The following is a 115,343-nucleotide window of genomic DNA, read 5'->3' as shown; positions in this document are numbered from 1 at the left end:
TGGTCACTGAACGAAAGGGGTAAGTCATGATCTCTCCGTGGTCCACCAGTAATGCTTCAGGTCTTCAAGGTCTGTAGTATCCCCGGGCTTTGCAGACGGGAAATATGTCTGCGCTTTAAGGTTATGGGGAGCATAATCTATTTGGCCAGTAACTCTATCATGACCAGGAACAGCAGAAAAAAGAAAATTAGCGCCTGTTGATGTTCTGTCGTTGTTATGTGGTTGTTCTGCAGTGTTCCCGGAGATAACAAGAGGCAATATTCAGGCAATACATAAAAAACACGCCGCAATAATGCGGCGTGTTTATTGGGTTATGGCCGTGTGCTTCGATTAAGCCAGGTCAAAGCGATCAGCATTCATTACTTTGGTCCAGGCAGCAACAAAGTCACGCACGAATTTTTCCTTATTATCGTCCTGGGCATACACTTCGGCGTAGGCGCGCAGAATTGAGTTGGAACCAAAGACCAGGTCAACACGGGTAGCGGTCCACTTCACGGTATCGGTCTTGCGGTCCCGGATCTCATAAAGACCATCAGCGGCCGGTTTCCATGCGTAGTTCATGTCCACCAGGTTCACGAAGAAGTCGGTGGTTAACTGACCTTCGCGATCGGTGAAGACGCCGTGTTTAGTGCCACCATGGTTAGTGCCCAGTACACGCATACCACCGATCAGAGCCGTCATTTCGTGGGCGGTAAGTCCCATTAATTGAGCCCGGTCCAGCAGCATCTCTTCCGCTGCGACGACGTAATCTCGCTTCAGCCAGTTGCGGAAGCCATCGTGCAGAGGCTCAAGCACTTCGAAGGATTTGACATCGGTCTGCTCCAGCGTCGCATCGCCACGGCCCGGGGCGAAAGGTACCTTAACGTCAAAACCTGCGGCCTTGATGGAGGCTTCCAAACCAACATTACCGGCCAGCACAATCACGTCTGCCACGCTGGCGCCGGTTTCAGCCGCAATCGGTTCCAGTACTGAGAGAACTTTTTCCAGACGCTGGGGCTCATTGCCTTCCCAATCCTTCTGGAAATCCAGACGAATACGGGCACCGTTGGCACCACCGCGCTTATCGGAGCCACGGAAAGTACGGGCGCTGTCCCAGGCCGTAGTGATCATGTCACTGTTGCTCAGGCCGCTGGCGGCAATTCTGGCTTTGACCGCATCTACATCGTAATCGGTCTTGCCTGTGGGAACCGGGTCTTGCCAGATCAGGGCTTCCTGTGGTGCATCCGGACCGATGTAGCGGGCTTGTGGTCCCATATCCCGGTGGGTCAGCTTGAACCAGGCACGGGCAAATACTTCGGAGAAGTAGGTGTGGTCGTCACGGAAGTGTTCAGAAATCTTGCGATATTCCGGGTCTACCTTCAGCGCCATGTCCGCATCGGTCATGATGGGGTTATAGCGGATGGATGGGTCTTCCACATCCACAGGTTTGTCTTCTTCGGCAATGTTAATGGGCTCATATTGCCAGGCGCCGGCCGGACTCTTCTTCAGTTCCCAGTCGTATTTGAACAGCAGGTGGAAATAGCCGTTATCCCACTGGGTCGGGTTGGTGGTCCAGGCGCCTTCAATACCGGAAGTCACCGCATTGCGGCCAATGCCACGGCTGGTTTTGTTGAGCCAGCCAAGGCCCTGGTCTTCCAGTTCCGCACCTTCCGGCGCTTCGCCCAGTAACTCGGCTTTACCGTTACCATGACATTTACCCACGGTGTGGCCGCCAGCGGCGAGGGCTACGGTTTCTTCGTCGTTCATCGCCATACGCTCGAAGGTAACGCGCATGTCGTGGGCGGTTTTCAGCGGGTCAGGATTGCCATCCACACCTTCCGGGTTGACGTAAATCAGACCCATCATTACTGCGGCCAATGGGTTTTCCAGGTCGCGCATACCGGAGTAGCGACTACCCTCTTCAGTGCTTGGCTTCAGCCACTCTTTTTCAGAGCCCCAATAGGTGTCTTTTTCCGGGTGCCAGATATCTTCCCGACCGAATGCGAAGCCAAAGGTTTTCAGTCCCATGGATTCATAAGCGACAGTGCCTGCATAAGCCAGCAGGTCAGCCCAGCTCAGTTTGTTGCCGTACTTTTTCTTGATCGGCCACAATAGACGACGGGCTTTGTCCAGGTTGGCGTTATCGGGCCAGGAGTTCAATGGTGCAAAGCGCAGGTTACCGGTACCGGCACCACCACGACCATCGGCAATACGATAGGTACCGGCGGCGTGCCAGGACATACGCACCATCAGGCCACCGTAGTGTCCCCAGTCGGCAGGCCACCACTCCTGGGAGTTGGTCATCAGGTCTTTAAGGTCCTGTTTCAGGCCGGCAAAGTCGAGCGTTTTCACCGCTTCCCGATAGTCAAATTCCGAAGCCATCGGGTCGGTTTTTTTATCATGCTGGTGCAGAATGTCGAGATTCAGGGTTTTTGGCCACCAGTCAACATTTGACTTGCCGCTCTCTGTGAGCGCACCGTGCATAACAGGACATTTGCCAGAGTGAGGTTTATTCATTGTTTAATTCTTCTTGTGGATTAAATCGGAATCATTATCAGTTGTCTCGTTTGCTTTCGTTTTGATTTGCGTCAATATTTTTCCGTTTCCATTAGTGGATTACGAAGTCTTTTCACTGGTATTTAGGTATGTGTGCGGATTTGTTGTTGGTCGCCAGTCTGCTGCCAAGTGATCAGCAATCTGCGTTGAGCCGGAGGTGGGGGGGTACTTGAGGGAGACTGCTACTTTATCGGTGATGATGAAGGCGGTATCTTCAAGGTAATAAGCTGCCTCATTGATAAATACCGGGTAGCCCCGTTCGCCCGCATATTGGATTTCAACGCCCTGAAAGGTCATAAATACAGGGTGGCTGGCTTCCAGCAGGCGATAGTCACGATCCTGAAGATCTCTGTGAACCATTGCTGTCAGCTCTCCCTCAGCATCTCTGGGATAAGGTGCTTTCTCCCTGGGTTTGAATACCGTCACTTCACCAGGCAGTTTGGGTTCCTCGCGGGTTTTACTGAGGGTCAGGAACTTCACGGCCAGTGCTACTACTTTCTCTGTGGCTTCAAAAAGGTCATGACGAATAACCGCATTGGGTAAGGGGCCAACCTCAATGACAATACCAAAACGGGAAATGCTGCTTAACGACCGGTGTTGGAGATCTTGAGCATTGTCCTTGTCGCTGAGAAGAATTCGGGCTTCGGGGATATTTTTCTGAACATAAGCTGCTGTGCGAAGGTTTAACGGCTCATTGTTCCTGACGATCAGGGTAATGCCCATATTGGCGGTTGTACTATGGAGATCAATAATGAAATGTTGATCCGGCTCATTCTGCGAAAAATGTCTGGCAATTTCTCGTGCCCGCTGACACTCGTACGGTTTTTGAGTCCCGGTGAGAATATGGGGAGAAAATGAGCGGTTAAGATCCTGATCAATAAACCTTCTTGCCTGGCAAAAGGCCTCCGGATTGGCAAGAAGTGTTGCCACTTCTATGGCATTGTTCTGATAAATGCCCAGTTTCTCTACCTTGGCTATGAAGTAGGGACCAATGTATTCATTACCGTGAGTTCCACCGATAATGGTTACTTTTTCAATGATCTGATTCTTGTCACCTTTCATCATAAACCTCAACGGCAGCTCATATCTGTTTTGTTTCTTGCCTCACTGTATTTGCCATCGTGTATAGCTGATTAACAGCAGTGTTTTACCTGAGTGTTTTACCCGCTCTTTACCAGACGTTAATCGCTATTGTTGGGAGAAAAATTCTCGCTGAGACTAGTTAATCCTTGGGGATTTCGCCAGTTTTACTGTCTTGATAACGCCGTTTTAAGTAACTGGCGCAAGCGTTTATGAATCATAAAAAACAAGCAGCCTGCAGTGCCTGCAGGTTGCCTGTTTGAGCATCTCAAAATAAGCCACTGACCATTTGGCTTTTTTAATCCAGTGCTTTACCGTCATCGGTCAATCTGAGCCATGCATGGGAATACCAGTAGTAATGTTGGCCATTGTTGGATGGAGCAGTACAGTTATAGCGTGTTCGGCCCACTGGTAATGGTTTATTGGCTTGTATCCTGAGACGAGTCATCTCCTCATTTAGCCAGGTTACCTTCAGTTCACCCTGGCCGGAGGCATAGCACCTGAGCTGCTTTTTCTGGTAATCCCCTTCGGCCAGGGTCAGCTCCAGTTCGGGCTTAAGGTTATCCCGAGTGATCAGTGATGAGTCCGGGCTTTGGCTAGTCACTGGCAGGGCTTTGCTATTGACTTTAATGGCAAAGTCATTCACCCCATACCTACCCGCCATGGGAAAACGGGGCAGGCGGGTGAAGTCAGAATAGTCACTGGCAGCTCCGGACTGCTGACCAAAGCCTACATAACCCATTTCGTCCAGTTTTGCCCTGAGTTCCGGGGTGGTTTCGCCAAAAGTCCAGGCAAACATCTTAACACTGTGACCGGTTTTTTCCTGGATTCTGGCTTCGGTCGTTTCCAGATCCTCGCTGAACCGGGAAAGCCACTGTGTTTTGGTTTCCCCTGGCAATCTTTCTACGCTGTGGGCGTGGTTCATGGTGTGGTTGGCCAGGGTGGCACCTGCTTCAGTCATTTCCAGCAGTTGCTCCCAGCTGAGGAACTTCTGATAGTTTTTATCCACCGGTGTTGGCGTCACAAAAATAGTAAATGGAAAACCCTGCTCCCTGAGTATTGGAAATGCATTGGTATAGATGCTCAGATAGGCATCGTCAAACGTGATGGCAACCGTTCTTTCCGGGTAACTGTTCAGCACCCCCACATAAATCTGGAATTTTCTGATTTTTATACCATCCTCTTAAGCACCATTTTTCCACAATATTCGCCAGCATGATTCCAGAACTACCCGCAACTATGTCGGCTGAGATTCTCTTGAAAGAGAATGCAGAGCTGCGGATGAGAGTTGCCTGTCTGGAAGAGCGATGTCGAGAATTGGAAGAAAAGGTTGGCAAGAACAGTCAAAACAGCAGCAAGCCGCCATCGTCTGATGGTTATCAAAAACCTTGTAAAAACAGTAATTCTCCAGATCATTCTGACGACCTTTCCGCAGATAAAGGTACCGATCCATCGGATGAAAAACCCAATCCTAAAAGTCTGAGACAGTCTTCTGGTAATAAAGCCGGTGGAAAGAAAGGGCATCAGGGCACTTGTCTTAAACAGGTCGATATCCCTGACTATATTGAGTACCTTCCGGTTAAAGAATGCAATAAATGTCAGGCGTCTCTTCTTGATAGTGAGCCGGTCAAATATATTGAACGACAGGTGTTTGAACCAGGGAGACCGGGTGAATTTGAAGTAACGGCCCATAGAGCTGAAGTAAAAATCTGCACTTGTGGTTGTCGGAATCAGGCTGAATTCCCGGAAGGTGTTACCGCTGCCGCACAATATGGCTCAGCCACACAGGCTATGGCCGTCTATCTTAACCAATACCATTTCCTGCCTTTTAAGCGCGTGTCAGAGTATTTTAATACTCTCTATAAAATGAGTGTAAGTGCAGGCACTGTCGCCAATTTTGTGGCCAGAACCTATGAAAATCTGGCTTCTACTGAAGAGGTTATTCGTGACGCCTTGCGGGAATCGTCTGTTGCCGGAGCCGATGAAACGGGTATGCGGGCCGAGGGCTCTTTGCACTGGCTACACGTTATGCGGGATGAACAATGGACGCTCTACTACTTGTCTGAAAAGCGAGGTCGTGAGGCCATGGACACGATGGGCATACTGCTAACATTTGCAGGCGTTCTGGTTCATGATCATTGGAAATCCTATTTTGCATATGCGGCAACTCACGTACTTTGCAATGCCCATCACCTGAGGGAGCTTTTGGGTGTTGTTGATAGGGACAGCAATCAACTGGCGTTGCGATTGATGAAGCTACTGAGGCTTTCCTGGCATTACTGCAAGGGCTTTAAGACCATAGGTATGCTACAGATGCCAAGTGTTGTCTGTGAACGAATCGAGAAGATTTATGACCGGTTGCTTCAGCGGGCTCTAATGAAAGAAGTCGTCTATATGGAGAAGCAACGAGAGGAGCTTAAGCGCAAGAAAGTCAAGAATACTAAAGCTTACAATCTCTTCAAACGACTCACTGAGTTCAAGGCTGAGACACTGCGCTTCATGTCAGATTTTACCATTCCCTTCGATAACAATGGCAGTGAGCGGGATGTTCGAATGGCCAAGTTAAAGCAGAAAATCTCAGGCTGCTTCAGGAGTGCAGACGGTGGTTCTATGTTTGCACGGATTCGCAGCTATTTGTCGTCTGCCAGAAAACAGGGAATGGACATATATCAATCACTTCATAGAGCTGTTCGGAATTACTGTAATATGCCTTTGCTCAGTGCTGAATAGTTACACTTGGCCATTCGAACATCCCGCTCACTGCCATTGTTATCGAAGGGAATGGTAAAATCTGACATGAAGCGCAGTGTCTTAGCCTTGAACTCAGTGAGTCGTTTGAAGAGATTGTAAGCTTTAGTATTCTTGACTTTCTTGCGCTTAAGCTCCTCTCGTTGCTTCTCCATATAGACGACTTCTTTCATTAGAGCCCGCTGAAGCAACCGGTCATAAATCTTCTCGATTCGTTCACAGACAACACTTGGCATCTGTAGCATACCTATGGTCTTAAAGCCCTTGCAGTAATGCCAGGAAAGCCTCAGTAGCTTCATCAATCGCAACGCCAGTTGATTGCTGTCCCTATCAACAACACCCAAAAGCTCCCTCAGGTGATGGGCATTGCAAAGTACGTGAGTTGCCGCATATGCAAAATAGGATTTCCAATGATCATGAACCAGAACGCCTGCAAATGTTAGCAGTATGCCCATCGTGTCCATGGCCTCACGACCTCGCTTTTCAGACAAGTAGTAGAGCGTCCATTGTTCATCCCGCATAACGTGTAGCCAGTGCAAAGAGCCCTCGGCCCGCATACCCGTTTCATCGGCTCCGGCAACAGACGATTCCCGCAAGGCGTCACGAATAACCTCTTCAGTAGAAGCCAGATTTTCATAGGTTCTGGCCACAAAATTGGCGACAGTGCCTGCACTTACACTCATTTTATAGAGAGTATTAAAATACTCTGACACGCGCTTAAAAGGCAGGAAATGGTATTGGTTAAGATAGACGGCCATAGCCTGTGTGGCTGAGCCATATTGTGCGGCAGCGGTAACACCTTCCGGGAATTCAGCCTGATTCCGACAACCACAAGTGCAGATTTTTACTTCAGCTCTATGGGCCGTTACTTCAAATTCACCCGGTCTCCCTGGTTCAAACACCTGTCGTTCAATATATTTGACCGGCTCACTATCAAGAAGAGACGCCTGACATTTATTGCATTCTTTAACCGGAAGGTACTCAATATAGTCAGGGATATCGACCTGTTTAAGACAAGTGCCCTGATGCCCTTTCTTTCCACCGGCTTTATTACCAGAAGACTGTCTCAGACTTTTAGGATTGGGTTTTTCATCCGATGGATCGGTACCTTTATCTGCGGAAAGGTCGTCAGAATGATCTGGAGAATTACTGTTTTTACAAGGTTTTTGATAACCATCAGACGATGGCGGCTTGCTGCTGTTTTGACTGTTCTTGCCAACCTTTTCTTCCAATTCTCGACATCGCTCTTCCAGACAGGCAACTCTCATCCGCAGCTCTGCATTCTCTTTCAAGAGAATCTCAGCCGACATAGTTGCGGGTAGTTCTGGAATCATGCTGGCGAATATTGTGGAAAAATGGTGCTTAAGAGGATGGTATAAAAATCAGAAAATTCCAGATTTATGTGGGGGTGCTGAACAGTTACCTTTCCGGTAAGGCTTCTTTATTGCGAAGCGCCTTAACCACATCGACCAACGGCATCACATTGAACTTATTCTCAGCAAGAAAGTTGATGTGGTTCTCAAATGTCTCAGGGGTGACGCTGGTTATTCCCGGGGTTTCATTACTGACGTGGTGGTATTGCAGTATGACGGCAGAACTGGATGCCTGGCTTAAAACCGGGATTATAGAAAATAGTAACTGAAGTTACGCAGCTAACAGCTCTCTCAGCTGCCCCAACGAAGCTTTCAGCCCTGCCATATAGATTTTGGCTCTGAGCTGAAAGTGATTCAGATTTACTTTCAATGACAATACTTCCAACCTGAAGGCTGAGTAAATTGAAAGAAAGATATGATTACTCTGTGTTCTCACAGTATGCGCCGGTGACTTGGCCATTGACGCATTCGATTTCAGCGTTTTATGGAAGACCTCGACTTTCCACCGTTTCTCGTAGATTGCCTTGAGAGTCTCGGCATCACAGTCAAGATCGCTGCAAACCAGATAGAGAATGCCTGTGCTTCCGTCTTTGTTTTTAAAGACCTGACGGTATAGCAGAACAGGGAAATCGACACCTGCTATCCACCCTTGTACAGGCTTATCTTCTGAAAAATCAACAGTATCTATACGCTGTGAACGGCCTTGTAATTTGTCGTCCAGACTGAGGGATACCTTGCGGTTTGACTTCATCGCCATCAGGAAATGTTTATTACAGTCGTGTCGAATAAACATCATATTGTCGTTGAGCAAAACCAGCTATCTGCAAGGACATAGCGGAACATAAGCTGGTTATGGCAGCAAATCATCAGCATCTCCCGCATCATTTCATTTTTGGTTTGCTCTGCATATCGTCTTACCTTTTTTGTCTTCAAGTCGGTGTACAGGATGGTTTTCTCGATCAATTTATAGGCGACAGGAATCGACGCATCTCCGGCATGGTAGTGTGCATTGAGCAGATTTATACCTTTCACGGTGCGATTTTTTGTATGATCAAAATGCCAGGTGTTCAGGGCATTCTCTTTGCTGAACTGCTTTTCCTGAATCGTATCGTCAAAGATCAAAACCCCATCACTGCACTCAACCTGTCGCACGACGGGTTTAACGTAAAGCCATAAGTCACGACTGGTAAACTCATTGTTTGAAAGCAATCGGGTGAATTGGTCATGACTGTAGACATTATCCAAAAGCTCTGACACTCCCGTTGCAGTGGTCTTCCCAGACGACGACAACAGGTAGTCAGAATAAAGTTCTATGAGATCATTTTTCATGCCACCAATAATGGCTGATTTTCAGCAAGGTGCGTAACTTGAGATAGTAAAAAAACGCAGGGTATGTATTGCCTCAATTTAACGACAACGGGCTTAAACAGAAAAGAAAAGCTCACAGTATTTCCTTATGATGGTTTTTTCCCCTGGCTGGATTAAATCCATTGGTTGCATCAGGGAGATATTTACAGTGGTCTTATGACAGCCGAACGTAATGATCTGCTTCAGATTAATGGGGTTTTGCGGGAATTTTAACCTTCCGGGTAAGAGATTTACTATCGTGCCAATTACCACTGTCCACTGCTCAGCCCGCCATATACCTGTTTGCATCCCTGATGGTGAGCCCCCCCGGGAAAAGAACCCACCGATCAGCAAGGGCAGGGACTGATTGGTGGTCTTGAAGCCTGCCGGACTGGTAAAAGTTTACCTGATTACCACTGATCGTACGTCATGACACAGGGAAAGATAATTTAAGAATATACGTGCAGCTTTTCATTCTTTATGTCTATAACCCGGTAAAGAAATAATAGAACCTCTCCAGTATTACCGGTGGAGCAGGCATCATGACGGCTTGTTCTCCAGATTATCAACTAAATTCGGTTTCATAACCGCTCCGAACAAGCAAAGACCCACATCATCATTCGAAATAATGATATTAATACGTCAACTGACTTTCAATTATCGGTTGATGGCTAACCCGGTTTCCACTGGACGTCTGGCAGTTTGAGAAGTCGATCCGGCATCGGTGCTGTATTGACTGCAGCCCGACCTAGCCTTGAGATCATTGAAGGCATATCAAAACGCCGGTTAAACCGATAGTTGAACTCTGATAGATAACGGCCCAGATGCTTGGGGTCGAGCTTATGGTAAGTACCGGTAATCGCTGTTTTCACGTTTCCCAGCATGGTATTTACCCAGGTGAACAACTCATTCTCCATGGATGCATGCCCACCACCGGTAATGATGGCTGTGTGCTGGCATCCGGCATCTTCAATACCCCGGAAACAGGACAAGCCATCGCTGACGGCCCGGACACCCTTTTTCAGGGCATGTTCTGCCCACTCCTGAATGGTTTTTCGCCGGAAGTTATCAACGGCATTGAACTTCATGTAGATAGGGTGGTTATCAGCATCTGTCTGAACTGCGGCCACGAAGGGGGCTTTGTTCTCTGAGCCTCTGCCCCGGCGGCCTCCGTGGCGCTCTCCGCCCCAATAGGCGTCATCAATCTGAACAAAACCACTCAACTGCCAGCTGTTATCTCTTTCCATCATGACCTGCATGAGTTTGTGTTTCATGCGCAATGCGGCATTGTAGGAAATGCCAAGTTGTCGATGAAGCGTCAGGCAAGAAATCCCCGCTTTATTCTGGGTGACGAGATAGATACCCAGAAACCAGGTAGCTAGTTCTCGTCCAAAAACACAACCAATTGAAAACTGTAGATTTTATCCTGAAAAATTAAGTGGAGCCCTACTGCTATCTGGCGACTAAACTTCCCAAGAGCAAGAAACATAAGGGATTGCCAAAAACAGAGGACTCCAAATGCGCAAAAAACGCAACCCGCAGTGTAGTATGGAACTCCATTACGTACCTCATGAAATCTGCTCCCAGCTTTCCGGTATCTCGCAATGGCTTGACGCCCATCCACAGTTCAATGACTGGATTTATGAGGACTTAAGTTCTGGTGATAAACAGAACACTGGGCGGAACGGACTATCAGCAGAATCCGTTCTTCGTGCGGCACTCCTGAAACAGTATTTGAATTGTGATTATGACTACTTGTCGTTTGTTTTGATGGACTCCATGCTCTTTCGAGACTTTTGTCGCCTCGAACCAAACCAGCGCCCCAGTCGCTCCAGTTTGCATGGGCTCATCAGCCTTCTTACTGCATCTACATGGGAACGGATTAATAACTGTCAGCTAATGACCGCTAAAGATCAGGGTATTGAAAAAGGGCGCACTGTGGCTATTGACAGCACAGTCACCGAATCGGATATCAAACCTCCTTGCGACAGTGATCTTTTAGCCAGTTCCGTTAAAGAAATTTGTCGGCTGCTGGAACGGGGACAAACACTGACAGCGACACCGCTTTATGAATATACCCATCACAACCGAGCCGTAAAAGATGCGGCCAGAAAATGCATCTACGCTGGCAAAGAAGAGCGGCATCAGCATTATAAAAAACTGCTGCAGTTGACCCGAAAATCCCGGAAGGTACTTATCGAAGCTACTGTCACGCTAGCAAACGCCCGTCAGCAGGGGCAGTGTCTCCTGGCTGATGATGCCGACAAGTGGCAGGCCGATGTGGATCACCTGTTACCCCTGGTGGATGCAATAGTCTCCCAGACAGAGCGCAGGGTCTTTAAGGGTGAAAAGGTGCCAGCCCAGGAAAAAGTGGTTAGCCTGTATGAACCCCATACGGATATCATCGTAAAAGACAGGCGGCAAGTACAGTATGGCCATAAACTGAACCTGGTTCAGGGAAAAAGTCGATTGATCCTGGACCTGGTTATTGAGGAAGGTAACCCAGCGGATTCGGACCAATTCATTCCGATGATGGAAAGACAAAAAGAAATTTATGGTCGTGTACCTCGCCAGACAAGCGGTGACGGCGGATACGCGTGTCGCGCTAATTTGGAAAAAGCCAAGGCCATGGGAATCAGCGATGTAGCTTTTAATAAGAAGCGCGGACTTGAAGTCGAAGAGATGACTAAAAGTCAGTATGTGTATAAAACGCTCTTTCGCTTCCGGGCAGGTATTGAAGCGGGAATTTCGTGGCTAAAGAGATGTTTTGGGCTATCACGTTGCCACTGCAAGGGTTCTGAGCGTTTTGATTCTCATTGCTGGTTATCGGTGGTCTGTTACAACCTGGTGATTCTGGCCAGACACCCGGCACCATCCTGATAGCCACCTCCACGCTACATGAAAGTACCTTTCCAGCATGGTGGGAGGATGTTTTCTGCCTGCTTTTCGCGTTTTTCTCCAATATCCGTCCCAGATTAGAGAAAAAAAGGGAAGAGTTTTTGCGGCTCTCTGGAATTTCAGGAAATATCAAAACGAACGTACAATCTAATTATGATTGCCTGATGCGTTTTTGGACGAGAACTAGTTAGCTTGTTCTGCTTTTAGACCTCGGTTTAAGTTCTGACCGGCCTCACAAGCCCCTCCTGGATCGTAGACGCCACCAATACTCCAGCCTGATTGAATACCTGACCTCTGACCAGCGCTCTGGCACTGCTGGCAGTGGTACTTTCAACACAATGCAGTAACCATTCATCCATCCTGAATGGTCGGTGGAACCACATGGCGTGGTCCAGGCTGGCTATTTGGATGGGTTTCTGGAAAGTAGCAGCTCCATGGGGATAAAGGCAGGTGGTTAAGAACTGAAAATCTGAGGCATAGGCCAGAAGGTATTTTTGAAGTCCCGGATTGTCAGGTAGTTTGCCATTGGCTCTTATCCATATTTTATGGTTTGGAGCCCTGGTTTTATCTGCCAGTGGATCAACGGGGTCGGCAAAGCGAATCTCAATGGGAGTATCGCTGAGTAGCCGTTGTTGCAGAGGCTTGGGAATTAAGTCACTGTGCCTTTGAATCAGGGTTTTCTCGCTCAGCGCCTCATATGGAGGAATTACCTTTGGCATCGAGTCCTGATGTTCAAAACCACTTTCGTTTAACTGAAAGGAAGCGGACAGGTTGAAAATGGGCTGGCCATTTTGCACAGCGACTACCCGGCGGGTATTGAAGCTTCTGCCATCACGAATGCAGTCAACAGTGTAAACAATCGGCTTGCTGCTATCACCCTCGCGCAGAAAATAACTATGAAAGGAGTGAATATGACGTTCAGGGTCTACCGTCTGCCTTGCTGCAGACAGAGCCTGCCCTAACACCTGGCCACCGAACACCCGACCCCAGCCAAGATCCTGACTCTGGCCCCGGAAGATATTGTTTTCAATCGGTTCCAGTTTCAGAAGGTTAATCAGTTCTTCCAGTACATCACTCATCCTGTAACTCCCTGATTGCATGCCGATTTGGCAATGGCTGTACGTTGCACGCTGCACATTATGATGTTGGTGCATAAAAGTGTTGGTGCATTGTTCAATACACTTATTGTAACTGTTCAGCACCCCCACATAAATCTGGAATTTTCTGATTTTTATACCATCCTCTTAAGCACCATTTTTCCACAATATTCGCCAGCATGATTCCAGAACTACCCGCAACTATGTCGGCTGAGATTCTCTTGAAAGAGAATGCAGAGCTGCGGATGAGAGTTGCCTGTCTGGAAGAGCGATGTCGAGAATTGGAAGAAAAGGTTGGCAAGAACAGTCAAAACAGCAGCAAGCCGCCATCGTCTGATGGTTATCAAAAACCTTGTAAAAACAGTAATTCTCCAGATCATTCTGACGACCTTTCCGCAGATAAAGGTACCGATCCATCGGATGAAAAACCCAATCCTAAAAGTCTGAGACAGTCTTCTGGTAATAAAGCCGGTGGAAAGAAAGGGCATCAGGGCACTTGTCTTAAACAGGTCGATATCCCTGACTATATTGAGTACCTTCCGGTTAAAGAATGCAATAAATGTCAGGCGTCTCTTCTTGATAGTGAGCCGGTCAAATATATTGAACGACAGGTGTTTGAACCAGGGAGACCGGGTGAATTTGAAGTAACGGCCCATAGAGCTGAAGTAAAAATCTGCACTTGTGGTTGTCGGAATCAGGCTGAATTCCCGGAAGGTGTTACCGCTGCCGCACAATATGGCTCAGCCACACAGGCTATGGCCGTCTATCTTAACCAATACCATTTCCTGCCTTTTAAGCGCGTGTCAGAGTATTTTAATACTCTCTATAAAATGAGTGTAAGTGCAGGCACTGTCGCCAATTTTGTGGCCAGAACCTATGAAAATCTGGCTTCTACTGAAGAGGTTATTCGTGACGCCTTGCGGGAATCGTCTGTTGCCGGAGCCGATGAAACGGGTATGCGGGCCGAGGGCTCTTTGCACTGGCTACACGTTATGCGGGATGAACAATGGACGCTCTACTACTTGTCTGGTAACTATTCAGCACTGAGCAAAGGCATATTACAGTAATTCCGAACAGCTCTATGAAGTGATTGATATATGTCCATTCCCTGTTTTCTGGCAGACGACAAATAGCTGCGAATCCGTGCAAACATAGAACCACCGTCTGCACTCCTGAAGCAGCCTGAGATTTTCTGCTTTAACTTGGCCATTCGAACATCCCGCTCACTGCCATTGTTATCGAAGGGAATGGTAAAATCTGACATGAAGCGCAGTGTCTCAGCCTTGAACTCAGTGAGTCGTTTGAAGAGATTGTAAGCTTTAGTATTCTTGACTTTCTTGCGCTTAAGCTCCTCTCGTTGCTTCTCCATATAGACGACTTCTTTCATTAGAGCCCGCTGAAGCAACCGGTCATAAATCTTCTCGATTCGTTCACAGACAACACTTGGCATCTGTAGCATACCTATGGTCTTAAAGCCCTTGCAGTAATGCCAGGAAAGCCTCAGTAGCTTCATCAATCGCAACGCCAGTTGATTGCTGTCCCTATCAACAACACCCAAAAGCTCCCTCAGGTGATGGGCATTGCAAAGTACGTGAGTTGCCGCATATGCAAAATAGGATTTCCAATGATCATGAACCAGAACGCCTGCAAATGTTAGCAGTATGCCCATCGTGTCCATGGCCTCACGACCTCGCTTTTCAGACAAGTAGTAGAGCGTCCATTGTTCATCCCGCATAACGTGTAGCCAGTGCAAAGAGCCCTCGGCCCGCATACCCGTTTCATCGGCTCCGGCAACAGACGATTCCCGCAAGGCGTCACGAATAACCTCTTCAGTAGAAGCCAGATTTTCATAGGTTCTGGCCACAAAATTGGCGACAGTGCCTGCACTTACACTCATTTTATAGAGAGTATTAAAATACTCTGACACGCGCTTAAAAGGCAGGAAATGGTATTGGTTAAGATAGACGGCCATAGCCTGTGTGGCTGAGCCATATTGTGCGGCAGCGGTAACACCTTCCGGGAATTCAGCCTGATTCCGACAACCACAAGTGCAGATTTTTACTTCAGCTCTATGGGCCGTTACTTCAAATTCACCCGGTCTCCCTGGTTCAAACACCTGTCGTTCAATATATTTGACCGGCTCACTATCAAGAACTCGACTTTAGAGTTTTAAGAGCACAATAGTTCCGGCGCATAATCTGCTAAAAGCAACCATCCCCAATGACGAAATTCGAGATGGTTGCCATGCTCACTTCAGATCATCAAGTAATCCTCAGGGAGCTCGCTTCATATACAACCTTTCTTGCTGGAGCGCTATCATCAACTGCAGTACCAACGTTCTGCGAACTGCTGTTCGGTTGCATGCTTTCAGCCGACGGCTTTGTTACACAGGCGTTGTTAACAATTGATTTTCATTGTGTGTGGAGCAGCTACCACCACTGGCTATCTCAGGGCAAGTGGCAATGGAAGAACTTGGCACGCCACTTGATCCGTCTGGTCTGCTCCAAAGCTCCTGAGAATCAACCTGTGGTCCTGGGGCTTGATGACTGGGTAATCGAACGGTTTTCCGACAAAGCCCCTGCTTGTCGTACACATCATCAACACAGCAAGAAACGCAATCGGCCGACGTACATCTGGGGGCAGTGTTGGGTTTCCCTGGCCATCATATTTGAGCGGGCTGCAGATGAAGTATTTACCGCCATACCGGTGATCTCATTTCCGACACCAGCTTCAGGTAACACCAGCAAACTGAAAATTGCCGTGGCCATGCTCAGGGTGGTACGCAATGAAGTGAAGGATCGAGTGCTACGCCTGCTAACCGATTGCTGGTATATGAACTGGACACTGATAAAGCCAGCTCTGGAAATGAACATAGAAGTTGTTGGTCAGATACCTTCAAATCGGGCCCTCTATGCTTTGCCGCCAGCACCCACCGTAAAGAAGCGAGGGCGCCCAAAAAAGTACGGCATCAAGATGACGACAGAACAGGTTAAGAAACTGCCGGAAGAAAAAGCAACAGTATGGATGTACGGCAAATTTCGCAAAATACGTTATCGTACCCTGATCTGTCGCGCCAGATTCCTTAAAGGTCGTGAAGTACGCGTCGTCTGGAGTCGCTTTGAAAATGACAAAGGTCTGACCGAAAGCAGAATATTCATCTCGACCAATCCGGAACTTGAGGGACTGGAGGTGCTTCGTGCCTATTCCCGGAGATGGCCGGTAGAGCCAATGTTTCACCAACTCAAACATGCTTTTGGCTGTTGCCATTTATGGCAGCAGAAATTGCGAACACTGCTTCGATGGATGCATTTGAAAATGGCAGGCTATGCATTATTGCAGTTATTAACCGTTTGTAAAAATCAGGCATGTCTGAATATTTCTCGGATACCCTGGAGAAGCCCGGATACAACCACTGCAGGCATGATGAAAATTGCTCTTTCAGGAATTATTCCGAGGTTCTCTATTCGCAAGGGCTGGAACAGATATAAGCAAAAATATGAGTTCAATTTTCGCGATCTGATCGACCAGTTAATACCGGATAATTCAGAAGCAGCATAACTAAAGGCTTTTAGGCAAAAAACGGAAGTAATAACGAACTTGGAAAAACAGTTCACTGATTTCGGCTTGCTTCACTATAAAAAGCTGACCGAATTATCGTTTTATACAGACTCTAAAGTCGAGAAAATACTCTGACACGCGCTTAAAAGGCAGGAAATGGTATTGGTTAAGATAGACGGCCATAGCCTGTGTGGCTGAGCCATATTGTGCGGCAGCGGTAACACCTTCCGGGAATTCAGCCTGATTCCGACAACCACAAGTGCAGATTTTTACTTCAGCTCTATGGGCCGTTAGGCCGTTACTTCAAATTCACCCGGTCTCCCTGGTTCAAACACCTGTCGTTCAATATATTTGACCGGCTCACTATCAAGAAGAGACGCCTGACATTTATTGCATTCTTTAACCGGAAGGTACTCAATATAGTCAGGGATATCGACCTGTTTAAGACAAGTGCCCTGATGCCCTTTCTTTCCACCGGCTTTATTACCAGAAGACTGTCTCAGACTTTTAGGATTGGGTTTTTCATCCGATGGATCGGTACCTTTATCTGCGGAAAGGTCGTCAGAATGATCTGGAGAATTACTGTTTTTACAAGGTTTTTGATAACCATCAGACGATGGCGGCTTGCTGCTGTTTTGACTGTTCTTGCCAACCTTTTCTTCCAATTCTCGACATCGCTCTTCCAGACAGGCAACTCTCATCCGCAGCTCTGCATTCTCTTTCAAGAGAATCTCAGCCGACATAGTTGCGGGTAGTTCTGGAATCATGCTGGCGAATATTGTGGAAAAATGGTGCTTAAGAGGATGGTATAAAAATCAGAAAATTCCAGATTTATGTGGGGGTGCTGAACAGTTACAATTTAAAGCAGGCAGGGTAACTATTCAGCACTGAGCAAAGGCATATTACAGTAATTCCGAACAGCTCTATGAAGTGATTGATATATGTCCATTCCCTGTTTTCTGGCAGACGACAAATAGCTGCGAATCCGTGCAAACATAGAACCACCGTCTGCACTCCTGAAGCAGCCTGAGATTTTCTGCTTTAACTTGGCCATTCGAACATCCCGCTCACTGCCATTGTTATCGAAGGGAATGGTAAAATCTGACATGAAGCGCAGTGTCTCAGCCTTGAACTCAGTGAGTCGTTTGAAGAGATTGTAAGCTTTAGTATTCTTGACTTTCTTGCGCTTAAGCTCCTCTCGTTGCTTCTCCATATAGACGACTTCTTTCATTAGAGCCCGCTGAAGCAACCGGTCATAAATCTTCTCGATTCGTTCACAGACAACACTTGGCATCTGTAGCATACCTATGGTCTTAAAGCCCTTGCAGTAATGCCAGGAAAGCCTCAGTAGCTTCATCAATCGCAACGCCAGTTGATTGCTGTCCCTATCAACAACACCCAAAAGCTCCCTCAGGTGATGGGCATTGCAAAGTACGTGAGTTGCCGCATATGCAAAATAGGATTTCCAATGATCATGAACCAGAACGCCTGCAAATGTTAGCAGTATGCCCATCGTGTCCATGGCCTCACGACCTCGCTTTTCAGACAAGTAGTAGAGCGTCCATTGTTCATCCCGCATAACGTGTAGCCAGTGCAAAGAGCCCTCGGCCCGCATACCCGTTTCATCGGCTCCGGCAACAGACGATTCCCGCAAGGCGTCACGAATAACCTCTTCAGTAGAAGCCAGATTTTCATAGGTTCTGGCCACAAAATTGGCGACAGTGCCTGCACTTACACTCATTTTATAGAGAGTATTAAAATACTCTGACACGCGCTTAAAAGGCAGGAAATGGTATTGGTTAAGATAGACGGCCATAGCCTGTGTGGCTGAGCCATATTGTGCGGCAGCGGTAACACCTTCCGGGAATTCAGCCTGATTCCGACAACCACAAGTGCAGATTTTTACTTCAGCTCTATGGGCCGTTACTTCAAATTCACCCGGTCTCCCTGGTTCAAACACCTGTCGTTCAATATATTTGACCGGCTCACTATCAAGAAGAGACGCCTGACATTTATTGCATTCTTTAACCGGAAGGTACTCAATATAGTCAGGGATATCGACCTGTTTAAGACAAGTGCCCTGATGCCCTTTCTTTCCACCGGCTTTATTACCAGAAGACTGTCTCAGACTTTTAGGATTGGGTTTTTCATCCGATGGATCGGTACCTTTATCTGCGGAAAGGTCGTCAGAATGATCTGGAGAATTACTGTTTTTACAAGGTTTTTGATAACCATCAGACGATGGCGGCTTGCTGCTGTTTTGACTGTTCTTGCCAACCTTTTCTTCCAATTCTCGACATCGCTCTTCCAGACAGGCAACTCTCATCCGCAGCTCTGCATTCTCTTTCAAGAGAATCTCAGCCGACATAGTTGCGGGTAGTTCTGGAATCATGCTGGCGAATATTGTGGAAAAATGGTGCTTAAGAGGATGGTATAAAAATCAGAAAATTCCAGATTTATGTGGGGGTGCTGAACAGTTACTTTAAATTAAAACAAATCATCATGCTGACCATTTTCCACACAGGAAGCCCAAAACATGGCCAGCAATAACAGCGTATTGAATATCGTTATCCGGGCTCGGGATTTAGCCAAGGGAACCCTGCAGAAAATAACCCAAAGCATCCGCAGCGTCGGTGATGCCAGCGACAACACCAGTGAAGACCTGCAGCAGATGGGGAACGCCAGCAAGCGCACCAGTGCTGACATGAAGAAGATGGGCAAAGCAGGCAACCAGCTGAACAAAAGTTTTGCCGGGCTCGGGAACAGAATTCGGAATTTGGTTGCTGCCAGCCTCGGTTTTTACGCCCTTAAAAAATCCATGCAGGGCGTCCTCGAAACCAGTGACCAGTTTGAGCGCCTATAGATTCAGATGAACGCAGTGATGGGCAGCATGGCGGAAGGCGAGCGAGCCACCGAGTGGATCAAGGAATTCACCAAAGCGACACCGCTACAGCTGGATCAAGTAACTGAAGCCTTTGCCATGCTGAAAAACTTCGGGCTTGACCCGATGGACGGCACGATGCAAGCCATTGTGGATGTCAACAGCAAGCTGGGCGGCAGCCAGGAGAGACTACGCAGAATCAGTCTGGCACTGGGGCAAGCCTGGGGTAAAGAGAAGCTCCAGGGCAAAGAAATACGACAGCTGGTCGAGGCTGGTGTGCCGGTTTGGAATACCCTGGCCACAGTTACCGGCAAGAACGTCACCGAGCTTAGACCCGGATATTTCATAAATAAGAGCAGGTTCCGCCCAATCACCTGATATGATTGGGTCGACCAAAAAAGCTTCGGAAGAAGCAATCCGGGACAAACGACATCAATCCTATATTGACCATTCCATACAGGATCTTCTGACGCAAAGAGTGCTACAAATGGCCTGCGGTTATCAGGATGCCAATGATAGCAACCATTTGCGTAAGGACCCTATGTTCAAGCTGGCCGTCGGTCGCAGCCCTTTGAATGCCGAGACTCATCTGGCTTCAGCCCCTACATTTTCACGACTCGGGAAGGGTGTGTCCCGCAGGGATATACACAACCTGGCCTACGCCTTTGCAGAGCATTTTCTCAGCAGCTATAAAAAACCACCCAAGCTGGCAGTCATTGATCTGGACCACACAGCCAGCCTGACCCACGGTGCTCAACAGTACAGCCTGTTCAACACCAAATACGGCAATACCTGTTATTTGCCCCTGATGATTTTTGAAGGCTTGAGCGGGAAATTGATTACCGCCATTATGCGGCCGGGTAAAACACCCTCAGGACGAGAAAATGCTGCCATTGTTAAACGTCTTTTGACGCTGATCCGACAGTCCTGGCCGAAAACACATCTCATCATCCGGGGAGACAGCCATTTTGCTCAGCCGGAGCCGATGCGCGTTGTTGAGCAGGATAAAGCGACTGATTACATACTGGGCAAAGGTGCGGGTCATCCAACAGCCTTGCGCCCCATGGCGGACGAGAGCATGGCTGATGCCCGCCGCTGTCTGCAAACACGTACAGCATACGCCCGGTCGAACAAATTGAAGGAACCCTACCGGGCGCGTGTGTATGGAGAGGCTCAGTATCAGGCGAAGAGCTGGAAAGGTCTGGATACACGAGTCATCTACAAGGCAGAAGTGAATCAGATGGGCGACAATCCCCGCTTTGTCGTGACATCCATCAGAAATGCTTCAGCCAAGTGCATTCCAATGAAAGTGTTGCTGGAACCAGTGACGGAATCTTTTGCTGCCCTGCCAGTTCTCAAACCGGGATAACAGACACGACTTTTTAATTGCCAGTCAGTTATCGGGCGTTTTATTGCATCAACTGAAAGAGATTGGGGGTTCATTGCGCCTGGGTCAGGTAAATCGGTCTGTTTTTGATAAAAAGCCATGCCGGGACGCAGTGTCACCGCAGAGAAATACGCTACTACAATCTGACAAACCATGTTTGTTCGAAGAAACATCAAACATTCGAACTGTAGCAGCGTTTATGAAATATTCGGGTTAGTCGAGATTCAGGAAACAACTGGCGACTGGCGGGCGTTGTGCTTAAGAGCAAAGATCAGCACAACAGCTGCTGGCGCGGTCCTCCAGTCCCTTGAATTGGAGAGGCATTTTTAACGTTAACGGTTCGCCCAGAATAGCCTGAACTTCTGGGCGCAGTGGTCTATAATCAGACCATTAATAGACCGACAAAAGAGAGAATCCATGGAAACACAAACATTAAGCTACCTGAAACAGAATGCTGCCAAACTGGATGTGGAGGACGGCCCATTACGCATTACCCAGCATGGTTTACCGGTATATCGAATATATTCCGAAAAGGAAGCCTCAATGCGGGATGAGGCAATTGCCCTGCTCAAACTTGCCAATCGTGCTGAGAGAGATATTCGAAACGGGAACACCATGTCACCGGAAGAGGCTCTCAAGAGATTGCGGAATGAGTAAGCCTGTCACCGTCGAAATCACTGAAACCGGCTTTCTGACCCTGAGCTTGCTCAAAGGGTATATGAGCGCATTTTATAGTGGGGATGACTTGAACCAGTTGTTGACTGAGCTGATTGAGACATCGACAGTGCTGATTCAGGATGTTGCCATTAGACCTGTTTGCCCGGAGCTGGCTATGGTCGGAATTCACGACTACCGTCGGTTAAATCTAATGAAACACTTTAAAGTCTTATACCGATACGATGATCAATCCGGTAAAGGTTACGTCATTGCATTTATGAGACAAAAACAGAGTGCAGAAAAGTTGCTGGTCGACCTGGCTTTGATGTAATGCCCGCCATTGCTTTTTATAGCAAGCATAAGCCGCTGAATCACAAGGATAAAGAGTCATGGCTACCACCAATATCTGGCAACAGTTTAAATCACTCATTCCCGAAGGGGTGCGAACCATCGTTGCAATTACCCTCAATAACGGTGACGGAACCAGCACTGCTACATTACGAGATGGTACAGTTATCAGAGTTCAGGGAGATGTACCAGCAGGGAACAATGTACTGATAAAGACCGGGTAGTTAAGGCAGAACTACCAGCGTTAGCGACTTATGAAGCTGAAGTGTGAGTCGGTATAGTTATTCAATTCATATATGCCCAGACATCAACCCGGATCACTTGGGAATTTTTGTTTCTGGTGAAGAACTCGCATTACACGAATATCTTTACCATCCACCCAGTATGAAACAATCATGGATACTTCCGGAATGATCAGCAATCTGCCACGGATGCCTTCACGCTCACCCCCCATAAGCGGTTGTTCTAATAAGTTTTCGACTTTCGCTTCAATGATCAGATCAGTCTTTTCTGCTGCTTCTGGATTAAAATCGTAAAGAAACTCAAAGATCTTTTCCCGATCATTCAGAGACTCTTCTTCCCATAAAATCATTAATGGCTGCCTCTATTGCGAATTTTTGCTTTGCGCTTAGCCATCTCGTCTTTGGTTTTATCGTGTTCAACAAAATCCGCTGCTCCAGAGTCCAGTTTCTCAAATGCCTGATTGACTTGTTGGGTTAGCCATTGATCGTGGGAGGATAACTTACGCTGTTGTTCCGCCAGTTGCTCAGTAAACTCCCGGCATGCATCACTGATCGTGCGCCCCTGACTTTCAGCCATTTTTTGAGCCAGGCGTTTTGTTTCCTCATCGACTCGAAATTGTATTCTTGTTTCCATCATGGCCCCCTTATTGCTGTGGGTACAAATGTTAGCACAATATAGCGAGGCTCACAAAAAACGAGTTAGGTGATTTGGCTATATCAGCATGGAACACGGTAAATCCAGTGAGTCAGAAGGGTTCAATCTGCCAGGCTCTGAAGAGACAGGTTCAGGTGGATGGCATCTTTACCAATGCTCAGGGTCAAGTTTTGCATAACGCTAGTGATAGTGAAATTAGAATGACCAAGTACTTTTTGCAGTACCAGAATATTAACACCAAGCGGGATCTCTTTGGGTAACCGGCGGGTCCTACTTTGATTGAAAAACCACCCTGTTTGACTAATAGGGTGGCATTACTGAGATCATCATTCAATAATTCAGATTACTGAGCTAGTAGCTTTCACAAGCCTCTCCCGGGATACGCATAAGGGCAGGTTTACCATAGGCAGATGTCAGTGTGGTGATGGTTGACACTTTCGAGTCAGTTCCAGAGTTAGTCAGACAGAAAGATACATCATCACCCTTGATGACAGAGGCGTGGGCTTTCCCATAGCTGTACAATGTGCATGAACTTTTTTGCACATTAATAGTGGACGTTTGCCGGCCATCAGAAACAGTTACGAATAGGTCAATTGGATTTTCAGTAATATATGCGCTGCCCGCAGTCGACCATCCTGACATCTGCTTGACTAATAACAGGTTAGTAATCCCCCTGCTTTTTGGAACATAGAGGTTATCGCCAATGTGTTCAAACTGTGAGTCATTCTGTATTGATCCTTGATTGATAAGAACGCTGTCTATGTAATAGCCGTCCTCAGTCGTCAGTGTCATCATGCCACAGACGTAGTCATTCGCAACAGGCAGCAATCTTAATAACTGACTCAGGAATACACTATGGGCAACCCGGTTTGAAATAACAGTGGTAGCAGTAAAATCATAAACTGATTCCGGGATGTAGGATAACATCTTGGCAAAAGGACTATTCAGGGCATGATCGCCAGAACCCACAAAAATTGTGGCATGAGCAGCAAGTTCAAGCAGAGAAAAAGCACCGCTACCAATAGTTGACAAAGCACTCCCGCTTGTACGCCCATGTTCAATCCCCACACTGGTATCGGAAGAAGCTCCCCATGATGCCGATGTGATCGATAACAATAAGACGATGGATAAACACTTTCCTCTAAACATGCTAACCCCTTATCAGGATGAATATTTTAATTAAGTTAATACGGTTTTCTCTGAATAAAGATCAAAACCGAACGGTTGGACAGCAAAAATTCCTTATCATTCCAAGGTTTAAATATATTTTTTTGAAATATTTCACGATTGTTTATCAATTTAAAACTCGGCAATGGAACTTATTTACTGCATGAAGTGATACTGCTAAAAGGGATTCTAGAGTAATATTTTATTTACGCAAAATGGTGTGGCTATATAAAAAATTTAATAAGTTTGTTTTTTAAATGAGTGTTTTTTCATAATAAATATATATAAGACAGTTGTTGTTACATTCCCATACATGTTTTTTTATTTCGTACTATGGTGTTTTGATTTATCGTAAACAAACAGCTCCCCATCTAATTAAAAAGTAACAGTGAAGTTATTCCTGGGTGATTCAACGAAGTTGCTCAAATAATGTTGTAATCACCCCCTTTTCTGAATGCATTTAATGGCAATGTTCTTTTGGCAGCTAGTGCAGCCAAGCGTTGTTACACATACACAAGCACCTCGTTCCCACGGTCCCCCGTGGGAATGCATACCGGGCCTCTGTGGAACTGTGGGTCTCCATTAAACTCTCATGATTCCGGGCATAAATAGATTGTTTTGCATCTGGCAGGCTCCGGGGTGAGTAGACCTGCCCGGTCACCCGGGCAAGCCCCTCCTCAGAACCGGACTTGCGGAATTACCGCATCCGGCTCCCGATAGACCCGTGTCCCCACACATGTTCGGTGAGACCGGAACATTGACACCGTTTTCCAGCTCTCTGGATACGCCAACACTTTAAGAATTTTCACCAGCTTTCCCCAGCTCAAGTATCCTTTTCCTCCCTGACGATTAAGCCATCTGTGGATCGTTCGTTTGCCTTGCAGAATGAACTGCCTGACCCGTCCTTGATTGTCTGTGATCCCATGATAGTTGATCCATCCCTTGATCCCCCGAATCGCTCTCTTCAGCGTTTGCACACGGTCAGAACTCAGGCGCTTCCAGAGGAACTCCCTTAACCCTTTGAGCTTCGATGCAAAACGATCTTTACGGCTGGTGAACTTCAGTCGCCAACCACCTTTTCGCATCTTACCCCAGTAACAGGTGAACCCCAGGAAGTTAAACGTCGAAAGACGCTTACCTGATTGATTGGCCCTCTGAGCTGCAATCCATCCTGCAGGAATTATCTGCGATTTCTCTCTATGCAACTCCAGACCAAACTTCTCTAACCGTTTTGGCAACACTTTATAAAAGCGCTCTGCTTCACTGGCATCCCCAAAAAGGAATACCATATCGTCAGCGTACCTCACCATTTCCGCCCGCCCTTTGATGTGAGAACGGCTTACCTCGGCAAACCATTCATCTATCACGTAGACAGCACCATCCCGGTTTCGGGAACTGGACTGCAGCAAAGTCCTCAAAGCATCGTGACAACTCAAGCCGGGCCTGAATCCGTATGAGCACGGTAGAAACAGCGGTTCGTATATCTTGCCAAGGATTTGACTGGCTGCAAGTTGCACCAGTTTGTCTTCAAAGCAGGATATGACCAGTGGCCGTTTGCTCCCATCCTCTTTCGGGATTTCAGTGACCCTCGCGGGTTTTGGCCTGTTGGCCTGTAAGTCCCACGGCGAATGCGCTGGAGAAGGTGTTTCAGATTTTCATCCAGTTTTACGCCGTAAGTCTCCTTTGTCTCACGGTCAATACCTACGGCTTTATTCCCGTTCAACCGATGGAATTGCTCCTTCAGCATGTCAACATTTAGCAGGTGGCCAAGGTTATTGAACACCATTTGTCTGTCGTATGCCGATTTCTCACCTATGCGCTCAAGTTTCGTTAACCATGCTTGTCCGTCGTTGCTGAGTACGGTCATTGTTTCTCTCTCACGCTCGATCTATCTGCCAGCCCTTCGCTCCACGGTCGTTACCCGCTTCATCACTACTATGACTGACTCCGACTTCCATAGAGCCATCTGTAAAGCCTCGTGTTTTGCACTTGTACTTAACATACTCAATCCTTTGAGAGCCCTATGGATCTCCTGGGTTCAGTCGTATATCTCTATAAACTCGCCGACGCCTGCGACTCCGGAGGGTAGTGCTGTTCGGATTCCCAGATTGACCTTACACAGCACTCTTGGGCCTGCTGCCTGCATAAGAGCATCGGCACCCACAACAAGTGGTATTTCGGAGCTGTGACGTTCACCATTTGGTTTCGGCTCGGATATTTCGCTGTCTACGCTTCATCACTGTCGTTACCTTCAGCAACGCAAGACTCGCTACATGGTAGAGCTGGTTCTCTTTCCACAGCGGGACTTTCACCCGCAAGATATACGCCGCTTATCCCAGCGCACTATGCATTCCCACGCGGAGCGTGGGAACGAGGGGGCTGGCTGTATGGGTAATAGCGCTTTCCTGCACTAGTACATGGTTTCAATGAGTTTGACGGGTTGTCGTTACCATAAGTCTCTGCAGTCCGTTCGTCCTGAGCCCGTCGAAGGGCGCAAACTCCGGCCCATGATAGATCGTGCCAAACACCCTTCGACTCCGCTTCAGGATGAACGGAGATGGTACACGTCAATCTCATTGAAATGATGTACTAGTGGCATCGGTAGCCTGTGGCAAATCGACAGCCCTCCCGGAGTTTGCTTTCGGCTTTCTTCAGGAACTGCTACGTATTTTTAAAGGACAGGCATGTAACCAGATGGTCATTTACCAGTCCCATGGCCTGCATATAGGCGTAGCAAATGGTACTGCCTACGAAGCTGAAGCCGCGCTTTTTCAGATCTTTGCTCATCCGGTCTGAAATATCAGTGGTGGCGGGCACTTCACTCATTGATCGTCGGTGGTTGATGATGGGCTGCTGGTTGACAAAAGCCCACAGGTACTGGTTGAAGCTGCCAAACTCCTCCTGCACTTTGATAAATGCCCTGGCATTTTTAATGGTGCTCTGGATTTTCAATCGGTTGCGGATAATACCTTCATCCTGCATCAGCTTTTCAATATCCTGTTCCGTCATCCTGGCGACTTGTTTAACGTCAAATTGATGAAACGCTTTCCGGTAGCCTTCCCTGCGTTTCAGGATGGTGATCCAGCTCAGACCTGCCTGAGCACCTTCCAGAATCAGGAATTCAAAGAGTTTCCGGTCATCATGACAGGGAACACCCCACTCTTCGTCATGGTATCGGGTATAGAGTTCATCGCCATGACACCAACTGCATCGTGAATCGCTCAAGAGAAAAACTCCGTTTGTTAGGCGCTTTGAAATACAAGGTTGTCTGCCAATTACACCAGAAACTGCTTTTATTTGCAGTTTTCTGGCTCCCGCTAGCAATGGCAGTTAAGATAGATGCTTATTTTATGAAAGGCATAAACAGATGAAGATAGCCAAAGAGAAAGTGGCCCTGTTCCATTACACGCTGAAAAATGACGCGGGAGAAGTTCTCGACAGTTCTGAAGGCGAGTCTCCCATGGCTTATCTTCACGGTGAGCACAACATTGTTGAAGGCCTTGAAAATGCTCTGGAAGGGAAGCAGGCTGGAGACAAGTTTGCAGTGGTTGTTGAGCCTGCTGAAGGCTATGGTGAGTACGACGAGAGTCTGGTTCAGCCGGTACCGAAAGAGCAGTTTGGTGACCATCCTGTGGAAGTGGGGAATCAGTTCCATGCCGATACCGCTATTGGTCCACGTATTGTGACTGTGGTGGCTATTGATGACGAAGACGACCAGGTGGTGATCGACGCTAATCACTCGCTGGCGGGTGAGAATCTGCACTTCAGCATTGAAGTGGTTGAGGTTCGTGAAGCCACCCGGGAAGAGCTGGATCACGGTCATGTGCATGAACCTGGTGGACATGTTCACTGAGTCTGCTAATGACATTACCCGCTTACCAGTGCTGGAAAAGTAAGTAGCGGGTGATTTTTCCTGAAGCAATACCCACCAGCATGCAGCGTTAATTCGAAAGCTTATCGGTGACGGAAATTCCAGAGAAGTCTGATTCTTCTGACTTCATTATGGTCTTTATATCGTGATGTAAACTGCATGTCGGGTTTTGTGGTGGGTGAGAAGTTGAATATTGTTCAGTACGCCGTTTTCTACCATGGAACGGAATGCTAAGGCTATTCTCATCTTCTGCAAATCATTCTGGTGTTCCCACAGATCCAGCTCCTCCATCAGCACCGGAATCTTGAAGATTTTACCTTTTTGCATGCTATCAATTACCTGTTGTAAAGGAGTTAACAGAAGGTTCAGGCGCATACATCTCTCCTAACAAATTTGTTATTTCCAGGCTGTTAGCTCAGTGCTTTAAAAACTATGGTTTTTACAGTTCACCTGTTTATTTCTGAAGAATCTATAACTATGGCTTTGAAAATGATTTTTGACCGTTAGACCTTCGTTTGAGTCATTTGGTCAGGATCTAAGTGTGTGACTTCAACTAGCCGCAAAGGGCTCAAGACCATGATTAAGACATGACGATATAACGCTTCAAGGGCTTCACTGGTTGCCAGCTAGTTGTTTTTATGGAGTTATCGAACGCTGGATCTCGGTTGGTGGAACCGTAGCCGGAGATCTTGAGCTGGAGAGAACAAGTTATTGCTGGTGCAGTTTTTTTCCGGTCATAGAAGATATCAATAAACACTCAGCTCATAAAGTGAACTGAGTGTTTGACCGGTTTTTAACCAATAAAAGGACTGAGCAGCAGGTAAAGATAGCGGGCAGTAATACCGGCACAGATACCACCAATCGTGTGTGCCAGAATAGCTTTTGAAGTCAGCTGGCGGAAGCCGAGAGAGTCCAGCATCGCAGTATGCGTACTCAGATAGCCACTCCAGCACATACCCATAGCGGTAAACACAGCGATATCACTGCCTCCGATAATGCCCTGGCTGATAAAGTTTGGCACCAGCGACATGGCGGCACCAACCGCGCCAAGGGAGGTAATGGGGAACGCAACCAGTTCAGCATGGTCAAAGCCAAACAAAAGTTCAAATAGCCAGGTAACATGACTGGCCAGTTTTGGCAGCAGAGCAACTCCTTCAAATGCTCCCCCCGTGTAGCCTGTTGCTGGTGCACCAAACGTCAGCACCATTACAAACGTACTGATAATCAGCACACCGGGAATAATGGCAACCCCCATTTTGACGCCACCTTTACCGCCATCCAGCAGAGCATTAAGAAACCTCAACCAGACAGGATCGGTAGAACCATGGCTATCCAGAAGTTCGCTGTGAGTATCTGTAATGCTGAGCCCATGAAGCCGGGCATCGTTTCGGATAAAGCGCTGCATCAGACGTGTGGAAATGATGGCTCCAACGAGGGCTCCGCCCAGACCGATCATGGCAGGCAGGAAGTAGGTAGCACCAGTCTCATTATTCTGCAGGGTTGCCATAAAGGTGATGACAATAAGTCCCATACCGAAAGAGGTACCAAAATTAGTCAGTGAGATAATTTCGGGGACGTTAAAGGAGTGGTTGAAACGTCGATCTTTTGCCAGACCGATGATCGCGGGATTATCTGAGAAAAAAGTCATCATTGCCGCCATGGCAGCACGGCCAGGAAGATTGAACACTGGTCTCATTAGTGGCACCAGTAGCCGTTCAATCAGGGAAATGACATGGAACTCCATTAGCAGACGACCTGCGGCACCAGTCAATACGGTAATGCCCATCAGGAACAGAACAGTGTTCAACAAAAGCTGATGTGCGGTATTGAAGAGGGTATTGAACATGTGGGTAACACCCATGGTTTGGCCAAGATAGCCAAACAGAAGCCCTGCCAGAAGAAGAAGGACTAACGGCTCTACGATTTGACGTACACCCGTTGAGGTTTCGGATTTGGTCGAGACTGCATCACTCATAGAAATACCAGAAATTATTGAACACTTAGATTAGACAAGATTTTTGGGTCCTGCAGTATGGGTATTAGTCAGAAACAGAATAAATGCAGGTCAAATGGACGATTAAATTGAACTTTGGAACTAATTAAAGTTACAGGCAGTCCAAGTCAGATGGCCCGTAACTTTATCTCCAGAATAACTGGTTGTGATTAATGCTCCCGGGTAGTTCGGAAAGTAACATCCGGGTAGCGCTCTTCAGCCAGGGAAAGGTTAACCCTTGTGGGTGCCAGATAGGTCAGATAGCCACCACCATCCATGGCCAGGTTTTCAGCGCACTTACGTTTGAATTCTTCCAGTTTTTTATTGTCACTGCAGTCAATCCAGCGGGCTGTGTTGACATTCACCGGTTCATAAATGGCTTCAACCTTGTATTCATCTTTCAGGCGGCGCATAACGACATCAAACTGCAGTACACCAACAGCCCCGAGGATCAGGTCATTATTGTTTACCGGCATGAATAGCTGAGTGGCACCCTCTTCTGAGAGTTGTTGCAGCCCTTTTTGCAACTGCTTCAGCTTTAATGGGTCTTTCAGGCGGACACGACGGAACAGTTCTGGTGCAAAATGGGGAATACCCATAAATTTCAGCATTTCACCCTGGGTAAAGGTGTCACCAATCTGGATAGTTCCGTGGTTGTGCAGACCGATGATGTCACCGGAGATGGCTTCATCCACATGGGAGCGGTCACCCGCGAGGAAAGTGACCGCATCGGCAATTTTTACGTCCTTGCCAATACGAACGTGCTTCATTTTCATATTCCGGGTGTATTTGCCGGAACAGATTCTCAGAAAGGCAATACGGTCGCGGTGTTTGGGGTCCATATTGGCCTGAATTTTAAAGACGAACCCTGAGAAATTCTCTTCATTAGCGACAACCGTGCGTTCATTGGTTTCACGGGGCATGGGGGAAGGGGCCCACTGCACAAAGTCATCCAGCATTTCCCGGACACCGAAGTTGGCCAGTGCGGTACCAAAGAAGACCGGCGTCATCCGACCGGCAAGGTACGCTTCCAGATCAAACTCATGGCTGGCGCCCCTCACCAGTTCAATCTCTTCCATCAAGTCTTCATGGAGATCACCCAGCAGGCTTCTGGCTTCCTCTGATTCCAGCCCTTTGATCTGAATATCTTCCGGAACGACACTGGCCTGACCGGGCTTGAACACATGAATGGTATCGGTATAGAGGTTATAAACCCCCTTGAACTGTTTACCCATGCCGATGGGCCAGGTGATGGGTGCGCACTGAATTTTCAGAATATCTTCTATTTCATCCAGCACTTCAATCTGGTCACGGACTTCGCGATCCATTTTATTGACGAAGGTAAATATTGGCGTGTCCCGCAGGCGACAGACTTCCATCAGTTTGATGGTTCGATCTTCGACCCCCTTGGCGCCATCGATAACCATGAGGCAACTGTCAACGGCGGTCAGTGTCCGGTAGGTATCCTCTGAGAAGTCTTCGTGTCCGGGCGTATCCAGCAGATTTACCGTACGGCCATGATAGGGGAACTGCATCACCGAGGTAGTGATGGAGATACCACGCTCCTGTTCCATTTTCATCCAGTCAGAGGTGGCCATACGACCGCTTTTACGGCCTTTTACCGTACCGGCAAGCTGAATGGCACCACCGAGCAACAGGAGCTTTTCGGTAATCGTCGTTTTACCGGCATCGGGATGGGAGATGATAGCAAACGTGCGTCTGGCTTCGACTTCCCGGGTGAGTGATAACATGGTTGGAGGCATGAACAGGTTCCAAATTGTGTACGTATCTCTGTACACAGGTGCCCATAGCAAAGGAGGAGTGTGTACAAAATGATAATAATCAAAATATGCGTGAATTATCCAAATCAGAGGAATGACTGCAAGTAGGCTAAAGTTTTTCCTGCCAATCCGGATATTTTGTTGTTTGAAGAAAGTTTCCTTAATTTATTAACCATTTTATCAGGAAAAAATCAGCTGTATAAGTTGATAACATGTTGCTGAATACAAAACCCAGACAAAGAGCACTGGAAATAATTAACAGAGGCTCAAGCAGAGCCATGATGCCAATGTATTTCTGACTCATTCCCAGGGTCTGATAAAGCCTTATTTCCTGTCTTCGTTCCTGAAGGTTACTGGTTAATGCGTAAAAAAGGGTCAGCAGGCACAACCCGAGTATGACAAGCGATATGAAAATCAGGCTGACCGATGCCCTGTTAAGGTAGCCATAAAGCAGTTCCAGCTCTCTGGCCGGTATCGCGGCAGTTATTGCCAGGCCTTGTTTGCTGGCTGATTGAGTCAGTTTTTTTTCCAGGGCCAGCAGAGCCATGCGATCCCTCAGCTTGATATCGATAAAAGCGATATCATCAGGGCTTGACCAACTGGTTGTATTGCCTTCTGCATGTTGTTTTCTGGCGGTTATCAAACCGTCAATCGGGATATAAATACGATCGTCCTGATGACTGTTCTGGCGGGGTAAAATACCGGCGATGGTAAATAATTCTTTGTACTCTTGTTCTGATCCTGGTTCGCTACCATCTGCAATGGTTATCTGATCATTGATTTTATAACCAAGGTCGTTGGCTATGTTTACGCCAATGTAAGCCGTCATGAAATGATTCGTTGACGGTAATGTTTCAGGGCTGATCTGCTTTTGATGTTTTCTTTCCGGGTTTCCTGAACTGCTTGCTACCTGTCGATTCAGTCGTTCAATCCCTTCGGTGCTGGTACCTATGACGGTGATCCCCCGATGAGTCTCGCCATAGGCATAAGGAATGGCGTATTCAATCTCCGGGTGACTGATCAACTCACCCAGCAGACTCAGGCTCATTTTTGCTGGTGGTGAACCCACATGGAATAGAGAGAACAGAACCAATGGCATGGCCGGTGTTTCTTTGCTGATGATCAGGTCACTTTGCAATGAATAGCGATCAATAGTGTCGATAAGTTGTTGCTTGATACCTTGAAAGAGAAATACAAGACAAAAGCCAAAGGCCAGAACCAGCAGCATGGTTAGCGTATTTTTCTTTCGATAACTCATGCTCTTCATGGCATGCTGAACGGTCAGCAATGTATGACTGAGCCAGTTGATGTTTACCATAGCCTCGCTACCTGTTGTGAGTGGTTGATTGCTGACATATCAAGACAGCGGTCAAATCCCGGGTATGGGGTATGGTCAATACAGATCAATGTTTGTTCATGCTCTCTGGTCGTTTTCAGCAGCATGTCATACAAGGTTTGGCGAGTCGGCGGATCCAGTGCTGATGCGGCTTCATCAGCCAGAATCAGCGGGGGCGAGCCGATCAGTGCCCGGGCAATAGCTACCCGTTGTTGCTGGCCAATGCTCAGCATACCGGTATTTTGGCGCAGTAGCTCAGGGTTCTCCATGTTCAGTGCAGCCATCAGCCGGTAAGCCTCATAGTTCGCCGTGGTTTTCCGGTCTTCCAGTCGTTGCTGGCGCCCTTTAGATAAACGACAGGGGAGTAAAATATTTTCCAACGGGTTCAGATAAGGAATCAATGTTGGTTGCTGGAAAATGTAGCCAACCTGTCCGGCCCGAAATGTTTCCCGTTCGGACCCGGAGAGTCTGCCAATTGGCTGACCAAAGATTTCAATGTGGCCGCTGTCCGGTGTGAGCAGTCCTGTCAGCAGTTGCAATAAAGAAGTCTTGCCAGAGCCATTTAACCCGGTAATCTGAATACGTTCGCCTTTATCGACAGTCAACAGTGGGATGGACAGGCAGTTTTTCCCTCCTCTGGTCAATTCAAGATTTTCTACGGTCACTGCCTGGCTCATGCGGGGCCCTCTTTCAATGCACAGCGTTCTTTATTCGGTAAAAAAGTCCACAAAGAAGTCAGTCATGTCCTGTTGTTTCTTGAGCTGAACCTTCTGGTGATCCTGGTTCAGTCGCTGTTTACTTTGCCAGTTGTCACTGATCAGCCAAACGCTGGTGTGCTTTAAGTCAGGCATTGCCTCAAACCCCAGGAATGTGAAGTGAGACAGGTTTTCCGGGTGTTGGCATTCATATTCGAGATAGCCGCTGATTTCTCTGGGGTTGGCGGGTGCAGAAAGTGAGTCAGACTTGAGCAGCAGTACGTCTGTCGGTTCAACGAAAAACTGCTGTTGCGACTGCCGACACTGTGCATCTTCCGGAAGTGTCACCAGAGGGGTGAATGCTTTCAGGTACCGGGCCAGAGAACCAAGCGGTCGCTGGGTGATCACGGTTGCAGCTTCCGGGGAGATGGAGAGGAACAGGCTAAGGGTATCCTTTCGCAGGTTAACATCGAGAAAAATGGCTGCGGGTTCATAGGCCCGGTGGACATGATTCCCAATGGCGTGGTCCTTTGCATGGCTTGCCGTTATCGCGATAGTCGTGACCAGTATGAGGCAGAAAGTAATGCCGACAATGACTTTGTGGCCAGGGTTCATGGGCAGCTTTCCTGCAGGTATCGCTTACCTGAATCAATGAGTGCCGTATCTTTGAGAAAGTTGCGACCAATTAATAACTGTTGAGGAAAATTGCTGCGACTGATTAAGGACGTCTCTACAGTGCGCATAATCTGCCCCACTTTTATGGTGTTTCGGACCACTGCTCGCTCACTGGGAGCACCTTTATGGGTGATAATTCTGGCGACCCGGCTTACCGGCTGATGCATGGGTGTTTTCTGGCTGCTTTGCCGATGGACAAAATCATAGTAAACCCAGCGAGTGCCATTTCTTTTGATGTGCATGCGGATGTTACGGGCATCCAGAGCGGTGGTGGTAGCACCGCTATCAACCAGTGATTGAACCGGGTGTTGATCAATATTGACCAGTCTGGCGTTTTCCAGATAGCCAAACACCGGAAGGCCATCCACGGTGCAGAGTTGGTTGGCCTCTGAGGCAAACAGCGGCAAACCTGAAAAGAAGACCAACATTGCCAGCCGTAACCGCCAACCCGATGGCGGAGTGGAAAGGTATCTGATTGCCCTGTTCATGTTCCGGATAACCGCTTTACTCCGCTCAGCATTTATCTGAAAACTATCGGCTATTGATGAGCTGATTTGATAGGTGGCTGTCTCTGAAGCCACCTGAAATATTGAAGCAGAGCTTTGCCATGCCAATTGCAGTCATTTTCTTCCCGACACGGTTTGTCTATTTGGTGGGATTCGTAGTTAAATACAGACTTTTAATTTCTTCTGCGACTGAGAAATGACCAAGCTCCCCTGCTTCAAGGCATACGACATCCGTGGCCGCCTGCCGGATGAACTCAATGACGATATTGCCTATCGCATAGGCAGAGCCTATGGCGAGTACCTTAAGCCGAAGGATGTGGTTGTCGGTGGTGATACCCGCCTGACCAGTGAGGCTCTTAAACACGCGTTGTCTGAAGGCCTGCGCGATGCAGGAGTCAATGTCCTGGATATTGGCCTGTCCGGTACGGAAGAGATCTACTTTGCCACATTCCATCTGGGGATTGATGGTGGTGTTCAGGTAACGGCCAGTCACAACCCGATTGACTACAACGGCATGAAACTGGTGCAAGCCGGTGCACAACCCATCAGTGGTGATAATGGCTTGAGGGAGATTCAGCAGCTGGCAGAAGAGAACCGGTTTGCAGAGCCTGTGGCCAAGCGGGGTGGCTATCAGAAAATCTCGGTTCTGAATGATTATGTCAGCCACATTCTGGGCTATATCCAGAGTGAACGTCTCAAGCCAATGAAGCTGGTGGTCAATGCCGGTAATGGTGCCGCAGGTCATGTGGTGGATGCTATCGAGCAACGATTCCTGGCTGCTGGTGTGCCGGTCGAGTTTATCAAAGTTCTCCATGAGCCAGATGGCAACTTTCCCCGGGGTATCCCCAATCCATTACTGCCTGAATGCCGTCAAACGACGGCGGATGCCGTTCTGAAACACCAGGCCGATATGGGTATCGCCTGGGATGGCGACTTTGATCGCTGCTTTCTGTTTGATGAGCAGGGACAGTTTATCGAAGGGTATTATATCGTCGGGCTATTGGCTGAAGCATTCCTTGCCCACGACCCGCAAACGATGACCGGGACAAAAATTATCCATGACCCCAGGCTGACATGGAATACCATCGACCAGGTAACCGCAGCAGGCGGTGAGCCAGTGTTGTGCAAAACCGGTCATGCCTATATCAAGCAGCGGATGCGCCAGGAAGATGCCATTTATGGCGGCGAGATGTCTGCGCACCATTATTTCCGTGACTTTGCCTATTGTGACTCTGGTATGATTCCCTGGTTACTGGTGGCCGAGTTGATGTCCAAAAAAGGGCAGCCTCTGTCTGCACTGGTCAGAGAGCGCATCGCCATGTTCCCATCTTCCGGTGAAATTAACAGCACATTGTCAAACCCTCAGGCCGCCATAGATCGGGTACTGGCTTACTATCAGCAAGACGCTCTGGATGTCGATAACACCGATGGCATCTCTCTGGACATGGAGCAATGGCGCTTTAATCTGCGACTTTCCAACACAGAACCAGTGATTCGTCTCAATGTAGAAAGTCGTGGGGATGCATTGTTGATGCAAGAAAAAACTGCCGATTTGCTGAAGCTGATTCGCGACTGAACTTTTCAATTGACAGCCTCTTCAAGGCCGTCTCTTCAGTTGAGTGGGATAAATAAAGAGCCTTCAATGATTAAAAAATGCCTTTTTCCAGCAGCAGGCTATGGAACCCGGTTCCTGCCAGCCACCAAATCCATGCCCAAAGAGATGATGCCGATCGTCAGCAAACCGCTGATTGAGTATGGCGTTGAAGAGGCACTTCAGGCCGGGATGTCGGATATTTGCATTGTCACCGGCCGGGGCAAGCGCTCGCTGGAAGATCACTTTGATGTGAACTACGAGCTGGAACATCAGATTTCCGGTACGGATAAAGAGAGTCTGCTCTCTGATATCCGCAGTGTGATCGACCAGTGCTCCTTCTCATACACCCGTCAGCATGAGATGAAAGGGCTGGGTCATGCCGTGCTGACCGGTCAGACACTGATCGGTGACCAGCCATTTGGCATGGTGCTGGCAGATGATCTTTGTATCAATCTGGGCGGTCCCGGTGTTCTGGCCCAGATGGCACAACTCTATAAGCAGTTCCGTTGCAGTATCGTTGCGGTTCAGGAAGTACCGGAAGATGAAGTGCATAAATACGGAGTGATTGCTGGCCAGTACATCTCAGAAGACCTGATCCGGGTTGAAAATATGGTCGAAAAACCAGCCAAAGCGGATGCACCGAGTAATCTCGCCATCATTGGCCGTTATATTCTGACACCGGATATCTTTGACCTGATTCATGATACCCAGCCAGGTAAAGGGGGTGAGATTCAGATTACCGATGCCCTGATGGCCCAGGCGCAGCGTGGCTGTGTAATGGCTTACAGGTTCAAGGGTGAGCGTTTTGATTGTGGCAGTATTGAAGGTTTTATTGAGGCGACCAATTACTGTTACGACCATCTGTATCGCTAAAAAATGTCGGTATTGAAAAAATACCGGCCGTTGCCACCTGAGCCTGCCGGACTTAAGCGTCCGTAGCGAGGATTGCGAAAAATTAAGGATAAAAATTTCTGCTTCTGAGCTGATTTCTTTGATTGATCACCTGTTTTTCCAATATTGTTAATCCGTTGTGAATTCACGATAAACACAATATGACAGCAGTTCCATTATCTGATTGATGACGGAACCAAGCTCGCTAAGAATTGTCTTTCCATCCATGAACACCACTGATCACTCTACTATCTGCAAAAACTCACCCGGGCCAATCGGTAGCCCATCTCAACTTGACGGAAGAGGAACCGTGAGAGGAGCAGGAAGAGAAAGCGTTGGCAGGGCTGCTACCGTGTCAGGCTGGCAGGGAACGACAGTAAGGCCGGTAACCTCTTCAGTTGCCTCTTCAGTCGCCTCTTCAGTCGCCTCTTCAGTCGCCAATGGGTTAAGACAAAATATTGCTCGGTGCTCTCATCAATCTGCCTTAACAAGAGCGGTAAAAAAGACAGGAAATACAGAAGCGCTTCTTTCTCAGGGGTTCAACTTACTCAGAAAAAAACAGTGGCCCCAAGCGGTTAACGTATTCCATGCCATCAAACCGGAGACTAAAAAACAGAATGAAAGCAAAGTCAATGGTCTAGCCCGGGCACTTTATCCGCAGCCCGGAAAGGCTGCAGAAGCACTGGATTTATTAAATCAATTATCAGCTCCTGTCCAGACCGATGTCTTAATGACAAAGTCCAGGATTCTGGAAACACTGAAACGTTATCAAGCGGCAGAAGATCTGTTAAAGCAGATCGTTAAGAAGAAAGCAGGCGATCCGGAAAAAGGCAGGGCTTGCAAGTACCATGATGCCAATATCATGCTGGCCCGTTGCTGGCAGAGGATGGGTAAGCTTGATAAAGCCGAACGCCTGATGATCGCTATATTCAGACAGGAATCGGTTAAGGCGGATGATCTGGAAACAGGCAGGGCCTGCAAGCATCATGATACGAATCTGGGGTTGGTCCGACTCTGGCAGATGATGGGTAAGCTTGATCAAGCGGAACGCCTGCTGATCACCACCTTCAGGCAGGAATCGTTGACGGCAGGCGATCTGGAAGCAGGCAGGGCCTGCAAGCACCACGATACCAATCTGGGGCTGGCCCGTCTCTGGCAGATGATGGGTAAGCTCGATCAAGCCGAACGCCTGCTGATTGCCACCTTCAGGCAGGAATCGACGACGGCAGGCGACCTGGAAGCAGGCAGGGCCTGCAAGCACCATGAAACGAATCTGGGGCTGATCCGTCACTGGCAGATGATGGGTAAATTCGATAAAGCCGAACGCTTGCTGATCGCCACCTTCAGGCAGGAATCGGCAAACCCGTGGGACCTGGAAGCAGGCAGGGCCTGCAAGCACCACGATACGAATCTGGGGCTGGCCCACCTCTGGCTGATGATGGGCAAGCACAATAAAACCGAAGATCTTCTGATTGCCATGTTCCGGCAGGAATCGGCGAAGCCGGGTGACCTGGAAGAAGGCCGGGGCTGCAAGTACCATGATACGAATCTCACGCTGGCCCGTTGCTGGGAGATGATGAGTAAATTCGATAAAGCCGAACGCTTGCTGATCGCCATATTCAGGCAGGAATCGGCGAAGGTGGATGATCTGGAAGAAGGCCATGCCTGCAATCACCATGAGACGAATCTCACGCTAGCCCGTCACTGGCAGATAACGGGTAAGCTCGATAAGGCCGAATCCCTGCTGATTGCCACCTTCAGACAGGAATCGGCGAAGCCGGGTGACCTGGAAGAAGGCCGGACCTGCAAGCACCATGATACGAATCTCGCGCTGGCCCGTTGCTGGGAGGTGCTGAGTAAGTTCGACCAGGCCGAACGCTTGCTGATCGCCATGTTCAGGCAGGAATCAGCGGCGGCTGGCGACCTGGAAGCCGACAAAGCCTGCAAGAATCATGAAACGAATCTGGGGCTGGCCCGTCACTGGCAGACGGTGGGTAAGCTTGATAAAGCCGAACGTCTGCTGATTGCCATGTTCAGGCAGGAATCCGTAGATGCGGGCGACCTGGAAGCTGGCATAGCCTGCAAGCATCATGAAACGAATCTTACGCTGGCCCGTCATTGGCAGATCATGGGTAAGCTCGATAAGTCCAAAAGCCTACTGATCGCCACGTTCAGGCAGGAGTCGGCACAAGCAGGCGACCTGGAAGCAGGCAAGGCCTGCCAGCACCATGAGACGAATCTGGGGCTCGCTCGTCTTTGGGAGATGATGGGCAAGTACGATCAAGCCGAACGCCTGCTGATCGCCACGTTCCGGCAGGAATCGACGAAGGCGGGCGACCCGGAAGCAGGCAGGGTCTGCAAAAACCATGAAACGAATCTTACCTTGGCCCGTCTCTGGCAGGTGATGAGTAAGCTTGATCACGCCGAACGCCTGCTGATCGCCACGTTCCGGCAGGAATCGGCGAAGCCGGGGGACCTGGAAGCAGGCAGGGCCTGCAAGCACCATGAAACGAATCTTGTGCTGGCCCGTCACTGGCAGATCATGGGTAAGCATGATAACGCAGAATGCTTGCTGAGCGCCCTGTTCAGGCAGGAATCGTCACAGCCTGATGACCTGGAAGCAGGCAGAGCCTGCAAGAACCATGAGACGAATCTTACGCTGGCCCTTCATTGGGTAATAATGGGTAAACTCGATAAAGCCGAGCAACTGTTGATCAGTACGTTCAGACTGGAATCGACAGAAGCAGGCCGGGTCTGCAAAAACCATGAAACGAATCTTACCCTGGTTCGTCTCTGGCAGTTGATGGGTAAGCTCGATAAAGCCCAAAGTCTGCTCGAACAATGCCTTTCCGATAATACCCTGGTCGATGTGCAAAAAGACCGTTACCGACTGACATTATGCATTCTGTATTCCGGAAGCCATGAATTTGATACGTATATTGGTGCTATCACTGACAGTTTCGATAAGGCACTTGCCCAGTCAATCCATCGATTCATGATGTATTGCCAACGTGTCGGTGAAAACGGTTCGGAAGAGTCGATACTCCTGGATCAAGCCTTCAATTATGTGGAGGAGGCGATTCAACTCTCTTCCTCCAGTGACAAGCGGGCACAATCGTTGTCACAAAAAGCGCACATCATGCGAATGCAGAAAAAGGCTGAAAGCGAATGGCAATCGCTTTTTCAGCAGGCATCCTGTTTAGACCCTGCAAGAATATTAAGAGAGAAAACTGAGCCCTGGAGGAAAGCAGAACAGAGAGCGCTGGAAACGTTAAACATCCTGAGTTCCGCATAACGTTTGAAGTTTGAAGTTTGAAGTTTGAAGTTTGAAGTTTGAAGTTTGATTGAAGATGGAACCAAACTCGCTAAGGATTGTCATGTCAAGACATGAACACAACTGCCTACTCTACCATCGGTAAAGTCTCCTGCAGGCCAATCAATAGCTCACCTCCCAATGGCGGAAGGATTGGCGCCAGCTGGGCTGCGGTTGCGTCAGGCGCTCCGGGAGCGACAATGAAGCCGGTAACCTCTGCTGGCACCCCGGGGTTAAGACAAAATCCGGCCCGGGGTTCTTTTCAATCTGCCGTAACAAGAACGGTAAAAACGGCAGGAAATACAGAGGCGCTGCTTTCTCAGGGGTTTGAATTACTCAGGAAAAGGCAATGGGACTCAGCGGTTAAGGTATTTCAGGCGATCAAACCGGAGACTCGGAAACAGCATGAAAACAAAGTCAATGGCCTTGCCCGGGCACTTTATCCCCAGCCCGGAAAGGCTAAAGCTGCACTGGATTTGTTAAATCAATTACCTGTTCCTGTGCAGACCGCTACCCTGATGACAAAGTCCAGGGTTCTGCAAGCCCTGCACCGTCATGAAGAGGCCGGAGATCTGCTAAAGGAGATTGTTAAGAAGGAAGCAGGTGACCCGGAAGAAGTCAGGGCCTGCAAGCGGCCTGAGGTGAATCTCATGCTGGCACGTCACTGGGAGATAATGGGTCAGCTCGATAAAGCCGAACGCCTGCTGATCGGTACGTTCCGGCAGGAATCGACGAAGCCGGGTGATCTGGAAGCAGGCAGGGCCTGCAAGAATCATGGTACGAATCTCACCCTGGCCCGTTTCTGGCAGATGACGGGTAAGCTCGATCAAGCCGAGCGCCTGCTGATTGCTACGTTCAGGCAGGAATCGGCCAAGGCGGGCGACCTGGAAGCAGGCAGGGCCTGCAAGAACCATGATACGAATCTAACGCTGGCCCTTCTCTGGCAGGTGATGGGTAAACTCGATCAAGCCGAACATCTGCTGATCGAAACGTTCAGGCAAGAATCGACGACGGCGGGTGATCTGGAAGCAGGCAGGGTCTGCAAGAACCATGAAACGAATCTTACGCTGGCCCGTCTCTGGCAGATGACGGGTAAACTGGAACAAGCCGAACGCCTGCTGATCACTACGTTCAGGCAGGAGTCGGTTAAAGCGGGTGACCTGGAAGCAGGCAGGGCCTGCAAGTACCGCGATACGAACCTGGGGCTGGCCCGTTGCTGGGAGATGATGGATAAACTCGATCAAGCCGAACGTCTGCTGATCGCCACGTTCAGGCAGGAATCGACGCTGGCGGACGACCTGGAAGCAGGCAGGGTCTGCAAGCATCATGAAACGAATCTGGGGCTGGCCCGTCTTTGGCAAATGATGGGCAAATCCGATAAAGCAGAATGCTTGATGATCGCCATATTCAGGCAGCAATCTTTTAAAGCGGATGACCTGGAAGCAGGCAGGGCCTGCAAGCACCATGAAACGAATCTGGGACTGGCCCTTCTCTGGCAGATGATGGGTAAGCTCGATAAAGCCGAACGCCTGCTGATTGCCACCTTCAGGCAGGAATCGTCGACGGCGGGCGACCTGGAAGCAGGCAGGGCCTGCAAGTACCATGAAACGAATCTGGGGCTGGCCCTTCTCTGGCAGATGATGGGCAAACCCGATAAAGCCGAGCGCCTGCTGATCGCCCTGTTCAGGCAGGAATCGGCAAAGACGGGCGACCCGGAAGCAGGCGGAGCTTGCAAGAACCATGAAACGAATCTTACGCTGGCCCGTCACTGGCAGATAATGGGTAAGCTCGATAGAGCCGAACACTTGCTGATCGCCACCTTCAGGCAGGAATCGGTCAAGGCGATTGACCTGGAAGAAGGCAGAGCCTGCAAGAACCACGAGACAAATCTGGGGCTGGCCCGTCACTGGCAGATGATGGGTAAGCACGATAGGGCCGAACGCCTGCTGATCGCCACTTTCAGGCAGCAATCGTTTAAGGCAGGAGATCTGGAAGAAGGCAGGGCCTGCAAGAACCATGAGACGAATCTGGGACTGGCCCGTCTCTGGCAGATGATGGTTAAGTTTGATCAAGCCGAGCGCTTGCTGATCGCCACCTTCAGACAGGAATCGTCGACGGCAGGCGACCTGGAAGCAGGCAAGGCCTGCAAGCACCATGAAACGAATCTGGGGCTGGTCCGTCACTGGCAGATGATGGGTAAGTTCGATAAAGCCGAACGCTTGCTGATCGCCACCTTCAGGCAGGAATCGGCAAACCCGGGGGACCTGGAAGCGGGCAGGGTCTGCAAGCACCATGAAACGAATCTGGGGCTGGCCCGCCTCTGGCAGGTGATGGGTAAGCTTGATCAAGCCGAACGCCTGCTGATCGCCACCTTCAGGCAGGAATCAGCACAGGCAGGAGACCCGGAAGGTGGCAGGGCCTGCAAGCATCATGAGACGAACCTCACGCTGGCCCGTCTGTGGCAGATGATGGGTAAGGTTGATAGCGCCCAACGTCTGCTCCAGCATTGCCTGACCGATAATACGTTGGTCAATGTTCAAAAAGACCGTTACCGGCTGGCATTAAGCATTCTGCATTCCGGCAGCAATGAATTTGATAGATATATCGGAGACATCACCAACTGTGCCGATAAGGCACTGGCCCAGTCAATCCATCGATTCAGGATTTATTGTGAACGTGTTGCTGACAACGATTTGGCAGAGCCTGAATTCCTGGATCAAGCTTTCAATTACGTGGAGGAGGCTATGCAGCTTTCTTCCTGCAGTGAAAAGCGGGCACAATTGCTGTCGCAAAAAGCGCACATCATGAGAATGCAGAAAAAGGCTGAAAGCGAATGGCAATCGCTTTTTCAGCAGGCATCCTGTTTAGACCATTCAAGAGTTTTAAAAGAAAAAACAGAACCCTGGCGGAAAACAGAGCAGCGGGCGCTGGAAAAGTTAAACATCCATCATCTGGTTGATTGTGGAACCAAACTCGCTTAAGGGTTGTCATTCCATACATGAACACAACTTCTCATTCTACCATCTGTAAAGACTCTTCGGGGCCACTCTCTGGCTCTCCTGTCAGAGGAAGAGGAAGAGGAAGAGGCAGGGGAAGAGCTGGTGGGCCCGGTGTTGCGTCAGGCTGGTCGGGAATAACAGTGAGGCCAGTAACCCCGGTTGGCACCGGTGGATTAAGGCAACATCCTGTCGAGGGCTCTCATCGATTAGCCTCAACAAGAACGATAACAACGACAGGAAATACAGAACAACTTCTTTCTCAGGGGTACGAATTACTCAGGGAAAGGCAATGGGACCCGGCGGTTAAGGTATTTCAGGCGATCAAACCGGAGACTCGGAAGCAGCATGAAAACAAAATCAATGGCCTTGCCCGGGCACTTTATCCCCAGCCCGGAAAGGCTAAAACTGCACTGGATTTATTAAATCAATTACCTGTTTCTGTCCAGACCGCTACCCTGCTGACCAAGTCCAGGGTTCTACAAGCCCTGCACCGTCATGAAGAGGCCGAAGCTCTGCTAAAGCAGGCAGATTGTTAAGAAGGAAGGAGGTGATCCGGAAGCAGGCAAGGCCTGCAAGAATCATGATACCAATCTTACGCTGGCCCGTCTCTGGCAGGTGATGGGTAAACTCGTTCAAGCCGAACGCCTGCTGATCGGGACGTTCAGGCAGGAATCGACGGCGGCGGACGACCTGGAAGCTGGCAGGGCCAGCAAGAACCATGAAACGAATCTTACGCTGGCCCGTCTCTGGCAGATGACGGGTAAACTCGATCGAGCCGAACGCCTGATGATCGCGACGTTCAGGCAGGAATCGACGACGACGGACGACCCGGAAGCAGGCGGGGCCTGCAAGAATCATGAAACAAATCTTACGCTGACCCGTCTCTGGCAGATGATGGGGAAGCTCATTAAAGCCGAACGGCTGCTGATCGCCATGTTCAGGCAGGAATCAGCGAGGGCGGGCGACCTGGAAAGAGGCAGAGCCTGCAAGAACCATGAAACGAATCTTGCGCTGACCCGTCTCTGGCAGTTGATGGGCAAGCACGATAGCGCCGAACAGCTGCTGATTGCCATGTTCAGGCAGGAATCAGCGACGGCGGGCGACCTGGAAGCAGGCCGGGCCTGCAAGAACCATGAGACGAATCTCACGCTGGCCCGTTGCTGGCAGACGATGGGAAAGCTCAATAAAGCTGAACATCTGCTGATTGCCATGTTCAGGCAGGAATCAGCGAAGGCGGGCGACCTGGAAGCAGGCAGGGCCTGCAATAACCATGAAACAAATCTTTCACTGGCCCGTCACTGGCAGATCATGGGTAAGCTCGATGCATCCGAACGCCTGCTGATTGCCACGTTCAGGCAGGAATCATCCAGGGCAGACGACCTGGAAGCCGGTCAGTCCTGCAAGAATAATGAGACGAATCTTGCGCTGGCCCGGCTCTGGGAGATGATGGGTAAGCTCGATCAAGCCGAACGCCTGCTGATCGTCGCGTTCAGGCAGGAATCGGTGAAGGCAGACGACCTGGAAGCAGGCAGGGTCTGCAAGCACCATAATACCAATCTCGCACTGGCCCGTCTCTGGCAGATGATCGGTAAGCTCAATAAAGCCGAACGCCTGCTGATTGCCATGTTCAGGCAGGAATCGGCCAAGGCAGTTGACCCGGAAGCAGGCAGTCCCTGCAAGAACCATGAAACGAATCTCGCGCTGGCCCGTCTCTGGCAGGCGATGGGTAAGCTCAATAAAGCCGAACGCCTGCTGATTGCCACGTTCAGGCAGGAATCGGTGAACCCGAATGATCTGGAAGAAGGCAAGGCCTGCAAGCACCATGAGACGAATATTACGCTGGCCCGTCACTGGCAGATGATGGGTAAACTGGATAAAGCCGAACACCTGCTGATTGCTACGTTCAGACAGGAATCGGTCAAGGTAGGTGATCTGGAAGTAGGCAAAGCCTGCAAGAACCATGAGACGAATCTGGGATTGGCCTGTCTCTGGCAGATCGAGGGTAAACTCGGTAAAGCCGAACGTCTGCTGATCACCACGTTCAGGGAAGAATCAACCCAGGCGGGTGACCCACAAGCAGGCGAGGCCTGCAACAACCATGAAACGAATCTCACCCTGGCCCGTCTCTGGCAGCTGATGGGTAAGGTCGATAAAGCCCAACGTCTGCTGCAACAATGCCTGTCCGATCAGACGTTGGTCGGTGTACAAAAAGACCGTTACCGGCTGGCATTAAGCATTCTGCATTCCGGGACCGATGAATTTGATGCGTATATTGGTGATATCACCAACGATGTCGATAAGGCGCTCGCCCTGTCAATCCATCGATTCATGATTTATTGCCAGCGTGTCGTCAAAAATGGTTCGCAAGAGTCTGTATTACTGGATCAGGCCTTCAATAGTGTGGAAGAAGCTATGCAACTTCCTTCCTCCAGTGAAAAGCGGGCACAATTGTTGTCGCAAAAAGCGCACATCCTGAGAATGCAGAAAAAGGCCGAAAGCGAATGGCAATCGCTTTTTCAGCAAGCAGCCTGTTTAGACCCTTCAAGGTTATTAAAAGAGAAAACAGAACCCTGGAGGAAAACAGAGAAACGGGCGTTGGAAATGTTAAATATCCTGAGCCCCGCTTGACGATTTGAAAAGTCGCCCAGTACTCAAATTTATTGCAGGCTTGAAAAAAAATGCCCGGACGCTGATCCGCAGTGATAGCACAGAATAAACCATCATTGTTAATCCATGGTCTTAGGGTAGACATTAAGCTCAAAAAAGGTTCGTTTCCGGCGGCAGAACCCACCTTGAACAGCCACAATAAAGCTTCGAAACCATTATCAATGGCTGAACAAGATGAGTACTGCAAATAGTAGATTAGTTGAAAAAAACTGTTGACCTGTTTCGACCGGTCAGAACTCCTAAGTATGGCGGAACAGCTTGGTTTTACTATACGACAGCGAGATATCCGTCCTTTGGATTTTATCCTCTCACTGATCGATGCCCTCGCTGGTGATGGAAACTGCGATACCCAGGCGGATCTACACCGTAAATTTAACGAGTTGACGGGGCTGAATGTCTCTTATCGTTCTTGGGCAAATCAAGCTAAAAAGGACGCGCTGCCTACTCTTATCCTGTGGCTATGGGTGCAGTGTCTGGAAATATTTTCCCGCAAAGTCATGGCGTTTGATGAAGACAGTCCATTTTCAGAGTTTGAGCACATTCTGATTCAGGACGGTTCGTCACAAGCTGTCTATGATGCCCTGAAAGAAGCATTTCCCGGCAGGTTCTCAACGGTCAGTCCTGCTGCCGTCGAGCTTCATACGACAATGGATCTTCTCACCAACAACCTGGTGCGGGTGCAGCTGACTGAAGATACCCGTTCAGAAAGAGACTGTCTGCCACCACTGCCAACATCCATGGCCTATATCCTGATGCTAATGGATGCCGGTTATTTTGAGCTGGAACTCTTTGCCGCTATTGATGACAGGGAGGGTTCTTTTATCTGCAAGGCACCTCAGAGTATCAACCCGACGATACTCAGCGCGGTACGGGAGGATGGCAAGAATCTCAATCGCTACAAAGGACAAAAACTGAAGGATGTACTGTCTGGCTTCCCCAAAGACCAGTGCCTCGACCTGGATGTAGAATGGCCGGGATTCAAAGCCTGGCCATTCCGCTTGGTTGTCCGCTGGAATGACAAAAAACAGAAGTGGGTTTTCGTTGTGACCAACCTGAACCGGGTGGAGTTCACCTTGAGTGATGTGCTCCAGGCCTATCGTCTACGGTGGCAGATAGAGCTGATTTTCAAAGAGATCAAATCCTATTCAGGGTGGCATCGTTTTAACACCAAATCAGCGACACTGGTGTTTAGCCTGATTCTGATGTCCTTTGTGGTTGTGACGTTGAAAAGGTACCTTGCCCATGCTGCACAGGCGAACCTCTGTGAAAGTGGGAGCATTGAGGAAATCTCGACGCACAAGGTGATGAAAAGTGGGACTCACCTGTTTGGTAATGTGATTTCATCGTTGATGAATGCAGGAAAGTCATTGGTCTCATGCATTAAAAAGCTACTGGACTTCTGGGGAAATAATGCGAAACGAGAACACCCTGCACGGGATGGTTGTTCAGGGCGTACAAGATTAGGCTTCTGTGCAGTGGGTGGAGCTTAATGTCTACCTTAAGAATCCATGGTGAGATGGCAATGAGCACGGTATGACGGCTATTCCATCATCTGATTAATGGAACCAAACTGGCTAAGGGATGTCATTCATGACATGAACACAACTTCTCATTCTACCATCTGTAAAGACTCTTCGGGGCCACTCTCTGGCTCTCCTGTCAGAGGCAGAGGCAGAGGCAGGGGAAGAGCTGGTGGGCCCGGTCTTGCGTCAGGCTGGCCGGGAATGACAGTGAGGCCAGTAACCCCGGTCGGCACCGGTGGGTTAAGGCAACATCCTGTCGAGGGCTCTCATCGATTAGCCGTAACAAGAGCGGTAAAAACGACAGAAAGTAATACAGAGGAGCTTCTTTCTCAGGGGTTCGAATTACTCAGGAAAAGGCAGTGGGACTCAGCCGTTAAGGTGTTTAAGGCGATCAAACCGACGAATCAAATACAGAATGAACGTAAAGTCAATGGTCTTGCCCGGGCACTTTATCACCAGCCCGGAAAGGCTGCAGAAGGACTGGATTTATTAAATCAATTATCAGCTCCTATCAAAACCAATACTTTGATGACAAAGTCCAGGATTCTGCAAGCACTGCAACGTTATCAAGAGGCAGAAGATCTGCTAACGCAGATTGTTAAGAAGGAAGCAGGCGATCCGGAAAAAGGCAGGGCTTGCAAGTATCGTGATGCCAATATCACGCTGGCTCGTCTCTGGCAGGTGATGGGTAAGCTCGATAAAGCCGAACGCCTGCTGATCGCTACATTCAGACAGGAATCGGTTAAGGCGGATGATCTGGAAGCAGGCAGGGCCTGCAAGCATCATGGGACGAATCTTGCGCTGGCCCGACTCTGGGAAATCATGGGTAAACCCAATAAAGCCGAACACCTGCTGATTGCTATGCTCAGGCAGGAATCGGCAAAGGTAGGCGACCCGGAAACAGGCAGGGCTGGCAAGCAACATGAGACGAAACTCACGCTGGCTCGTCTCTGGCAGATGATGGGTAAGCTCGATAAAGCCGAACGCCTGCTGATCGCCACGTTCAGGCAGGAATCGGTGCAGCCGGGTGATCTGGATGCAGGCAGGGCCTGCAAGCACCATGAAACGAATATGGGGCTGGCCCTTCTCTGGCAGATGATGGGCAAGCTCGATAAAGCTGAACGCCTGCTGATCGCCATGTTCAGGCAGGAATCGGCCAAAACGGGCGACCCGTTAGCAGGCGGGGCTTGCAAGAACCATGAAACGAATCTTACCCTGGCCCGTCACTGGCAGATAATGGGTAAGCTCGATATAGCCGAACGCCTTCTGATCGCTACGTTCAGGCAGGAATCGGCAAAGCCGGGTGACCTGGATGAAGGCAGGGCCTGCAAGAACCATGAGACGAATCTCACGCTGGTTCGTCTCTGGCAGATGATGGGTAAGTTCGATAAAGCCGAACGTCTGCTGATTGCCATGTTCAGGCAGGAATCGTCCAGGGCGGACGACCTGGAAGCAGGTCAGTCCTGCAAGAATAATGAGACGAATCTTGCGCTGGCCCGTCTCTGGCAGATGACGGGTAAGCTCGATCATGCCGAACGCCTGCTGATCGCCACGTTCAGGCAGGAATCGGTGCAGCCGGGTGATCTGGAAGCAGGCATGGCCAGCAAGCACCATGAGACGAATCTCACGTTGGCCCGTTTCTGGCAGATGACGGGTAAGCTTGATCAAGCCGAATGCCTACTGATTGCCATGTTCAGGCAGGAATCGGCCAAGGCGGGTGACCCGGAAGCAGGCAGCCCCTGCAAGAACCATGAAACGAATCTCGCACTGGCCCGTCTCTGGCAGGGGATGGGTAAGTTCAATAAAGCCGAACGCCTGCTGATTGCCATGTTCAGGCAGGAATCGGCCAGAGCGGGTGACCCGGAAGCAGGCAGCCCCTGCAAGAACCATGCAACGAATCTCGCGCTGGCCCTTCTCTGGCAAGGGATGGGTAAACTTGATAAAGCCGAACGTTTGCTGATTGCCACATTCAGGCAGGAATCGGTGAACCCGGGCGACCTGGAAGCAGGCAGGGCCTGCAAGCTCCATGAGACCAATCTGGGGCTGGCCCGTCTCTGGGAGATGATGGGTAAGCTTGATCAAGCCGAACATCTGCTGATCGCCACGTTCCGGCAGGAATCACCGAATGCAGGCGACCTGGAAGCTGGCAGGGCCTGCAAAAACCATGAGACGAATCTCACGCTGGCCCGTCTCTGGCAGCTGATGGGCAAGGTCGATAACGCCCAACGTATGCTGCAACAATGCCTGTCCGATAAGACGTTGGTCGATGTGCAAAAAGACCGTTACCGGCTGGCATTAAGCATTCTGCATTCCGGGACCGATGAATTTGATACCTGTATTGGCGCTATCACCAACGGTGTCGATAAGGCACTTGCCCAGTCCATCCATCGTTTCAGAATTTTTTGCCAACGTGTTGTCGAAAACGGTTCGCAAGAGCCTGTATTTCTGGATCAGGCCTTCAATTATGTGGAAGAGGCTATGCAACTTCCTTCCTCCAGTGAAAAGCGGGCACAATTGTTGTCGCAAAAAGCGCACATCCTGAGAATACAGAAAAAGACCGAAAGCGAATGGCAATCGCTTTTTCAGCAAGCAGTCTGTTTAGACCCTTCAAGGTTATTAAAAGAGAAAACAGAACCCTGGAGGAAAACCGAGCAGCGGGCGTTGGAAATGTTAAATATCCTGAGTTCCGCATAACGTTTGAAGTTTGATTGAAGATGGAACCAAACTCGTTAGGGGTTGTAATGTCAAGACATGAACACAACTGACTACTCTACCATCGGTAAAGTCTCCTGCGGGCCAATCTATAGCTCACCTCCCATTAGCGGAAGCGGAGTCGCTAGCTGGGCTGCAATTGTATCAGGCTCTCCGGGAGCGACAGTGAAGCCGGCAGCCTCTGCAGGCACCCCGGGGTTAAGACAAAATCCTGCCCGGGATTCTTATCAGTCTGCCGTAACAAGAACGGTAACAACGACAGGAAATACCGAGGAGCTTCTTTCTCAGGGGTTTGAATTACTCAGGAAAAGGCAATGGAACTCGGCTGTTAACGTGTTTCAGGCGATCAAACCAGAGACTCCAAAACAGAATGAACGTAAAGTCAATGGCCTTGCCCGGGCATTGTATCACCAGCCCGGGAAGGCTGCAGAGGCACTGGAGGTATTAAATCAATTACCGGCTTCTGTCCAGACCGACACCTTGCTGTCAAAATCCAGAATTTTGGAAACACTGGAACGTTATCAAGAGGCAGAAGATCTGCTGAAGCAGATAGTTAAGAAGGAAGCGGGCGACCCGGAAAAAGGCAGGGCCTGCAAGCACCATGGGACGAATCTTACGCTGGCCCGTCTCTGGCAGATCATGGGTAAGCACGATAAAGCTGAACGCCTGCTGATTGCGACGTTCCGGCAAGAATCGGCGAAGGCGGGTGACCCCAAAGCAGGCATTGCCTGCAAGCATCATGATACGAATCTCACGCTAGCCCGTCACTGGCAAATCATGGGTAAGCACGATATCGCCGAACGCCTGATGATTGCCACGTTCAGGCAAGAATCTGCGCAGGCAGGTGACCTGGAAGCAGGCAGGGCCTGCAGGTACCATGACACGAATCTGGGGCTGGCCCTTCAGTGGGTAATGGTGGGTAAGCTTGATCAAGCCGAAGGTCTGCTGATCGCCATGTTCAGGCAGGAATCGGCAAACCCGGGCGACCTGGAAAACGGCAGGGCCTGCAAGCACCATGAGACCAATCTCACGCTGGCTCGTCTCTGGCGAGTGATGGGCAAGCCTGATAAAGCCGAACGTCTGCTGATTGCTACATTCAGACAGGAATCGGTTAAGACGGATGATCTGGAAGCAGGCAAGGCCTGCAAGCACCATGAGACGAATCTTGGGCTGGCCAGGCTCTGGGAGATGATGGGTAAGCTCGATAACACCGAACGCTTGCTGACTGCTACGTTCAGGCAGGAGTCGGTGAGTGCGGGCGACCTGGAAACAGGCAGGGCTTGTAAGAACCATGAGACGAATATCACGCTGGCCCGTCTCTGGCAGATGACGGGTAAGCTCAATAAGGCCGAATGTTTGCTGATCGCCACCTTCAGGCAGGAATCGGCGAAGCCGGACGATCTGGAAGCAGGAAGGGCCTGCAAGAACCATGAAACGAATCTTTCGCTGGCCCGTCACTGGCAAATGATGGATAAGCTCGATAAAGCCGAACGCCTGCTGATTGCCATGTTCAGGCAGGAATCTGCGAAGGCTGCCGACCTGGAAGCCGGCAGAGCCTGCAAGCATCATGAAACGAATCTTGGGCTGGCCCGTCACTGGCAGATAATGGGTAAACTTGATAAAGCCGAACGTTTGCTGATTGCCACATTCAGGCAGGAATCGGCGATGGCGGGCGATCTGGAAGCCGGCACAGCCTGCAAGAATCATGATACAAATATTACCCTGGCCCGTCACTGGCAGATAATGGGTAGGCTCGATATCTCCGAGCGCCTGCTGATCGCCACGTTCAGGCAGGAATCGGCAAACCCGGGCGACCTGGAAAACGGCAGGGCCTGCAAGCACCATGAGACGAATCTCACGCTGGCCCGTCTCTGGGAGATGATGGGTAAACTCGATAAAGCCGAAAGCCTGCTGATCGCTACGCTCAGGCAGGAATCGGTGACGGCAGGAAACCCGGAAGAAAGTGGGGCCAGCAAAAGCGCAGAGACGAATCTCACCCTGGCCCGTCTCTGGCAAATGATGGGCAAACTCAATAAAGCTGAATGCCTGCTGATCGCTAAGTTCAGACAGGAATCGGCCCTGGAGGGCGACCTGGAAGCAGGCAGGGCCTGCAAGCACCATGAAACGAATCTTATGCTGGCCCGTCACTGGCAGATAATGGGTAAGCACGATAAAGCAGAATGTCTGCTGAGTGCCATGTTCAGGCAAGAATCAGTACAGCCGGGTGACCTGGAAGCCGGCAGGGCCTGTCAGAACCATGAGACGAATCTGGGGCTGGCCCTTCACTGGGAAATGGTGGGTAAACTCGATAAAGCCGAACAACTGCTGATCAGTACGTTAAGGCTGGAATCGTCGAAAGCGGTCGACCCGGAAGCAGGCCAGACCTGCAAGCACCATGAGACGAATCTCACGCTGGCCCGTCTCTGGAAGATGATAGGTAAGGTCGATAACGCCCAACGTTTGCTCCAGCAATGCCTGTCCGATAATACGTTGGGCGAGGTTCAAAAAGACCGTTACAGGCTGACATTGTGCATTATACATTCCGGGACCAATGAATTTGACAGGTATATTGGAGACATGACCAACTGTGTCGATAAGGCACTGGCCCAGTCAATCCATCGATTCAGGATTTATTGTGCACGTGTTGCTGACAACGGTTTGGAAGAGCCTGTATTCCTGGATCAAGCTTTCAATTATGTGGAGGAAGCTATGCAGCTTTCTTCCTGCAGTGAAAAACGGGCACAATTGCTGTCGCAGAAAGCGCACATCATGAGAATGCAGAAAAAGGCTGAAAGCGAATGGCAATCGCTTTTTCAGCAAGCAGCCTGTTTAGACCATTCAAGAGTTTTAAAAGAAAGAACAGAGCCCTGGCGGAAAACCGAGCAGCGGGCGTTGGAAAAGTTAAACATCCTGAGCCCCGCTTGACGATTTGAAGTCGTCCAGTACTCAAATTTATTGCAGGCCTGTAAAAAAGTGCCTGGACGCTGATCCGCAGTGATAGCACAGAATAAACCATCATTGTTAATCCATGGTGAGATGGCAATGAGCACGGTATGACTGCTATTCCATCATCTCCATCATCTGATTAATGGAACCAAACTGGCTAAGGGTTGTCATTCATGACATGAACACCACGGCTCATTCTACCATCTCTAAAGAACCATCCAGACCAATTTACAGATCACCACCTCCCGTTGGCGGAAGAGGAAGCGCTAGCTGGGCTGCAGTGGTGTCAGGCTCTCCGGGCACAGCAGTGAGGCCGGCGACCTCTGCCGGCACCCGTGGGTTAAGACAAAATCCTGCCCGGGGTTCTTATCAATCGGCCGTAACAAGAGCGGTAAAAACGACAGAAAATAATACAGAGGCGCTTCTTTCTCAGGGGTTCGAATTACTCAGAAAAAGGCAGTGGGACTCAGCCGTTAAGGTGTTTAAGGCGATCAAACCGGCGACTCAAATACAGAATGAAAGTAAAGTCAATGGTCTTGCCCGGGCACTTTATCACCAGCACGGAAAAGCTGCAGAAGCACTGGATTTATTAAATCAATTATCAACTCCTATCCAAACCAATACTTTGATGACAAAGTCCAGGATTCTGGAAGCACTGAAACGTTATCAAGAGGCAGAAGATCTGCTTATGCAGATTGTTAAGAAGGAAGCAGGCGATCCGGAAAAAGGCAGGGCTTGCCAGTACCATGACACCAATATCATGCTGGCCCGTCTCTGGCAGGGGATGGGTAAGCTTGATCAAGCCGAACGCCTGCTGATCGCTACTTTCAGACAGGAATCGGTTAAGGCGGATGATCTGGAAGCAGGCAGGGCCTGCAAGCATCATGAAACGAATCTGGGGCTGGCCCGACTCTGGGAGATCATGGATAAACCCGATAAAGCCGAACGCCTGCTGATTGCTACGCTCAGGCAGGAATCGGCAAAGGTGGGGGCCCCGGAAACAGATAGGGTTGGTAAGCACCATGAGACGAAACTCACGCTGGCTCGACTCTGGGAGATGATGGGTAAGCACGACAAAGCCGAATGCCTGCTGGTCGCTATGTTCAGGCAGGAATCGGTTAAGGCGGGGGACCTGGAAGCCGGCAGAGCCTGCAAGCACCATGAGACGAATCTTATGCTGGCCCGTCTCTGGCAGATCATGGGTAAGCACGATAACGCAGAACGCCTGCTGATTGCCATGTTCAGACAAGAATCGCCGCAGGCAGGCGATCTGGAAGCCGGCAGGGCCTGCAAGTACCACGATACAAATCTCACGCTGGTTCGACTCTGGGAGATGATGGGTAAGCACGACAAAGCCGAATGCCTACTGATTGCCACGTTCCGGCAGGAATCGGCCAAGGCCGGTGACCTGGAAGCCGACAGAGCCTGCAAGAATCATGAAACGAATCTGGGGCTGGCCCGTCTCTGGCAGACGATGGCTAAGCTTGATCGAGCCGAACGTCTGCTGGTCGCTACGTTCAGGCAGGAATCGGTTAAGGCGGGGGACCTGGAAGCCGGCAGAGCCTGCAAGCACCATGAGACGAATCTCGCGCTGGCTCGCCTCTGGCAGATGATGGGTAAACACGATAAAGCCGAACGCCTGCTGATTGCCATGTTCAGACAGGAATCGGCGCAGGCAGGCGATCTGGAAGCCGACAGGGCCTGCAAGTACCACGATACAAATCTCACGCTGGCCCGTCACTGGGAAATGATGGATAAGCTTGATCAAGCCGAACGCCTGCTGATTGCCACGTTCCGGCAGGAATCGGCCAAGGCCGGTGACCTGGAAGCCGGCAGAGCCTGCAAGAATCATGAAACGAATCTGGGGCTGGCCCGTCTCTGGGAGTTGATGGGTAAGTTCGATCAAGCCGAACGCCTGCTGATCGCCACCTTCAGGCAGGAATCGGCGCAGACGGGCGACCCGAAAGCAGGCAGGGTCTGCAAGAACCATGAAACGAATATTACCCTGGCCCGTCTCTGGCAGGTAATAGGTAAGTTTGATCAAGCCGAACACCTGCTGGTCACTACCTTCAGGCAGGAATCGGCCAGGCCGGGTGATCTGGAAGAAGGCAAGGCCTGCCAGCACCATGAGACCAATCTGGGGCTGGCCCGCCACTGGCAGTTAGTGGGTAAGCACGATAAAGCCGAGCGCCTGCTGATCGCCACCTTCAGGCAGGAATCGGTTAAGGCGGGAGATCTGGAAGAAGGCAGGGCCTGCATGAACCATGAGACGAATCTGGGGCTGGCCCTTCAGTGGGAAATAGCGGGTAAACTCAATAAAGCCGAACAACTGCTGATCAGCACGTTCAGGCTGGAATCGACTAAGGCAGACAACCCGGAAGAAAGCCAGGCCTGCAACAACCATGAAACGAATCATACCCTGGCCCGTCTCTGGAAGATAATGGGTAAGGTCGATCAAGCCCAACGTCTGCTCCAACAATGCCTGTCCGATCATACGTTGGTCGAGGTTCAAAAAGACCGTTACCGGCTGACATTAGCCATTTTACATTGTGGGACCCATGAATTTGACAGGTATATTGGTGCTATCACCAACGGTGTCGATAAGGCACTTGCCCAGTCAATCCATCGATTCATGATTTACTGTGAGCGTGTCGACAAAAACGGTTCGGCAGAGCCTATTTTACTGGACCAAGCCTTCAATTATGTGGAGGAGGCGATTCAACGCTCTTCCTACAGTGAAAAGCGGGCACAATTGTTGTCGCAAAAAGCGCACATCCTGAGAATGCAGAAAAAGGCTGAAAGCGAATGGCAATCGCTTTTTCAGCAAGCAGCCTGTTTAGACCCTTCAAGGTTATTAAAAGAGAAAACAGAACCCTGGAGGAAAACAGAGAAACGGGCGTTGGAAATGTTAAATATCCTGAGCCCCGCCTGACGATTTGAAAAGTCGTCCAGTACTCAAATGTATTGCAGGCTGGCAAAAAAAGTGCCTGAACACTGATCCGCAGTGGTAGCACAGAATAAGCCATCATTGTTAATCCATGGTGAGATGGCAATGAGCACGGTATGACTGCTATTCCATCATCTCCATCATCTGATTAATGGAACCAAACTGGCTAAGGATTGTCATTCATGACATGAACACCACGGCTCATTCTACCATCTCTAAAGAACCATCCAGACCAATTTACAGATCACCTCCCGTTGGCGGAAGAGGAGGCACTAGCTGGGCTGCAGTGGTGTCAGGCTCTCCGGGCGCAGCAGTGAGGCCGGTGACCTCTGTCGGCACCCGTGGGTTAAGACAAAATCCTGCCCGGGGTTCTTATCAATCGGCCGTAACAAGAGCGGTAAAAACGACAGAAAATAATACAGAGGCGCTTCTTTCTCAGGGTTTCGGATTACTCAGGAAAAGGCAGTGGGACTCAGCCGTTAAGGTGTTTAAGGCGATCAAACCGGCGACTCAAATACAGAATGAAAGTAAAGTCAATGGTCTTGCCCGGGCACTTTATCACCAGCCCGGAAAAGCTGCAGAAGCACTGGATTTATTAAATCAATTATCAGCTCCTATCCAAACCAATACTTTGATGACAAAGTCCAGGATTCTGGAAGCACTGCAACGCTATCAAGAGGCAGAAGATCTGCTCATGCAGATTGTTAAGAAGGAAGCAGGCGATCCGGAAAAAGGCAGGGCTTGCAAGTATCATGATGCCAATATCACGCTGGCTCGTCTCTGGCAGGTGATGGGTAAGCTTGATCAATCCGAACACCTGCTGATCGCTACATTCAGACAGGAATCGGTTAAGGCGGATGATCTGGAAGCAGGCAGGGCCTGCAAGCATTATGAGACGAATCTGGGGCTGGCCCGACTCTGGGAGATCATGGGTAAACCCGATAAAGCCGAACGCCTGCTGATTGCTACGCTCAGGCAGGAATCGGTTAAGGTGGGGACCTGGACAGCAGGTTGGTAAGCACCATGAGACGAAACTCACGCTGGCTCGTCACTGGGAAGATGATGGGTAAGCACGATAAAGCCGAATGCCTGCTGTGCCACGTTCAGGCAGGAATCGGTTAAGGCGAGGGACCTGGAAGCCGGCAGAGCCTGCAAGCACCATGAGACGAATCTCGCGCTGGCCCGTCACTGGGAAATGATGGATAAGCTTGATAAAGCCGAACGCCTGCTGATTGCCACGTTCCGGCAGGAATCGGCCAAGGCAGGCGACCTGGAAGCCGGCAGAGCCTGCAAGAGTCATGAAACGAATCTGGTGCTGGCTCGTCTCTGGCAGAAGATGGGTAAGCTTGATCAAGCCGAATGCCTGCTGATTGCCACGTTCCGGCAGGAATCGGCCAAGGCCGGTGACCTGGAAGCCGACAGAGCCTGCAAGAATCATGAAACGAATCTGGGGCTGGCCCGTCTCTGGCAGACGATGGCTAAGCTTGATCAGGCCGAACGTCTGCTGGTCGCTACGTTCAGGCAGGAATCGGTTAAGGCGGGGGACCTGGAAGCCGGCAGAGCCTGCAAGCACCATGAGACGAATCTCGCGCTGGCTCGCCTCTGGCAGATGATGGGTAAACACGATAAAGCCGAACGCCTGCTGATTGCCATGTTCAGACAGGAATCGGCGCACGCAGGCGATCTGGAAGCCGACAGGGCCTGCAAGTACCACGATACAAATCTCACGCTGGCCCGTCTCTGGGAAATGATGGATAAGCTTGATCAAGCCGAACGCCTGCTGATTGCCACGTTCCGGCAGGAATCGGCCAAGGCCGGTGACCTGGAAGCCGGCAGAGCCTGCAAGAATCATGAAACGAATCTGGGGCTGGCCCGTCTCTGGGAGTTGATGGGTAAGTTCGATCAAGCCGAACGCCTGCTGATCGCCACCTTCAGGCTGGAATCGACTAAGGCAGACAACCCGGAAGAAAGCCGGGTCTGCAACAACCATGAAACGAATCTTACCCTGGCCCGTCTCTGGAAGATAATGGGTAAGGTCGATCAAGCCCAACGTCTGCTCCAACGATGCCTTTCCGATCATACGTTGGTCGAGGTTCAAAAAGACCGTTACCGGCTGACATTAGCCATTTTACATTGTGGGACCCATGAATTTGACAAGTATATTGGTGCTATCACCAACGGTGTCGATAAGGCACTTGCCCAGTCAATCCATCGATTCATGATTTATTGTGAGCGTGTCGACAAAAACGGTTCGGCAGAGCCTATTTTACTGGACCAAGCCTTCAATTATGTGGATGAGGCGATTCAACGCTCTTCCTACAGTGAAAAGCGGGCACAATTGTTATCGCAAAAAGCGCACATCCTGAGAATGCAGAAAAAGGCCGAAAGCGAATGGCAATCGCTTTTTCAGCAAGCAGCCTGTTTAGACCCTTCAAGGTTATTAAAAGAGAAAACAGAACCCTGGAGGAAAACAGAGAAACGGGCGTTGGAAATGTTAAATATCCTGAGCCCCGCTTGACGATTTGAAAAGTCGTCCAGTACTCAAATTGAGGATAAAAATTTCTGCTTCTGAGGAGAATAGCGGGGCTATTTGATGAAAAAGTAGGAATTTTTAGACCAATTTATCGCAACCGCAGTAGGACAGTCTTAAGTCCGGCAGGCTCCTACGAGTACCGGCTAGCTTTGCAAATCGTCAAGCGGGACTCAGGATGTTTAACTTTTCCAGCGCCCGCTTCTCTGCTTTCCTCCAGGGCTCGGTTTTCTCTTTTAATACTCTTGAAGGGTCTAAACAAGACGCTTGCTGAAAAAGCGAGCGCCATTCATTTTCAGCTGTTCCCTGCATCCTCATGATGTGAGCTTTCTGCGACAACAATTGCGCCCGCTTTTCACTGGAAGAAGAAAGTTGCATAGCCTCTTCCACATAATTGAAGGCTTGATCCAGTAATACAGGCTCTTGCGAACCGTTTTCGACAACACGGTGGCAATAAATCATGAATCGATGGATTGACCGGGTAAGTGCCTTATCGACACCGTTGGTGATAGCACCAATATAAGTATCAAATTCATTGGTCCCACAATGTAAAATGCCTAATGCCAGCCGGTAACGGTCTTTTTGCATATCGACCAACGTATGATCGGACAGGCATTGTTGGAGCAGACGCCGGGCTTGATCGACCTTACCCATTATCTGCCAGAGAAGGGCGAGCGTGAGATTCGTCTCATGGTGCAGGCAGGGCCTGCCTTCTTCCAGGTCACAAGCCTTCACCGATTCCTCTCTGAATGTGGCGATCAGCAGGCGTTCGGCGTCATCGAACTTACCTAAAATCTCCCAGTGGCGGGCCAACATGAGATTCGTTTCATGGTGCGCGCAGGCCCTGCCTTCTTCGAAGTCACAGGCCTTCACTGATTCTTTTCTGAACGTGGCGATCAACAAGCGCTCGGCGCTATCGAACTCACCCATAATCTCCCAGTGGCGGGCCAACGTGAGATTCGTTTCATGGTGCATGCAGGCTATGCCTGCTTCCAGATCATCTGCCTTTGCCGATTCTTGCCTGAACGTGGCGATCAGCAGGCGCTCGGCTATATCGAGTTTACCCATCAGCTGCCAGTGACGGGCCAGTGTAAGATTCGTTTCATGGTTCTTGCAAACCACGCCTGCTTCCAGGTCGCCCGCCAGCGCCGATTCCTGCCTGAACGTGGCGATCAGCAGACGCTCAGCTTTAACGTACTCACCCATTATCTGCCAGAGACGAGACAGCCCCAGATTGGTCTCATGGTACTTGCAAGCCCTGCCTGCTTCCAAATCATCCGCCTTCACCGATTCCTGCCTGAACGTAGCAATCAGCAGGCGCTCGGCTAAATCGAGCTTACCCATTAGCTGCCAGAGACGGGCCAGCCCCAGGTTCGTCTCATGGTTCTTGCAAGCCCCGCCTGCTTCCGGGTCGCTCGCCTGCGCCGATTCCTGCCTGAATGTGGCGATTAGCAGGCGTTCAGCTTTATCGAGCTTATCCATGATCTCCCAGTGCCGGGCCAGCGTAAGATTTGTGTCATGCTGCGTGCAGGCTCTGCTTTGCTCCAGGTCGCCCACCTGCGCCGATTCCTGCCTGAAGGTGCTGATCAGCAGGCGTTCAGCTTTATCAAGCTTATCCATGATCTCCCAATGACGGGCCAGCGTGAGATTGGTCTCATGGTTCTTGCAGGCTCTGCCTGCTTCCAGGTCGCCCGCTCTCCCTGATTCCTGCCTGAACGTGGCGATCAGCAGACTTTCGGCTTTATCGTGCTTACCCATTATCTGCCAGTGACGAGCCAGTGTGAGATTTGTCTCATGCTGCTTGCAGGCCCTGCCTTCTTCCAGGTCACCCGCCTGCGCCGATTCTTGCCGAAACGTGGCGATCAGCAGACGTTCAGTTTCATCGAGCTTGCCCATCATCTGCCAGTGACGGGCCAGCCCCAGATTCGTCTGATGATTCTTGCAGGCCCTGCCTTCTTCCAGGTCACCAACCTTAACTGATTCCTGCCTGAACGTGGCAATCAGCAGACGTTCAGCTTTATCGAGCTTGCCCATCATCTGCCAGAGACGGGCCAGCGTGAGATTGGTCTCATGGTGCTGGCAGGCCCTGCCTGCTTCCGGGTCGCCCGCCTTCGCTGACTCCTGCCTGAACATGGCGATCAGCAGACGTTCGGCTTGATCGAGCTTACCCATCATCTCCCACTGGCGCACCAGCATGAGATTCACTTCACGCCGCTTGCAGGCCCTGCCTTTTTCCGGGTCACCCGCTTCCCTTTTAACAATCTGCTTGAGCAGATCTTCTGCCTCTTGATCACGTTTCAGGGCTTGCAGAACCCTGGACTTTGTCATCAAGGTATCGGTCTGGATAGAAGCCGATAATTGATTTAAGACTGCCAGTGCCTCTCCAGCCTTTCCGTGCTGATACAGTGCCCGGGCAAGACCATTGACTTTACGTTCATGCTGATTTTGAGTCGCCGGTTTGATCGCCTGAAACACATTAACCGCTGAGCTCCACTGCTTTTTCCTGAGTAAGTCAAACCCCTGGGAAAGAAACTCCTCTGTATTTCCTGTCCTTGTTACCGTTCTTGTTACGGCAGATTGATAAGAACCCCGGGCAGGATTATGTCTTAACCCACGGGTGCCAGCGACGGTTACCGGCCTCACTGTCGCTCCCGGAGAGCCTGACGCAACGGCAGAGCCAGCGCCTCCTCTTTTGCCAACAGGCGGTGGTGAGCTATAGATCGTCCCGGGGGAGTCTTTACCAACAGTAGAGTAGGCAGTTGTGTTCATGTCTTGACATGACAATCCTTAGCGAGTTTGGTTCCATCATCACAGGATGTTTAACTGTTCCAGCGCACACTGCTCCATTTTCCTCCAGGGCTCTGTTTTCTCTTTTAATACTCTTGAAGGGTCTAGACAGGATGCTTGCCGAAAAAGCGATTGCCATTCGCTTTCAGCTATTCCTTGCATTCTCATGATGTGCGCTTTCTGCGACAACAATTGTGCTCGCTTTTCACTGGAAGAAGAAAGTTGCATAGCCTCTTCCACATAACTGAAGGCTTGATCCAATAAAACAGGCTCTTCCGAACCGTTTTCGACAACACGTTGGCAAAAAATTCTGAAACGATGGATGGACTGGGCAAGTGCCTTATCGACACCGTTGGTAATGTCTTCAATATATGTATCAAATTCATTGGTCCCGGTATGCAGAATGCTTAATGTCAGCCGGTAACGGTCTTTTTGAACATCGACCAACGTCTTATCGGACAGGCATCGTTGGAGCAGACTCCGGGCGTTATCGAGCTTACCCATTATCTCCCAGAGACGGGCCAGCCCCAGATTGATCTCGTGATGCTTGCAGGCCCTGCCTCTTTCCGGGTCTGGCACCTGCACTGATTCCTGCCTGAACGTGGCGATCAGCAGGCTTTCGGCTTTATCAAGCTTACCCATCTCCTGCCAGAGGCGGGCCAGCCCCAGATTCGTCTCATGGTACTTGCAAGCCCTGCCGTTTTCCAGGTCGCCCGGGTTTGCCGATTCCTGCCTGAACGTGGCGATCAGCAGGTGTTCAGCTTTACTGAGTCTACCCGTCAATTGCCAGAGACGGACCAGCCCCAGATTCGTCTCATGGTGCTTGCAGGCCCTGCCAGCTTCCAGGTCTCCCGCCTGCGCTGATTCCTGCCTGAACGTAGCGATCAGTAGGCTTTCGGCTTTGTCTAGCTTACCCATCAACTGCCAGAAGCGGGCCAGCGTGATATTCGTATCATGGTGCTTGCAGGCCCTGCCGTCTTCCAGGTCGCCCGGGTTTAACGATTCCTGCCTGAACATAGCGATCAGCAGGTGTTCAGATTTATTGAGCCTGCCCGCCATCTGCCAGTGGCGGGCCAGCGCCAGATTCGTCTCATGATGCTTGCAGGCTTTGCCTGCTTCCAGATCACCCGGCTGCACCGATTCCTGCCTGAAGGTGGCGATCAGCAAGCGTTCGACTTTATCAAGCTTAACCATCATCTGCCAAAGACGGGCCAGTGCCAGATTCGTCTCATGGTGCTTGCAGGCTTTGCCTGTTTCCAGATCATCCGGCTGCACCGATTCCTGCCTGAAGGTGGCGATCAGCAAGTGTTCGGCTCTATCGAACTTACCCGTCGTCTGCCAGAGACGGGCCAGCGCAATATTCGTATCATGGTCCTTGCAGGCTCTGCCGGCTTCCAGGTCACCCTGCTCTACCGATTGCTGCCTGAAGGTGGCGATCAGTAAGCGTTCGGCTTGATCGAACTTACCTGCCGTCTGCCAGAAACGGGCCAGTGTGATATTCGTATCATGGTTCTTGCAGGCTCTGCCTGCTTCCAAGTCACTGGCTTTTGCCGATTCCTGCCTGAACATGGCAACCAGCAGACCTTCGGCTTGATCAAGCTTACCTATCATCTGCCAGTGACGAGCCAACGTGAGATTCGTCTCATGGTTCTTGCAGGCTCTGCCTGCTTCCAGATCACCCGGCTGCACCGATTCTTGCCTGAACATGACAATCAGCAGCCGTTCGGCTTGATCGAGCTTACCCATCATCTCCCAGCAACGGGCCGGCGTGATATTGGTATCATGGTTCTTGCAGCCCCCGCCTGCTCCCGGTTCACCTCCCTTCACCGATTCCTGCCTGAAGGTGGCGATCAGCAAGTGTTCGGCTCTATCGAACTTACCCATCATCTGCCAGAGACGGGCCAGCGTGATATTCGTATCATGGTTCTTGCAGGCTCTGCCGGCTTCCAGATCATCCGGCTGTACCGATTGCTGCCTGAAGGTAGCGATCAGCAAGCGTTCGGCCTGATCGAACTTACCCATCGTCTGCCAGAGACGGGCCAACGTGATATTCGTATCATGGTTCTTGCAGGCTCTGCCTGCTTCCAAGTCGCTGGCTTTTGCCGATTCCTGCCTGAACATGGCAATCAGCAGACCTTCGGCTTGATCAAGCTCACCTATCATCTGCCAGAGACGGGCCAACGTGATATTCGTATCATGGTTCTTGCAGGCTCTGCCTGCTTCCAGGTCACCCATCTCCACCGATTGCTGCCTGAACATAGCGATCAGCAACCGTTCGGCTTGATCGAGCTTACCCATCATCTCCCAGCAACGGGCCAACGTGAGATTCGTGTCATGGTGCTTGCAGGCCCTGCTTTCTTCCAGGTCACTCGCCTTCACCGACTCCTGCTTGAAGGCGGCGATCAGCAGGCGTTCGGCTTTATTGAGCTTACCCTTCATTTGCCAGAGAAGGGCCAGCGTGAGATTGGTCTCACGGTGCTTGCAGGCCCTGCCTGCTTCCAGGTCACCCGCTTTCGCTGATTCCTGTCTGAACGTAGCAATCAACAGTTGTTCGGCTTTGTCGAGCTTACCCAGCATCTTCCAGAGGCGAGCCAGTGTAATATTGGTATCACGGTGCTTGCAGGCCCTGCCTCTTTCAGGGTCGCCCCCTTCCTTCCTGGCAGTCTGCTTTAGCAAATCTTCTGCCTCTTGATAACGTCCCAATGTTTCCAGAATCCTGGACTTTGTCAGCAAAGTGGTGGTCTGGACAAAAGCTGGTAATTGATTTAATAAATCCAGTGCTTCTTTAGCCTTTCCGGGCTGGGGATAAAGTGCCCGGGCAAGACCAGTGACTTTACGTTCATTCTGTTCTTGAGTCTCTGGCTTGATCGCCTGAAACACGTTAACCGCTGAGCTCCATTGCCTTTTCCTGAGTAAGTCAAACCCCTGAGAAAGAAACTCCTCTGTATTTCCTGTCGATGTTACCGTTCTTGTTACGGCAGATTGATAAGAACCCCGGGCAGGATTTTGTCTTAACCCACGGGTGCCAGCGGAGGTTACCGGCTTCACTGTCGCTCCCAAAGAGCCTGACACAATTGCAGCCCAGCTAGCGCTTCCTCTTCCGCCAACGGGAGGTGAGCTGTAGACTGATCCGGTGGAGACTTTACCGGTGGTAGAGCAGGCCGTTGTGTTCATGTCTTGACATGACAATCCTTAGCGAGTTTGGTTCCATCATCACAGGATGTTTAACGTTTCCATCGCACATTGCTCTGTTTTCCTCCAGGGTTCTGTTTTCTCTTTTAATACTCTTGAAGGGTCTAGACAGGATGCTTGCCGAAAAAGCGGTTGCCATTCGCTTTCAGCCTTTTTCTGCATTCTCATGATGTGCGCTTTTTGCGACAACAATTGTGCCCGCTTTTCACCGGAGGAAGGCAGTTGCATAGCCTGCTCTACATAGTTGAAGGCTTGATCCAGGAATATAGGCTCTTGCGAACCGTTTTCGACAACACGTTGGCAAAAAATTCTGAAACGATGGATTGACTGGGCAAGTGCCTTATCGACACCGTTGGTAATGTCTTCAATATACGTATCAAATTCATTGGTCCCGGTATGCAGAATGCTTAATGTCAGCCTGTAACGGTCTTTTTGAACATCGACCAACGTATTATCGGACAGGCATCGTTGGAGCAGACTCCGGGCGTTATCGAGTTTACCCATCATCTGCCAGTGACGGGCCAACGTGAGATTCGTGTCATGGTGCTTGCAGACCCCGTCTTCTTCCAGGTCGCCCGCCTTGGCCGATTCCTGCCTGAACATAGCGGTCAGCAGGCGTTCGGCTATATCGAGCTTACCCATTATCTGCCAGTGACGGGCCAGCGAAAGATTCGTTTCATGGTTCTTGCAAGTCCCGCCTGCTAACGGGTCGCCCGTCTTGGCCGATTCCTGCCTGAACATGGCGATCAGCAGGCGTTCAGCTTTATCAAGCTTGCCCATCATCTGCCAGAGACGGGCCAACGTGAGATTCGTCTCATGGTTCTTGCAGGCTCTGCCGTCTTCCAGGTCGCCTGCTTTTGCCGATTCCTGCCTGAACATGGCAACCAACAGACGTTCGGCCTTATCAAGCTTACCTATCATCTGCCAGTGACGGGCCAGCCCCAGATTCGTCTCATGGTTCTTGCAGGCTCTGCCGTCTTCCAGGTCGCCTGCTTTTGCCGATTCCTGCCTGAACATGGCAATCAACAGTCGTTCGGCTTTATCAAGCTTACCTATCATTTCCCAGAAACGGGCCAACGCGAGATTCGTCTCATGGTTCTTGCAGGCTCTGCCTGCTTCCAGGTCACCCACCTTCACCGATTCCTGCCTGAACATAGCGATCAGCAGGCGTTCGGCCTGATCGAACTTACCCGTCATCTGCCAGTAACGGGCCAGCGTGATATTCGTAACATGGTTCTTGCAAGCCCTACCGTCTTCCGGGTTGCCCGCCGGCGTCGATTCCTGCCTAAACATAGCAATCAGCAAGCGTTCGGCCTTATCGAGCTTACCCATCATCTGCCAGTGACGGGCCAGCGTGAGATTCGTATCATGGTTCTTGCAGGCCCTGCCGTCTTCCGGATTGGCTGCCGGTGTCGATTCCTGCCTGAACGTAGCAATCAGCAGGCGTTCGGCTTTATTGAGCTTACCCTTCATCTGCCAGAGACGGGCCAGCCCCAGATTAGTTTCATGATTCTTGCAGGCTCTGCCGGCTTCCAGGTCACCGGCCTTGGCCGATTCCTGCCGGAACGTGGCAATCAGCAGGCGTTCGGCTTTATCGAGCTTATCCATCATTTCCCAGTGACGGGCCAGTGTGAGATTTGTATCGTGGTACTTGCAGGCCCTGCCGGCTTCCAGATCGCCTGCCTGCGGCGATTCCTGCCTGAACATAGCAATCAGCAAGCGTTCGGCCTTATCGAGCTTACCCGTCATTCCCCAGAAACGGGCCAGCGTGAGATTCGTATCATGGTTCTTGCAGGCCCTGCCGTCTTCCGGGTTGGCTGCCGGCGTCGATTCCTGCCTGAACATGGCAATCAGCAGGCGTTCGGCTTTATCGTCTTTACCCATCATCTGCCAGAGTCGAGCCAGCGCGATATTCGTCTCATGGTGCTTGCAGGCCCTGCCGTCTTCCGGGTTGGCTGCCGGCGTCGATTCCTGCCTGAACGTAGCAATCAGCAGGCGTTCGGCTTTATTGAGCTTACCCTTCATTTGCCAGAGAAGGGCCAGCGTGAGATTGGTCTCACGGTGCTTGCAAGCCCTGCCTGCTTCCAGGTCACCCGCTTGCGATGATTCCTGCCTGAACGTAGCGATCAACAGTTGTTCGGCTTTGTCGAGCTTACCCAGGGTCTTCCAGAGGCGAGCCAGCATAATATTGGTATCATGGTGCTTGCAGGCCCTGCCTTTTTCAGGGTCGCCCCCTTCCTTCTTGGAAATCTGCTTTAGCAGATCTTCTGCCTCTTGATAACGTCCCAATGTTCCCAGAATCCTGGACTTTGTCAGCAAGGTGGTGGTCTGGACAAAAGCCGGTAATCGATTTAATAAATCCAGTGCCTCTTCAGCCTTACCAGGCTGGGGATAAAGTGCCCGGGCAAGACCATTGACTTTTTGCTCATTCTGTTCTTGAGTCTCCGGTTTGATGGCCTGAAAGACATTAACCGCTGACTCCCACTGCCTTTTTCTGAGTAAGTCAAACCCCTGAGAAAGAAGCACCTTTGTATTTCCTCTCTTTGTTACCGCTCTGGTCAAGGCAGATTGATAAGAACCCCGGAGAGGATTTAGTCTTAACCCGGGGGTGCCCGCAGAGGTTACCGGTCTCGCCGTTACTCCCACAGAGCCTGACACAACCGCATCCCAGCTAGCGTTTCCTCTTCCGCCAACGGGAGGTGAGCTGTAGACTGATCCGGGGGAGTCTTTACCGATGGTAGAGTAGGCCGTTGTGTTCATATCTTGACAGGACAACCCTTAGCGAGTTTGGTTCCATCATCAATCAAACTTCTAATCATCAAGCGGGGCTCAGGATGATTAACGTTTCCAGCGCCCTCTGCACTGTTTTCCTCCAAGCTCTGTTTTCTCTTTGGCTCTATTTTGATTACGAACTGCTCTACAGTGAAAACTGACTGTAGGTCACGAAAAACAAGGATTGGGCAACATTACCGGACAATATGCTGACAACCTTTGTAGATAAAGGGCTTCAGCAATGTTCAACCCAGTAGCAGTCTGAAATCCTACAAGAGCCTTCTCTTTTAATACTCTTGATGGGTCTAAGCAGGATGCTTGTTGAAAAAGCGATTGACATTGGCTTTCAGTTTTTTTCTGCAGTCTCATTCAGCAACACGTTGGCAATAAATCCTGAATCGATGGATTGACTGGACACGTGCTTTATCTACACAGTTGGTAATATCACCAATATAAGTATCAAATTCATTAGTCCCACAATGCGAAATGCCTAATGCCAGCCTGTACACGGTTTTTTTGTCTATCGAACAACGTATTTTCGGACGGAGCAAACTTTCGGCTTTATCGACCTTACCGACTAGTTGCCAGTGACGAGCCACCATGAGATTCGTTTCGTGATGCTTGCAGGCCCCGCCTCACTTCACGTCGTCCCGACTTCGCCGATTCCTGCCTGAACGTGGCGATCAGCAGGCGTTGGGCTTTATCGTGCTGCCCCATCCTCTGCCAGTGTTGGGCCAGCATAACATTCGTCTGATGGTGCTTGCAGGCTATGCCTGCTTCCAGGTCAGCCTCCTCCGCCGATTCCTGCCTGAACATGGCAATAAGTAAGCGTTCGGCTTGATCGAGCTTACCCGTCATCTGCCAGAGACTGGCCAGCCCCAGATTCACCTCACGACTCTTGCAGGCCCTGCCTGCTTCCAGATCGCTCTCCTCCGCCGATTCCTGCCTGAACATGGCGATCAGCAGCTGTTCGGCTTTATCGAGCTTATCCATCTTCTGCCAGAGACTGGCCAGCCCCAGATTTACCTCACGTCTCTTGCAGGCCCTGCCTGCTTCCAGATCACGTACATTAACCGATTCCTGCCTGAACGTAGCGATCAGCAGGCGTTCGGCTTTATCAAGCTTACCCGTCGACTGCCATAAACGAGCCAGCATGAGATTTGTCTTGTGGAGCTCGCAGGTTGTTGCCCTGTCTTCTTCCAGGTTGCCTGCCGGCAACGATTCCTGCCTGAACGTGGCAATCAGCAGGCGTTCAGCTTTATCGAGCTTACCTAACATCTGCCAAAGAAGGGCCAGCCCCAGATTCGTTTCATGGTGCTTGCAGGCCCTGCCTGCTTCCAGGTCGCCTGGCGTCGACGATTCCTGCCTGAAAGTGGCGATCAGCAAGTGTTCGGCTATAACGAACTTACGAATCTTCTGCCAGTGATGAGCCAGCGCAAGATTCGTCTCATGGTTAGTGCAGGCCCTTCCTGCTTCCAGGTCACCCGCCATCACCGATTCCTGCCTGAACGTGGCAATCAGCAAGCGTTCGGCCCTGGCATGCTTACCCATCCTCTGCCAGAGACGAACCAGCGTGAGATTCGTCTCATGGTTCTTGCAGGCCCTGCCTGCTTCCAGGTCGCCCACCTCCTCTGATTCCTGTCTGAACGTGGCGATCAGCAGGCGTTCAGCTTTGTCGAGCTTACCCATTATCTGCCAGAGACGGACCAGCTCGAGATTCGTCTCATGGTTATTGCAGGTCCTCCCTGCTTCCAGGTCATCCGCCATGACCGATTCCTGCCTGAACGTGGCGATTAGCAGGCGTTCGGCTTTATGGAGCTTACCCATTATCTGCCAGTGACTGGCCAGCGCGAGATTTGTCTCATGGTTATTGCAGGCCCTCCCTGCTTCCAGGTCGCTCTCCTCCGCCGATTTCCGCCTGAACGTGGCGATTAGCAAGCGTTCGGCCTTACCATGCTTACCCATCCTCTGCCAGAGACGGGCCAGCTCCAGATTCGTCTTATGATTATTACAGGCCCTGCCTTCTTCCAGGTCGCCCTCCTCCGCCGATTCCTGCCTGAACGTTTCGATCAGCAGTCGTTCGGCTTGTTCGAGCTTATCCATGATCTGCCGGTGACGGGTCAACGTGCGATTCGTCTCATGGTTATTGTCCTTACTCTCCTTATCAAGCAAAAACTCTACGACATCTAAATAACATTCTTGCTGTGCTAACATCCGGGCCGTGAAACCATTATTATTCACAGCACTGACCTCAGCCCCCTTATCAATCAGGAGCTTTACGACCGCCAAGTGCCCGCTCCGGGCTGCCAACATCAGTGTTGTTAAGCCATCTTCGTTCACAGCACTGACCTCGGCCCCTTTATCAATCAAAAGCTTTACGACCTCTAATTGTCCGTTCTCGGCTGCCAACATCAGAGCGGTGAAGCCATTATTATTCATGACTCCATTGATGCTGCCCCCCCCTTTTAACAGCCTGGAACTGATAAGCGCCAGATTCCCATGACTACAGGCATCAAAAAACGCCTGATCGGGGAAAAATTCGTCCGGGTACGATTCGCCGGTATTCTCATTCACCAAAGGCACAGGGTCTTGCCGACAATACGCGCACCGTCGTGAGCCAACGGGCAGTGAAAGAAAATATTGAGAAATACACTCCAGATCGAAGCAATGACTGCATCGGGTTTTGACGACAGTGGGCATAAGATCACGGCCATGGAATTCCACAAGGCAGATAGGACAGGGATTGAACTCTGGAGCCTCGTTAATGTCGACAGGACCGGGGAAAGGGGAACGAGCTGCGGCATCCATAATAAAATATCCGAATCATTAATTCATGGAATGTCGGTTAGAGGGGGAAAAAAAGACTAAGTTCCACAGAGTTAAGGTAATCAGGATTTGCCCCGGAATAACCTCATCATTTTACTCAGTCCGGGAAAAGGTCAAGAATCCAGCATACGTACTACGATGGTCAACCGTTGAAGTTTAACTTTTCTTGCGCCTGCTGCTCTATTTTCCTCCTGCGTTCTGTTTTCTCTTTGTAACTATTCAGCACTGAGCAAAGGCATATTACAGTAATTCCGAACAGCTCTATGAAGTGATTGATATATGTCCATTCCCTGTTTTCTGGCAGACGACAAATAGCTGCGAATCCGTGCAAACATAGAACCACCGTCTGCACTCCTGAAGCAGCCTGAGATTTTCTGCTTTAACTTGGCCATTCGAACATCCCGTTCACTGCCATTGTTATCGAAGGGAATGGTAAAATCTGACATGAAGCGCAGTGTCTCAGCCTTGAACTCAGTGAGTCGTTTGAAGAGATTGTAAGCTTTAGTATTCTTGACTTTCTTGCGCTTAAGCTCCTCTCGTTGCTTCTCCATATAGACGACTTCTTTCATTAGAGCCCGCTGAAGCAACCGGTCATAAATCTTCTCGATTCGTTCACAGACAACACTTGGCATCTGTAGCATACCTATGGTCTTAAAGCCCTTGCAGTAATGCCAGGAAAGCCTCAGTAGCTTCATCAATCGCAACGCCAGTTGATTGCTGTCCCTATCAACAACACCCAAAAGCTCCCTCAGGTGATGGGCATTGCAAAGTACGTGAGTTGCCGCATATGCAAAATAGGATTTCCAATGATCATGAACCAGAACGCCTGCAAATGTTAGCAGTATGCCCATCGTGTCCATGGCCTCACGACCTCGCTTTTCAGACAAGTAGTAGAGCGTCCATTGTTCATCCCGCATAACGTGTAGCCAGTGCAAAGAGCCCTCGGCCCGCATACCCGTTTCATCGGCTCCGGCAACAGACGATTCCCGCAAGGCGTCACGAATAACCTCTTCAGTAGAAGCCAGATTTTCATAGGTTCTGGCCACAAAATTGGCGACAGTGCCTGCACTTACACTCATTTTATAGAGAGTATTAAAATACTCTGACACGCGCTTAAAAGGCAGGAAATGGTATTGGTTAAGATAGACGGCCATAGCCTGTGTGGCTGAGCCATATTGTGCGGCAGCGGTAACACCTTCCGGGAATTCAGCCTGATTCCGACAACCACAAGTGCAGATTTTTACTTCAGCTCTATGGGCCGTTACTTCAAATTCACCCGGTCTCCCTGGTTCAAACACCTGTCGTTCAATATATTTGACCGGCTCACTATCAAGAAGAGACGCCTGACATTTATTGCATTCTTTAACCGGAAGGTACTCAATATAGTCAGGGATATCGACCTGTTTAAGACAAGTGCCCTGATGCCCTTTCTTTCCACCGGCTTTATTACCAGAAGACTGTCTCAGACTTTTAGGATTGGGTTTTTCATCCGATGGATCGGTACCTTTATCTGCGGAAAGGTCGTCAGAATGATCTGGAGAATTACTGTTTTTACAAGGTTTTTGATAACCATCAGACGATGGCGGCTTGCTGCTGTTTTGACTGTTCTTGCCAACCTTTTCTTCCAATTCTCGACATCGCTCTTCCAGACAGGCAACTCTCATCCGCAGCTCTGCATTCTCTTTCAAGAGAATCTCAGCCGACATAGTTGCGGGTAGTTCTGGAATCATGCTGGCGAATATTGTGGAAAAATGGTGCTTAAGAGGATGGTATAAAAATCAGAAAATTCCAGATTTATGTGGGGGTGCTGAACAGTTACTTCTCTTTTAATAGTCTTGAACATAATTGAAGGCTTGATCCAGGAATATAGGCACTTCCGAACTGTTTTCGATAACGCGTTGGCAAAAAAATCTGAAACGATGGATTAACTGGGCAAGTGTCTTATCGACACCGTTGGTGATAGCACCTATATACCTGTCAAATTCATTGGTTCCAGTATGTAGAGTGCTTAATGCCAGCCGGTAACGGTCTTTTTTCACCTCAACCAACGTATTTGTATTGGCAGGTGAACGGCTTGATCGAGCCGCCTCATGATCTCCCAGTGACGAGCCAGCGTGAAATCCGTCTCAAGGTTCCTGATGACCCTGCCTGCTTGCGGGTCACCTGTCTGCATCGCTCTCTGCCTGAACGTTGCGATCGGCAGGCGTCCGGCCTGATCGGGTTTATGCATGATCTGCCGGTGACGGGTCAACGTGAGATTCGTCTTATGGTTATTGTCCTTACTCTCCTTATCAAGCAAAAACTCTACGACATCTAAATGACAGTCTTGCTGCGCTAACATCCGGGCGGTGAAGCCATTATTGTTCACTGCACTGACCTCAGCCCCCTTATCAATCAGGAGCTTTACCACCGCCAATTGCCCACTCCGGGCTGCCAACATCAATGTTGTGAAGCCATTATTATTCACTGCACTGACCTCGGCCCCTTTATCAATCAGAAGCTTTACGACCGCTAATTGTCCGCTCACGGCTGCCAACATCAGAGCGGTGAAGCCATTATTATTGACGACTCCATTGACGCTGCCCCCTCCTTTTAACAGTCTGGAGCGGACAAACGCCAGATTCCCATGACTACAGGCATAAAAAAACGCCTGATCGGGGAAAAATTCGTCCGGGTACGATTCGCCGGTATTCTCATTCACCAAAGGCATAGGGTCTTGCCGACAATACGCGCACCGTCGGGAGCCAACGGGCAGTGAAGTAAAATATTGAGAAATACACTCCAGATCGAAGCAATGACTGCATCGGGTTTTGACGACAGTGGGCACCAGATCACGGCCATGGAATTCCACAAGGCAGATAGGACAGGGATTAACCTCTGGAGCCTCGTTAATGTCGACAGGACCGGGGAAAGGGGAACGAGCTATGGCATCCATAGTAAAACAACCGAATCATTAATTAATGGAATGTCCGTTAGAGGGGGAAAACAAGACTAAGTTCCACAGAGTTAAGATAATCAGGATTTGTCCCGGAATAACCTCATCATTTTACTCAGTCCGGGAAAAGGTCAAGAATCCAGCATCCGTACTACCATGATCAACCGTTGAAGGTTAACTTTTCCAGCGCCCGCTGCTCTGTTTTCCTCCAGGGCTCAGTTTTTTCTTTTAATATCCTTGAAGGGTCTAAACAGGATGCTTGCTGAAAAAGTGACTTCCATTCGCTTTCAGCCTTTTTCTGCATTCTCATGATGTGCGCTTTTTGTGACAACAATTGTGCCTGCTTGTCACTGGAGGAAGAAAGTTGCATAGCATCCTCCACATAATCGAAGGCTTGATCCAGGAGTGCTGGCTCTTCCGAACCATGGTCAGCAACACGTTCGCAATAAATCTTGAATCGATGGATTGACTGGACCAGTGCTTTATCTACACCGTTGGTAATATCACCAATATAAATATCAAATTCATTGGTCCCACAATGTAAATTGACCAATGCCAGCCGGTAACGGTCTTTTTGCATATCGACCAGCGTATGATCGGACAGGCATTGTTGGAGCAAACGGTGGGCGTTATCGACCTTACCCATGGTCTGCCAGAGACGGGCCAACCCCAGATTCGTCTCATGGTGCCTGCAGGCCCTGCCTTCTTCCGGGTCTCCCGCCTGTGCTGATTCCTGCCTGAACGTAGCGATCATTAAGCGTTCGGCGTTATCGAACTCACCCATAATCTCCCAGTGACGGGCCAGCGTAAGATTCGTCTCACGGTTCTGACAGGCCTTGCCTTCCTCCAGGTCACCCGCCTTTGCCGATTCCTGCCTGAACATAGTGATCAGCAGGCGTTCGGCTTTATGCAGCTTACCCATCAACTGCCAGAGGCGGGTCAGCCCAAGATTCGTCTCATGATTCTGGCAGGCCCGGCCCTCTTCCAGGTCATCCGCCTGCGCTGATTCCTGCCGGAACGTAGCAATCAGCAGACGTTCGGCTTTATCGAGCTGACCCATTATCTGCCAGTGACGGGCCAGAGAGAGATTCATCTCATGGTTCTGGCAGGGTCGGTCTTCTTCCAGATCGCACTCCCTTGCCGATTCTTGCCTGAACGAAGCAATCAGCAAGCGCTCGGCGCTATCGAGCTTACCCATTATCTGCCAGTGACGGGCCAGCGTAAGATTCGTTTCATGGTTCTTGCATGCCTTGCCAGCTTCCAGGTCGCCGGTCTTCGCCGATTCCTGCCGGAACGTGGCAATCAGCAGACGCTCGGCTTTATCGAGCTGACCCATGGTCTGCCAGAGACGGGACAGCCCCAGATTCGTCTCATGGTGCTGGCAAGCCCTGCCTGCTTCCAGATCGTCCATCTGCGCAGATTTCAGTTTGAACATTGCAATCAGCAGACGTTCGGCTTTATCAAGCTTACCCATGATCTGCCAGTGACGGGCCAGCGTGTGATTCGTATCGTGATACTTACAGGCCTTGTCTTCCTCCAGGTCACCGGTCTGCGCCGATTCCTGTCTGAACGTAGCGATCAGCAGGCGTTCGGCCTTACCGAACTGCCCCATTCCCTGCCAAAGGCGGGCCAGCCCCAGATTCGTCTCATGGTTCTGGCAGGCTCTACCTGCTTCCAGGTCGCCCGTCTGCACCGATTCCTGCCTGAACGTGGCAATCAGCAGTCGTTCAGCCTTATCGTGCTTACCCATGATCTGCCAGTGACGAGCCAGAGCAAGATTGGTCTCATGGTACTTGCAAGCCCTGCCTGCTTCCAGATCACCCGCCTTAACCGATTCCTGACGGAACGTGGCGATCAGCAGACTTTCGGCTTGATCGTGCTTACCCGTTGTCTGCCAGTGACGAGCCAGAGTGAGATTAGTGTCATGGTACTTGCAAGACCTGCCTTCTTCCAGGTCCCCCACCTGCGCCGATTCCTGCCGGAACGTGGCGATCAGCAGGCGTTCGGCGTTATCGTGCTTACCCATGATCTGCCAGTGACGGGCCAGTGTGAGATTCGTATCATGGTACTTACAGACCCTGCCTTCTTCCAGATCACCGGCCTTAACCGATTCCTGCCGGAATGTGGCGATGAGCAGGCGTTCGGCGTTATCGTGTTTACCCATGATCTGCCAGTGACGGGCCAGCGTGAGATTCGTATCATGGTATTTGCAGGCTCTGCCTTCTTCCAGATCACCGGCCCTGACCGATTCCTGCCTGAACATGTTGATCAGCAGGCGTTCGGCGTTATCGTGCTTACCCATCATCTGCCAGAGACGGGCCAGTGTGAGATTGGTATCATGGTGCTTGCAAGCCCTGCCTTTTTCCGCATCACCCGCTTCCTTCTCAACAATCTGCTTCAGTAGTGCTTCTGCCTCTTGATAACGCTCCAGTACTTCCAGAATCCTGGACTTTGTCAGCAAAGTGCCAATCTGGACAGAAGCCGGTAATTGATTTAATAAATCCAGTGCCTCTTTAGCCTTTCCGGGCTGGGGATAAAGTGCCCGGGCAAGACCAGTGACTTTGCATTCATACTGTTTTTGAGTCGTCGGTTTGATCGCCTGAAATACGTTAACCGCAGAGTCCCACTGCCTTTTCCTGAGTAAGTCAAACCCCTGAGAAAAAAGCTTCTCTGAATTTTCTGTCGTTTTTACCGCTCTTGTTACAGCAGATTGATGAGAACCCCGGGCAGGATTTTGTCTCAGCCCACGGGTGCCAGCAGAGGTCACCGGCCTCACTGTCGCCCCCGGTGAACCTGACACAACTGCAGCCCAGCTAGCACCTCCTCTTTCGCCAGCGGGAGGTGGTGATCTGTAAAACCTGGATGGTGCTTTAGAACTGGTAAAATGAGCAGTGGTGTTCATGTCATGAATGACAACCCTCAGCCAGTTTGGTTCCATCAATCAGATGATGGAATAGCGGTCATACCGTGCACATTGCAATCTCACCATGAATTAACAATGAGGGTTTATTCTTTGCTATCACTGCACTGTGGATCAGCGTCCAGACACTTTTTTGCCAGCCTGCAATAAATTTGAGTACTGGACGACTTTTCAAATCGTCAAGTGGGGCTCAGGATATTTAACATTTCCAGCACCCGCTTCTCAGTTTTCCTCCAAGGCTCTGTTTTTTCTTTTAATGCTCTTGAAGGGTCCAAGCAGGATGCTTGCTGAAAAAGCGATTGCCATTCGCTTTCAGCCTTTTTCTGCATTCTCATGATGTGCGCTTTTTGCGACAGCAATTGTGCCCGCTTTTCACTAGTGGACGGAAGTTGCATAGCCTCCTCCACGTAATTGAAGGCTTGATCGAGTAAAACAGGCTCTTCTGAACCGTTTTTGCCGACACGCTCACAATAAATCCTGAAACGATGGATTGACTGGGCAAGTGCCTTATCGACACAGTTAATGATGTCTCCAATATACCTATCAAATTCATTGGTCCCGGAATGTATAATGCACAATGCCAGCCGGTAACGGTCTTTTTGAACCTCGACCAACGTATTATCAGACAGGCATCGCTGGAGCAGACGTTGGGCGTTATCGACCTTACCCATCATCTGCCAGAGACGGGCCAGCCCCAGATTGATCTCATGATGCTTGCAGGTCCTGCCTCCTGCCTGCGCTGATTCCTGCCTTAACGTAGCGATCAGCAGGCATTCAGCTTTATCCAGCTTACACATCATCTGCCAGAGACGGGCCAGCCCCAGATTCGTTTCATGGTGCTTGCAGGCCCTGCCTGCTTCCAGATCACCCGCGTTTACCGATTCCTGCCTGAACGCAGCGATCAGCAGGCGTTCAGATTTATCGAGCTTGCCCATCATCTGCCAGAGAAGGGCCAGCCCCAGATTCGTTTCATGGTACTTGCAGGCCCTGCCTTCTTCCAGATCGCCCGCGTTCACTGATTCCTGCCTGAACGCAGCGATCAGCAGGCGTTCGGCTTTATCGTGCTTGCCTATCATCTGCCAGTGACGGGCCAGCCCCAGATTCGTTTGATGATTCTTGCAGGCCCTGTCTTCTTCCAGATCACTCACCTTGACTGATTCCTGCCTGAACGTGGCGATCAGCAGGTGTTCAGCATTATCGAGCTTGCCCATTATCTGCCAGTGACGGGCCAGCGTAAGATTCGTCTCATGGTTGTTACAGGCACTGCCTGCTTCCAGATCGTCCGGCTTCACCGATTCCTGCCTGAACGTAGCGATCAGCAGGCGTTCGGCTATGTCGAGCTTGCCCATCATCTGCCAGTGGCGGGCCAGTGTCAGATTCGTCTCATGGTGCTTGCAGGCTCTGCCTGCTTCCGGGTCACCTGCCTGCACCGATTCCTGTCTGAACGTAGCGATCAGCAGGCGTTCGGCTTTATCGAACTTACCCATCATCTGCCAAAGACGGGCCTGCCCCAGATTCGTATCATGGTTCTTGCAGGCTCTGCCTGCTTCCAGATCACCCGGCTGCAGCGATTCCTGCCTGAAGGTAGCGATCAGCAAGCGTTCGGCTTTATCGAACTTACCCATCATCTGCCAGTGGCGGGCCAGTGTGAGATTCGTATCATGGTTCTTGCAGGCCCCGCCTGCTTCCGGGTCGCCCGTCTTTGCCGATTCCTGCTTGAACGTGGCAATCAGCAAGCGCTCGGCCTTATCGAGTTTACCCATCATCTGCCAGAGACGAGACAGCGTGAGATTCACATCATGGTGCTTGCAGGCCCTGCCTGCTTCCAGGTCACCTACCTTCACCGATTCCTGCCTGAACATGATGATCAGCAGGCGTTCGGCTTGATCGAGCTTACCCACCATTTCCCAGTGGCGCACCAGCATGAGATTTGCCTCACGCTGCTGCTTGCAGATCCTGCCTTTTTCCGGGTTGCCCGCTTCCTTCTTAACAATCTGCTTTAGCAGAGCTTCTGCCTCTTGATAACGTTCCAGTGCTTGCAGAATCCTGCACTTTGTCATCAAGGTACCGGTCTGGACAGAAGCCGATAGTTGATTTAATACATCCAGTGCCTCTCCTGCCTTTCCGGGCTGGTGATAAAGAGCCCGGGCAAGACCATTAACTTTATGTTCATTCTGTTTTTGAGTCGTTGGTTTGATTGCCTTAAACACCTTAGCCGCTGATTCCCACTGCTTTTTCCTGAGTAAGTCAAACCCCTGAGTAAGAAGCTCCTCTGTATTTCCTGTCGTTGTTACCGCTCTTGTTACGGCATATTGATAACCGTTCCGGGCAGGATTTTGTCTTAATCCCCGGGTACCAGAAGAGGTTACCGGCCTCACTGCCGCTCCCGGAGATCCAGACACAGCCGCAGTCCCGCTAGCACCTCCTGTTCCACCAACGGGAGGCGAGCTATAGATTGGCCCGGAGGAATCTTTATAGGTGGTAGAATAAGCAGTTGTGTTCATGTCTTGACATGACAATCCTTAGCGAGTTTGGTTCCATCATCGATCAGATAATGGAACAGCTGGCAAATCGTTAAGCGGGACTCAGGATGTTTAACTTTTTCAGCGCCCGCTGCTCTGTTTTCCTCCAGGGATCGGTTTTCTCTTTTAATGCTCTTGAAGGGTCTAAACAGGATGCTTGCTGAAAAAGCGTGCGCCATTCACTTTCAGCTTTTCTCTGCATTCTCATGATGTGCGCTTTTTGCGACAACAATTGTGCCCGCTTTTCACTGGTGGCAGGAAGTTGCATAGCCTCATCCACATCATTGAAGGCTTGATCGAGTAATATACTCTCTTGCGAACCGTCGTCAGCAACACGTTTGCAATAAATCATGAAACGATGGATTGACTGGATAAGTGCTTTATCTACACCGTTGGTAATATCTCCGATATAAATATCAAATTCATTGGTTCCACAATGTAAAATGCCTAATGCCAGCCTGTAACGGTCTTTTTGCATATCGACCAAAGTATTATCGCAAAGGCATTGTTGGAGCAGACGCCGGGCTTTATCAACCTTGCCCATCATCCGCCAGAGACGGGCCAGCGCCAGGTTCGTCTCATGGTTCTTGCAGGCTCTGCCTGCTTCCAGGTTACCCGCCTTTGCGGATTCCTGCCTGAGCATGGTGACCAGCAGATGTTCGGCTTTATCGAGCTTGCCCATAATCTCCCAGAGAAGGGCCAGCCCCAGATTCGTCTCATGATTCTTGCAAGCACTGCCTGCTTCCGGTTCGCAGCCCTTCACCGACTCCTGCCTGAACGTGGCGATCAGCAAACGTTCGGCTTTATGTAGCTTACCCATCATCTGCCAGAGGCGGATCAGCCCAAGATTCGTCTCATGGTTCTGGCATGCCCCGCCTTCTTCCAGGTCATCCGCCTGCACTGATTCCTGCCGGAACGTGACGATCAGCAGACCTTCGGCTTGATCGAGCTTACCCATCATCTGCCAGTGACGGGCCAGAGCGAGATTGGTCTCATGGTTCTGGCAGGGTCTGTCTTCTTCCAGATCACACTCCTTTGCCGATTCTTGCCGGAACGTGGCAATCAGCAGGCTTTCGGCTTTATCGTGCTTACCCATTATCTGCCAGTGACGAGCCAGAGCGAGATTGGTCTCATGGTGCTTGCAGGGCCTGCCTTCATCCAGGTCCCCCACCTGCGCCGATTCCTGCCGGAACGTGGCGATCAGCAGGCGTTCGGCGTTATCGTGCTTACCCATCATCTGCCAGTGACGAGCCAGAGCGAGATTGGTCTCATGGTGCTTGCAGGGCCTGCCTTCATCCAGGTCACCCACCTGCGCCGATTCCTGCCGGAACGTGGCGATCAGCAGGCGTTCGGCGTTATCGTGCTTACCCATCATCTGCCAGAGACGGGCCAGCGTGATATTCGTATCATGGTACTTACAGGCCCTGCCTGATTCCAGATCGCCAGGCTGCAACGACTCCTGTCTGCACGTAGCGATCAGCAGGTGTTCGGCCTTATCGAGCTTACCCATCACCTGCCAGAGACGGGACAGCCCCAGATTCGTCTCATGGTTCTTGCAGGCTCTGCCTGCTTCCAGGTCGCCCACCTGTACCGATTCCTGCCGGAACGTGGCGATCAGCAGACTTTCGGCTTTATCGTGCTTAGCCATTATCTCCCAGTGACGAGCCAGAGTGAGATTGGTCTCATGATACTTGCAAGCCCTGCCTGCTTCCAGATCACCCGCCTTAACCGATTCCTGCCGGAACGTGGCGATCAACAGACTTTCGGCTTTATCGTGCTTACCCGTTATCTGCCAGTGACGAGCCAGCGTGAGATTCGTATCATGGTTCTTGCAGGCCCTGCCTGCTTCCAGATCACCCGCTTTAACCGATTCCTGCCGGAACGTGGCGATCAGCAGGCGTTCGGCGTTATCGTGCTTACCCATCATCTGCCAGTGACAGGCCAGCGTGAGATTCGTATCATAGTTCTTGCAGGCCCTGCCTGCTTCCAGATCACCCGCTTTAACCGATTCCTGCCGGAACGTGGCGATCAGCAGGCGTTCGGCGTTATCGTGCTTACCCATCATCTGCCAGTGACAGGCCAGCGTGAGATTCGTATCATGGTTCTTGCAGGCCCTGCCTGCTTCCGGATTGCACACCTTTGCGGACTCCTGCCTGAACGTAGAGATTAAAAGACGTTCAGCTTTATCGAGCTTACCCGTCATCTGCCAGAGACGAGCCAGCGTGATATTCGTATCATGGTGCCTGCAGGCCCTGCCTTTTTCCGAATCGCCTGCTTCCTTCTCAACAATCTGCTTCAGCAGATCTTCTGCCTCTTGATAACGTTTTAGTGCTTCCAGAATCCTGGACTTTGTCAGCAAGGTGGTGGTCTGGACAAAAGCCGGTAATTGATTTAATACATCCAGTGCCTCTCCGGCCTTCCCGGGCTGGTGATAAAGTGCCCGGGCAAGACCATTGACCTTACGTTCATTCTGGTTTTGAGTCGTCGGTTTGATTCCCTTAAACACCTTAGCCGCTGAGTCCCACTGCTTTTTTCTGAGTAAGTCAAACCCCTGAGAAAGAAGCTCCTCTGTATTTCCTGTCGTTGTTACTGCTCTTGTTACGGCAGATTGATCAGAACCCCGGGCAGGATTTTGTCTTAATCCCCAGGTACCAGCAGAGGTTACCGGCCTCACTGTCGCTCCCGGAGATCCAGACACAGCCGCAGCCCCGCTAGCACCTCCCCTTCCACCAGTGGGAGGCGAGCTATAGATCGGCCCGGAGGAATCTTTATAGGTGGTAGAATAAGCAGTTGTGTTCATGTCTTGACATGACAATCCTTAGCGAGTTTGGTTCCATCATCAATCCGATAATGGAACAGCTGGCAAATCGTTAAGCGGGACTCAGGATGTTTAACTTTTTCAGCGCCCGCTGCTCTGTTTTCCTCCAGGGATCGGTTTTTGCTTTTAATACTCTTGAAGGGTCTAAACAGGATGCTTGCTGAAAAAGCCATTGCCATTCGCTTTCAGCCTTTTTCTGCATTCTCAGGATGTGCGCTTTTTGCGACAGCAATTGTGCCCGCTTTTCACTACAGGAAGAAAGCTGCATAGCCTCCTCCACATAATTGAAAGCTTGATCCAGGAATACAGGCTCTTCCAAACCGTTTTCAGCAACACGTTCACAATAAATCCTGAATCGATGGATTGACTGGGCCAGAGCCTTATCGACACCGTTGGTGATGTCTCCAATATACCTGTCAAATTCATTGGTCCCGGAATTCAGAATGCATAATGTCAGTCTGTAACGGTCTTTTTGAACCTCGGCCAACGTACTATCAGACAGGCATTGCTGGATCAGACGTTGGGCGTTATCGACCTTACCCATCATCTGCCAGAGACGGGCCAGCCCCAGATTGATCTCATGATGCTTGCAGGTCCTGCCTCCTGCCTGCGCTGATTCCTGCCTTAACGTAGCGATCAGCAGGCATTCAGCTTTATCCAGCTTACCCATCATCTGCCAGAGACGGGCCAGCGCAAGATTCGTTTCATGGTGCTTGCAAGCCCTGCCTGCTTCCAGATCGCCCGCGTTTACCGATTCCTGCCTGAACGCAGCGATCAGCAGGCGCTCAGCTTTATCGAGCTTGCCCATCATCTGCCAGAGAAGGGCCAGCCCCAGATTCGTTTCATGGTACTTGCAGGCCCTGCCTTCTTCCAGATCACCCGCGTTCACCGATTCCTGCCTGAACGCAGCGATCAGCAGGCGTTCAGCTTTATCGTGCTTGCCTATCATCTGCCAGTGGCGGGCCAGCCCCAGATTCGTTTGATGATTCTTGCAGGCTTTGTCTTCTTCCAGATCACTCACCTTGACTGATTCCTGCCTGAACGTGGCGATCAGCAGGTGTTCGGCTTTATCGAGCTTACCCATCATCTGCCAGTGACGGGCCAGCCCCAGATTCGTCTCATGGTTCTTGCAGGGCCTGCCTGCTTCCAGGTCACTCGCCTTGGCCGATTCCTGCCTGAACGTGGCGATCAGCAGGCGTTCAGCTCTATCGAGCTTACCCTTTATCTGCCAGTGACGGGCCAGCGAAAGATTCGTTTCATGGTTCTTGCAAGCCCCGCCTGCTACCGGGTCGCCCGTCCTGGCCGATTCCTGCCTGAACATGGCAATCAGCAGGCGTTCAGCTTTATCGAGCTTGCCCATCATCTGCCAGAGAAGGGCCAGCCCCAGATTCGTTTCATGGTACTTGCAGGCCCTGCCTGCTTCCAGGTCGCTTGCCGTCGACGATTCTTGCCTGAAGGTGGCGATCAGCAGGCGTTCAGCTTTATCGAGCTTGCCCATCATCTGCCAGAGAAGGGCCAGCCCCAGATTCGTTTCATGGTGCTTGCAGGCCCTGCCTGCTTCCAGGTCGCCTGCTGTCGACGATTCCTGCCTGAAGGTGGCGATCAGCAGGCGTTCGGCTTTATCAAGCTTACCCATGATCTGCCAGTGACGGGCCAGCCCCAGATTTGTCTCATGGTACTTGCATGCCCTGCCTGTTTCCAGGTCGTCTGTCTTCGCCGATTCCTGCCTGAACGTGGCGATCAGCAGGCACTCGGCCTGATCGTGTTTACCTATTATCTGCCAGAGACGGGCCAGCGTAATATTGATACCATGGTACTTACAAGCCCAGCCTCTTTCTGGGTCGCCCGCTTCCTTTTTAACAATCTGCTTTAGCAGATTTTCTGCCTCTTGATAACGTTCCAGTTTTTCCAGAATCCTGGACTTTGTCAGCAGGGTGCCGGTCTGGACAGAAGCCGGTAGTTGATTCAATAAATTCAGTGCCTCTGCAGCCTTTCCGGGCTGCTGATACAGTGCCCAGGCAAGACCATTGACTTTACGTTCATTCTGTTTTTTAGTGTTCGGTCTGATCGCCTGAAACACCTTAACCGCTGAGTTCCACTGCCTTTTACTGAGTAATTCAAACCCCTGAGCAAAAAGCTCCTCTATATCCTCTGTCGTTTTTACCGCTCTTGTTACGGCAGATTGATAAGAACCCTGGGCAGGATTTTGTCTTAACCCCGGGGTGCCAGCAGAGTTTACCGGCTTCACTGTCGCTCCCGGAGCGCCTGACACAATCGCAGCCCAGCTAACGCCTCCTCTTCCGCCAGCGGGAGGTGAGCTGTAGACTGGCCCGGAGGAGTTTTTACAGATGGTAGAATAGGCAATTGCGTTCATGCCTTGAATGGCAACCCTTAGCGAGTTTGGTTCCATCATCAAAGGATGTTTAACTTTTTCAGCGCCCGCTGCTCTGTTTTCCTCCAGGGTTCGGTTTTCTCTTTTAATACTCTTGAAGGGTCTAAACAGGATGCTTGCTGAAAAAGCGTGCGCCATTCACTTTCAGCTTTTCTCTGCATTCTCATGATGTGCGCTTTTTGCGACAACAATTGTGCCCGCTTTTCACTGGTGGCAGGAAGTTGCATAGCCTCATCCACATCATTGAAGGCTTGATCGAGTAATATATTCTCTTCCGAACCGTCGTCAGCAACACGTTCGCAATAAATCATGAAACGATGGATTGACTGGATAAGTGCTTTATCTACACCGTTGGTAATATCTCCGATATAAATATCAAATTCATTGGTTCCACAGTGTAAAATGCCTAATGCCAGCCTGTAACGGTCTTTTTGCATATCGACCAACGTATTATCGCAAAGGCATTGTTGGAGCAGACGCTGGGCTTTATCAACCTTACCCATCATCCGCCAGAGAAGGGCCAGAGCGAGATTGGTCTCATGGTTCTGGCAGGGTCTGTCTTCTTCCAGATCACTCTCCTTTGCCGATTCTTGCCTGAACGTGGCAATCAAAAGACGTTCAGCTTGATCAAACTGACCCATCCCCTGCCAAAGACGGGCTAGTGTAAGATTCGTATCATGGTACTTGCAGACGCCACCTTTTTTCGGGTCACCCGCCTCTGCGGATTCTTGCCTGAACGTGGCGATCAGCAGGTGTTCGGCTTTATCGAGCTTACCCATGAACTCCCAGTGACGGGCCAGCGTGAGATTGGTCTCATGGTGCTTGCAGGCCCTGCCTGCTTCCAGATCACCCGCCTTCACCGACTCCTGCCGGAACGTGGCGATCAGCAGGCGTTCGGCTTTATCGAGCTGGTCCATCATCTGCCAGTGACGGGCCAGCGTAAGATCCGTCTCATGGTTCTTACAGGCCATGCCTGCTGCCAGGTCGCCCACCTGTGCCGATTCCTGCCTGAACGTGGCGATTAGCAGACGTTCGGCGTTATCGAGCTTACCCATCGTCTGCCAGTGACGGGCTAACGTGAGATTCGTATCATGGTGCTTGCAGGCCTTGCCTGCTTCCAGATCATTTGATTTCGCCGATTCCTGCCGGAACGTGGCGATCAGCAGACGCTCGGCTTTATCGTGCTTGCCTATCATCTGCCAGTGGCGGGCCAACCCCAGATTCGTTTGATGATTCTTGCAGGCCCTGTCTTCTTCCAGATCACTCACCTTGACTGATTCCTGCCTGAACGTGGCGATCAGCAAACGTTCGGCTTTATCGAACTTACCCATCATCTGCCAAAGACAGGCCAGCCCCAGATTCGTCTCATGGTTCTTGCAGGCTCTGCCTGCTTCCAGATCACCCGGCTGCACTGATTCCTGCCTGAAGGTAACGATCAGCAAGCGTTCGGCTTTATCGAACTTACCCATCACCTGCCAGTGGCGGGCCAGTGTGAGATTCGTATCATGGTTCTTGCAGGCCCTGCCTGCTTCCAGATCACCCACCTTAACCGATTCCTGCCGGAACGTGGCGATCAGCAGACTTTCGGCTTTATCGTACTTACCCGTTATCTGCCAGTGACGAGCCAGAGTGAGATTGGTCTCATGGTGCTTGCAGGACCTGCCTTCATCCAGGTCACCCACCTTCGCCGATTCCTGCCGGAACGTGGCGATCAGCAGGCGTTCGGCGTTATCGTGCTTACCCATCATCTGCCAGTGACGGGCCAGCGTGAGATTCGTATCATGGTTCTTGCAGGCCCTGCCTGCTTCCAGATCACCCGCCTTAACCGATTCCTGCCGGAACGTGGCGATCAGCAGACGTTCGGCGTTATCGTGCTTACCCATCATCTGCCAGTGACAGGCCAGCGTGAGATTCGTATCATGGTTCTTGCAGGCCCTGCCTGCTTCCGGATCGCACACCTTTGCCGATTCCTGCCTGAACGTAGAGATTAAAAGACGTTCAGCTTTATCGAGCTTACCCATCATCTGCCAGAGACGGGCCAGCGCAATATTTGTATCATGGTGCTTGCAGGCCCTGCCTGCTTCCGGATCGCACACCTTTGCCGATTCCTGCCTGAACGTAGAGATTAAAAGACGTTCAGCTTTATCGAGCTTACCCATCCTCTGCCAGAAACGGGCCAACGCGATATTTGTATCACGGTGCTTGCAGGGCCTGCCTTTTTCAGGGTCGCCCGCTTCCTTTTTAACAATCCGCTTTAGCAGATTTTCTGCCTCTTGATAACGTTCCAGTGTTTCCAGAATCCTGGACTTTGTCAGCAAGGTGGTGGTCTGGACAAAAGCCGGTAATTGTTTTAATACATCCAGTGCCTCTCCGGCCTTCCCGGGCTGGTGATAAAGTGCCCGGGCAAGACCATTGACTTTACGTTCATTCTGGTTTTGAGTCGTCGGTTTGATTCCCTTAAACACCTTAGCCGCTGAGTCCCACTGCTTTTTCCTGAGTAAGTCAAACCCCTGAGTAAGAAGCTCCTCTGTATTTCCTGTCGTTGTTACCGCTCTTGTTACGGCATATTGATAAGCGTTCCGGGCAGGATTTTGTCTTAACCCCCGGGTACCAGAAGAGGTTAACGGCCTCACTGTTGCTCCCGGAGATCCAGACACAGCCGCAGCCCCGCTGGCACCTCCCCTTCCACCAGCGGGAGGCGAGCTATAGATCGGCCCGGAGGAATCTTTATAGGTGGTAGAATAAGCAGTTGTGTTCATGTCTTGACATGACAATCCTTAGCGAGTTTGGTTCCATCATCAATCAGATAATGGAACAGCTGGCAAATCGTTAAGCGGGACTCAGGATGTTTAACTTTTTCAGCGCCCGCTGCTCTGTTTTCCTCCAGGGATCGGTTTTCTCTTTTAATACTCTTGAAGGGTCTAAAAAAGATGCTTGCTGAAAAAGCCATTGCCATTCGCTTTCAGCCTTTTTCTGCATTCTCATGATATGCGCTTTTTGCGACAGCAATTGTGCCCGCTTTTCACTAGTGGACGGAAGTTGCATAGCCGCCTCCACATAATTGAAGGCTTGCTCGAGTAAAACAGGCTCTTCTGAACCGTTTTTGCCGACACGCTCACAATAAATCATGAATCGATGGATTGACTGGATGAGCGCCTTATCGACACCGTTGGTGATAGCACCAATATAAGTATCAAATTCATTGGTCCCACAATGTAAAATGCTTAATGCCAGCCTGTAACGGTCTTTTTGCGCATCGACCAGCGTACTATCGGACAGGCATTGTTGGAGGAGACTTTGGGCATTATCGACCTTGCCCATTATCTGCCAGAGACGGGCCAGCGTAAGATTCGTTTCATGGTTCTTGCAAGCCCTGCCTTCTTCCAGGTCGCCCGCCTCCGCTGATTCCTGCCTGAACGTGGCAATCAGCAGACATTCGACTTTTTTGAGCTTACCCATCAGCTCCCAGTGACGGGCCAGCGTGAGATTCGTCTCATGGTCCTGACAGGCCCTACCGTCTTCCAGGTCGTCCGCCTTCACCGATTCTTGCCTGAATGTGGCGATCAGCAAATGTTCGGCTTTATCGAGCTGACCCATTATCCCCCAATGGCGGGCCAGTGTGAGATTCGTCTCATGGTTCTGACAGGCCCTGCCTTCCTCCAGGTCACCCGCTTTTGCCGATTCCTGCCTGAACATAGCGATCAGCAGGCGTTCGGCTTTATGTAGCTTACCCATAATCTCCCAGAGACGGGCCAGACCCAGATTCGTCTCATGGTTGTTGCAGGCCCTGCCTTCTTCCAGGTCTCCTGCCGTCGTCGATTTCTGCCTGAATGTGGCGATCAGCAGACGTTCGGCTTTATCGAGCTTGCCCATTATCTGCCAGTGACGGGCCAGAGCGAGATTTATTTCATGGTTCTGGCAGGGTCTGTCTTCTTCCAGGTTGATCACCTCGACCGATTCCTTCCTGAACGTGGCGATCAGCAGACGTTCGGCTTCATCAAGCTTCCCCCTCATCTGCCAGAGACGGGCCAATCCCAGATTCGTCTCATGGTTCTTGCAGGCCCTGCCTGCTTCCAAGTCGTCTATATTCAACGATTCCTGCCGGAACGTGGCGATCAGCAGGCGTTCGGCGTTATCGTGCTTACCCATCATCTGCCAGTGACGGGCCAGCGTGAGATTCGTATCATGGTTCTTGCAGGCCCTGCCGGCTTCCAGATCACCCGCCTTAACCGATTCCTGCCGGAACGTATCGATCAGCAGGCGTTCGGCGTTATCGTGCTTACCCATCATCTGCCAGTGACGGGCCAGCGTGAGATTCGTATCATGGTTCTTGCAGGCCCTGCCTGATTCCAGACCGCCAGGCTGCACCGACTCCTGTCTGCACGTAGCGATCAGCAGGTGTTCGGCCTTATCGAGCTTACCCATCACCTGCCAGAGACGAGCCAGAGCGAGATTGGTCTCATGGTTCTTGCAGGCTCTACCTGCTTCCAGGTCGTCCACCTGCACCGATTCCTGCCGGAACGTGGCGATCAGCAGACTTTCGGCTTTATCGTGCTTACCCATTATCGGCCAGAGACGAGCCAGAGCGAGATTGGTCTCATGGTACTTGCAAGCCCTGCCTGTTTCCAGATCACCCGCCTTAACCGATTCCTGCCTGAACGTGGCAATCAGCAGACTTTCGGCCTTATAGTGCTTACCCGTTATCTGCCAGTGACGAGCCAGAGCGAGATTGGTCTCATGGTGCTTGCAGGACCTTCCTTCATCGAGGTCACCCACCTTCGCCGATTCCTGCCGGAACGTGGCGATCAACAGGCGTTCGGCATTATCGTGCTTACCCATCATCTGCCAGTGACGGGCCAGCGTGAGATTCGTATCATGGTTCTTGCAGGCCCTGCCTGCTTCCAGATCACCCGCCTTAACCGATTCCTGCCGGAACGTGGCGATCAGCAGGCGTTCGGCGTTATCGTGCTTACCCATCATCTGCCAGTGACGGGCCAGTGTGAGATTCGTATCATGGTACTTGCAAGCCATGCCTGCTTCCAGGTCGCCTGCCGTCGACGATTCCTGCCTGAAGGTGGCGACCAGCAGTCGTTCGGCTTTATCAAGCTTACCCATGATCTGCCAGTGACGGGCCAGCCCCAGATTCGTCTCATGGCACTTGCATGCCCTGCCTGCTTCCAGGTCGTCTGTCTTCGCCGATTCCTGTCTGAACGTGGCGATCAGCAGGCACTCGGCCTGATCGTGTTTACCTATTATCTGCCAGAGACGGGCCAGCGTAATATTGACACCGGGGTACTTACAGGCCCAGCCTCTTTCCGGGTCGCCCGCTTCCTTTTTAACAATCTGCTTTAGCAGATGTTCTGCCTCTTGATAACGTTCCAGTGTTTTCAGAATCCTGGACTTTGTCAGCAGGGTGCCGGTCTGGACAGAAGCCGGTAGTTGATTCAATAAATTCAGTGCCTCTGCAGCCTTTCCGGGCTGCTGATACAGTGCCCGGGCAAGACCATTGACTTTACGTTCATTCTGTTTTTTAGTGTTCGGTTTGATCGCCTGAAACACCTTAACCGCTGAGCTCCACTGCCTTTTACTGAGTAATTCAAACCCCTGAGCAAAAAGCTCCTCTATATCCCCTGTCGTTTTTACCGCTCTTGTTACGGCAGATTGATAAGAGCCCCGGGCAGGATTTTGTCTTAACCCGGGGGTACCAGCAGAGTTTACCGGCTTCACTGTCGCTCCCGGAGCGCCTGACACAATCGCAGCCCAGCTAGCGCCTCCTGTTCCGCCAACAGGAGGTGAGCTATAGATTGGCCGGGAGGAGTCTTTATCGATGGTAGAGTAGGCAGTTGTGTTCATGTCTTAACATGACAACCCTTAGCGAGTTTGGTTCCATCATCAATCAGATAATGGAACAGCTGGCAAATCGTTAAGCGGGACTCAGGATGTTTAACTTTTCCAGCGCACACTGTTCTTTTTTCCTCCAGGGCTCTGTTTTTTCTTTTAATAGTCTTGAAGGGTCTAAAAAGGATGCTTGCTGAAAAAGCCATTGCCATTCGCTTTCAGCCTTTTTCTGCATTCTCATGATGTGCGCTTTTTGCGACAACAATTGTGCCCGCTTTTCACTAGTGGACGGAAGTTGCATAGCCTCCTCCACGTAATTGAAGGCTTGATCGAGTAAAACAGGCTCTTCTGAACCGTTTTTGCCGACACGCTCACAATAAATCATGAATCGATGGATTGACTGGATGAGCGCCTTATCGACACCGTTGGTGATAGCACCAATATAAGTATCAAATTCATTGGTCCCACAATGTAAAATGCTTAATGCCAGCCTGTAACGGTCTTTTTGCGCATCGACCAGCGTACTATCGGACAGGCATTGTTGGAGGAGACTTTGGGCATTATCGACCTTGCCCATTATCTGCCAGAGACGGGCCAGCGTAAGATTTGTTTCATGGTTCTTGCAGGCTCTGCCTGCTTCCAGGTCGCCCGCCTCCGCTGATTCCTGCCTGAACGTGGCAATCAGCAGACATTCGACTTTTTTGAGCTTACCCATCAGCTCCCAGTGACGGGCCAGCGTGAGATTCGTCTCATGGTCCTGACAGGCCCTACCGTCTTCCAGGTCGTCCGCCTTCACCGATTCCTGCCTGAATGTGGCAATCAGCAAATGTTCGGCTTTATCGAGCTGACCCATTATCCCCCAGTGGCGGGCCAGTGTGAGATTCGTCTCATGGTTCTGACAGGCCCTGCCTTCCTCCAGGTCACCCGCTTTTGCCGATTCCTGCCTGAACATAGCGATCAGCAGGCGTTCGGCTTTATGTAGCTTACCCATAAGCTCCCAGAGACGGGCCAGACCCAGATTCGTCTCATGATTGTTGCAGGCCCTGCCTTCTTCCAGGTCACCTGCCGTCGTCGATTTCTGCCTGAATGTGGCGATCAGCAGACGTTCGGCTTTATCGAGCTTGCCCATTATCTGCCAGTGACGGACCAGAGCGAGATTTATTTCATGGTTCTGGCAGGGTCTGTCTGCTTCCAGATCGACCTCCTCGACCGATTCCTCCCTGAACATGGCGATCAGCAGGCGTTCGGCTTCATCAAGCTTCCCCCTCATCTGCCAGAGACGGGCCAATCCCAGATTCGTCTCATGGTTCCTGCAGGCTCTGCCTGCTTCCAGGTCGTCTACATTTAACGATTCCTGCCTGAACGTGGCGATCAGCAGGCGTTCGGCTTTATCAAGCTGTCCCATCATCTCCCAGTGACGGGTCAACCCCAGATTCGTCTTATGGTGCTTGCAGGCCTTGCCTTCTTCCAGATCGCCCGCGTTCACCGATTCCTGCCGGAACGTGGCGATCAGCAGGCGTTCGGCTTTATCGAGCTGACCCATCATCTGCCAGTGACGGGCCAGCGTGAGATTCGTTTCATGGTACTTGCAGGCCCCACCTTTTTTCAGGGCACCGGCCTGAGCTGATTCCTGCCTGAACGTGGCGATCAGCAGACGTTCGGCTTTATCGAGTTGACCCCTCATCTGCCAGAGACGGGCCAGCCCCAGATTCGTTTCATGGTTCTTGCAGGCCCTGTCTGCTTCCAGGTCACCCGCCCTGGCTGATTCCTGCCTGAACATGGCAATCAGCAGGCGTTCGGCCATGTCGAGCTTTCCCATCGTCTGCCAGTGGCGGGCCAGCATAAGATTCGTCTCATGGTACTTGCAGGCTCTGCCTGCTTCCAGATCACCCGGCTGCACCGATTCCTGCCTGAAGGTGGCGATCAGCAAGCGTTCGGCTTTATCGAACTTGCCCATCATCTGCCAAAGACGGGCCAGCCCCAGATTCGTATCATGGTTCTTGCAGGCTCTGCCTGCTTCCAGATCACCCGGCTGCAGCGATTCCTGCCTGAAGGTAGCGATCAGCAAGCGTTCGGCTTTATCAAACTTACCCATCATCTGCCAGTGGCGGGCCAGTGTGAGATTCGTATCATGGTTCTTGCAGGCCCCGCCTGCTTCCGGGTCGCCCGTCTTTGCCGATTCCTGCTTGAACGTGGCAATCAGCAAACGTTCGGCCTTATCGAGTTTACCCATCATCTGCCAGAGACGAGGCAGCGTGAGATTCACATCATGGTGCTTGCAGGCCCTGCCTGCTTCCAGGTCACCTGCCGTCGTCGATTCCTGCCGGAACATGATGATCAGCAGGCGTTCGGCTTGATCGAGCTTACCCAGCATTTCCCAGAGGCGCGCCAGCATGAGATTTGCCTCACGCCGCTGCTTGCAGGTCCTGCCTTTTTCCGGGTTACCCGCTTCCTTCTTAACAATCTGCTTCAACAGATCTTCTGCCTCTTGATAACGTTCCAGTGCTTGCAGAATCCTGCACTTTGTCAGCAGGGTACCGGTCTGGACAGAAGCCGATAGTTGATTTAATACATCCAGTGCCTCACCGGCCTTTCCGGGCTGGTGGTAAAGTGCCCGGGCAAGACCATTGACTTTACGTTCATTCTGTTCTTGAGTCTCCGGTTTGATCGTCTTAAACACCTTAACCGCTGAGTCCCACTGCTTTTTCCTGAGTAAGTCAAACCCCTGAGAAAGAAGCACCTCTGCATTTCCTGTCGTTGTTACCGCCCTTGTTGCGGCAGATTGATTAGAACTCCGGGCAGGATTTTGTCTTAACCCACGGGTACCCACAGAAGTCACCGGCCTCACTGTCGCTCCCGGAGAGCCTGACACAATCGCAGCCCAGCTAAGGCCTCCTCTTCCGCCAACGGGAGGTGAGCTGTAGACTGGCCCGGATGAGCCTTTACCAATGGTAGAGGAAGCAGTCGCGTTCATGTCTTGAATGACAACCCTTAGCGAGTTTGGTTCCATCATCAAGCAAACTTCAAATCGTCAAGCGGGACTCAGGATGTTTAACTTTTTCAGCGCCCGCTGCTCTGTTTTCCTCCAGGGTTCGGTTTTCTCTTTTAATACTCTTGAAGGGTCTAAACAGGATGCTTGCTGAAAAAGCGTGCGCCATTCACTGTCAGCTTTTCTCTGCATTCTCATGATGTGCGCTTTTTGCGACAACAATTGTGCCCGCTTTTCACTGGTTGAAGGAAGTTCCATAGCCTCCTCCACATCATTGAAGGCTTGATCGAGTAATATACTCTCTTGCGAACCGTCGTCAGCAACACGTTTGCAATAAATCCTGAAACGATGGATTGACTGGATAAGTGCTTTATCTACACCGTTGGTAATATCTCCGATATAAATATCAAATTCATTGGTCCCACAGTGTAAAATGCCTAATGCCAGCCTGTAACGGTCTTTTTGCATATCGACCAACGTATTATCGGAAAGGCATTGTTGGAGCAGACGCCGGGCTTTATCAACCTTGCCCATCATCCGCCAGAGACGGGCCAGCGCCAGGTTCGTCTCATGGTTCTTGCAGGCTCTGCCTGCTTCCAGGTCACCCTTCGCGGATTCCTGCCTGAACATGGTGACCAGCAGATGTTCGGCTTTATCGAGCTTGCCCATAATCTCCCAGAGAAGGGCCAGCCCCAGATTCGTCTCATGATTCTTGCAAGCACTGCCTTCTTCCGGTTCGCAGCCCTTCACCGATTCCTGCCTGAACATGGCAATCAGCAGACGTTCAGCTTGATCAAGCTTACCCATCACCTGCCAGAGGCGGATCAGCCCAAGATTCGTCTCATGGTCCTGGCATGCCCTGCCTTCTTCCAGGTCATCCGCCTGCGCTGATTCCTGCCGGAACGTGACGATCAGCAGACCTTCGGCTTGATCGAGCTTACCCATGACCTGCCAGTGACGGGCCAGAGCGAGATTTGTCTCATGGTTCTGGCAGGGTCTGCCTTCTTCCAGATCACAATCCTTTGCCGATTCCTGCCTGAACGTAGCGATCAGCTGACGTTCGGCTTTATCGAGCTTACCCATTATCTGCCAGTGACGGGCCAGCGTGAGATTCGTATCATGGTACTTGCAGGCCCGGCCTGCTTCCAAGTCATTCGCCTGCGCTGACTCCTGCCGGAACGTGGCGATCAACAGACGTTCGGCTTTATCGTGCATACCCGTTATCTGCCAGTGACGAACCAGAGCGAGATTGGTCTCATGGTGCTTGCATGCCCTGCCTTCATCCAGGTCACCCACCTGCGCCGACTCCTGCCGGAACGTGGCGATCAGCAGGCGTTCGGCGTTATCGTGCTTACCCATCATCTGCCAGTGACGGGCCAGCGTGAGATTCGTATCATGGTGCTTGCAGGCCTTGCCTTCTTCCAGATCAACCGCCTTAACCGATTCCTGCCGGAACGTGGCGATCAGCAGGCGTTCGGCGTCATCGTGCTTACCCATCATCTGCCAGTGACGGGCCAGAGCAAGATTTGTCTCATGGTGCTTGCAGGACCTGCCTTCATCCAGGTCACCCACCTTCGCCGATTCCTGCCGGAACGTGGCGATCAGCAGGCGTTCGGCGTTATCGTGCTTACCCGTTGTCTCCCAGAGACGAGCCAGAGCAAGGTTTGTCTCATGGTTGTTGCAGGACCTGCCTTCATCCAGGTCACCCACCTTCGCTGATTCCTGCCGGAACGTAGCAATCAGCAGGCGTTCGGCATTATCGTGCTTACCCATCATCTGCCAGTGACGGGCCAGCGTGAGATTCGTATCATGGTGCTTGCAGGCCCTGCCGGCTTCCAGATCACCCGCCTTATCCGATTCCTGCCGGAACGTAGCGATCAGCAGGCGTTCGGCTTTATCGTGCTTACCCATCATCTGCCAGTGACGGGCCAGCGTGAGATTCGTATCATGGTGCTTGCAGGCCCTGCCTGATTCCAGACCGCCAGGCTGCACCGACTCCTGTCTGCACATAGCGATCAGCAGGTGTTCGGCCTTATCGAGCTTACCCATCACCTGCCAGAGACGAGCCAGAGCGAGATTGGTCTCATGGTTCTTGCAGGCTCTACCTGCTTCCAGGTCGCCCACCTGCACCGATTCCTGCCGGAACGTGGCGATCAGCAGACTTTCGGCTTTATCGTGCTTACCCATTATCGGCCAGAGACGAGCCAGAGCGAGATTGGTTTCATGGTACTTGCAAGCCCTGCCTGTTTCCAGATCAACCGCCTTAACCGATTCTTGCCTGAACGTGGCGATCAGCAGACTTTCGGCTTTATCGTGCTTACCCATCACCTGCCAGTGACGAGCCAGAGCGAGATTGGTCTCATGGTGCTTGCAGGACCTTCCTTCATCGAGGTCACCCACCTTCGCCGATTCCTGCCGGAACGTGGCGATCAGCAGGCGTTCGGCGTTATCGTGCTTACCCATCACCTGCCAGTGACGGGCCAGCGTGAGATTCGTATCATGGTACTTGCAGGCCATGCCTGCTTCCAGATCACCCGCCTTAACCGATTCCTGCCGGAACGTGGCGATCAGCAGGCGTTCGGCGTTATCGTGCTTACCCATCATCTGCCAGTGACGGGCCAGCGTGAGATTCGTATCATGATACTTGCAGGCCATGCCTGCTTCCGGATCGCACACCTTCCCCGATTCCTGCCTGAACGTAGAGATTAAAAGACGTTCAGCTTTATCGAGTTTACCCATCACCTGCCAGAGACGGGCCAGCCCCAGATTCGTATCATGGTACTTGCAGGCCCTGCCTGCTTCCGGATCACACACCTTCGCCGACTCCTGCCTGAACGTAGAGATTAAAAGACGTTCAGCTTGATCGAGCTTACCCATCCTCTGCCAGAGACGGGCCAGCATGATATTTGTATCATGGTGCTTGCAGGACCTGCCTTTTTCAGGGTCGCCCGCTTCCTTCTTAACAATCTGCTTTAGCAGATTTTCTGCCTCTTGATAACGTTCCAGTGTTTCCAGAATCCTGGACTTTGTCAGCAGGGTGCTGGTCTGGACAGAAGCCGGTAGTTGATTCAATAAATTCAGTGCCTCTTTAGCCTTTCCGGGCTGGTGATAAAGAGCCCGGGCAAGACCATTGACTTTATGTTCATTCTGTTTTTGAGTATTCGGTTTTATCGCCTGAAGCACGTTAACCGCAGAGTCCCACTGCCTTTTCCTGAGTAATTCAAACCCCTGAGCAAAAAGCTCCTCTATATCCCCTGTCGTTTTTACCGTTCTTGTTACGACAGATTGATAAGAACCCCGGGCAGGATTTTGTCTCAACCCTGCGGTTCCAGCAGAGTTTACCGGCTTCACTGTCGCTCCCGGAGCACCTGACACAATCGCAGCCCAGCCAGCGCCTCCTCTTCCACCAACGGGAGGTGAGCTATAGATTGGCCGGGAGCAGTCTTTATCGATGGTCGAGTAGGCAGTTGTGTTCATGTCTTAACATGACAACCCTTAGCGAGTTTGGTTCCATCATCAATCAGATAATGGAACAGCTGGCAAAATCGTTAAGCGGGACTCAGGATGTTTAACTTTTTCAGCGCCCGCTGTTCTGTTTTCCTCCAGGGATCGGTTTTCTCCTTTAATACTCTTGAAGGGTCTAAACAGGATGCTTGCCGAAAAAGCGAGCGCCATTCACTTGCAGCTTTTCGCTGCATTCTCACGATGTGCGCTTTTTGCGACAACAATTGTGCCCGCTTTTCACTGGTGGCAGGAAGTTGCATGGCCTCATCCACATCATTGAAGGCTTGATCGAGTAATATACTCTCTTCCGAACCGTCGTCAGCAACACGTTTGCAATAAATCATGAAACGATGGATTGACTGGATAAGTGCTTTATCTACACCGTTGGTAATATTCTCCGATATAACTATCAAATTCATTGGTTCCACAGTGTAAAATGCCTAATGTCAGCCTGTAACGGTCTTTTTGCATATCAACCAACGTGTTATCGCAAAGGCATTGTTGGAGCAGACGCCGGGCTTTATCAATCTTACCCATCGTCCACCAGAGACGGGCCAGCGCGAGGTTCGTCTCATGGTTCTTGCAGGCTCTGCCCGCTTCCAGGTCACCCGCCTTCGCGGATTCCTGCCTGAACATGGTGACCAGCAGATGTTCGGCTTTATCGAGCTTGCCCATAATCGCCCAGAGAAGGGCAAGCCCCAGATTCGTCTCATGATTCTTGCAAGCACTGCCTGCTTCCGGTTCGCAGCCCTTCACCGACTCCTGCCTGAACGTGGCGATCAGCAAACGTTCGGCTTTATGTAGCTTACCCATCATCTGCCAGAGGCGGATCAGCCCAAGATTCGTCTCATGGTTCTGGCATGCCCCGCCTTCTTCCAGGTCATCCGCCTGCGCTGATTCCTGCCGGAACGTGACGATCAGCAGACCTTCGGCTTGATCGAGCTTACCCATCATCTGCCAGTGACGGGACAGAGCGAGATTGGTCTCATGGTTCTGGCAGGGTCTGTCTTCTTCCAGATCACACTCCTTTGCCGATTCTTGCCTGAACGTGGCAATCAGCAGACTTTCGGCTTTGTCGTGCTTACCCATTATCTGCCAGTGACGAGCCAGAGCGAGATTGGTCTCATGGTGCTTGCAGGGCCTGCCTTCATCCAGGTCACCCACCTGCGCCGATTCCTGCCGGAACGTGGCGATAAGCAGGCGTTCGGCGTTATCGTGCTTACCCATCATCTGCCAGTGACGAGCCAGAGCGAGATTGGTCTCATGGTGCTTGCAGGGCCTGCCTTCATCCAGGTCACCCACCTTCGCCGATTCCTGCCGGAACGTGGCGATCAGCAGGCGTTCGGCGTTATCGTGCTTACCCATCATCTGCCAGAGACGGGCCAGCGTGACATTCGTATCATGGTACTTACAGGCCTTGCCTGATTCCAGATCGCCAGGCTGCACCGACTCCTGTCTGCACGTAGCGATCAGCAGGTGTTCGGCCTTATCGAGCTTACCCATCACCTGCCAGAGACGGGACAGCCCCAGATTCGTCTCATGGTTCTTGCAGGCTCTGCCTGCTTCCAGGTCGCCCACCTGTACCGATTCCTGCCGGAACGTGGCGATCAGCAGACTTTCGGCTTTATCGTGCTTAGCCATTATCGCCCAGTGACGAGCCAGAGTGAGATTGGTCTCATGGTACTTGCAAGCCCTGCCTGCTTCCAGATCACCCGCCTTAACCGATTCCTGCCGGAACATGGCGATCAACAGACTTTCGGCTTTATCGTGCTTACCCGTTATCTGCCAGTGACGAGCCAGAGCGAGATTGGTCTCATGGTGCTTGCAGGACCTACCTTCATCCAGGTCACCCACTTTCGCCGATTCCTGCCGGAAAGTAGCGATCAGCAGGCGTTCGACGTTATCGTGCTTACCCATCATCTGCCAGTGACGGGCCAGCGTGATATTCGTATCATGGTTCTTGCAGGCCCTGCCTGCTTCCAGATCCCCCGCTTTAACCGATTCCTGCCGGAACGTGGCGATCAGCAGGCGTTCGGCGTTATCGTGCTTACCCATCATCTGCCAGTGACAGGCCAGCGTGAGATTCGTATCATGGTTCTTGCAGGCCCTGCCTGCTTCCGGATCGCACACCTCCGCCGATTCCTGCCTGAACGTAGAGATTAAAAGACGTTCAGCTTTATCGAGCTTACCCATCATCTGCCAGAGACGGGCCAGAGCGATATTTGTATCATGGTTCTTGCAGGCCCTGCCTGCTTCCGGATTGCACACCTTTGCGGACTCCTGCCTGAACGTAGAGATTAAAAGACGTTCAGCTTTATCGAGCTTACCCGTCATCTGCCAGAGACGAGCCAGCGTGATATTCGTATCATGGTGCCTGCAGGCCCTGCCTTTTTCCGAATCGCCTGCTTCCTTCTCAACAATCTGCTTCAGCAGATCTTCTGCCTCTTGATAACGTTTTAGTGCTTCCAGAATCCTGGACTTTGTCAGCAAGGTGGTGGTCTGGACAAAAGCCGGTAATTGATTTAATACATCCAGTGCCTCTCCGGCCTTCCCGGGCTGGTGATAAAGTGCCCGGGCAAGACCATTGACCTTACGTTCATTCTGGTTTTGAGTCGTCGGTTTGATTGCCTTAAACACCTTAGCCGCTGAGTCCCACTGCTTTTTCCTGAGTAAGTCAAACCCCTGAGTAAGAAGCTCCTCTGTATTTCCTGTCGTTGTTACCGCTCTTGTTACGGCAGATTGATAACCGTTCCGGGCAGGATTTTGTCTTAACCCCCGGGTACCAGCAGAAGTTACTGGCCTCACTGCCGCTCCCGGAGATCCAGACACAGCCGCAGCCCCGCTAGCACCTCCCCTTCCACCAGCGGGAGGCGAGCTATAGATCGGCCCGGAGGAATCTTTATAGGTGGTAGAATAAGCAGTTGTGTTCATGTCTTGACATGACAATCCTTAGCGAGTTTGGTTCCATCATCAATCCGATAATGGAACAGCTGGCAAATCGTTAAGCGGGACTCGGGATGTTTAACTTTTCCAGCGCACACTGTTCTTTTTTCCTCCAGGGCTCTGTTTTTTCTTTTAATACTCTTGAAGGGTCTAAACAGGATGCTTGCCGAAAAAGCCATTGCCATTCGCTTTCAGCCTTTTTCTGCATTCTCATGATATGCGCTTTTTGCGACAACAATTGTGCCCGCTTTTCACTAGTGGACGGAAGTTGCATAGCCTCCTCCACGTAATTGAAGGCCTGATCGAGTAAAACAGGCTCTTCAGAATCGTTTTTGCCGACACGCTCACAATAAATCATGAATCGATGGATTGACTGGGTGAGCGCCTTATCGACACCGTTGGTGATAGCACCAATACACCTATCAAATTCATTGGTCCCACAATGTAAAATGCTTAATGCCAGCCTGTAACGGTCTTTTTGCATATCAACCAACGTATGATCGGACAGGCATTGTTGGAGCAGACGTTGGGCGTTATCGACCTTACCCATTATCTGCCAGAGACGGGCCAGCGTAAGATTTGTTTCATGGTTCTTGCAAGCCCTGCCTGCTTCCAGGTCGCCCGCCTCCGCTGATTCCTGCCTGAATGTGGCAATCAGCAGACATTCGACTTTTTTGAGCTTACCCATCAGCTCCCAGTGACGGGCCAGCGTGAGATTCGTCTCATGGTTCTGACAGGCCCTACCGTCTTCCAGGTCGCCGGCCTTTACCGATTCCTGCCTGAATGTGGCGATCAGCAAATGTTCGGCTTTATCGAGCTTACCCATTATCTCCCAGTGACGGGCCAGTGTGAGATTCGTCTCATGGTTCTGGCAAGCCCTGCCTTCTTCCAGGTCACCCGCGTTTGTTGATTCCTGCCTGAACATAGCAAACAGCAGGCGTTCGGCTTTATCGAGCAGACCCATCATCTGCCAGAGGCGGGCCAGTCCAAGATTCGTCTCATGGTTCTGGCAGGGCCTGCCTGCTTCCAGGTCGTCTGCCTGTGCAGATTCCTGCCTGTACATATTGATTAGCAGGCACTCGGCTTTATCAAGCTTACCCATCATCTGCCAGAGACGAGCCAGCCCAAGATTCGTCTCATGGTTCTGGCAGGTTTTGCCTGCTTCCGGGTAGCCCCCCTGCGCCGATTCCTGCCTGAACGTGGCGATCAGCAGACGCTCGGCACAATTGAGCTTGCCCATCATCTGCCAGAGACGGGCCAACCCAAGATTCGTCTCATGGTGCTTGCAGGCCCTGCCTTTTTCCAGGTCGGCTGCCATAAACGATTCCTGCCTGAAGGTGGCTATCAGCAGGTGTTCGGCTTTAGCAAGTTTACCCATCATCTCCCACAGAAAGACTAGCCCCAGATTCGTCTCATGATTCCTGCAGGCCTTGCCTGCTTCCAGATCACGCGCCTGCACCGATTCCCGCCTAAAGGTGGCGATCAGCAGGCGTTCAGCCTTATCAAGCTTACCCATCATCTGCCAGAGGCGAGCCAGCGTGAGATTCGTACCATGGTGCTTACAGGCCCGGCCTGCTTCCAGGTCATCTGCCTTCGCCGATTCCTGCCGGAAGGTGGCGATCAGCAGGCGTTCAGCTTTATCAAGCTTACCCATCATCTCCCAGTGACGGGCCAGCGTGAGATTCGTCTCACGGTTCTGACAGGCACTGCCTTCTTCCAGGTCACCCGCCTTGGCTGATTCCTGCCTGAACATAGCGATCAACAAGCGTTCGGCTTGATGCAGTTTACCCATCATCTGCCAGAGGCGGGCCAGACCAAGATTCGTCTCATGGTTCTGGCAGGCGCCGCCTGCTTCCGGGTCCTCAGCCTGCCTTGATTCCTGCCTGAACATGGCCATCAGCAGGCATTCGGCTTTATTGAGTTTACCCATTATCTCCCAGTGACGTGCCAGCACCAGATTTGTATCATGGAACTTGCATGTCCTGCCTGCTTCCAGGTCACCCGCCTGCGCCGATTCCTGCCTGAACGTAGCGATCAGCAGGCACTCGGCCTGATCGTGTTTACCTATTATCTGCCAGAGGCGGGCCAGCAAAAGATTGGCACTGTGGTGCTTGCAGGCCCAGCCTCTTTCTGGGTCGCCCGCTTCCTTTTTAACAATCTGCTTTAGCAGATTTTCTGCCTCTTGATAACGTTCCAATGTTTCCAGAATCCTGGACTTTGTCAGCAGGGTGCCGGTCTGGACAGAAGCCGGTAGTTGATTCAATAAATTCAGTGCCTCTGCAGCCTTTCCGGGCTGCTGATACAGTGCCCGGGCAAGACCATTGGCTTTACGTTCATTCTGTTTTTTAGTGTTCGGTTTGATCGCCTGAAACACCTTAACCGCTGAGTTCCACTGCCTTTTACTGAGTAATTCAAACCCCTGAGCAAAAAGCTCCTCTATATCCCCTGTCGTTTTTACTGCTCTTGTTACGGCAGATTGATAAGAACCCCGGGCAGGATTTTGTCTTAACCCCGGGGTGCCAGCAGAGTTTACCGGCTTCACTGTCGCTCCCGGAGCGCCTGACACAATTGCAGCCCAGCTAACACCTCCTGTTCCGCCAACGGGAGGTGAGCTATAGATTGGCCGGGAGGAGTCTGTATCGATGGTAGAGTAGGCAGTTGTGTTCATGTCTTAACATGACAACCCTTAGCGAGTTTGGTTCCATCATCAATCAGATAATGTAACGGGACTCAGGATGTGTAACGTTTCCAGCGCCCGCTGCTCCGTTTCCCTCCAGGGGTCGGTTTTCTCTTTTAATACTCTTGAAGGGTCTAAACAGGATGCTTGCTGAAAAAGCGTGCGCCATTCACTTTCAGCTTTTCTCTGCATTCTCATGATGTGCGCTTTTTGCGACAACAATTGTGCCCGCTTTTCACTGGTGGCAGGAAGTTGCATAGCCTCATCCACATCATTGAAGGCCTGATCGAGTAATATACTCTCTTGCGAACCGTCGTCAGCAACACGTTCGCAATAAATCATGAAACGATGGATTGACTGGATAAGTGCTTTATCTACACCGTTGGTAATATTTCCGATATAACTATCAAATTCATTGGTCCCACAGTGTAAAATGCCTAATGCCAGCCTGTAACGGTCTTTTTGCATATCGACCAACGTATTATCGCAAAGGCATTGTTGGAGCAGACCCCGGGCTTTATCAAACTTGCCCATTATCTGCCAGTTACGGGCCAGAGCGAGATTTGTCTCATGGTTCTGGCAGGGTCTGTCTTCTTCCAGATCACACGCCTTTGCCGATTCTTGCCTGAACGTGGCAATCAGCAGACGTTCAGCATTATCATGCTTACCCATTATCTGCCATTGACGAGCCAGTGCGAGATTGGTCTCATGGTGCTGGCAGGGCCTGCCTTCATCCAGGTCACCCACCTGCGCCGATTCCTGCCGGAACGTGGCGATCAGCAGACGTTCGGCTTTATCGTGGATACCCGTTATCTGCCAGTGACGAGACAGAGCGAGATTTGTCTCATGGTGCTTGCAGGACCTGCCTTCATCCAGATCACCCAGCTGCGCCGATTCCTGCCGGAACGTGGCGATCAGGAGGCGTTCTGCGTTATCGTGCTTACCCATCATCTGCCAGTGACGGGCCAGCGTGAGATTCGTATCATGGTATTTGCAGGCCCTGCCTGCCTCCAGATCAACCACCTTAACCGATTCCTGCCGGAAGGTGGCGATCAGCAGACTTTCGGTTTTATCGTGCTTACCCATTATCTGCCATTGACGAGCCAGTGCGAGATTGGTCTCATGGTGCTTACAGGACCTGCCTTCATCCAGGTCACCTACCTTCGCCGATTCCTGCCGGAACGTGGCGATCAGCAGGCGTTCGGCTTTATCGAGCTTACCCATCATTTGCCAGAGACGGGCCAATCCCAGATTCGTCTTATGATGCTTGCAGGCCTTGCCTTTTTCCAGATCGTCCGCATTCACCGATTCCTGCCGGAACGTGGCGATCAGCAGGCGTTCGGCTTGATCGAGCTTACCCATCATCTGCCAGTGACGGGCCAGGGTAAGATTTGTATCTTGATTCTTACAGGCCCCGCCTGCTTCCAGGTCGTCTGCCTTCGCCGATTCCTGCCTGAACGTGGCGATCAGCAGGCGTTCGGCATTATCGTGCTTACCCATCATCTGCCAGTGACGGGCCAGCGTGAGATTCGTATCATTGTACTTGCAGGCCATGCCTGCTTCGGGATCGCACACCTTCGCCGATTCCTGCCTGAACGTAGCGATTAAAAGACGTTCAGCTTTATCGAGCTTACCCATCATCTGCCAGAGACGGGCCAGCGCGATATTTGTATCATGGTACTTGCAGGCCCTGCCTGCTTCCGGATCGCACACCTTCGCCGACTCCTGCCTGAACGTAGAGATTAAAAGACGTTCAGCTTTATCGAGCTTACCCATCCTCTGCCAGAGACGGGCCAGCGTGATATTGGTATTATGGTGCTTGCAGGGCCTGCCTTTTTCAGGGTCGCCCGCTTCCTTTTTAACAATTTGCTTTAGCAGATTTTCTGCCTCTTGATAACGTTCCAGTGTTTCCAGAATCCTGGACTTTGTCAGCAGGGTGCTGGTCTGGACAGAAGCCGGTAGTTGATTCAATAAATTCAGTGCCTGTTTAGCCTTTCCGGGCTGGGGACAAAGTGCCCGGGCAAGACCAGTGGCTTTACGTTCATTCTGTTCTTGAGTCTCTGGTTTGATCGCCTGAAACACGTTAACCGCTGAGTTCCAATGCCTTTTCCTGAGTAAGTCAAACCCCTGAAAAAAAAGCTTCTCTGTATTTTCTGTCGTTTTTACCGCTCTTGTTACGGCAGATTGATGAGAACCACGGGCAGGATTTTGTCTTAACCCACGGGTGCCAGCAGAAGTCACCGGCCTGACTGCCGCCCCCGGAGACCCTGACACAACTGCAGCCCAGCTAGCACCTCCTCTTCTGCCAGCGGGAGGTGAGCTATGGATTGGCCCGACGGAGTTTTTGCAGATGGTAGAGTTAGCAGTGGTGTTCATGTCTTGAATGACAACCCTTAGCGAGTTTGGTTCCATCATCAATCAAACAATGGAACGTGCCCAAACGCAGATCGGCATTGACAACACAGAATAAGCCATCATTTTGAGTCCATTGTGTGTTCGCGATGAACACGGTATGACAGCAGTTCCATTATCTGATTGATGATGGAACCAAACTCGCTAAGGGTTGTCATTCAAGACATGAACGCGACTGCTTCCTCTACCATTGGTAAAGGCTCATCCGGGCCAGTCTACAGCTCACCTCCCGTTGGCGGAAGAGGAGGCCTTAGCTGGGCTGCGATTGTGTCAGGCTCTCCGGGAGCGACAGTGAGGCCGGTGACTTCTGTGGGTACCCGTGGGTTAAGACAAAATCCTGCCCGGAGTTCTAATCAATCTGCCGCAACAAGGGCGGTAACAACGACAGGAAATGCAGAGGTGCTTCTTTCTCAGGGGTTTGACTTACTCAGGAAAAAAGCAGTGGGACTCAGCGGTTAAGGTGTTTAAGACGATCAAACCGGAGACTCAAGAACAGAATGAACGTAAAGTCAATGGTCTTGCCCGGGCACTTTACCACCAGCCCGGAAAGGCCGGTGAGGCACTGGATGTATTAAATCAACTATCGGCTTCTGTCCAGACCGATACCCTGATGACAAAGTGCAGGATTCTGCAAGCACTGGAACGTTATCAAGAGGCAGAAGATCTGTTGAAGCAGATTGTTAAGAAGGAAGCGGGTAACCCGGAAAAAGGCAGGACCTGCAAGCAGCGGCGTGAGGCAAATCTCATGCTGGCGCGCCTCTGGGAAATGCTGGGTAAGCTCGATCAAGCCGAACGCCTGCTGATCATCATGTTCCGGCAGGAATCGACGACGGCAGGTGACCTGGAAGCAGGCAGGGCCTGCAAGCACCATGATGTGAATCTCACGCTGCCTCGTCTCTGGCAGATGATGGGTAAACTCGATAAGGCCGAACGTTTGCTGATTGCCACGTTCAAGCAGGAATCGGCAAAGACGGGCGACCCGGAAGCAGGCGGGGCCTGCAAGAACCATGATACGAATCTCACACTGGCCCGCCACTGGCAGATGATGGGTAAGTTTGATAAAGCCGAACGCTTGCTGATCGCTACCTTCAGGCAGGAATCGCTGCAGCCGGGTGATCTGGAAGCAGGCAGAGCCTGCAAGAACCATGATACGAATCTGGGGCTGGCCCGTCTTTGGCAGATGATGGGTAAGTTCGATAAGGCCGAACGCTTGCTGATCGCCACCTTCAGGCAGGAATCAGTGCAGCCGGGTGACCTGGAAGCAGGCAAGGCCTGCAAGCACCATGAGACGAATCTTGGGCTGGCCCGCTACTGGCAGATGATGGGAAAGCTCGACATAGCGGAACGCCTGCTGATTGCCATGTTCAGGCAGGAATCAGCCAGGGCGGGTGACCTGGAAGCAGACAGGGCCTGCAAGAACCATGAAACGAATCACGCGCTGGCCCGTCACTGGCAGATGACGGGTAAGCACAATAACGCCGAACGCCTGCTGATCGCCACGTTCAGGCAGGAATCGGTGAAGGCAGGTGACCTGGAAGCAGGCAAGGCCTGCAAGCACCATGAGACGAATCTTGGGCTGGCACGTCTCTGGCAGATGATGGTTAAGTTCGATAAAGCCGAACGCCTGCTGCTCGCTACGTTCAGGCAGGAATCGGTGAAGGCAGGTGACCTGGAAGCAGGCAGGGCCTGCAAGCACCATGAGACGAATCTTGGGCTGGCACGTCTCTGGCAGATGATGGTTAAGTTCGATAAAGCCGAACGCCTGCTGATCGCCACGTTCAGGCAGGAATCGGTGCAGGTGGGTGACCTTGATGAAGGCAGGCCCTGCCAGCACCATGAGACAAATCTCGCTCTGGCTCGTCACTGGCAGATAATGGGTAAGCACGATAACGCCGAACGTCTGCTGATTGCCACGTTCAGGCAAGAATCGGCAAAGGCGTGTGATCTGGAAGGAGGCAGACCCTGCCAGAACCATGAGACAAATCTCGCTCTGGCCCGTCACTGGCAGATCATGGGTAAGCTCGATAAAGCCGAACGCCTGCTGATCGCCACGTTCAGACAGGAATCGGCGAAGGCAGACGACCTGGAAGCAGGCGGGGCCTGTAAGAATCACGATACGAATCTTACCCTGGCCCGTCACTGGCAGATGATGGGTAAGCTCAATCAAGCCGAACGCCTGCTGATCGCTGCGTTCAGGCAGGAATCGGTGAACGCGGGCGACCTGGAAGAAGGCAAGGCCTGCAAGCATCATAAGACGAATCTGGGATTGGCCCGTCTCTGGGAAATGATGGGTAAGCTCGATCAAGCCGAACGCCTGCTGATCGCCACGTTCCGGCAGGAATCGGCGACGGCAGGCGACCTGGAAGCAGGCAAAGCGTGCAAGAACCATGAGACGAATCTCACACTGGCCCACCACTGGGGGATAATGGGTAAGCTCGATAAAGCCGAACATTTGCTGATCGCCACATTCAGGCAGGAATCGGTGAAGGCGGACGACCTGGAAGGCGGTAGGGCCTGTCAGGACCATGAGACGAATCTCACGCTGGCCCGTCACTGGGAGCTGATGGGTAAGCTCAAAAAAGTTGAATGTCTGCTGATTGCCACGTTCAGGCAGGAATCAGCGGAGGCGGGCGACCTAGAAGAAGGCAGGGCTTCCAAGAACCATGAAACAAATCTTACACTGGCCTGTCTCTGGCAGATAATGGGTAAGGTCGGTAAAGCCCAACGTTTGCTCCAGCAATGCCTGGCCGATAATACGTTGGTTGATGTTCAAAAAGACCGTTACAAGCTGACATTATGCATTCTACACTCCGGGACCAATAAATTTGACACCTTTATTGGTGATATCACCAACGGTGTAGATAAGGCACTGACCCAGTCAATCCATCGATTCAGGATATATTGCCAACGTGTCAGCGAGAATGATTTGGAAGAACCGATACTCCTGGATCAAGCCCTCAATTATGTGGAGGAGGCAATTCAACTTCCTTCCTCTAGTGAAAAGCGGGCACAATTGTTGTCGCAAAAAGCACACATCATGAGAATGCAGAAAAAGGCTGAAAGCGAATGGCGATCGCTTTTTCGGCAAGCATCCTGTCTAGACCCTTCAAGAGTATTAAAAGAAAAAACCGAGCCCTGGAGGAAAATAGAGCAGCGGGCGCTGGAAAAGTTACACATTCTGTGTCCCCCCTAATGATGTCAAAAGCCGATTCGCAGTGAACACAGTATGACCACTGTTCCAATATCTGATTGATTATGGAACCAAACTCGCTAAGGGTTGTCATGTCAAGACATGAACGCAACTGCCTACTCTACCATCGGTAAAAAATCCTCCGGGCCAGTCTACAGCTCACTTCCTGTTGGCGGAAGAGGAGGCGTTAGCTGGGCTGCGATTGTGTCAGGCTCTCCGGGAGCGACAGTAAGGCCGGTAACCTCTGCTGGCACCCCCGGGTTAAGACAAAATCCTGCCCGGAACGCTTATCAATCTGCCGCAACAAGGGCGGTAACAACGACAGGAAATGCAGAGGAGCTTCTTTCTCAGGGGTTTGACTTACTCAGGAAAAAGCAGTGGGACTCAGCGGTTAAGGTGTTTAAGACGATCAAACCGGAGACTCAAAACCAGAATGAACGTAAAGTCAATGGTCTTGCCCGGGCTCTTTATCACCAGCCCGGAAAGGCCGGAGAGGCACTGGATGTATTAAATCAACTATCGGCTTCTGTCCAGACCGATACCTTGATAACAAAGTCCAGGATTCTGCAAGCACTGGAACGTTATCAAGAGGCAGAAGATCTGCTAAAGCAGATTGTTAAAAAGGAAGCGGGCGACCCTGAAAAAGGCAGGCCCTGCAGGTACCGTGATAGAAATATCGCGCTGGCCCGTCTCTGGCAGATGATGGGTAAGTTCGATAAAGCCGAACGCTTGCTGATTGCTACCCTCAGGCAAGAATCGCTGCAGCCGAGTGATCTGGAAGCAGGCAGAGCCTGCAAGAACCATGATACGAAGCTGGGGCTGGCCCGACTTTGGCAGATGATGGGTAAGTTCGATAAAGCCGAACGCTTGCTGATCGCCACCTTCAGGCAGGAATCGGTGCAGCCGGGTGACCTGGAAGCCGGCAGAGCCTGCAAGCACCATGAGACGAATCTGACGCTGGCCCGCTACTGGCAGATGATGGGAAAGCTCGACATAGCCGAACGCCTGCTGATTGCCATGTTCAGGCAGGAATCAGCCAGGGCGGGTGACCTGGAAGCAGACAGGGCCTGCAATAACCATGAAACGAATCACGCACTGGCCCGTCACTGGCAGGTAATGGGTAAGCTCGATAGAGCCGAACGCCTGCTGATCGCCACGTTCAGACAGGAATCGGCGAAGGCAGACGACCTGGAAGCAGGCGGGGCCTGTAAGAATCAAGATACAAATCTTACCCTGGCCCGTCACTGGCAGATGATGGGTAAGCTCGATCAAGCCGAACGCCTGCTGATCGCCACGTTCCGGCAGGAATCGGTGAATGCGGACGATCTGGAAAAAGGCAAGGCCTGCAAGCATCATAAGACGAATCTGGGATTGGCCCGTCTCTGGCAAATGATGGGTAAGCTCGATCAAGCCGAACGCCTGCTGATCGCTACGTTCCGGCAGGAATCGGGGACGGCGGGCGACCTGGAAGCAGGCAGAGCGTGCAAGAACCATGAGACGAATCTGGGATTGGCCCGTCTCTGGCAGATCATGGGTAAACTCGATAAAGCCGAATGTCTTCTGATCACTACGTTCAGGGAAGAATCGACCGAAGCAGGTGAACCGGAAGCGGGCAGGACCTGCAACAACCATGAGACGAACCTCACGCTGGCCTGTCACTGGGCAATAATGGGTAAGGTCGATAAAGCCCAAAGCCTCCTCCAACGATGCCTGTCCGAAAATACGTTGGTTGATGTTCAAAAAGACCATTTCAGGCTGGCATTAAGTATTCTGCATTGTGGGACTCATGAGTTTGGTACGTATATTGATGCTATCACCAACAAGGTCGATAAGGCACTTGCCCAGTCAATCCATCGTTTCAAGATTTATTGCCAGCGTGTCAGCGAAAACGGTTTGCAAGAGCCTGCATTACTGGATCAAGCCTTTAATTATGTGGAGGAAGCCATGCAACTTCTTTCCTGCAGTGAAAAGCGAGCACAATTGTTGTCGCAAAAAGCGCACATCATGAGAATGCAGAAAAAGGCTGAAAGCGAATGGCGATCGCTTTTTCAGCAGGCTTCCTGTCTAGACCCTGCAAGAGTATTAAAAGAGAAAATTGAGCCCTGGAGGAGATCAGAACAGCAGGCGCTGAAAAAGTTAAACATCCAGAGTTCCGATTAACCATTGGCAAAGCCGACCCTCAATGACAACGAAAAATCCACCATTGTTCATCTGTTTGCGTTTGCAATGAATACCGTATCCATTATCTGATTGATGATGGAACCAAACTCACTAAGGGTTGTCATTCAAGATATGAACAGAGCCGCCCACTCTACCAGAGACACATCCACAGTCCATAACTCACCTCGTGGAAGAGGAGTAGGAAGAGGACGCGCTGCCGGGTCTGCTGCTGTGTCAGGCTGGCCGGGTGTGACAGTGAGGCCGGTAACCTCTGGCGGAACCATTGGGTTAAGGCAAAATCTTGCCGGGAATTTTTATCAGTCTGCCTTAACAAAAACGGTAAAAAAGACAGGAAATACCGAAGAGCTTCTGTCTCAGGGGTTCGGATTACTCAGAAAAAAGCAGTGGTGTTCAGCGGTTAATGTGTTTCAGGCGATCAAACCGAAGACTCCGAAACAGAATGAAAGCAAAGTCAATGGTCTTGCCCGGGCACTTTATCCCCAGCCAGGCAAGGCTGAAACAGCACTGCATTTATTAAATCAACTGCCGGTTACTGTCCAGACCGGTACCCTGCTGACAAAATCCAGGGTTTTGCAAACCCTGAAACGTCATGAGGCGGCAGAAGACCTGCTCAAGCAGATTGTTAAGAAGGAAGCAGGTGATCCGGAAAAAGGCAGGGCCTGCAAGCATCATGAGACGAATCTGGGGCTGGCCCGTCACTGGCAAATAATGGGTAAATGCGATAAAGCCGAACACCTGTTGATTGCCACGTTCCGGCAAGAATCGGCGAAGTGGGGTGACCTGGAAGCAGGCAGGGCCTGCAAGTATCATGAAACGAATCTGGGGCTGGCCCGTCTCTGGGAGATGGTGGGTAAACTTGATAAAGCCGAACGGCTGCTGATTGCCACGTTCCGGCAAGAATCGGCGAAGTGGGGTGACCTGGAAGCAGGCAGGGCCTGCAAGGATCATGAAACGAATCTGGGGCTGGCCCGTCTCTGGGAGATGATGGGTAATCACGATAAAGCCGAACGCCTGCTGATTGCTACGTTCAGACAGGAATCGGCGAAGGTGGGCGACCCGGCAACAGGCACGGCTTGCAAGAACCATGAGACGAATCTCACACTGGCTCGTCTCTGGCAGATGATGGGTCAGTACGATAAAGCTGAATGCCTGCTGATCGCCACATTCCGGCAGGAATCAGCGAAGGCAGGTAACCTGGAAGCAGGCGGAGCCTGTAAGTACCATGATACGAATATCGCGCTGGCCCGCCTATGGCAGCTGATGGGTAAGCACAATAAAGCCGAACGCCTGCTGATCGCTACGTTCAGGCAGGAATCGGCCAAGGCGGGTGACCTGGAAGAAGGCAGGGCCTGCAAGAACCATGACACGAACCTTTCGTTGGCCCGTCACTGGGAGATGATGGCCAGGCACGATCAAGCCGAACGCCTGCTGATCGCCACATTCCGGCAGGAATCAGTTAAGGTGGGTGATCTGGAAGCAGGCAAAGTCTGCAAGCACCACGAGACCAATCTGGCACTGGCCCGTCACTGGCAAATGACAGGTAAGCCTGATCAAGCCGAACATCTGCTGATTGCCATGTTCCGGCAGGAATCGGCGAAGGCGGGCGACCTGGAAGCTGGCAGAGCCTGCAAGCACCATGAGACGAATCTTACGCTGGCCCGTCACTGGCAGATGATGGGTAAACTCGATAACGCCGAACGTCTGCTGATCGTCACGTTCAGGCAAGAATCGGCGAAGCCCGACGACCTGGAAGCAGGCAGTGCCTGTAACAACCATGAGACGAATCTTGCGCTGGCCCGTCACTGGCAGATAATGGGCAAACTCGATAATGCTGAACACCTGCTGATCGCCACGTTCAGGCAGGAATCAGTCAAGGTGAGTGATCTGGAAGAAAACAGGGCCTGCAAGAATCATCAAACGAATCTGGGGCTGGCCCGTCACTGGCAGATGATGGGCAAGCACGATAAAGCCGAACGTCTACTGCTCGCCATATTCAGGCAAGAATCGGTGAAATCAAACGATCTGGAAGCAGGCAAGGCCTGCAAGCACCATGACACGAATCTCACGTTGGCCCGTCACTGGCAGGCGATGGGTAAGCTCGATAACGCCGAACGCCTGCTAATCGCTACGTTCAGGCAAGAGTCGGCACAGGTGGGCGACCTGGCAGCAGGCATGGCCTGTAAGAACCATGAGACGAATCTTACGCTGGCCCGTCACTGGCAGCTGATGGCCAAGCATGATCAAGCCGAACGCCTGCTGATCGCCACGTTCCGGCAGGAATCAGTTAAGGTGGGTGATCTGGAAGCAGGCAAAGTCTGCAAACACCACGAGACCAATCTGGCCCTGGCCCGTCACTGGCAAATGACAGGTAAGCTTGATCAAGCCGAACGTCTGCTGATTGCCATGTTCAGGCAGGAATCGGCAAAGACGGGCGACCTGGAAGCCGGCAGAGCCTGCAAGCATCATGAGACAAATCTGGGTCTCGCCCGCCATTGGCAGATGATGGGTAAGCTTGATAAGGCCGAACGCCTGCTGACCGCTACGTTCAGGCAGGAATCGACGAAGGAGGACAACCTGGAAGCCGGCAAGGCCTGCAAGAACCATGACACGAACCTTTCGTTGGCCCGTCACTGGGAGATGATGGGTAATCTCGATAAAGCCGAATGCCTGCTGATCGCTACGTTCAGGCAGGAATCGGCCAAGGCGGGTGACCTGGAAGAAGGCAGGGCCTGCAAGAACCATGAAACGAATCTCATGCTGGCCCGCCACTGGCAGATGAAAGGTAAGGTTGATAAGGCCCACAGTCTGTTCCAGCAATGCCTGTCCGATAATACGATGGCCAATGAGCAAAAAGACCATTTCAGGCTGTCATTAAGTATTATGCATTGTGGGACTCATGGATTTGGTACGTATATTGATGCTATCACCAACAAGGTCGATAAGGCACTTGCCCAGTCAATCCATCGATTCATGATTTATTGCCAACGTGTCGGCGAAAACGGCTGGCAAGAACCTGCATTACTGGATCAAGCCTTAAATTATGTGGAGGAAGCTATGCAACTGCCTTCCTCCAGTGAAAAGCGGGCACAATTGTTGTCGCAAAAAGCGCACATCCTGAGAATGCAGAAAAAGACTGAAAGCGAATGGCAATCGCTTTTTCAGCAAGCATCCTGTCTAGACCCTTCAAGAGCATTAAAAGAAAAAACCGAGACCTGGAGGAGAACAGAACAGCAGGCGCTGGAAAAGTTAAACATCCAGAGTTCCGATTAACCATTTGCAAAGCCGACCCTCAATGACAACGAAAAATCCACCATGGTTCATCTGTTTGAGTGCGCAATGAATACCGTATGACAGCAGTTCCATTATCTGATTGATGATGGAACCAAACTCGCGAAGGGTTGTCATTCAAAATATGAACAGAGCTGCCCATCCTACCATCTCCAGAGACTCATCCACAGTCCATAGCTCGCCTCGTGGAAGAGGAGTTGGAAGAGGAGTTGGAAGAGGAGTTGGAAGAGGAGTTGGAAGAGGACACACTGCCGGGTCTGCTGCTGTATCAGGCTGGCCGGGTGTGACAGTGAGGCCGGTAACCTCTGGAGGGACCATTGGGTTAAGGCAAAATTTTGCCGGGAATTTTTATCAGTCTGACTTAACAAAAACGGTAAAAAAGACAGGAAATACCGAAGAGCTTCTGTCTCAGGGGTTCGGATTACTCAGAAAAAAGCAGTGGTGTTCAGCGGTTAATGTGTTTCAGGCGATCAAACCGAAGACTCCGAATCAGAATGAAAGCAAAGTCAATGGTCTTGCCCGGGCACTTTATCCCCAGCCAGGCAAGGCTGAAACAGCACTGGATTTATTAAATCAACTGCCGGTTACTGTCCAGACCGGTACCCTACTGACAAAATCCAGGGTTCTGCAAACCCTGAATCGTCATGAGGAGGCAGAAGATCTGCTAAAGCAGATTGTTAAGAAGGAAGCAGGTGATCCGGAAAAAGGCAGGGCCTGCAAGCATCATGAGACGAATCTGGGGCTGGCCCGTCACTGGCAAATAATGGGTAAATGCGATAAAGCCGAACACCTGTTGATTGCCACGTTCCGGCAAGAATCGGCGAAGTGGGGTGACCTGGAAGCAGGCAGGGCCTGCAAGCACCATGAGACCAATCTCACGCTGGCTCGTCTCTGGCAGATGATGGGTAAACTTGATAAAGCCGAACGGCTGCTGATTGCCACGTTCAGGCAGGAATCGGTTAAGGTGAATGATCTGGAAGCAGGCAGGGCCTGCAAGGATCATGAAACGAATCTGGGGCTGGCCCGTCTCTGGGAGATGATGGGTAATCACGATAAAGCCGAACGCCTGCTGATTGCTATGTTCAGACAGAAATCGACGAAGGTGGGCGACCCGGCAACAGGCACGGCTTGCAAGGACCATGAGACGAATCTCACACTGGCTCGCCTCTGGCAGATGATGGGTCAGTACGATAAAGCTGAATGCCTGCTGATCGCCACATTCCGGCAGGAATCACCGAAGGCAGGTAACCTGGAAGCAGGCGGAGCCTGTAAGTACCATGATACGAATCTCGCGCTGGCCCGCCTATGGCAGCTGATGGGTAAGCACAATAAAGCCGAACGCCTGCTGATCGCTACGTTCAGGCAGGAATCGGCCAAGGCGGGTGACCTGGAAGAAGGCAGGGCCTGCAAGAACCATGACACGAACCTTTCGTTGGCCCGTCACTGGGAGATGATGGCCAGGCACGATCAAGCCGAACGCCTGCTGATCGCCACGTTCCGGCAGGAATCAGTTAAACCAGGTGATCTGGAAGAAGGCAGAGCCTGCAAGCACCATGAGACCAATCTGGCACTGGCCCGTCTCTGGCAAATGATAGGTAAGCTTGATCAAGCTGAACATCTGCTGATTGCCATGTTCAGGCAGGAATCGGCGAAGGCGGGCGACCTGGAAGCCGGCAGAGCCTGCAAGCACCATGACACGAATCTTACGCTGGCCCGTCACTGGCAGATGATGGGTAAACTCGATAACGCCGAACGTCTGCTGATCGTCACGTTCAGGCAGGAAGCGGAGCAGGCGGACGACCTGGCAGAAGGCAGGGCTTGCAAGCATCATGATACCAATCTCACGCTGGCCCGTTGCTGGCAGATGATGAATAAGCACGATAAAGCCGAACGCCTGCTGATCGCCACCTTCAGGCAGGAATCAGTGCAGGCGGATGACCTGGCAGCAGGCAGGCCTTGCAAGAACAATGAAACGAATCTTGCGCTGGTCCGTTACTGGGAGATAGTGGGTAAGCTCGATCAAGCCGAACGCCTGCTGATCGCCACCTTCAGGCAGGAATCAGTGCAGGCGGATGACCTGGAGGCAGGCAGGGCTTGCAGGCACCATGAGACGAACCTCACGCTGGCTCGTCACTGGCAAATGATGGGTAAGCTTAATGAAGCCGAACGCCTGCTGATTGCCATGTTCAGACAGGAATCGGTGCG

Annotated in this window: 71 protein-coding genes and 1 pseudogene (2 of these 72 running past the window's edge); 30 read left to right on the top strand and 42 right to left on the bottom strand. The window is 51.1% G+C overall.

Annotation, left to right across the window (positions count from 1 at the left end; genetic code table 11):
- The 4 genes from MJO57_RS06755 to MJO57_RS06740 form a co-directional block, all read right to left on the bottom strand.
- A protein-coding gene (locus tag MJO57_RS06755) for a hypothetical protein (RefSeq protein WP_252023938.1) crosses the window boundary here: on the bottom strand, positions 1-28 show its beginning. The gene continues 551 nt to the left of window position 1, outside the view; the window shows 28 of its 579 coding nt (coding positions 1-28); the start codon lies at positions 26-28; its stop codon lies beyond the left edge, outside the window.
- 302 nt (positions 29-330) lie between these two features.
- A complete protein-coding gene (katG, locus tag MJO57_RS06750; RefSeq protein WP_252023936.1) occupies positions 331-2,496 on the bottom strand; it encodes a catalase/peroxidase HPI in 2,166 nt (721 codons plus the stop codon).
- A 99-nt stretch (positions 2,497-2,595) separates the two neighbouring features.
- Positions 2,596-3,600: an aspartoacylase gene (locus tag MJO57_RS06745; RefSeq protein ID WP_252023934.1), complete on the bottom strand. Its 1,005-nt coding sequence runs from the start codon at positions 3,598-3,600 to the stop codon at positions 2,596-2,598.
- A 313-nt stretch (positions 3,601-3,913) separates the two neighbouring features.
- Positions 3,914-4,756: a polysaccharide deacetylase family protein gene (locus tag MJO57_RS06740; protein WP_252023933.1), complete on the bottom strand. Its 843-nt coding sequence runs from the start codon at positions 4,754-4,756 to the stop codon at positions 3,914-3,916.
- A 74-nt stretch (positions 4,757-4,830) separates the two neighbouring features.
- On the opposite strand from MJO57_RS06740, the gene MJO57_RS06735 reads away from it, so the two are divergent.
- A complete protein-coding gene (locus MJO57_RS06735) occupies positions 4,831-6,345 on the top strand; it encodes an IS66 family transposase (RefSeq protein ID WP_252017330.1) in 1,515 nt (504 codons plus the stop codon).
- Here the strand turns inward: MJO57_RS06735 and MJO57_RS06730 are convergent.
- Positions 6,312-7,697: an IS66 family transposase gene (locus MJO57_RS06730; RefSeq protein WP_252019953.1), complete on the bottom strand. Its 1,386-nt coding sequence runs from the start codon at positions 7,695-7,697 to the stop codon at positions 6,312-6,314. The genes MJO57_RS06735 and MJO57_RS06730 overlap by 34 nt on opposite strands.
- Positions 7,698-7,771: 74 nt before the next feature.
- Here MJO57_RS06730 and MJO57_RS06725 point away from each other — a divergent pair, with 74 nt between their 5' ends.
- On the top strand, positions 7,772-8,005 hold the full coding sequence (locus tag MJO57_RS06725; protein ID WP_252023931.1) for a hypothetical protein: 234 nt from the start codon (positions 7,772-7,774) through the stop codon (positions 8,003-8,005).
- Between the two features lie 2 nt (positions 8,006-8,007).
- On the opposite strand, the pseudogene MJO57_RS06720 reads toward MJO57_RS06725, so the two are convergent.
- Both MJO57_RS06720 and MJO57_RS06715 read right to left on the bottom strand, forming a co-directional pair.
- Positions 8,008-9,065: pseudogene (locus MJO57_RS06720) on the bottom strand (transposase).
- A gap of 689 nt (positions 9,066-9,754) precedes the next feature.
- A complete protein-coding gene (locus tag MJO57_RS06715) occupies positions 9,755-10,489 on the bottom strand; it encodes an IS1595 family transposase (RefSeq protein WP_256493322.1) in 735 nt (244 codons plus the stop codon).
- A gap of 112 nt (positions 10,490-10,601) precedes the next feature.
- Here MJO57_RS06715 and MJO57_RS06710 point away from each other — a divergent pair, with 112 nt between their 5' ends.
- Complete coding sequence (locus MJO57_RS06710; protein WP_252017318.1) at positions 10,602-11,963, top strand: ISNCY family transposase; 1,362 nt, start codon at positions 10,602-10,604, stop codon at positions 11,961-11,963.
- Positions 11,964-12,196: 233 nt separating this feature from the next.
- Here MJO57_RS06710 and tesB read toward each other — a convergent pair whose 3' ends face one another.
- Positions 12,197-13,060 (bottom strand): acyl-CoA thioesterase II, encoded by an 864-nt coding sequence (gene tesB / locus MJO57_RS06705; RefSeq protein WP_371924866.1) that lies wholly within the window; start codon positions 13,058-13,060, stop codon positions 12,197-12,199.
- 197 nt (positions 13,061-13,257) lie between these two features.
- Between tesB and MJO57_RS06700 the strand changes: the two genes are divergently transcribed.
- Complete coding sequence (locus MJO57_RS06700) at positions 13,258-14,145, top strand: transposase (protein WP_252023927.1); 888 nt, start codon at positions 13,258-13,260, stop codon at positions 14,143-14,145.
- Here MJO57_RS06700 and MJO57_RS06695 read toward each other — a convergent pair.
- Positions 14,112-15,194 carry an IS66 family transposase gene (locus tag MJO57_RS06695; RefSeq protein ID WP_252019955.1) on the bottom strand — a complete coding sequence of 361 codons (1,083 nt, stop codon included), beginning with the start codon at positions 15,192-15,194 and terminating at the stop codon, positions 14,112-14,114. The genes MJO57_RS06700 and MJO57_RS06695 overlap by 34 nt on opposite strands.
- Before the next feature lie 104 nt (positions 15,195-15,298).
- Here MJO57_RS06695 and MJO57_RS06690 point away from each other — a divergent pair, with 104 nt between their 5' ends.
- A complete protein-coding gene (locus tag MJO57_RS06690) occupies positions 15,299-16,636 on the top strand; it encodes a transposase (RefSeq protein ID WP_252017304.1) in 1,338 nt (445 codons plus the stop codon).
- 290 nt (positions 16,637-16,926) lie between these two features.
- Here MJO57_RS06690 and MJO57_RS06685 read toward each other — a convergent pair whose 3' ends face one another.
- Positions 16,927-17,403: a DUF6444 domain-containing protein gene (locus tag MJO57_RS06685; protein WP_252021348.1), complete on the bottom strand. Its 477-nt coding sequence runs from the start codon at positions 17,401-17,403 to the stop codon at positions 16,927-16,929.
- On the opposite strand from MJO57_RS06685, the gene MJO57_RS32660 reads away from it, so the two are divergent.
- Positions 17,402-17,527 carry a hypothetical protein gene (locus tag MJO57_RS32660; RefSeq protein ID WP_256493241.1) on the top strand — a complete coding sequence of 42 codons (126 nt, stop codon included), beginning with the start codon at positions 17,402-17,404 and terminating at the stop codon, positions 17,525-17,527. The genes MJO57_RS06685 and MJO57_RS32660 overlap by 2 nt on opposite strands.
- Here MJO57_RS32660 and MJO57_RS06680 read toward each other — a convergent pair.
- Complete coding sequence (locus tag MJO57_RS06680) at positions 17,514-19,028, bottom strand: IS66 family transposase (RefSeq protein WP_252017330.1); 1,515 nt, start codon at positions 19,026-19,028, stop codon at positions 17,514-17,516. The genes MJO57_RS32660 and MJO57_RS06680 overlap by 14 nt on opposite strands.
- Positions 19,029-19,172: 144 nt before the next feature.
- On the opposite strand from MJO57_RS06680, the gene MJO57_RS06675 reads away from it, so the two are divergent.
- The 6 genes from MJO57_RS06675 (at position 19,173) to MJO57_RS06650 (ending at position 22,133) form a co-directional block, all read left to right on the top strand.
- Positions 19,173-19,499, top strand: a complete 327-nt coding sequence (locus MJO57_RS06675) for a hypothetical protein (protein WP_252023925.1) — start codon at positions 19,173-19,175, stop codon at positions 19,497-19,499.
- A 6-nt stretch (positions 19,500-19,505) separates the two neighbouring features.
- Entirely contained in the window at positions 19,506-19,895 is a 390-nt protein-coding gene (locus MJO57_RS06670) for a tape measure protein (protein ID WP_256493240.1), read from the top strand.
- Between the two features lies 1 nt (position 19,896).
- Positions 19,897-20,886, top strand: coding sequence for an IS1380 family transposase (locus MJO57_RS06665; RefSeq protein ID WP_252023921.1), 990 nt, complete (start codon positions 19,897-19,899; stop codon positions 20,884-20,886).
- 435 nt (positions 20,887-21,321) lie between these two features.
- Positions 21,322-21,561, top strand: a complete 240-nt coding sequence (locus tag MJO57_RS06660; protein WP_252023919.1) for a type II toxin-antitoxin system Phd/YefM family antitoxin — start codon at positions 21,322-21,324, stop codon at positions 21,559-21,561.
- The gene (locus MJO57_RS06655) at positions 21,554-21,892 is read left to right on the top strand and encodes a hypothetical protein (RefSeq protein ID WP_252023917.1); all 339 of its coding nucleotides are present in this window, start codon (positions 21,554-21,556) and stop codon (positions 21,890-21,892) included. Before MJO57_RS06660 ends, MJO57_RS06655 begins: the two co-directional genes overlap by 8 nt.
- Before the next feature lie 58 nt (positions 21,893-21,950).
- Complete coding sequence (locus tag MJO57_RS06650) at positions 21,951-22,133, top strand: hypothetical protein (protein ID WP_252023916.1); 183 nt, start codon at positions 21,951-21,953, stop codon at positions 22,131-22,133.
- An 83-nt stretch (positions 22,134-22,216) separates the two neighbouring features.
- Here MJO57_RS06650 and MJO57_RS06645 read toward each other — a convergent pair whose 3' ends face one another.
- The 5 genes from MJO57_RS06645 to MJO57_RS06625 all read right to left on the bottom strand — a co-directional run bounded on the left by MJO57_RS06645 (position 22,217) and on the right by MJO57_RS06625 (position 27,198).
- A complete protein-coding gene (locus tag MJO57_RS06645) occupies positions 22,217-22,501 on the bottom strand; it encodes a type II toxin-antitoxin system RelE/ParE family toxin (protein ID WP_252023914.1) in 285 nt (94 codons plus the stop codon).
- A complete protein-coding gene (locus tag MJO57_RS06640; RefSeq protein WP_252026968.1) occupies positions 22,501-22,785 on the bottom strand; it encodes a type II toxin-antitoxin system RelB/DinJ family antitoxin in 285 nt (94 codons plus the stop codon). Before MJO57_RS06640 ends, MJO57_RS06645 begins: the two co-directional genes overlap by 1 nt.
- Positions 22,786-23,157: 372 nt before the next feature.
- Positions 23,158-23,955: a hypothetical protein gene (locus MJO57_RS06635; RefSeq protein WP_252023912.1), complete on the bottom strand. Its 798-nt coding sequence runs from the start codon at positions 23,953-23,955 to the stop codon at positions 23,158-23,160.
- A 695-nt stretch (positions 23,956-24,650) separates the two neighbouring features.
- A complete protein-coding gene (locus MJO57_RS06630; RefSeq protein WP_252023909.1) occupies positions 24,651-25,340 on the bottom strand; it encodes a reverse transcriptase domain-containing protein in 690 nt (229 codons plus the stop codon).
- 1,294 nt (positions 25,341-26,634) lie between these two features.
- Positions 26,635-27,198: a DNA-3-methyladenine glycosylase I gene (locus tag MJO57_RS06625; RefSeq protein ID WP_252023907.1), complete on the bottom strand. Its 564-nt coding sequence runs from the start codon at positions 27,196-27,198 to the stop codon at positions 26,635-26,637.
- Between the two features lie 142 nt (positions 27,199-27,340).
- On the opposite strand from MJO57_RS06625, the gene MJO57_RS06620 reads away from it, so the two are divergent.
- Complete coding sequence (locus tag MJO57_RS06620) at positions 27,341-27,826, top strand: peptidylprolyl isomerase (RefSeq protein ID WP_252023905.1); 486 nt, start codon at positions 27,341-27,343, stop codon at positions 27,824-27,826.
- 156 nt (positions 27,827-27,982) lie between these two features.
- Here MJO57_RS06620 and MJO57_RS06615 read toward each other — a convergent pair whose 3' ends face one another.
- From MJO57_RS06615 to MJO57_RS06585, 7 genes are all read right to left on the bottom strand, one after another.
- Complete coding sequence (locus MJO57_RS06615; RefSeq protein WP_252023903.1) at positions 27,983-28,219, bottom strand: hypothetical protein; 237 nt, start codon at positions 28,217-28,219, stop codon at positions 27,983-27,985.
- Positions 28,220-28,637: 418 nt separating this feature from the next.
- The gene (locus tag MJO57_RS06610) at positions 28,638-29,819 is read right to left on the bottom strand and encodes a hypothetical protein (protein ID WP_252023901.1); all 1,182 of its coding nucleotides are present in this window, start codon (positions 29,817-29,819) and stop codon (positions 28,638-28,640) included.
- Positions 29,820-30,007: 188 nt separating this feature from the next.
- Positions 30,008-31,588 carry a peptide chain release factor 3 gene (locus MJO57_RS06605; protein WP_252023899.1) on the bottom strand — a complete coding sequence of 527 codons (1,581 nt, stop codon included), beginning with the start codon at positions 31,586-31,588 and terminating at the stop codon, positions 30,008-30,010.
- A gap of 190 nt (positions 31,589-31,778) precedes the next feature.
- Positions 31,779-32,936, bottom strand: a complete 1,158-nt coding sequence (locus MJO57_RS06600) for an ABC transporter permease (RefSeq protein WP_252023897.1) — start codon at positions 32,934-32,936, stop codon at positions 31,779-31,781.
- Positions 32,930-33,631: an ATP-binding cassette domain-containing protein gene (locus MJO57_RS06595; RefSeq protein ID WP_252023895.1), complete on the bottom strand. Its 702-nt coding sequence runs from the start codon at positions 33,629-33,631 to the stop codon at positions 32,930-32,932. The genes MJO57_RS06600 and MJO57_RS06595 overlap by 7 nt, the downstream gene beginning before the upstream one ends.
- Before the next feature lie 30 nt (positions 33,632-33,661).
- On the bottom strand, positions 33,662-34,264 hold the full coding sequence (locus MJO57_RS06590) for a DUF2796 domain-containing protein (RefSeq protein ID WP_252023893.1): 603 nt from the start codon (positions 34,262-34,264) through the stop codon (positions 33,662-33,664).
- Positions 34,261-34,812: a RimK/LysX family protein gene (locus MJO57_RS06585; protein ID WP_252023892.1), complete on the bottom strand. Its 552-nt coding sequence runs from the start codon at positions 34,810-34,812 to the stop codon at positions 34,261-34,263. Before MJO57_RS06585 ends, MJO57_RS06590 begins: the two co-directional genes overlap by 4 nt.
- A 214-nt stretch (positions 34,813-35,026) precedes the next feature.
- Between MJO57_RS06585 and MJO57_RS06580 the strand changes: the two genes are divergently transcribed.
- Both MJO57_RS06580 and galU read left to right on the top strand, forming a co-directional pair.
- Positions 35,027-36,406 (top strand): phosphomannomutase CpsG, encoded by a 1,380-nt coding sequence (locus tag MJO57_RS06580; protein ID WP_252023890.1) that lies wholly within the window; start codon positions 35,027-35,029, stop codon positions 36,404-36,406.
- 66 nt (positions 36,407-36,472) lie between these two features.
- Positions 36,473-37,297, top strand: coding sequence for a UTP--glucose-1-phosphate uridylyltransferase GalU (gene galU / locus MJO57_RS06575; RefSeq protein WP_252023888.1), 825 nt, complete (start codon positions 36,473-36,475; stop codon positions 37,295-37,297).
- Positions 37,298-37,603: 306 nt separating this feature from the next.
- Here the strand turns inward: galU and MJO57_RS06570 are convergent, their stop codons facing one another.
- Positions 37,604-37,756: a hypothetical protein gene (locus MJO57_RS06570; protein WP_252023886.1), complete on the bottom strand. Its 153-nt coding sequence runs from the start codon at positions 37,754-37,756 to the stop codon at positions 37,604-37,606.
- A gap of 289 nt (positions 37,757-38,045) precedes the next feature.
- Here MJO57_RS06570 and MJO57_RS06565 point away from each other — a divergent pair, with 289 nt between their 5' ends.
- The 10 genes from MJO57_RS06565 (at position 38,046) to MJO57_RS06520 (ending at position 58,940) form a co-directional block, all read left to right on the top strand.
- Positions 38,046-40,610, top strand: a complete 2,565-nt coding sequence (locus tag MJO57_RS06565; RefSeq protein ID WP_252023884.1) for a lipopolysaccharide assembly protein LapB — start codon at positions 38,046-38,048, stop codon at positions 40,608-40,610.
- 92 nt (positions 40,611-40,702) lie between these two features.
- Positions 40,703-43,609 carry a lipopolysaccharide assembly protein LapB gene (locus tag MJO57_RS06560; protein WP_252023883.1) on the top strand — a complete coding sequence of 969 codons (2,907 nt, stop codon included), beginning with the start codon at positions 40,703-40,705 and terminating at the stop codon, positions 43,607-43,609.
- Between the two features lie 158 nt (positions 43,610-43,767).
- A complete protein-coding gene (locus tag MJO57_RS06555) occupies positions 43,768-44,163 on the top strand; it encodes a hypothetical protein (RefSeq protein WP_252023881.1) in 396 nt (131 codons plus the stop codon).
- Positions 44,164-44,245: 82 nt separating this feature from the next.
- Complete coding sequence (locus tag MJO57_RS06550) at positions 44,246-46,255, top strand: lipopolysaccharide assembly protein LapB (protein WP_252023879.1); 2,010 nt, start codon at positions 44,246-44,248, stop codon at positions 46,253-46,255.
- Between the two features lie 251 nt (positions 46,256-46,506).
- Positions 46,507-47,784: an IS4 family transposase gene (locus tag MJO57_RS06545; RefSeq protein ID WP_256491761.1), complete on the top strand. Its 1,278-nt coding sequence runs from the start codon at positions 46,507-46,509 to the stop codon at positions 47,782-47,784.
- A 240-nt stretch (positions 47,785-48,024) separates the two neighbouring features.
- The gene (locus tag MJO57_RS06540; RefSeq protein WP_252023877.1) at positions 48,025-50,511 is read left to right on the top strand and encodes a hypothetical protein; all 2,487 of its coding nucleotides are present in this window, start codon (positions 48,025-48,027) and stop codon (positions 50,509-50,511) included.
- A 183-nt stretch (positions 50,512-50,694) separates the two neighbouring features.
- Positions 50,695-53,454, top strand: coding sequence for a lipopolysaccharide assembly protein LapB (locus MJO57_RS06535; RefSeq protein WP_252023875.1), 2,760 nt, complete (start codon positions 50,695-50,697; stop codon positions 53,452-53,454).
- Positions 53,455-53,758: 304 nt separating this feature from the next.
- A complete protein-coding gene (locus MJO57_RS06530; protein WP_252023873.1) occupies positions 53,759-56,407 on the top strand; it encodes a lipopolysaccharide assembly protein LapB in 2,649 nt (882 codons plus the stop codon).
- Positions 56,408-56,711: 304 nt separating this feature from the next.
- A complete protein-coding gene (locus MJO57_RS06525; RefSeq protein ID WP_252023871.1) occupies positions 56,712-57,440 on the top strand; it encodes a lipopolysaccharide assembly protein LapB in 729 nt (242 codons plus the stop codon).
- Between the two features lie 177 nt (positions 57,441-57,617).
- A complete protein-coding gene (locus MJO57_RS06520; RefSeq protein ID WP_252023869.1) occupies positions 57,618-58,940 on the top strand; it encodes a hypothetical protein in 1,323 nt (440 codons plus the stop codon).
- 174 nt (positions 58,941-59,114) lie between these two features.
- Here MJO57_RS06520 and MJO57_RS06515 read toward each other — a convergent pair whose 3' ends face one another.
- The 18 genes from MJO57_RS06515 to MJO57_RS06430 form a co-directional block, all read right to left on the bottom strand.
- Positions 59,115-61,721 (bottom strand): hypothetical protein, encoded by a 2,607-nt coding sequence (locus tag MJO57_RS06515; protein ID WP_252023867.1) that lies wholly within the window; start codon positions 61,719-61,721, stop codon positions 59,115-59,117.
- A gap of 39 nt (positions 61,722-61,760) precedes the next feature.
- Positions 61,761-64,811, bottom strand: a complete 3,051-nt coding sequence (locus MJO57_RS06510) for a lipopolysaccharide assembly protein LapB (protein ID WP_252023865.1) — start codon at positions 64,809-64,811, stop codon at positions 61,761-61,763.
- A 141-nt stretch (positions 64,812-64,952) separates the two neighbouring features.
- The gene (locus MJO57_RS06505; RefSeq protein WP_252023863.1) at positions 64,953-67,457 is read right to left on the bottom strand and encodes a lipopolysaccharide assembly protein LapB; all 2,505 of its coding nucleotides are present in this window, start codon (positions 67,455-67,457) and stop codon (positions 64,953-64,955) included.
- 816 nt (positions 67,458-68,273) lie between these two features.
- Positions 68,274-70,286, bottom strand: coding sequence for an ankyrin repeat domain-containing protein (locus MJO57_RS06500; protein WP_252023861.1), 2,013 nt, complete (start codon positions 70,284-70,286; stop codon positions 68,274-68,276).
- A 458-nt stretch (positions 70,287-70,744) separates the two neighbouring features.
- Positions 70,745-72,259, bottom strand: a complete 1,515-nt coding sequence (locus MJO57_RS06495) for an IS66 family transposase (RefSeq protein WP_252017330.1) — start codon at positions 72,257-72,259, stop codon at positions 70,745-70,747.
- 305 nt (positions 72,260-72,564) lie between these two features.
- Positions 72,565-73,239, bottom strand: coding sequence for an ankyrin repeat domain-containing protein (locus MJO57_RS06490; protein WP_252023859.1), 675 nt, complete (start codon positions 73,237-73,239; stop codon positions 72,565-72,567).
- Positions 73,240-73,624: 385 nt separating this feature from the next.
- Complete coding sequence (locus MJO57_RS06485; RefSeq protein WP_252023857.1) at positions 73,625-76,264, bottom strand: lipopolysaccharide assembly protein LapB; 2,640 nt, start codon at positions 76,262-76,264, stop codon at positions 73,625-73,627.
- A 299-nt stretch (positions 76,265-76,563) separates the two neighbouring features.
- Complete coding sequence (locus tag MJO57_RS06480) at positions 76,564-78,786, bottom strand: lipopolysaccharide assembly protein LapB (RefSeq protein ID WP_252023855.1); 2,223 nt, start codon at positions 78,784-78,786, stop codon at positions 76,564-76,566.
- Positions 78,787-78,958: 172 nt separating this feature from the next.
- Positions 78,959-81,604, bottom strand: coding sequence for a lipopolysaccharide assembly protein LapB (locus tag MJO57_RS06475; RefSeq protein ID WP_252023854.1), 2,646 nt, complete (start codon positions 81,602-81,604; stop codon positions 78,959-78,961).
- Between the two features lie 172 nt (positions 81,605-81,776).
- A complete protein-coding gene (locus tag MJO57_RS06470; protein WP_252023852.1) occupies positions 81,777-84,098 on the bottom strand; it encodes a lipopolysaccharide assembly protein LapB in 2,322 nt (773 codons plus the stop codon).
- Between the two features lie 38 nt (positions 84,099-84,136).
- Positions 84,137-86,773, bottom strand: a complete 2,637-nt coding sequence (locus MJO57_RS06465; RefSeq protein WP_252023850.1) for a lipopolysaccharide assembly protein LapB — start codon at positions 86,771-86,773, stop codon at positions 84,137-84,139.
- Positions 86,774-86,945: 172 nt separating this feature from the next.
- A complete protein-coding gene (locus tag MJO57_RS06460; protein WP_252023848.1) occupies positions 86,946-89,969 on the bottom strand; it encodes a lipopolysaccharide assembly protein LapB in 3,024 nt (1,007 codons plus the stop codon).
- Between the two features lie 70 nt (positions 89,970-90,039).
- On the bottom strand, positions 90,040-92,928 hold the full coding sequence (locus MJO57_RS06455; RefSeq protein ID WP_252023846.1) for a lipopolysaccharide assembly protein LapB: 2,889 nt from the start codon (positions 92,926-92,928) through the stop codon (positions 90,040-90,042).
- A gap of 57 nt (positions 92,929-92,985) precedes the next feature.
- Positions 92,986-96,420 carry a lipopolysaccharide assembly protein LapB gene (locus tag MJO57_RS06450; RefSeq protein ID WP_252023844.1) on the bottom strand — a complete coding sequence of 1,145 codons (3,435 nt, stop codon included), beginning with the start codon at positions 96,418-96,420 and terminating at the stop codon, positions 92,986-92,988.
- A 71-nt stretch (positions 96,421-96,491) separates the two neighbouring features.
- Positions 96,492-96,866, bottom strand: a complete 375-nt coding sequence (locus MJO57_RS06445) for a hypothetical protein (RefSeq protein ID WP_252023842.1) — start codon at positions 96,864-96,866, stop codon at positions 96,492-96,494.
- Positions 96,820-99,252 carry a lipopolysaccharide assembly protein LapB gene (locus MJO57_RS06440; protein WP_252023840.1) on the bottom strand — a complete coding sequence of 811 codons (2,433 nt, stop codon included), beginning with the start codon at positions 99,250-99,252 and terminating at the stop codon, positions 96,820-96,822. Before MJO57_RS06440 ends, MJO57_RS06445 begins: the two co-directional genes overlap by 47 nt.
- A gap of 196 nt (positions 99,253-99,448) precedes the next feature.
- Entirely contained in the window at positions 99,449-102,058 is a 2,610-nt protein-coding gene (locus MJO57_RS06435; protein ID WP_252023838.1) for a lipopolysaccharide assembly protein LapB, read from the bottom strand.
- Positions 102,059-102,097: 39 nt separating this feature from the next.
- On the bottom strand, positions 102,098-104,341 hold the full coding sequence (locus MJO57_RS06430; RefSeq protein WP_252023836.1) for a lipopolysaccharide assembly protein LapB: 2,244 nt from the start codon (positions 104,339-104,341) through the stop codon (positions 102,098-102,100).
- Positions 104,342-104,644: 303 nt separating this feature from the next.
- Between MJO57_RS06430 and MJO57_RS06425 the strand changes: the two genes are divergently transcribed.
- The 5 genes from MJO57_RS06425 to MJO57_RS06405 all read left to right on the top strand — a co-directional run.
- The gene (locus tag MJO57_RS06425; RefSeq protein ID WP_252023834.1) at positions 104,645-104,938 is read left to right on the top strand and encodes a hypothetical protein; all 294 of its coding nucleotides are present in this window, start codon (positions 104,645-104,647) and stop codon (positions 104,936-104,938) included.
- Complete coding sequence (locus MJO57_RS06420) at positions 104,898-107,672, top strand: lipopolysaccharide assembly protein LapB (RefSeq protein WP_252023832.1); 2,775 nt, start codon at positions 104,898-104,900, stop codon at positions 107,670-107,672. The genes MJO57_RS06425 and MJO57_RS06420 overlap by 41 nt, the downstream gene beginning before the upstream one ends.
- 99 nt (positions 107,673-107,771) lie before the next feature.
- Positions 107,772-109,829, top strand: a complete 2,058-nt coding sequence (locus MJO57_RS06415; protein WP_252023830.1) for a hypothetical protein — start codon at positions 107,772-107,774, stop codon at positions 109,827-109,829.
- 231 nt (positions 109,830-110,060) lie between these two features.
- Positions 110,061-113,120 (top strand): lipopolysaccharide assembly protein LapB, encoded by a 3,060-nt coding sequence (locus MJO57_RS06410; RefSeq protein WP_252023828.1) that lies wholly within the window; start codon positions 110,061-110,063, stop codon positions 113,118-113,120.
- 475 nt (positions 113,121-113,595) lie between these two features.
- A protein-coding gene (locus MJO57_RS06405; RefSeq protein WP_252023826.1) for a lipopolysaccharide assembly protein LapB crosses the window boundary here: on the top strand, positions 113,596-115,343 show its 5' portion. It continues 1,099 nt past the right edge of the window; the window shows 1,748 of its 2,847 coding nt (coding positions 1-1,748); the start codon lies at positions 113,596-113,598; its stop codon lies beyond the right edge, outside the window.

This window comes from Endozoicomonas sp. SCSIO W0465, from assembly GCF_023716865.1.
In the GTDB taxonomy this organism is placed as follows: domain Bacteria; phylum Pseudomonadota; class Gammaproteobacteria; order Pseudomonadales; family Endozoicomonadaceae; genus Endozoicomonas.
The sequence above is the reverse complement of the archived record's forward strand: the minus strand, read 5'-3'. Positions and strand labels throughout refer to the sequence as shown.

Excerpts from the sequence above, each read along its gene's own strand:
- MJO57_RS06460 (WP_252023848.1), bottom strand. The coding sequence starts at position 89,969 with ATGAACACAACTGCCTACTCTACCATCGATAAAGACTCCTCCCGGCCA.
- MJO57_RS06700 (WP_252023927.1), top strand. The coding sequence starts at position 13,258 with ATGATTCCAGAACTACCCGCAACTATGTCGGCTGAGATTCTCTTGAAA.
- MJO57_RS06580 (WP_252023890.1), top strand. The coding sequence starts at position 35,027 with ATGACCAAGCTCCCCTGCTTCAAGGCATACGACATCCGTGGCCGCCTG.
- MJO57_RS06640 (WP_252026968.1), bottom strand. The coding sequence starts at position 22,785 with ATGGAAACAAGAATACAATTTCGAGTCGATGAGGAAACAAAACGCCTG.
- MJO57_RS06655 (WP_252023917.1), top strand. The coding sequence starts at position 21,554 with ATGAGTAAGCCTGTCACCGTCGAAATCACTGAAACCGGCTTTCTGACC.
- MJO57_RS06415 (WP_252023830.1), top strand. The coding sequence starts at position 107,772 with ATGAACGCAACTGCCTACTCTACCATCGGTAAAAAATCCTCCGGGCCA.
- galU (WP_252023888.1), top strand. The coding sequence starts at position 36,473 with ATGATTAAAAAATGCCTTTTTCCAGCAGCAGGCTATGGAACCCGGTTC.
- MJO57_RS06600 (WP_252023897.1), bottom strand. The coding sequence starts at position 32,936 with ATGGTAAACATCAACTGGCTCAGTCATACATTGCTGACCGTTCAGCAT.
- MJO57_RS06595 (WP_252023895.1), bottom strand. The coding sequence starts at position 33,631 with ATGAGCCAGGCAGTGACCGTAGAAAATCTTGAATTGACCAGAGGAGGG.
- MJO57_RS32660 (WP_256493241.1), top strand. The coding sequence starts at position 17,402 with ATGCTGGCGAATATTGTGGAAAAATGGTGCTTAAGAGGATGGTATAAA.
- MJO57_RS06710 (WP_252017318.1), top strand. The coding sequence starts at position 10,602 with ATGCGCAAAAAACGCAACCCGCAGTGTAGTATGGAACTCCATTACGTA.
- MJO57_RS06450 (WP_252023844.1), bottom strand. The coding sequence starts at position 96,420 with ATGAACACAACTGCCTACTCGACCATCGATAAAGACTGCTCCCGGCCA.
- MJO57_RS06620 (WP_252023905.1), top strand. The coding sequence starts at position 27,341 with ATGAAGATAGCCAAAGAGAAAGTGGCCCTGTTCCATTACACGCTGAAA.
- MJO57_RS06690 (WP_252017304.1), top strand. The coding sequence starts at position 15,299 with ATGACGAAATTCGAGATGGTTGCCATGCTCACTTCAGATCATCAAGTA.
- katG (WP_252023936.1), bottom strand. The coding sequence starts at position 2,496 with ATGAATAAACCTCACTCTGGCAAATGTCCTGTTATGCACGGTGCGCTC.
- MJO57_RS06565 (WP_252023884.1), top strand. The coding sequence starts at position 38,046 with ATGACAAAGTCCAGGATTCTGGAAACACTGAAACGTTATCAAGCGGCA.
- MJO57_RS06445 (WP_252023842.1), bottom strand. The coding sequence starts at position 96,866 with ATGAATTTGATAGTTATATCGGAGAATATTACCAACGGTGTAGATAAA.
- MJO57_RS06670 (WP_256493240.1), top strand. The coding sequence starts at position 19,506 with ATGAACGCAGTGATGGGCAGCATGGCGGAAGGCGAGCGAGCCACCGAG.
- MJO57_RS06435 (WP_252023838.1), bottom strand. The coding sequence starts at position 102,058 with ATGAACACAACTGCCTACTCTACCATCGATACAGACTCCTCCCGGCCA.
- MJO57_RS06560 (WP_252023883.1), top strand. The coding sequence starts at position 40,703 with ATGAACACAACTGCCTACTCTACCATCGGTAAAGTCTCCTGCAGGCCA.
- MJO57_RS06455 (WP_252023846.1), bottom strand. The coding sequence starts at position 92,928 with ATGAACGCGACTGCTTCCTCTACCATTGGTAAAGGCTCATCCGGGCCA.
- MJO57_RS06660 (WP_252023919.1), top strand. The coding sequence starts at position 21,322 with ATGGAAACACAAACATTAAGCTACCTGAAACAGAATGCTGCCAAACTG.
- MJO57_RS06730 (WP_252019953.1), bottom strand. The coding sequence starts at position 7,697 with ATGATTCCAGAACTACCCGCAACTATGTCGGCTGAGATTCTCTTGAAA.
- MJO57_RS06495 (WP_252017330.1), bottom strand. The coding sequence starts at position 72,259 with ATGATTCCAGAACTACCCGCAACTATGTCGGCTGAGATTCTCTTGAAA.
- MJO57_RS06585 (WP_252023892.1), bottom strand. The coding sequence starts at position 34,812 with ATGAACAGGGCAATCAGATACCTTTCCACTCCGCCATCGGGTTGGCGG.
- MJO57_RS06745 (WP_252023934.1), bottom strand. The coding sequence starts at position 3,600 with ATGATGAAAGGTGACAAGAATCAGATCATTGAAAAAGTAACCATTATC.
- MJO57_RS06550 (WP_252023879.1), top strand. The coding sequence starts at position 44,246 with ATGGGTAAACTCGTTCAAGCCGAACGCCTGCTGATCGGGACGTTCAGG.
- MJO57_RS06605 (WP_252023899.1), bottom strand. The coding sequence starts at position 31,588 with ATGTTATCACTCACCCGGGAAGTCGAAGCCAGACGCACGTTTGCTATC.
- tesB (WP_371924866.1), bottom strand. The coding sequence starts at position 13,060 with ATGAGTGATGTACTGGAAGAACTGATTAACCTTCTGAAACTGGAACCG.
- MJO57_RS06735 (WP_252017330.1), top strand. The coding sequence starts at position 4,831 with ATGATTCCAGAACTACCCGCAACTATGTCGGCTGAGATTCTCTTGAAA.
- MJO57_RS06680 (WP_252017330.1), bottom strand. The coding sequence starts at position 19,028 with ATGATTCCAGAACTACCCGCAACTATGTCGGCTGAGATTCTCTTGAAA.
- MJO57_RS06610 (WP_252023901.1), bottom strand. The coding sequence starts at position 29,819 with ATGAGTGATGCAGTCTCGACCAAATCCGAAACCTCAACGGGTGTACGT.
- MJO57_RS06645 (WP_252023914.1), bottom strand. The coding sequence starts at position 22,501 with ATGATTTTATGGGAAGAAGAGTCTCTGAATGATCGGGAAAAGATCTTT.
- MJO57_RS06665 (WP_252023921.1), top strand. The coding sequence starts at position 19,897 with ATGATTGGGTCGACCAAAAAAGCTTCGGAAGAAGCAATCCGGGACAAA.
- MJO57_RS06520 (WP_252023869.1), top strand. The coding sequence starts at position 57,618 with ATGATGGATAAGCTTGATAAAGCCGAACGCCTGCTGATTGCCACGTTC.
- MJO57_RS06490 (WP_252023859.1), bottom strand. The coding sequence starts at position 73,239 with ATGCCTTTGGTGAATGAGAATACCGGCGAATCGTACCCGGACGAATTT.
- MJO57_RS06635 (WP_252023912.1), bottom strand. The coding sequence starts at position 23,955 with ATGTTTAGAGGAAAGTGTTTATCCATCGTCTTATTGTTATCGATCACA.
- MJO57_RS06685 (WP_252021348.1), bottom strand. The coding sequence starts at position 17,403 with ATGATTCCAGAACTACCCGCAACTATGTCGGCTGAGATTCTCTTGAAA.
- MJO57_RS06470 (WP_252023852.1), bottom strand. The coding sequence starts at position 84,098 with ATGAACGCAATTGCCTATTCTACCATCTGTAAAAACTCCTCCGGGCCA.
- MJO57_RS06615 (WP_252023903.1), bottom strand. The coding sequence starts at position 28,219 with ATGCGCCTGAACCTTCTGTTAACTCCTTTACAACAGGTAATTGATAGC.
- MJO57_RS06675 (WP_252023925.1), top strand. The coding sequence starts at position 19,173 with ATGGCCAGCAATAACAGCGTATTGAATATCGTTATCCGGGCTCGGGAT.
- MJO57_RS06650 (WP_252023916.1), top strand. The coding sequence starts at position 21,951 with ATGGCTACCACCAATATCTGGCAACAGTTTAAATCACTCATTCCCGAA.
- MJO57_RS06515 (WP_252023867.1), bottom strand. The coding sequence starts at position 61,721 with ATGAACACAACTGCCTACTCTACTGTTGGTAAAGACTCCCCCGGGACG.
- MJO57_RS06590 (WP_252023893.1), bottom strand. The coding sequence starts at position 34,264 with ATGAACCCTGGCCACAAAGTCATTGTCGGCATTACTTTCTGCCTCATA.
- MJO57_RS06425 (WP_252023834.1), top strand. The coding sequence starts at position 104,645 with ATGAACGCGACTGCTTCCTCTACCATTGGTAAAGGCTCATCCGGGCCA.